This is a genomic window from Pseudotabrizicola algicola, assembly GCF_010915705.1.
In the GTDB taxonomy this organism is placed as follows: Bacteria; Pseudomonadota; Alphaproteobacteria; order Rhodobacterales; family Rhodobacteraceae; genus Pseudotabrizicola; species Pseudotabrizicola algicola.
In genome coordinates this window covers 173015-286243 of the sequence record NZ_JAAIKE010000003.1, presented here as the reverse complement: position 1 = coordinate 286243, position 113229 = coordinate 173015, and the positions used below count along the sequence as shown (strand labels likewise).

The following is a 113229-nucleotide window of genomic DNA, read 5'->3' as shown; positions in this document are numbered from 1 at the left end:
TTCGGTGCTGCACCCGATGGGCTGGGATGCCTTTGGCATGCCCGCCGAGAACGCCGCGATGGAACGCGGCGGCCATCCCAAGGACTGGACCTACGGCAACATCGCCGACATGCGCGCGCAGATGAAGCCCCTCGGCCTGTCCATCGACTGGACCCGCGAATTCGCCACCTGCGACCCCGAATACTACGGCCAGCAACAGGCCATGTTCATCGACATGATGGAGGCCGGTCTGGTCTATCGCAAGAATGCGGTGGTGAACTGGGACCCGGTCGACATGACCGTGCTGGCCAATGAACAGGTCATCGACGGCAAGGGCTGGCGGTCGGGCGCGGCGGTGGAACGGCGCGAGCTGACACAATGGTTCTTCAAGATTTCCGACTATTCCGAGGAGCTGCTCTCCGCGCTCGACGGGCTGACCAACTGGCCGGAAAAGGTGCGGCTGATGCAGGCCAACTGGATCGGCCGCTCGCGCGGGCTGCAATTCGCCTTCGAAACCGTGGGCGCGCCAGAAGGCTTTGAAAAGCTCGAGGTCTATACCACCCGCCCCGACACGCTGCTGGGCGCATCCTTTGCCGCCATCAGCGCCGATCACCCGCTGGCCAAGACGCTGGAATCGGACCCGAAGGTTGCGGCCTTCCTCGCCCGGTGCCGTCTGGGCGGCACCACGGCCGAGGCTTTGGAAACCGCCGAGAAGATCGGTTTTGACACCGGCATCCGCGTGAAACACCCGCTGGACCCCAACTGGGAACTGCCGGTCTGGATCGCGAACTTCATCCTGATGGATTACGGCACCGGCGCGATTTTCGGCTGCCCCGCGCATGACCAGCGCGACTTCGACTTCGCCACCAAATACGGCCTGCCGATCAAGGCGGTCTTTGCCCCCGAAGAGCGCGGCGCAGCAAGCGATGAGGCGCTGGCCGAAGCCTATGTGCCGATGAAATCCGAACGCGTGCGCTATCTGCGCGGCTTCGCCGGAGCCGAGGTGCAGACGGGCGACGAGGCCGTCGCCGCCGCGATTGCCCATGCCGAATCAACCGGTTACGGCACCGGCGTCACCAAGTTCCGCCTGCGGGATTGGGGCGTGTCGCGCCAGCGTTACTGGGGCTGCCCGATCCCTGTCGTGCATTGCCCCGCCTGCGGCGTGGTGCCGGAGGCCAAGGAAAACCTGCCCGTCCGCCTGCCCGATGACGTGAGCTTCGATGTGCCGGGCAACCCGCTCGACCGCCATCCGACATGGCGCGATTGCACCTGCCCCCGATGCGGTGCGGCGGCACGGCGCGAAACCGACACGATGGATACTTTCGTCGATTCGTCGTGGTATTACGCCCGCTTCACCGCGCCGCGCGCCCAGACGCCGACCGTGGCCGAGGATGCGGCCTACTGGATGAACGTCGACCAGTATATCGGCGGCATCGAACACGCGATTCTCCACCTGCTCTACTCGCGCTTCTTCGCCCGTGCGATGGCCAAGACCGGCCACCTGCCGCACTCGGCCATCGAGCCGTTCAACGCGCTCTTCACCCAAGGCATGGTCACGCACGAGATCTACATGACGCGCGATGCCAATGGCCGCCCCGTCTACCACCTGCCCGAAGACATCGTGCGCAGTGACTCGGGCGCGACGCTGGCCGACGGCACCGCGGTCGAGGTGATCCCCTCGGCCAAGATGTCGAAATCGAAGAAGAACGTCGTCGATCCGATGAACATCATCGCCTCTTTCGGGGCCGATACCGCGCGCTGGTTCGTGATGTCCGACAGCCCGCCGGAACGCGATGTGGAATGGACCTCATCGGGCGCCGAAGCCGCCTTCAAGCACCTCTCCCGCGTCTGGACCCTGTGTTCGCGCATCGGCGAGATGCCGGAAGGTCACAAGGGCGAAGGTGACGACGACCTGCGCCGCGCCACCGCCAAGGCCATCGACGAGGTGACACGCGGCATCGAGAGTTTTGCCTTCAACAAGGCCATCGCGGTGCTTTACGGCTTCACCAACACGCTGGCCAAGGCCAATGCCTCCACCCCGGTGATGAAAGAGGCGATCCGCACGCTGGCGCAACTGATGCAGCCGATGGTGCCGCATATCGCAGAATCGATCTGGACCTATCAGGGCGGGCAGGGCCTGTGCTGCCAGGCCCCTTGGCCGAAGGCCGATCCGGCGCTGCTGGTCGATGACACCGTGATCCTGCCGATCCAGATCAACGGCAAGCGTCGGGCAGAAATCAGCGTGCCCAAGGACATGCCCGCATCCGAGGTTGAAAAGATCGCGCTGGCGAATGAGGATGTGGTCAGGTTCCTTGCCGGTCAGCCGGTGAAGAAGATCATCGTCGTGCCGGGGCGTATCATAAATGTCGTTGCCTGACCGCAGATCTGTGCTTTTTGCGCCACTGGCCCTGATGGCCTGCGGCTTCGCCCCGGCCTATGGACCGGGCGGGGCGGCACGGGCGCTGGAAGGGCGCATCCGCGTGGCAGACCCGAATGACAAGCTGGGCTTCGATCTGGTCGAACGGCTGGAAGAACGGCTGGGCCGCCCGCAGGCCCCGCGCTTTGATCTGGCCTATACCATCGTCACCAAGGCCGAGACGCTCGGAATCACCCCCGAAAACGCCATCACCCGCTATCACCTGACCGGCCATATCGACTGGACGCTGACCAGCCGCGACAGCGGGCAGCGCGTCACCGGCGGGCGGGTGCAGGGCTTCACCGCCTATTCCGCCACCGGCAGCACGGTCGCGGGCCTTGCCGCCGAACAGGATGCCGCCTTCCGGCTGATGCGGATGCTGGCAGACCAGATCGTGACCCGCCTCATCGCCACCTCGGACGCCTGGGCATGATCCTCAAGGGGATCGAAGCCAGCCGCTATTTCGCCAAGCCCGACCCGACCAAGGCCGGTCTGCTGATCGCAGGGGCCGATGCCATGCGCGTCGCGCTCAAACGGCAAGAGGTGATCGCCGCGCTGATCGGCCCCGAGGGCGAGGGCGAAATGCGCCTGACGCGGATTCAGGGCGCGGAGCTGCGCAAGGATGGCGCGGCCCTGCTCGATGCGATCAAGGCGGTCGGCTTTTTTCCCGGCCCGCGCGTGGCCTTTGTCGAGGATGCGACCGACACGCTGGCCCCCGCCATCGGTTCAGCCCTCAAGGACTGGAAGCCGGGCGATGCCACCATCGTGGTGACGGCGGGCAACCTCACCGCGAAATCCGCGCTCAAGACCCTGTTCGAAAAGCACACGCAGGCCTTCTGCGCCATCCTCTACGACGATCCGCCCACGCGCGAGGAAATCGAGGATGCGCTGAAGAAGGCCGGGCTTGCCAGCATCGACCGCGAGGCGATGGCCGACCTCACCACGCTGGCCCGCGCGCTCGACCCCGGCGATTTCCGCCAGACGCTGGAAAAGATCGCGCTCTACAAACACGGCGACCCCACCCCGCTGACCCCCGCCGATGTGGCCGCGATGGCCCCCGCCACGCTTGAGGCCGAGGTCGATGACCTGCTGCACGCCGTCGCCGATGGCCGCGCGCCTGCCATCGGCCTCTTGATGCGGCGGCTCGAAGGCCAGGGCGTGCTGCCCGTCACCATCTGCATTCAGGCCCTGCGCCATTTCAAGGCGCTGCACATCGCGGCCTCCGACCCTGCGGGCATCGCAAGTGGCCTGCAAAAGGCACGGGTCTTCGGCCCGAGGCGCGACCAGATGCAGCGGCAGGCGCAGGCCTGGGGCATGCGCCTGCTGGAACGCGCCGTGTCGGACCTGCTCGAAACCGACCTGACCCTGCGCTCGGCCTCCCGCGCGCCGGGCATGGCGCTGATGGAACGCGCGCTGATCCGTCTGGCCATGACACGGCGCTAGGCCTATCCTCGCCGCAACCGCAAGCCGCCACCGGAAAGCCCCGATGTCAGACCCAGACCAAGACCCGCGTCTCGCCCCGCTTGACCAGATCACACGCAAGCACAAGACGATCGAGGCCTATGTGCTCTGGCACAAGGACGGCGGCTGGTCGGATGCGGCGGGCGAATCGCTCGAGACCGAAGAAATCCTGTTCTATGCCGAGGGCCTGTTGATGGAAGGCTTCCATCTGGCATGGGATCACGTCTCGGACCCCGCCCTTGGCCCGCATATCCGCCTGTGTTTCTGGCAAGGCACGCAGCCGCCGCTGCCCGATCTGCCGCAGGGCGCGACACGGCTTGCGGCAGGTGTCACCGTTACCTAGCCTGCGCCGCCTTCATCACCCAGTAAATCCGGCCGCCACCGGTGGTCACCGAAACCCCGATATCGCGCATCTCGGGCGACAGGATATTCGCCCAGTGCTGCGGTGAATTGCGCCAGATGCCCGCAGCCGAGTCGACGCTGGCATTGCGCGAATGGGCCAGATTTTCGACCATCTTGCGAAAGGCATAGCCATTCGCCCGCGCCCTGTCGCCCATGCTTGGCCCCCCGTCGCGGCGATGGGCGAAATAGCCGCGTGTGGCCATGTCACAGCCATGTTGCTGCGCCGCTGCCGCCAGCTTGTCCGACGGGCGCAGCGCCGCCAATCCCCTCGCCTGCCGCTCCTGGTTGATCCATTGCACCAGCCCCCGCTCCAGCCCCGCCGCACCCGAAGGCTTTGAACAGGCCATACCCGTCGCGGGCAGGCTCGCCGCCAACAAAACCGCCGCCAAAATGATGCGCATCGCACCCCCCTTGCAAAACACAGGCCCCACCCGCGCGCTGCTGTTGCGCAGGATGCGCCCTCAGGGGTCAGCCCCCCGCACCATCGCAGCATGGTTCCCCGCCCAGAGTCCAGAGGCCCAGCAGCCGGTCAACAGATATCCGCCGGTCGGGGCCTCCCAGTCCAGCATCTCGCCGCAGGCGAAGACACCGGGCAGCGCGCGCAACTCCAATCCTTCTGTCAGCGCCTCGCGCCGGATGCCGCCTGCGGTGGAAATCGCCTCGTCCATCGGGCGCGGGCCCAGCAGCGGAACCGGCAGCGCGGTCAGCGCCTCCTCCAGCGGCAGGTTGCGGCCAAACTCCATCACCAGCGCGGCGGCGGGCGCGGGCAAGCCCAGCTTGCGCAGCCGGTTGCCCAGACTGTCCGACCGTTTCAGCCGCGCGATGCGGGCCGCCAGCGCCAGCGGGGCCAGATCGGGGAACAGGTTGACGGTCAGCGCCGCGCCCTCGCGCAGGGCGCGGCTCAGGGCATAGATGGCGCTCCCCTCCACCCCGCGCGCCGACAGCACGAACTCCCCCCGCACGCTCTGCGGGCCGGCGCGCAAAAGCGCCGCCTTGATCGGCTGGCCGAAATGCGCCGCCATATGGTCCGACCACGCCACGGCAAAGCCCATGTTGGCGGGCTTGAACGGCGCAATCTGCACCCCGCGCGCCGCCAGCCACGGCACCCATGCCGCATCCGACCCCAGCCGCGCCCAACTCGCGCCGCCCAGCGCCAGCACCGTCACACGCGGGCGCAGCAGCCGCGCGCCCTCGGGCGTGGCAAAGCGAAAGGCACCATCCTCCCACCCCTGCCACTGCCAGCGCGTGCGCAGGTCCACCCCCTGCCCCGCCAGCCGCGCCAGCCATGCCCGCAAGAGCGGCGACGCCTTCATCGCCAGCGGAAACACCCGCCCCGAAGTGCCGGTAAACACCTCCTGCCCCAGATCTCGGCACCATTGCGCCACCTCGGCCGGTCCAAAACCGGCCAGCATCGGGGCCAGCAGATCACTGTCATAAGCGGCGGCAAAATCGGCCAAGGGCTCGTCCTTGGTGACGTTCAGCCCCGATTTCCCCGCCATCAGGAACTTGCGCGCCGGCGTCGGCTTGGCCTCGGCCACCACCACCTGCCGCCCCGCCAGTGCCAGCGCCTCTGCCGCCATCAGCCCCGCCGGACCCGCCCCTATGACCAGCGCATCCGTCATGCGGCGGGCGCGGGGCGCAAGTGAACCACCCGCTGCGGAAACGGCATCTCGATCCCTTCGGCCTTCAGCGCGTTCCAGATCGCGAACAGCACGGGCGAGCGGTATTTGTTTGCCCCGTCATCAATGCCGCTGACCCAGTATTCCACCACGAAATCCACCGAAGACTCGCCAAACCCTGCCAGTTCGCAATCCGGCCCGTCAGGCTTGGTCAGCACAAAGGGCAAGGCCGCCACCGCCGCCTCGATGATCGCGGGCACGCGGTTGATGTCGGTGTCATAGCTCACCGAAAACTCCGCCTCATAGCGGTTGGCGCTGCCCTGATCGGAATAGTTGATGACGCGGCTGGTGATGAAATGCTCGTTCGGCACCACGATCCACTTGCCGTCAAACGTCTCCAGCACGCAGGCGCGGGCGGTCATCTTCACGATGGTGCCCTTCTCGCCGCCATCGAGTTCCACGTAGTCCCCTACCGTGGTCTGTCCTTCGACCAAGAGGATGATCCCCGAGATGAAATTGGCCGCGATCTGCTGCAACCCCAGCCCGATGCCCACACCCAAGGCACCCCCCAGCAGGGCAATCGCCGTCAGGTCGATGCCCATGATGCTCATGAGCAGCAGGAAGGCCGCGCCGAAGATCACGATCTCGGCCGCCTTCACCGCCAACTCGCGCGTGGCGGGGCGCAATTCCTGCTTGGCCTTGATATAGCTGGCCGATTGCCGGTTCGACCAGCTGCCCAGCCAGAACAGCAGCGACCCCGCGATCACCCCGCGGATCAGCGACAGCGCCGAAAACTGGATGTTGCCCAGTTCCACCCGCGTCTCGGCCAGCGCCAGCGTGATCTCGTCGAGAACCCCCAGCGCATAGAGCGCCGCCACCGGAACCAGCACGAACTTGCCCAGAAGATGCAGGAACGGGTCGGTCAGCACATGCGCGACCAACGCCCGCGCCGCCAGAAACAGGAACACCCGCTTGCCAAAGGCAATCACCTCGCCCGAGCCGAACATCGTCCGCGTCAGGCTTTCGCCGGTTGCGGTCAGCGCATAGGCGATCAGCGGCAGCATCAGGGGCAGGAACAGCAGGGCAAAGCGCCGCGCGGTGGCAAACAGGCCCACCGCATCGCCCTGCGGCGTCAGCACCCGCGTCATCACCGCCGCCAGGCGCCCCGCCACGGCGCGCGCCAGCAGATAGGCCAGCGCCAGCAAGGCAAATTGCGACCACGCCGCCGGCGAAAACAGCCAGCCCAGCGCGATCTGTCCGGCCTGCTCCAGCCAGTCCAGCGTCTGCGTGATCACTTCCGACTGCCCGTCCATACCTTGCCCCCCAACGCACCGTTACCGGCCTGTCTTTGGCGCGGAACGCCTTTCTTGACAAGGGATCTGACGCCCCCGCCCCGCGCATGAAAAGACCCCGCCATGCAGACATGGCGGGGCAAGGGACACCGCAGGCGGACCGCGGTGCAGGCGTTCGCAGTATTTCATGGGGTATCGGGCGGGGCTTGCCCCGCCACAGGGCCGGTCGCGCCTCAGTTCGGGCGGGACTGGTCGGCCTCCATCTCGGCACGGATCTGCTGGCGCAGAATGTCGATGGGAATCATCTTTCCATCGCGCTTGAAGTGCCAATAGGTCCAGCCGTTGCAGCTTGGCGCGCGCTCATAGGCGGCGCCGACCTGATGGATGGAGCCCTTCACGTCATTGCCCACCAGCGTGCCATCGGCGCGCACCTTGGCCATATAGCGGTTGCCCACCGAATAGAGTTCCTCACCCGGCCGCAGCATGCCGCGTTCCACCACCTGCCCGAAGGGCACGCGCGGCTCGGCCCGTTTCGATCCGGTGATCTCCAGCGCCGAGGCGTCGAACTTGCGCACCCGCGCCAGCCGCGCCTCTGCCACGCGGCGATAGGACTCCTCGCGCTCGATCCCGATGAAGTCGCGGCCGAGCATCTTGGCCACCGCGCCGGTGGTGCCGGTGCCGAAGAACGGGTCCAGCACCACATCGCCGGGATTGGTGGTGGCGATCAGGATACGGTGCAGCAGGCTTTCGGGCTTCTGCGTCGGATGCGCCTTGTCGCCATTGGCATCCTTCAGCCGCTCATGCCCGGTGCAGATCGGCAGCACCCAGTCCGACCGCATCTGGATGCCGTCGTTCAGCGCCTTCAGCGCCTCATAGTTGAAGGTGTATTTCGCAGATTCATCGCGCGACGCCCAGATCAGCGTCTCATGCGCATTGGTCAGCCGCTTGCCCTTGAAGTTCGGCATCGGGTTCGACTTGCGCCAGACCACGTCATTCAGCAGCCAGAACCCCTGATTTTGCAACTCTGCCCCAAGGCGGAACACGTTGTGATAGCTGCCGATCACCCAGATCGCGCCATTCGGCTTCAACAGCCGCTTGGCCGCCTTCAGCCACGCGCGGGTGAATTCGTCATAGGCGGCAAAGCTGCTGAACTGGTCCCAATGGTCATCGACCGCATCCACCTTGGAATTGTCCGGCCGGTGCAGGTCGCCCTTCAGTTGCAGATTGTAGGGCGGGTCGGCGAAGATCAGGTCGACAGAGCCCGCAGGCAGGCTGTTCATCATGTCGATGCAGTCGCCTGCAAGGATCTGGTTCAGGGGCAGCGCTGCCCCTGTTGCTTTGGTCTTTGACGTCATCTTCTGCCTCTGTCCCGGCGTCATTTGGCGCGCCGTATCTGTGGATAAGAATGAGTCAGAGACGAATCGGCGTCAAATTCTTTATTGAATCAAGGGGTTATCTATTTCTCTTGATACAAGATATTGTGCACCGGTTTGAACGAACGTCTATGAACAGGGGTCACCCCAAGATTTAGAAGGGCGCTCAGATGGGCTTTGGTCGGGTAACCGGCGTTCACGTCCCAGCCATAACCGGGGTATTGTTGCGCCAAATCCACCATCAGCCGATCCCGCGTGACTTTCGCGCAAATCGACGCGGCGGCGATCGACAGCGATTTGGCATCGCCCTTGATGATGGCCATCCCCTTGCAGGGCAGGTTGCGCGGAATCATGTGCCCGTCGATCAGCGCGAAATCGGCGGCCAGCGCCGCCACCGCACGCTCCATCGCCAGATGGCTGGCGCGCAGGATGTTCAGCGCGTCAATCTCCTCGACGCTGGCATGGGCCACCGCAACCTGCGCCACCTGCTGCAATTCGGCAAAGAGCGCGTCACGCCTTGCGGCGGTCAATGCCTTGGAATCCGCCAGCCCCGCCGGAATCCGGTCAAGGTCCAACCGCACGGCGGCGGCGGTGACAGGGCCGCACAGCGGGCCGCGCCCCACCTCGTCCACCCCGACGACAAAAGCCGCCCCTTGCGACAGGGCGGCCAATTCATGCGTGAAATCTGGAAACACCTTGGACATGCCCCGCCATAGCGCGGGGCAGGCGCGGAAAAAAGGGGGGGAGCTGCTCACCCTCCCCACCCTTGCGGGACTCAATAGTGGCGCGGACGCCCGCGGCCGTGGTCCCAACCCTGTCCGCGCCCGTGGCCCCAGCCGTGGCCGCGCCCCTGATCGCGCCCATATCCGGGTGCCTCGATGCGGAAACCGGCGCTGCGCATGCAGTCTTCCGAATACACGCGGTCGACCCGCCCGAACACGCGCGCATCATTGGCGCAGTGGCGCGGCAGGCGGAAATCAAAGCCCTCGCGGCGCAGGCAACGCTCGGGATACACCGTCACATCCCGCCGCACGCCCGAAATCTCGATGGCGCACACCGATGGCACCCGCGGGCTGCGCACCTCGACCGGCGGCTTTGGCACCACGACGGGCGGTTTCGGCACCGGCGGATGCACGACCGGCACCGGCGCGGGCTTGGCGCGCGCCTTTTCGTTGGCATGCAGGATGGCCCCCACCGCGAGGGCAGCCACAAGGGCAACGGCCAGCTTTTCGCTCTGGCGGTCGGCGCGGGCCGGCACGGCACTGGCAGCCAGAAGCGCCAGAACGGTGACGGCGGCGATCATCGCACCCGCCACCCGCCGCAGCGGCTGCGTCTTTGCGCGTGGCAAGGCGGGCGAGATCATGCGGGGCGGGGCGGCAAAGGGTGCAAACGCGGCATCTGCAGGGAACATGGGGGGCCTCCTGTCTGACGGGGAAAAGCGGCCTGACGGTGCGACCATCGCACCCGATCCGCTGTCCCCCGAAGGTGCCGCCCCTCCGCCGCGACAGGCAATATCGCCGCCTTGTTATGCGATAACAGCCGCCTTTTGCGGCCCTGATATTGAATATCGCGGCAATCCCGCGCAACTCTGTCCCCAGCCGACCCCACCGCGACACTCACGCCCCGAGCAGGAGCCAGACATGAAAACCCCCGCGCTGATCTTTGCTGCCGCCTTCGCTGCCGCCTTGGCCGCACCTGCATCGGCGGAATGTTACGCAGATTACAAGGCCAAGCAGGATGACCCCTTGCGCCTGCACTATGGTGTCGCGCAAGTCAGCGATGCCAACTGCTCCCCCGGCGCAGCGCAGGGAGAGTTGAAACCACGGCTTGCGCAGGCAGGCTGGACGTTGTTGAACGTGCTGGCAACATTCGGCCCCGAGGGCCTTGGCGAAAGGCAAGCGAGTGCAGGAGAATTCTTCCTCCGTTACTGAAAGTCTGAAGGCGGGCAACCGGGTTGTCAGCTTCGGCATAGCCGCCATCGTGCTGATCCTGTTCGGGGCGGCGCTGTTCCTCTTTCTCAGCCTGCCCGATGCCAACGCCTTCAACGCGCGGGTGGAAAGGCTGTTCGTGGAAAACGACAACCTGACCACCAACGCCGAGATCAAGCTGCTGGAGATTCTGGCCCAAAGCGGCACCTCCTTTTCCGAGGTGCTGCAAAGCTACCGCATGGTGATCTTCGTCCTTCTGGTGTTCTCCTCCGCGCTTCTGGTCGCGGCACTGGTGTTTCTGGTGATGATCATCGCGCTGAACCGCCGGATTTCCGCCATCCAGCGATCCGGCATTCAGGTCGCCAGCCTGATGATCAGCCGCGAAGGCCGCGCGGTCTATATCAACGACATGGAATTCGCCCTGACCGAGGCCGCGCTGGAAACGCTGGCCGTTCTGGCCGAGGCGCGGATGGATGACGAGGTGCTGACCGGCGCGCAGATCGAATCGGTGATCTCGGGCCGCAACGAGGCCGATTGCGACGAGGCCGCTGGCGCCACCCGCGTCAAACGCCTGCGCGACACGCTGGGCAACCAGCTTGTCAGCGAGCTTCTGGTCAAGACAATCGCGCGGCGCGGCTATGTTCTGGCGGTCGGCAAGGACGTGATCCGCATGGTCTAGACGTCATCTGCCCGTCACAGGGCTTGCATAGGGGGGGGGAGGGCCATAAATAGCGCCCTTCTTCCTTGTGCTGCCCGAAAGGGGGATGCGATGATCCAGACGCCGTTTTACCTGATCGACCGCGCCAAGCTGGCCCGCAACATGGCCATCATGGATGAACTGCGCGAAAGTTCGGGGGCCAAGACCCTGCTGGCGCTGAAATGCTTCGCCACATGGGGCGTGTTCGACCAGATGCGCGAGCATATGGATGGCACCACCTCCTCCAGCCTCTATGAGCTGAAGCTGGGCCGCGAACGCTTCGGCAAGGAAACCCACGCCTATTCCGTCGCATGGGCCGATCACGAGATTGCCGAGGCGGTCAGCTACGCCGACAAGATCATCTTCAACTCCATCGGCCAGCTGGAGCGGTTCGACAACCAGTCGGCCAGCATCAACCGCGGCCTGCGCCTGAACCCGCGCTTTTCCACCAGCGGCTTTGACCTCGCCGATCCCGCCCGCCCCTTCAGCCGCCTTGGCGAATGGGATGCGGGCAAGATCGAACGCGTGATGGACCGCATCAGCGGCTTCATGATTCATTACAACTGCGAGAATGACGACTTCGACCTGTTCGACAGCCAGTTGACCCGCATCGAAGACGAATTCGGCGCGCTTCTGGGCCGTTTGCAATGGGTCAGCCTCGGCGGCGGGATTCACTTCACCGGCGAAGGCTACCCCGTCGCCAGACTCGCCGCGCGGCTGAAAGCGTTCTCCGACCGTTTCGGCGTGCAGGTCTATCTGGAACCCGGCGAGGCCGCGATCACCGGGGCCGCGTCGCTGGAAGTGACCGTGCTCGACGTGCTGAACAACGGCAAGGATCTTGCCGTGGTGGATTCCTCGGTCGAGGCGCATATGCTCGACCTCTTGATCTACCGCATCGGTGCCAAGATGGAGACATCGGGCGACCACCCGTTCCAGATCTGCGGCAAATCCTGCCTTGCGGGCGATGTGTTCGGCGAATTCAACTTCCCCGCCCCCCTGCAGGTGGGCGACAGGCTCAGCATCGCCGATGCGGCGGGCTATACGATGGTCAAGAAGAACTGGTTCAACGGGGTGAAGATGCCGGGCATCGTCATCAAGGAACTCGATGGCTCGATGACCGTCGCGCGTGAATTCGGCTATGCCGATTTTGAAGGCAATCTTGGCTAGTCAGGTTGCCCCTTCCCTCTGTCCTTAAAGGAGACGGTTCGAAGTGAAACGGAATGTTCTGATCATCGGCGCCGGCGGCGTGGCTCAGGTCGTGGCGCACAAGGCGGCGCAGCACAATGACCGGCTGGGCGATTTGCACATCGCCAGCCGCACCGTGGCCAAGGCCGAGGCGATCATCGCCAGCGTGCACGAGAAATCCGCGATGAAGGTGCCGGGCGTCTTTGCCGCCCACGCGCTTGACGCGACGGACAGTGCCGCCGTGGTCGCCCTGATCGAACAGACCGGCTGCCAGATCGTCATCAACGTCGGCTCGCCCTTCGTGAACATGCCGGTGCTCGACGCCTGCATTCAGGCGGGCGTCGCCTATATGGACACCGCCATCCACGAAGACCCCGCCAAGATCTGCGAAACGCCGCCGTGGTATGGCAATTACGAATGGAAACGGCGCGAGGCGTGCAAGGCCGCGGGTGTCACCGCCATTCTGGGCGTGGGCTTCGATCCCGGCGTCGTCAACGCCTATGCCCGCGTGGCCGAAGGGATGATGGACAAGATCGAGTCCATCGACATCGTCGACATCAACGCCGGATCGCACGGCAAATGGTTCTCGACCAACTTCGACCCCGAAATCAACTTCCGCGAATTCACCGGCACGGTCTATTCGTGGCAGAACGGCGCATGGCAGACCAACAAGATGTTCGAGGTCGGCAAGACATGGGACATGCCGGTGGTGGGCGAACAAAAGGCCTATCTGACCGGCCATGACGAGGTTCATTCCCTGTCGGCCCGCTATCCGCAGGCCGATGTGCGCTTCTGGATGGGCTTTGGCGACCATTACATCAACGTCTTCACCGTGCTGAAGAACCTCGGCCTGTTGTCGGAGCAACCCGTCAAAACCGCCGAGGGGCTGGAAGTGGTGCCGCTCAAGGTGGTCAAGGCCGTGCTGCCCGATCCGGCCAGCCTTGCCCCGAACTACACCGGCAAGACCTGCATCGGCGATTTCGTGAAAGGCACCAAGGACGGCCAGCCGGTCGAGGTGCTGATCTACAACGTCGCCGACCACAAGGACGCCTACAACGAGGTGGGCAGCCAGGGCATCAGCTATACGGCGGGCGTGCCGCCCGTGGCCGCCGCCCTGCTGATCGCCGATGGCGTCTGGGATGTGGGGGCGATGGCCAATGTCGAAGACCTTGATCCCGCGCCCTTCATCAACCTGCTGAACACCATCGGCCTGCCCACCCGCATCAAGGATGCGGCGGGCGACCGCCTGCTCGAACTCTGATTGCCGACGCGGCGGGGCCAGGCGCCCCGCCCGTCCCCGCCTGCCCCCCCCCCGCACAGCAACGTCTCCCTCATCCGCACGCCGCGACGCGCCCTGCGATCCGGTTGCGATTCGGCGCAGGGTTCTCGGTAAGATGATTCGGTGAAGCGATTCGGCGGACGGCCACAAAGACCAGCGCCTTCAACCCGTTACCAAGGCCCTGCGGGCACGGGAATGCACCCGCACGGCCCACCGCAGCGCCCGAAGCGCCAAAGCGTGCGCACGCGCGCCGCAGGGCATAATCAGCGATGTCGGGAAGTTGTGGTGAGCCGGACAGGATTCGAACCTGTGACCCGCTGATTAAAAGTCAGCTGCTCTACCAACTGAGCTACCGGCCCACAACTTGGGCGCTGATTAAGGTCAGCAGCGGGTGGGGTCAAGGGCAAAAGATGCAGCCTCTGGCAAATATCTCGCATCAGGCGTATACGCCCCTGCATGGACCATAAGAACGCGCCAAACGGCCTGCCCTTTGTGAAAATGCACGGCGCAGGCAATGACTTCGTGGTGATCGACTCGCGCGGGCGCGCGGAGGCGGCGGTCACGCCTGCGCTGGCACTGGCCTTGGGCGACCGCAATCGCGGCGTGGGCTTCGACCAGCTGGCCGAGATTCGCGACGGCAGCGACGGGGCCGATTTCAGCCTGGATTTCTGGAACAGCGACGGCAGCCGCGCAGGTGCCTGCGGCAATGCCACCCGCTGCGTCTCCGATAGGGTGATGCGCGGGCTGGGGCGCGATGCGGTGTCGCTCGTCACCGCGCGCGGCGCGCTGTCGGCCCGGCGTCTGGCCGATGGTCAGGTCTGGGTCAACATGGGCGCGCCGCAACTGGACTGGGCCTCGGTGCCCCTGTCCCATGCGGTCGATCCGCTCCACCTGCCGCTGGCGGGCGATCCTGTCGCCGTGGGCATGGGCAACCCGCATTGCGTGCTGTTCGTCGAGGATGCCGAAGCGGTCGATCTGGCCGGGCTCGGCCCGCGCTACGAACACGACCCGCTCTATCCGCAGCGCACCAATGTCGAGTTTGCCTCCCTCCTCGCGCCGGACCATCTGCGGATGCGGGTGTGGGAGCGTGGCACCGGCATCACCCTTGCCTGCGGCTCGGGCGCCTGCGCCACCGCCGTGGCCGCCCATCTGCGCGGGCTGACGGGGCGGCAGGTGACGCTGACGCTTGATGGCGGCACCCTGCAGGTGGACTGGCGCGACGATGGCGTCTGGCTGACCGGCCCCGTCGCCCATGTGTTCGACGGCTGGCTCACCCCCGAATTTCTGGCCGCCCACCGATGAACGCCCCCGTTTTCGCCACCCTCGGCTGCCGCCTCAACGCTTACGAATCCGAAGCCATGCGCGAACTGGCCGAAGCCGCCGGCCTGCAAGGCGCGGTGATCGTCAACACCTGCGCCGTCACCGCCGAGGCGGTGCGCAAGGCCAAGCAGGAAATCCGGCGGCTTTCACGCGAAAACCCCGGCGCGCCGGTGATCGTGACAGGCTGCGCCGCGCAGACCGAACCCGAAACCTTCGCCGCGATGGCCGAAGTCACCCGCGTGATCGGCAACCACGAAAAGATGCAGGCCGACACATGGGCGGGCCTCGCCGCGCCCGCAGGCCCCGATTTCGTCGGCCAGACCGAAAAGGTGCAGGTCGATGACATCATGTCGGTGCGCGAAACCGCAGGCCACCTGATCGACGGCTTCGGCCGTCACCGCGCCTATGTGCAGGTGCAGAACGGCTGCGACCACCGCTGCACCTTCTGCATCATCCCCTATGGCCGCGGCAATTCCCGCTCGGTCCCCGCGGGCGTGGTGATCGACCAGATCAAGCGGCTGGTGGACCGTGGCTTCAACGAGGTGGTGCTGACCGGCGTCGACCTCACCTCATGGGGCGCAGACCTGCCTGCCACCCCGCGCCTCGGCGATCTGGTCATGCGCATCCTGCGGCTGGTGCCGGACCTCGCCCGCCTGCGCATCAGCAGTATCGACAGCATCGAGGCCGATGACAACCTGATGCTGGCCATCGCCACCGAACCGCGACTGATGCCGCATCTGCACCTGTCCCTGCAGGCGGGCGATGACATGATCCTCAAACGGATGAAGCGCCGCCACCTGCGCGACGATGCCATCCGCTTTTGCGAAGACGCGCGCCGCCTGCGCCCCGACATCGTGTTCGGCGCCGACATCATCGCAGGCTTCCCGACCGAGACGGAGGCCATGTTCGACAACAGCCTCAAGCTGGTGGATGACTGCGGCCTGACCTTCCTGCACGTCTTCCCGTTCAGCCCGCGCAAGGGCACCCCCGCCGCGCGGATGCCGCAACTCAAGGGCCCCGAGATCAAGGCCCGCGCCGCGCAACTGCGCGCCAAGGGCGATGCCGCGCTTGCGCAGCACCTCGGCGCGCAATTGGGCCAGACCCACCGCATCCTGATGGAAGGCCCGCGCATGGGCCGCACCGAACAGTTCACCGAAGTGGACCTGACGACCGATCAGCCCGAAGGCCAGATCATCACCGCCACCGTCACCGCCCACGGCGCCACACGCCTGCTCGCCAGCGCCTGACCAGCAGCCCCGCCGAACCCACGCAAGGGGCGCGGGGGCAGCCCCCATTGGCCGCCCGCGCGCCTCTGGCGCAGCCTACAGCCGCTTGCCGGTATCGGGAGCGAACAGATGCCACCGCCCCTCTACAGGGGCCACCCGCAGCCGCTGGCCCCGCGCCGCCGCCGTCGCCCCCGGCAGGCGCAGCGTCATCGGCACATCCGACCCTTCGATCGTGCCATAGCCAAAGGCATCCGCGCCCAGCCATTCGACCGACCGCAGCACCACCGGAATCCCCGGCACGTCTTCGCCCACAACCTCCATATCCTCGGGCCGCAGCCCCAGCCGCACCTCGGGCCGCGCAGGCAGACCCGCAATCGGCAACCGGTGCCCCCCCGGCAGCATCGCCTCGCCGCCCTGCACCTGCACGGTAAAGATATTCATCGCCGGCGATCCGATGAAGCCCGCCACGAACTCGCTTGCGGGCGTCATATACACCTCCTGCGGGGTGGCGATCTGCTCGGCCACGCCCTTGTTCATCACGATCAGGCGGTCGGCCAGCGTCATCGCCTCCACCTGGTCATGCGTCACATACAGCATGGTCTGCCCCGTCGTCTGGTGCAGGTCCTTGATCTGCAGGCGCATCTGCACCCGCAGCTTGGCATCGAGGTTCGACAAAGGCTCGTCCAGCAGAAACGCCGCAGGCTCGCGCACCAGCGCGCGGCCCATCGCCACCCGCTGCCGTTGCCCGCCCGACAGCGCGCGCGGCTTGCGGTCAAGGTAGGGCTCCAGCTCCAGCATGGCGGCGGCCTTGGCCACCCGCGCCTCAATCTCGGCCGCAGGCATCTTGGCGATCTTCAAACCGTAGGCCATGTTCTCGCGCACGCTCATATGCGGGTAAAGCGCGTAATTCTGGAACACCATCGCAATGTCGCGCTGGCGCGGCTCCAGATCGTTCACCACGCGGTCGCCGATGGAAATCGTGCCGCCGGTAATGCCTTCCAGCCCCGCCACCATCCGCAGCAAGGTGGACTTGCCGCAGCCCGAAGGCCCGACGATCACGACGAATTCGCCATTGGCAATGTTCATGGTGATCCCGTGAATCACCTCTTGGCCGGCATAGCTTTTGCGCAGATCGTTCAGTTGGATATGTGCCACGTCTTATTTCTCCGTCTCGACAAGGCCCTTCACGAACCAGCGCTGCATCAGCACGACCACAAGGATCGGCGGCAGGATGGCCAGCACGGACGTCACCATGACAAGGTTCCAGGGGGTATCGGCATCGGCGAAAGAGATCATCTTTTTCAGCGCGATGACGATGGTGTTCATCTCGTTCGAATTGGTCACCAGAAGCGGCCACAGATATTGCGTCCAGCCATAGATGAACTGGATCACGAAGATCGCGGCCACATTGGTCAGCGACAGCGGCCACAGGATATCCTTGAAGAACCGCCACGGCCCCGCGCCATCCACGCGGGCGGCTTCCAGCAATTCGTCGGGAATGGTCATGAAGAACTGCCGGAACAGCAGGGTTGCCGTGGCCGAGGCGATCAGCGGCAGGATCAGACCGGCATAGGTGTCAATCAGCCCCAGATCGACCATCACCTTGTAGGTCGGCTGGATGCGCACCTCGACCGGCAGCATCAGGGTGATGAAGATCAGCCAGAAACACGCCATGCGGAACGGGAACTTGAAGAACACGATCGCATAGGCCGAGGCCATCGAGATCACGATCTTGCCCACCGCGATCCCCACCGCGATCAGCGTGGTATTGCCCAGAAGGCGCCACAGGCTGACCCCGCCGATGCGGTTGATCTCGCCCGAAAAGGCGGCGCGGTAATTCTCGAAGGCCTCCGATCCGGGCAGCAGCGGCAGCGGCGGCCGCAGGATCGTCTGCACCGAATGGGTCGAGGCGATGAAGACGTAATAGACCGGAAAGGCCACGATGATGACGCCAAGGATCATCCACAGATGCGCCAGCGTGCGGGCCGCTCCGCGTGCCACAAGGGGGCTGTGTGTGCCGTTATCCATAATGCACCCGCTTTTCGATGAACCGGAACTGGAAGGCGGTCAGCGCGATCACGATGACCATCAGGATCACCGACTGCGCGGCACTGTCGCCCATGATCAGGTTGACGAACCCGTCATTGTAGACCTTGTAGACCAGCGTTTCCGTGGCTTTGCCGGGGCCGCCACTGGTGACGGCATGGATGATGCCGAAGGTGTCGAACAGCGCATAGACCGTGTTCACCACCAACAGGAAGAAGGTCGTCGGTGTCAGCAGCGGAAAGACAATGGTCCAGAACGCGCGCCGCTTGGTCGCGCCGTCAATCGCCGCCGCTTCCAACAAGGATTTCGGAATTGCCTGAAGACCCGCGACGAAGAACAGGAAGTTATAGCTGATCTGCTTCCACGTCGCCGCAGCCACCACCAGCGCCATCGCCTGATCGCCGTCCAGCAGCGGGTTCCAGTTGATGCCCATCTGCCGCAGGGGCCATGCCAGCGTGCCGAAGGACGGGTTGAACATGAACAGCCACAGCATCCCCGCGATGGCAGGTGCCACCGCATAGGGCCAGATCATCAGCGTGCGGTAAAAGCCCTTGCCACGGATGATCTTTTCCACCTGCACCGCAAGAAACAGCGCGATGGCCATCGCGAAAAAGGCCACCAGCACCGAGAAGATCACCGTCACCTGCAACGCGTTCAGATAGGCCGGATCGTTCAGAACCTTGCGGAAATTGGCCAGCCCCACAAAGGTGCTCGACAGCCCGAACGGGTCTTCCCGCAGGACAGACTGGCGAAAGGCTTGCGCAGCAGGCCAGTAGAAAAAGATCAATGTGATGGCAAGTTGCGGGGCCAGAAGCAGCCACGGCAACAGCTTGTGCGGAAATACCGTCCGACGCATGCACAATCCTTGCATTGCAACAAAATGAAAAAGGCGCGCACCGGCCCATTACCGGTGCGCGCCAAAGGCAGGCCTGTATCAGCCGCCCGTTGCTTCGCGGATCGCCGCATTGCCGCGGGTGGCGGCGGCGGTGAGCGCCTCTTGCGCGGTCTGCTGACCGGCCAGCATCTTCTCGAACTCCTCGTTCAGGATGTCGCGGATCTGCGGCAGGTTCGGCGCGCGCACGCCCTTGGAGTTCTCGGTCGGCTCCTTGCCCATCATCTGGGTGATCGGCACCTCGCGCGCGGGGTTGGTTTCATAGAAGCCCGACGCCTTGGTTGCCTCGTAGGCCGCCATCGTCACCGGCAGATAGCCCGACTGCTCGTGCAGGAACTGCTGCACCTCGGTCTGCGACAGGTAGTTGAAGAACGCCCCGACGCCCTTGTAGACCTCGTCCGACTTGCCACCCATCACCCAGAGCGATGCCCCGCCCGGCACCGTGTTCTGCGGCGCGCCTTCGGCGGTGTCGTCATAGGGCAGCTGGCCGATGCCATAGTTGATCCCGGCCTTCACGATATCGCCCAGACCGCCCGAGCTTTCCGTCAGGATACCGCATTCGCCCGAGGTGAAGTTCTGCTTGGCTTCCGAGGTGCGGCCGCCGTAGACGAACACCCCCTCTTTCGCCAGATCGGCCATTTCCTGGAAATGCTTGACGAACAGCGGCCCGTCGACCGCCAGTTCCGGCGTGCCGGCCAGACCGTTCTCGTTGCTCGCCCATGACACGTTGTTCCACGCCGCGAAGTTCTCGGTGTGGATCCAGGTCAGCCAGGTCGAGGTATAGCCGCAGGTCGCAGCCCCGCTCGACTTGATCTGCCGCGCCGCAGCCCAGACCTCGGCCCAGGTTTTCGGCGGGTTGTCGACGTCGAGGCCGGCCTTCTCGAAGATATCCTTGTTGTAATACAGGATCGGCGAGGAGGAGTTATAGGGGAAGGACAGCATCTCGCCCGACGGGCTCGAATAATAACCAACGATTCCCGGCAGATAGGCGCTCTTGTCAAAGGTATATCCGGCCTCGGTCAGCACTTCGGCCACCGGCTTGATCGCGCCTTGCGCGCCCATCATCACGCCGGTGCCAACGTCGAACACCTGAATGATATCCGGCGCCTGTCCCGCGCGGAACGCCGCGATTCCGGCGTTGAGCGTCTCGGGATAGGTGCCTTTGAACACCGGCTTGACCACATAGTCGGACTGGCTGGCGTTGAAATCTGCCGCCATCTTCTCGACCACCTCGGAATTGGCGCCCGTCATGGCATGCCACCACGAAATTTCGGTCTGCGCCTGCGCGGCGACGGGCAGGGCCACAAGTCCTGCAACCACAAGCTTTACGGTTTTCATTATGTCATCCTCCTAAGATGTTCTGACCAAGCCCCTGTTCCCGAAAATTGCGACAAGCGCGTAACATTCGGCCTCCCCGAGGCAAGCTCATCGCAATGTTAACGATATTTTTGATCGACAAGTCAATTTTATTACACTCGCAGATTGTGCCCTTTCCGCCGCGTCAACCCGACGGAAGTTGCACCCCCACCACAGCCCCTTGACGGCCCGCGCACATCGGCGCATCAATCGCCTATCGACGATAGACGAAGGCATTCCGATGCAGGCCACAGACCCCACGCTTGCCGATCTGGCCCGCGCCCTGTCACACCCTGCCAGAGTCAGGATACTGCGGCTGCTTCAGGCCACGCCGGGCTGTATCGGCGGTGACATCGTGGGCGCGCTTGGCCTTGCGCAATCCACCGTCTCCGAACACCTGCGCATCCTCAAGGCGGCGGGCGTCATCACCGGGGAAATCGCGGGCCCGCGCATCTGCTATGCGCTCAATCCGGCGGCTCTGGCCCCGCTCGCCGCCTTCATCGCGGCGCTCGAACCCGCAGACGGCCCCTGCTGCCTTCCCCAAGCCTGCGCCCCCTCACACCGCAAATCGAGCGAATCATGACCTTGTTCGAACGCTATCTGACCCTCTGGGTCGCGCTCTGCATCCTTGCGGGTCTGGCGCTGGGAAGCCTCTTTCCCGCCGCCTTCGCCACCCTCGCCCGCCTCGAATATGCGTCGGTCAACCTCGTCGTCGCGGTGCTGATCTGGGCAATGGTCTATCCGATGATGGTCGCGGTCGATCTTGGCGCGCTCAAATCCGTGGGCCAGCGGCCCAAGGGGCTGATCCTCACCATGGTCATCAACTGGCTGATAAAGCCCTTCACGATGGCGGCCTTGGGCGTCCTGTTCTTCCAGCACCTGTTCTCCGGCCTGATCGACGCCGCCAAGGCCCCTGAATACATCGCGGGGCTGATCCTGCTGGGCGCCGCCCCCTGCACGGCAATGGTCTTCGTCTGGTCGCAGATGACGAAGGGCGATCCCAACTACACGCTGGTGCAGGTCAGCCTGAATGATCTCATCATGGTGGTCGCCTTTGCGCCCATCGTCGCCTTCCTTCTGGGCGTCACCGATATCGCGGTGCCGTGGGAAACGCTGATCCTGTCCACCCTGCTCTATGTCGTCATCCCGCTGGCGGCGGGCGCGCTGACCCGCGCCGCCCTGCTGCGCCGCGGGGGCGAAGCCGCCGTGACCGCCTTCACCGCCCGCATCAAACCCGCCTCGATGCTCGGCCTGCTGCTGACCGTGGCGCTGCTCTTTGGCTTCCAGGGCCCCGTCATTCTGGCGCAACCGGGCCTCATCGCCCTGCTGGCCGTGCCGATCCTGATCCAGTCCTACGGCATCTTCGCGCTTGGCTACGGGGCGGCCTATTTGTGGAACCTGCCGCATAAGATCGCCGCCCCCTGCGCGCTGATCGGCACATCGAACTTTTTCGAGCTTGCCGTGGCCGTCGCCATCGGCCTCTTCGGTCTCAATTCCGGCGCGGCCCTCGTCACCGTCGTGGGGGTGCTGGTCGAGGTTCCGGTGATGCTCTCGCTTGTCGCCTTTGCCAACCGCACGCGGGCGCGCTTCGCCCCCTGATCGCCGCAGGCCGGTCTCCGCACCGGCCTCCGCTCTGGCCCGACCCCGAAGGAAACCGCCATGACCGATACGCCCAACATTCCCGATGCCCTGCTGCCCGCCATCGACCATGCCGCGCTCCTGTCGCCGCAACGGTCCACCCATGCCCCGCGCATCCTGATCCTCTACGGCTCCCTGCGCCCCCGCAGCTTTTCCCGCCTCGCGGCGGAAGAGGGGGCGCGCATCCTCACCCGCCTCGGGGCCGAGGTGCGCTTCTACAACCCTTCCGGCCTGCCGCTGGTCGATGATGGGGCCGATGCCAGCCACCCCAAGGTGCGCGAATTGCGCGAACTGGTCGCATGGAGCGAAGGCATGGTCTGGTCCTCGCCCGAACGCCACGGCGCGATGACCGGCGTCATGAAGACGCAAGTGGACTGGATTCCCCTCTCCGACGGCGCGGTGCGCCCCACCCAAGGCAAGACGCTGGCGGTGATGCAGGTCTCTGGCGGCTCGCAAAGCTTCAACGCGGTAAACCAGATGCGGATACTGGGGCGCTGGATGCGGATGCTCACCATCCCCAATCAGGCCTCGATCCCCAAGGCGTTCCAGGAATTTGACGAGGCGGGCCGCATGCGCCCCTCGCCGCTCTATGACCGAGTGGTCGATGTGATGGAAGAGCTGGTAAAGTTCACCCTGCTGCTGCGCGACAGCGCGGGGTATGTGGTCGACCGCTATTCCGAACGCAAGGAAACGGCGGCAGAGCTTGCAGCGCGGGTCAACCTCTCGGCGGCGCTCTGAACGGGCACAGCGGGGTGCGGGCAAAGGTTAAGAACCCCTTAATCCCGCAGGGCCAACCCCTTGAAAACAAAGGGATGGCCCGCGTGTCACACAGGGGGCGCTCACGCCGCCCGCCGCCCCTCCAGCACCGCCTTGACCACCAGCGCCACCAGGGCCAGCAAGGTCAGCACCGAAGCCGCCGCAAAGGCCCCGGTCGCGTTCAGGTCGTTGAAAAGCAGCTCCACATGCAGGGGCAAGGTATTGGTCTGGCCCCGGATATTTCCCGAAACCACCGACACCCCGCCGAACTCCCCCACCGCCCGGGCCGTGCAGAGCACCGCCCCATACAGCAAGGCCCAGCGGATGTTCGGCAGGGTCACGCGGGTGAAGATCTGCCACCCGCTCGCCCCCAGCGTCACCGCCGCCGTCTCCTGCTCCGACCCCTGCGCCTGCATGAGCGGCAGCACCTCGCGCGCCACAAACGGGGCCGTCACGAACATCGTGACCAGCACGATCCCCGGCAGGGCGAACATCACCTGCAGGTCATTCGCCTGCAACCACGGCCCCAGCAACCCCTGCCGCCCATAGAGCAGCAGATAGCAGATCCCCGCGATGATGGGCGAGATCGAGAACGGGATCTCGATCGCCGTCACCAACAGCCCCCGCCCCGGAAAGCGGAACCGCGCGACCGCCCAAGCCGCCGCGATCCCGAAGGCGATGTTCACCGGCACCACGATCAGCGCGGTGATCGTGGTCAGCCAGATCGCATTGCGGGTGGCAGGATGCATCAGGTTCGCCGCATAGACCTGCCACCCCTCGCCAAAGGCGCGGGCAAAGATATAGACCAGCGGCGCCACCACGATCAGCAGGGTCAGCCCCACCGCCACCCCGATCAGCAGGCGGGGAACCCATGCGCTCTGGCCGGGGGCCATTACTCCAACCGCCTGCATCACACCCCCCTGTGCCGCGCCGCCCAAGCCTGCAGCCGGTTCGACACCAGAAGCAGCACCAAAGCGAAGAACAAGAGCACCAGCGCAATCGCCGCCGCCCCGTTGTAGTCAAACTCCTCCAGCCGGATGAAGGCCAGAAGCGCCGCAATCTCGGTCTTGAAGGGCAGGTTGCCCGCGATGAAGACGATGGCCCCGAACTCGCCCAGCGATCGGGCAAAGGCGATGGTGCACCCTGCCAGCCACGCGGGCAGGATTTGGGGAAACACCACGCGGGTAAAGATCGCAAGCTCCGACGCGCCCAGCGTGCGCGCCGCCTGCTCATACCCCGGGTCCAGATCCTCCAGCACCGGCTGCACGGTGCGCACCACGAAGGGCACCGAAGTGAAGGCCATCGCAAGGGCAATGCCCCAGATCGTGTAGACGATGGAAATGCCCTGCGGCTCCAGCCATGCCCCGATCCAGCCATTGGCCGAGAAGAGCGCGGTCAGCGACAACCCCGCGACCGCCGTAGGCAGCGCAAAGGGAACGTCCATCAGCGCATCCAGCACCCGCTTGCCGAAGAACTCGTAGCGCACCAGCACCCAAGCCATCAGCAGACCATAGATCGCGTTGAAGGCCGTCGCGATGGCGGCCGCGATCAGGGTCACCTGAAACGCCGCCACCGCGCGGGGCGAACTGACAATCGCCCAGAACCGCGCCGGGCCGATCTCGGCCCCTTTCAGGACCAGCGCCAGAACCGGGATCAGGATGATCACGGTCAGGTAAAGCAGCGTCGTGCCGAGGCTCAGCGTGAACCCCGGCAAGACGCGTTTCGCGCGGACGGGCGCGGCGGCAGTGGTCATTGGTTTACAAAGACCTGATCGAGGATCGCGCCATCGGCGAGGTGATCCTTGCGGATTGCATCCCAGCCGCCGAACACCTCGTCGACCGTTACCAGCCGCACTTCGGGGAAGTCGGCCGCGTATTTGGCAGACACCTCGGCATCATTCACCCGGTAGAAGTTCTGCGCCAGAATGTCCTGCGCCTCGGGGGTGTAGAGCCACTCGAGATAGGCCGTCGCAACCTCGGTCGAGCCTTTCTTTTCGGCATTCGCCGTCACCACAGCCGCCGGGAAGGCCGCGAACAGCGACAGCGAAGGGGTGATCCGCTCGAACCCCTTGTCGGCATATTCCTTGGCGATGCCACCCGTCTCGGCCTCGAAGGTCACCAGAACGTCACCCAGCTCGCGCTCGGCAAAGGTTTGCGTCGCGGCGCGGCCGCCGGTGTCGAACACCGGAACGGAGGACAGGATCGCCTTGACGAACTCCTGCGCCTTGGCATGGTCGCCACCGTTCTGTTCCAAGCCGTAGGCATAGGCGGCCAGATAGGTATAGCGCGCGTTGCCGCTGGTCTTCGGGTTCGGGAAGATCGGGGCCACGTCTTCGCGCGCCAGATCAGACCAGTCCTGAATGTTCTTGGGGTTGCCTGCGCGCACTAGGAAAGCGGGCAGCGAGTAATAGGGCGAAGCCCCGTTCGGCAGTTTCTCGCGCCAATCTGCCGCAAGCAGGCCACCCTCGGCCAGCACGTCGATGTCGGTTTCCTGATTGAAGGTCACCACATCGGCGGCCAGACCTTCAAGGATGGCGCGGGCCTGACGCGAAGACCCGCCGTGGCTTTGGTCGATGGTCAGGTCGCGGCCGGTGTCGGCCTTCCACTTGGCCGCGAACACGGGGTTCAGTGCCTCGAACAACTCGCGCGAGATGTCGTAGCTGACGTTCAGCAAGCTGTCTTGCGCGGCAACCGGGGCAGCCGCCCCGAGGCTGGCGGCCAGAACGGCGGCCCTGATCAATCCGTTTTTCATGTGCGTTTCTCCTTGAGACTGACAACGGGGCGCGGCGCTTCGGTCGGCGCTGTGCCTTCGAGTGAAAAGACCGCACCCGACAAGGGGCGCAGACGATAGGCGGAGCCGATGGCCAGATCGGGCGCTGAATGGCGCGGCAGATCGACGGGAATTTCGCGGCTGGTCTCGTGGCGCAGGGTGGCGCGGATCATCGCTCCGGTGCTGGTTTTGTGCGCCAGGGTCCAGGGGCTGGCGGCATCAGGCTCCAACGCGATGGCGTCGGGGCGCAGGAAAAGCTGCGCCGGACCGTCGGCCATTGCCCGCCGCTCCAGCCCGCGTGCATCGAGACCCGGCGCCTCGACCCGACCTGCGCGCAAGGTGACCGGCAACTCAACCACCGCCCCCATGAAGCGCGCGACAAAAGGCGTAGACGGGCGATCGTGGATCTGGTCGGCGCTCCCGATCTGTTCGATCCGCCCTTCGCCCATCACCACCACGCGGTCGGCCAGTTCAAAGGCCTCTTCCTGATCGTGGGTGACGAAAAGCGTGGTCGATCCGGTTTTCTGATGCACCTCGCGCAGCCAGCGGCGCAAATCGCGGCGGATGGCGGCATCCAGCGCGCCAAAGGGTTCGTCGAGCAAAAGCACCGCAGGCTCGATGGCCAAGGCCCTGCCAAGGGCCACCCGCTGGCGCTGACCGCCCGAAAGCTGCGCCGGAAAGCGATCGGCCAGATGCGGAATCTGCAGCAGGCCGAGCAGGTCATCCACCTTGGCCGCGATCACCGATTTTCCGGGACGTTCGGCGCGCGGGCGCACGGTCAGCCCGAAGGCGATGTTGTCGCGCACCGTCATGTGCGGGAACAGCGCATAGTGCTGGAACACAAATCCGATGCGCCGCTTTTGCGCAGGCAAGGTCAACCAGTCCTGTCCATTCACCTTGAGCGCACCGGCATCGGGCCATTCCAGTCCGGCGATGATCTTCAGAAGCGTGGTTTTGCCCGATCCGGAGGGGCCGAGCAAGGCGACCAACTCTCCGGCGTCGATCCGAAGGTCGATGCCGCGCAGAACGGCAGTCTGGCCAAAGTTTTTGGTCAAGGACGAGATGGAAATCATGGCGCGCGCAATCCTTTTGTGCTGCGGAGCTAGGCCCAAAGCCCCGCGCTTTCAACTCTGCAAGCCCTTGATTTCCCGGCAAGGTCAGGCGGGCGCGGGAATGTCGTTCCGGTCCTGTGCCGGATCATTCCTCCGTCGTCCGCCGAAGATGGAGGGATACGGAACACTGGTCCGCCAAGGCCGGGCCACCCGCGATCCGGTCCTTTTTGCGGTTTGGCGGATGCTGCCGGGCGCAGACATAAAAGCCCACGGGTTTCCCCGTGGGCTGCTGCCGATCCGGCGTGGCCGTGCCGTCAGAAATCCCAGTCTTCGTCCTGCGTCGCAACCGCCTTGCCGATGACGTAAGACGAGCCCGAGCCGGAGAAGAAATCGTGGTTTTCGCTGTCGGGCGACAAGGCGGCAAGGATCGCCGGATTGACCTCGCAGGCCGCAGGCGGGAAGAGAGGCTCGTACCCGAGGTTTTGCAGCGCCTTGTTCGCGTTGTAATGCAGAAAGGCCTTCACGTCTTCGGTCAGGCCGATGCCGTCGTAAAGCTCTGCCGAATACTTGGCCTCAATGTCGTAAAGATCGAACATCAGCGCGAAGGCATAATCCTTCAACTCGGCCTTGCGCGCCTCGGATTCACGCTCCAGCGCCCGCTGGAACTTGTAGCCGACGTAATAGCCATGCACCGCCTCGTCACGGATGATCAGGCGGATCAGATCGGCGGTGTTGGTCAGCCTGCCGCGGCTGGACCAGAACATCGGCAGATAGAAGCCGGAATAGAACAGGAAGCTTTCGAGAAAGACCGAAGCGATCTTGCGCTTGAGAGGATCGGCACCCGGTGCATATTCCGTCAGAATAGCGCGGGCCTTGGCCTGAAGATGGGGGTTGTCCTCCGACCAGCGGAAGGCCTCATCCACCTCTTTGGTGGAACAAAGCGTCGAGAAGATCGAGGAATAGCTGCGCGCATGCACCGCCTCCATGAAGGCGATGTTGGTCAGCACCGCCTCTTCATGCGGGGTCTGCGCATCGGGCATCAGGGCGGGCGCACCCACCGTGTTCTGGATGGTGTCGAGCAGGGTCAGGCCCGTGAACACGCGGATCGTCAACGTGCGCTCTTCGGGGCGCAGCATGGCCCAGCTTTGCACGTCATTCGAGAGCGGCACCTTTTCCGGCAGCCAGAAGTTCACCGTCAGGCGGTTCCAGACCTCCAGATCCTTGTCATCCTGAAGCCGGTTCCAGTTGATGGCGCGCGGCACGGCGAGAGGGGTGATCATATCTTTCATTTTCTGTCCTCAAATGTCCCACAGGGTTGGGCATTGAAGGCGCCAAGGGTGCGCCTGCCAATGCCATAGGGGGGGCTGCCCCCCGCCGCTGCCCTTCTCACAACGTGCAGGAAACGCAGCCCTGAACCTCGGTGCCTTCCAGCGCGGTCTGGCGCAGGCGGATGTAGTAGATGGTCTTGATGCCCTTCTTCCACGCGTAGATCTGCGCGCGGTTGATGTCGCGGGTCGTCGCCTCGGCGGGGAAGAACAGGGTCAGGCTCAGCCCCTGATCCACATGCTCGGTTGCGGCCGCATAGGTGTCGATGATCGCCTCGGGACCGATTTCATAGGCATCGCGGTAGTAGTCCAGATTGTCATTGGTCATGAAGGCGGCGGGGTAATAGACGCGGCCGATCTTGCCTTCCTTGCGGATCTCGATCTTCGACACGATGGGGTGGATCGAACTGGTCGAATTGTTGATGTAGCTGATCGACCCCGTGGGCGGCACCGCCTGCAGGTTTCGGTTGTAAAGGCCATGCGTCATCACATCGGCGCGCAACTTGGCCCAATCCTCGCGCGTGGGCAGGGATATGCCCTCAAAGACCCGCGCCACATCCGGCAGGGTCGGCAGCCAGTCGCGGCTGGTGTATTTGTCAAAGAAACTGCCATCGGCATAGGTCGAGCTGGCAAAGTCCTTGAACGTGGCCCCCTTTTCCTGCGCCAACAGGCACGAGGTGCGGATGGCGTGATAGGCGACGGCGGCAAAATAGACCGATGTAAACTCTACCCCCTCGGCGCTGCCGTAATGAATCCGCTCGCGCGCCAGAAAGCCGTGCAGGTTCATCTGCCCCAGCCCCACCGCATGGGCCTCGTCATTGCCGCGCCGGATCGACGGCACCGAGTTGATGGCCGACATTTCCGAAACGGCGGTCAGCGCGCGGATGGCATTCTCGACGGTCGCGCCAAAATCGGGGCCATCCATCGTGGCGGCAATGTTGAGGGACCCCAGATTGCAGGAAATGTCGGTGCCAAGATGGGCATAGCTCAGGTCATCGTTATAGGCGCTCGCCTCATTCACCTGCAGGATTTCGGAACACAGGTTCGACATGCTGATCCGCCCCGCAATCGGGTTGGCGCGGTTCACCGTGTCTTCGAACATGATGTAAGGATAGCCAGATTCAAACTGGATCTCGGCAATCGTCTGGAAGAATTCGCGGGCGTTGATCTTGCGCTTCTTGATGCGCTTGTCATCGACCATTTCCGCGTATTTCTCGGTGACCGAGATTTCCGAGAACGGCACGCCGTAGACCCGTTCCACATCATGCGGCGAGAACAGATACATATCGTGGTTCTTCTTCGCCAATTCGAAGGTGATGTCGGGAATGACCACCCCGAGGGACAGCGTCTTGATGCGGATCTTCTCATCCGCATTCTCGCGCTTGGTGTCGAGGAAGCGCAGAATATCGGGGTGATGCGCGTTCAGATAGACCGCCCCCGCCCCCTGACGCGCGCCAAGCTGGTTGGCGTAGGAAAAGCTGTCTTCAAGCAGTTTCATCACCGGAATCACGCCCGAGGACTGGTTTTCGATGCCCTTGATCGGCGCGCCTGCCTCGCGCAGGTTGGTCAGCATCAGGGCAACACCGCCGCCCCGTTTCGACAGTTGCAGCGCCGAGTTTATGCTGCGCCCGATCGATTCCATGTTGTCCTCGACCCGGAGGAGGAAGCACGAGATCAGTTCCCCGCGCTGCGCCTTGCCGGCATTGAGGAAGGTGGGCGTGGCAGGCTGGAAACGCCCCGCAAGCATTTCGTGCATGAAGCGCAGGGCAAGCGCCTCATCGCCGCGCGCCAGCGTCAGCGCGACCATGACCACGCGGTCTTCATAACGCTCCAGATAGCGCTGCCCGTCGCGCGTTTTCAGCGTGTAGCTGGTGTAATACTTGAACGCGCCCAGAAAGGTGGGAAAGCGGAACTTTACCGCATAGGCCGCGTCCCAGATCTGGCGGTGGAAGTTGCGCGAATACTGGTCCAGCACGGCGGCTTCGTAATAGCCTTCCGCCACCAGATACCCCAGCTTTTCGTCCAGAGAGTGAAAGAACACCGTGTTCTGGTTCACATGCTGCAGGAAATACTGCCGCGCGGCCATGCGGTCGGCCTCGAACCGGATGCGGCCCTGTTCGTCATACAGGTTCAGCATGGCATTGAGCGCGTGGTAATCCAGCGCAGGTTTCACGGCGTCAAGCATTCTGCCCCCCAGAAGCGGTCAAGGCCCGTGCGCACACGGGCAATATCGGTTTCGGTTCCCGCCAGTTCGAAGCTGTAAAGCAGCGGGACATTGCATTTTTGCGCGATCACCTTGCCCGCAAGGGCGAAGGTTGCGCCGAAGTTGCGGTTGCCGGCCGCGATGACCCCTCGGATCAGGGCGCGGCGGGCGGGATCGTTCAGAAAGGCGATCACCTGTTTCGGCACCGCACCGTTGCCCTGCCCGTCTGCATAGGTCGGGCAGACCAGCACGAAGGGCGCGGCAGGTGTCGGCATCGGATCGGCGGGGCGGACGGGAATCCGGTCTGCGGGCAAGCCAAGCGCAGCGATAAAGCGCGCCGTATTGCCGGAGCCCGAGGAATAGTAGACCAGCCCCGCCACAGGATCAGGCCAGTTGCCCGATCATATCGGGGCGGAACCCTGCCCAATGCGCGCCGCCGGCCACCACCACAGGGGCCTGACGATAGCCCATCGACAACACCCGTTCCATCGCCTCGGCATCTTCGGTCAGGTCGACAACGCTGTAGGCAATGCCTTTGGCGTCCAGCGCGCGCGTGGTGGCGGTGCATTGCACGCAAGCGGGTTTGGAATAAACGGTGATGGTCATGCCCTGTGTCCCTTGTAGAAATGTCTTGCGGGAACAGGCACGGAACCGAGCGGGAGCCCCCGCCCTGAACACGCCCCATGCCCGCCGCATGGTTTCGGTCGTCTCGTGTCAGGGCAGGTCTCCTGGCTCGCGGGTCGGGGCTCGGCTGGCCTTCCCGAGCACCTGGCCCAGTGGCATCTCAGCGTCGCTCGCCGCTTACAGTTGCGGGGGCAGCACCGGCTTTGGGTCACGACCCGCACCGGCTTCCCTTTTCATCCCCGAGTCGCCCCGGGTCACCATGACGCTACCAATTGGCCCAATTGGCGATCTGATGTCAACATCTTGTGTCATCATTCTGCCGCAAGCGCGGTGGTCGGAGCGGGAACGTAATTGAGGATGGGCGCCAGCCAGCGTTCGGCCTCGTCCAATTCCATGCCTTTGCGGCGTGCATAATCCGCCACCTGATCGCGTTCTACCTTGGCCACCCCAAAGTAATAAGCGTCCGGATGACCGATATAGAGGCCCGAAACCGAGGACCCCGGCCACATCGCCATGCTTTCGGTCAGCGTGACACCGGTCGCCGCCTCGGCATCCAGAAGGCGGAACAGGGTGCGCTTTTCCGTGTGATCGGGTTGCGCCGGATAGCCCGGTGCGGGGCGGATGCCGCGATAGGGTTCGCCCACCAGTTCGTCGGGGGCAAAGGCTTCGTCCGGTGCATATCCCCAAAGCTCGCGGCGCACCCGTTGATGCAGCATCTCGGCCATGGCTTCGGCGAAACGGTCGGCAAGCGCCTTGACCAGAATGGCCGCATAATTGTCATTCGCGCGGTCGAAGCGGGCGGCGATCTCGGCCTCTTCCGGCCCTGCCGTCACCACGAAGCCGCCGACATAGTCACGCGCGCTGCCCTCGGGTGCCACGAAATCGGCAAGCGCCACATTGGGACGGCCTTCGCGCTTGGCATGCTGTTGGCGCAGAGTGTGCAGGGTGGCGAGCGGTTCCGCCCGCGTCTCGTCGGCAAACAGACGGATGTCTTCCCCCACCGCATTGGCAGGCCAGAAGCCCACCACCGCACGTGGACCGAACCAACGCTCGGCGATGATCCGCTGCACCATCGCCTGCGCATCGGCAAACAGCGCGCGGGCGGCTTCGCCCTGCGCGGGATCGTCGAGTATCTTGGGGTAACTGCCCTTGAGTTCCCACGTCTGGAAGAAAGGTGTCCAGTCGATGTAGCGGGCAATCTCCGTCAGATCCCAGTCGTCGATCACCCTTGCCCCGAGGAAGCGTGGCGCAGGCACGTCATAGCCCTGCCACTCCAGTTGCAGCGCATTGGCGCGGGCCTGCGCCAAGGGCAGGCGTTGCTTGGCACGTTCATTCCGTTCGTGCCGATCCGCCACATCGCGATACTCCGCGCGCAAAGCCTCGACGAAGGGCCCCTGCTGCGCGGGGCTCAGCAAGGCGCTCACCACCCCCACCGCACGGCTGGCATCAAGCACATAGACCGCAGGACCGGCATAGCGCGGCGCGATCTTCACCGCCGTATGCACCTTTGACGTGGTCGCGCCCCCGATCAGCAAGGGGATGGTAAAACCCTCGCGCTGCATTTCGGACGCCAGATGCACCATCTCATCAAGGCTGGGCGTGATCAGACCGGACAGTCCGATCACATCCACCTTTTCCGCGCGCGCCACCTCAAGGATCTTTTGCGGCGGCACCATCACGCCCAGATCGATGATCTCGTAATTGTTGCAGGCCAGCACAACGCCAACGATGTTCTTGCCAATGTCATGCACATCGCCCTTGACCGTGGCCATCAGGACCTTGCCCGCCGTCTGCCGCCCTTCGCCGCCGTTGGCCAGCTTTTCGGCATCCATATAGGGCAGCAACACCGCGACTGCCTGCTTCATCACGCGGGCCGATTTCACCACCTGCGGCAAGAACATCTTGCCCGCGCCGAACAGGTCGCCCACCACGTTCATACCCGCCATCAGCGGGCCTTCGATCACATGCAGCGGGCGCTCTGCCATCTGGCGCGCGGCTTCGGTATCTTCCTCGATGAATTCGGTGATGCCGTTGACCAGCGCATGTTCCAGCCGCTTTTCCACGGGCCAGTCCCGCCACGCCAGATCACGCTGCTTTTCCTCGCGCGCGCCGCCCTTGAAGCGCTCGGCAAGGTCGAGCAACCTGTCCGTCGCATCGGCGCGGCGGTTCAGCACCACATCTTCGCAGGCGTCGCGCAATTCGGGGTCGATCTGGTCATAAACCGCCAATTGCCCCGCATTGACGATGCCCATATCCATCCCCGCCTGAATGGCGTGATAGAGAAACACGGCGTGCATCGCCTCGCGCACAGGATCATTGCCGCGAAAGCTGAACGACAGGTTAGACACCCCGCCCGACACATGGGCATGCGGCAGGTTCTGCCTGATCCATCGCGTCGCCTGCAGGAAATCGACACCGTAGTTGTTGTGCTCTTCAATTCCGGTGGCGACGGCAAAGATGTTCGGATCGAAGATGATATCCTCGGGCGGAAAGCCGACCTCCTCGACCAGAATGCGGTAGGCGCGGGCGCATATTTCGGTCTTTCGGGCGAAACTGTCGGCCTGACCGTCCTCGTCAAAGGCCATGACGACGACTGCCGCGCCATAGGCCAGACACAACCCGGCCTGATGCCTGAACGTGGCCTCCCCTTCCTTGAGGCTGATCGAGTTCACCACCGGCTTGCCTTGCACGCATTTCAACCCGGCCTCGATCACCTCCCATTTGGAACTGTCGATCATCACGGGAACGCGGGCGATATCGGGCTCGGCCGCCAGCAGGTTGAGGAATTCGACCATCGCGGATTTGGAGTCAATCAGCCCCTCATCCATGTTGATGTCGATGATCTGCGCGCCGTTTTCCACCTGATCGCGCGCAACCTCCAGCGCGGCGGCGTAATCGCGGTTCACGATCAGCTTGCGAAAGCGGGCCGAGCCGGTGACATTCGTCCGCTCTCCGATATTCACAAACGGGATATCGGGGGTCAGCGTGAACGGCTCCAGCCCGGACAGGCGCAGATAACGGGTCATGGCACGCTCCTTGGTGTATGGCCTGCAACGGCGTCGGCGATGGCGCGGATATGCTCGGGCGTGGTGCCGCAGCAGCCGCCCACCACATTTACAAGGCCGTCACGGGCAAACTCGGCGACCTGCGCGGCGGTGGCGTCCGGGCTTTCGTCATATTGGCCAAAGGCATTGGGCAGCCCCGCATTCGGGTAAGCGCAGGTAAAGGTGTTCGACACCCCCGCAAGTTCGGCCAGATGGGGCCGCATGGCCGAAGCGCCAAGCGCGCAATTCAGTCCGACGGTAAACGGGCGGGCATGGGCGACCGAATACCAGAAGGCCGTCGGGGTCTGCCCCGAAAGCGTGCGCCCCGACGCATCGGTGATGGTGCCGGAAATCATCAGCGGCAAACGCCGTGCAGTTTCGGCGAACACCTCGAAACAGGCAAAGATCGCCGCCTTTGCATTCAAGGTGTCAAAGATGGTTTCGATCAGGATGATATCCGCCCCGCCGGCCACCAACCCGCGCACCTGCTGGCCATAGGCAAGGCGCAGATCGTCAAAGGTCACGGCGCGATAGCCGGGATCGTTCACATCGGGGCTGAGACTGGCCGTGCGGTTGGTCGGACCGATCGCCCCCGCGACAAAACGCGGACGCCCGTCGATCGCCGTCGCGCGGTCCAAGGCGCGGCGGGCGAGGCGTGCGCCCTGCGCGTTAAGCTCATGCACCGCCGCTTCCATCCCGTAATCGGCCTGCGCGATGGTGGTCGAGGAAAACGTGTTCGTCTCGACGATATCGGCCCCCGCCATCGCATAGGCAAAGTGGATATCTTCAATCGCCTGCGGCTGGGTCAGGATCAAAAGGTCATTGTTGCCCTTCTGCGGATGCTCGGACGCAGGGTGGCAGGCGCAGCCCCCGCTCTGGCCGGCATAATCTTCTTCACTCAGGCCGAGGGCCTGAATCTGCGTTCCCATCGCCCCGTCAAGGATCAGGATACGATCGCGCGCAAGCGCGGTCAAAGCGGCGTTCCGGGTCTGGATATCGAGCATGGCAACTGGCCCCTGTAACGGAGGGGGTTGGTTACCTTATTTCCGAATGTGATTGAAATTCATATTTTTAAACAAAAATATGAATTTCTCGCATCATCCCTGCCAGCGTCCCGCGCGCGATCAACGGACTTCGAGCAGCCCCCCATCGACCGGAATGATCTGCCCAGTCATCCAAGAGGACCGCTCCGTCGCTAGAAACAGCACCACCTCGGCAATTTCGGGCGCGGTCCCCCATCGCGAGATCGGATAGCGTGCGATCACCTGCTTCAGCTGCGCTTCGAAATCATCGTCATCGCGTGCGCGGGCGCGGAACTGCGATTCAGACAACGGCGTGCGCACCGCACCGGGGGCAACGGCGTTTACCCTGACACCGCGCGCGGCATAATCGGCCGCAAGCTGACGGGTCAACGCCACCACCGCCCCCTTTGCGGCAGAATAGGCGGCAACGCCCTTCATACCCGCGAGACCGACGGTAGAGGCGGTGAACACCAAGGTGCCGCCCTGCACCAGAAGATGCGGCATCACCGCACGGGCTGTCAGAAACGCACCCGTGGCATTGATCTCAAGCGCACGGTTCCACTGCTCGAGCGAAAGCGAAAGCAGATCGCCCTCTATCATCGCACCCGCATTGGCGATGCAAATGTCGATGCGCCCCGTCCACTCAAGGGTCTGCGCAACCATCGCGGCGACAGAGACTTCATCGGCAATGTCGGCATGCACCGCGCGCGCGGCGTAGCCGGCGCGAGTCAATTCGGCGGCGGTTTCCGCTGCGGCACTTTCGTTCAGATCGGCGCAAAGAACCGCCAGCCCGTCAAAGGCAAGCCGCGCAGCCACGGCCCGCCCGATGCCCGACCCGGCTCCGGTAACAACAGCGGTTCGCATCAGGCCGGGTCCGGCGCAAAAATCTGCGGATACATCGCGCGCAAAGCGTCTTCATCCATTTCCAGCTTGAAAGCGTGGCGATCTTTCAGCGTCAGCGCCCGTTGCGCGGCGGGGCGGGCGTCAAGCTCGGCCATCAAGCGGGCGATGTTGGGAAACTCGGCCATCGCATCCTCGCCCAGCATCGCGGGTATCCGCGGCGCCCAACCCCAGATGGCCATATCGAGGATCGTGTAAGGGTCCCCCATCATGTAACGTCCTTGGCCCAGACGGTCTTCGATGATGCGCCAATGGCGGCGGGCCTCGAAGGTATAGCGCTTGCGCGCATAGGGGTGATCGCCGGGCGCGAAGTTGCGAAAATGCACGGCCTGCCCCGAAAACGGCCCGACACCCGAAGCAATGAACATCAGCCATGACAGCAAGGCGCCGCGGGCGACGGGGCTTTCGTCCGGCAGAAACATTCCGGTTTTCTCGGCCAGATAGAGAAGGATCGCGTTGCTGTCGAACACCACCACATCGCCGTCAACCAGAGCGGGAACCTTGGCGTTGGGGTTGATCGCCAAATAGGCCGGTTCGTGCTGCTGGCCGCGCTTTGTGTCTACCGCGATGCCCTCATAGGCGAGACCGGACTCTTCCAGAAAAAGCGCCACCTTCAGGGGGTTGGGCGCCGCGTTGTAATAGAACCTGAGCATGGGGTGTCCTTTGCGCAAAAATGGAGTCACTGCGATCCGGTGCGGTGCCGCCAGACCCAGTCGGCGATTTCCGCATGTGTCGCGAACCAGATCGGACCGCGCGCGCGGGCATGGGCGATCAACTGATCCAAAATCCAGATCCGCGAGCGGTAGCCGATGACAAAGGGATGCATCACCAGTTGGAACAGGCCGCCCTCGTCAAAAGCCGCATCGAACTCGCGCCGGAAGATGTCGAACACGGCTTCGGGCGGGGTCCAGGGCCGGGTGGCGGGGTCGCGGTTGAACAGAAGATAAACCGCATCATCGCGCACCCATTCGACAGGCACCTCGACGAGGCCCGTGGCCCTGCCCTTGACGACGAGTTCGTAACACTCGTCATCGGCCATCATGCTGCTGTCATAGGCAAAGCCGAGCTCTGCGACCAGTTCGATGGTATGCGGGCTCAGGTCCCATTGCGCCGCGCGGTGCCCGACAGGGCGCTGTCCGGTGATCTGTTCCAGCGTATCACGGGCGCGCAGCATCAGTTCGCGCTCTGTCGCACGATCCAGACGCGAGGTGTTTTCATGCATCCAGCCATGCACCCCGACCTCATGGCCCGCATCGGTGATGGGGCGCATCGCGTAGGGGTCGATCAGCGCGGCGACGGCGGGCGTAAAAAAGGTGGCCCGCACGTCATGCCGCCGCAAAACCTCCAGCACACGCGGCACGCCCGTGCGGCGCCCGAACTCTCCCCACGCCAGACGGCCAATGGCGGCGCGCCCCTGCCCCAGCTCAAACGTCTCGTGATCGGCGTCGAAAGACAGCGCAACCGCTGCCCGCGCCCCGTTGGGCCAGCGATCGGGTCGCAGTGCCTGTCCGGCGCGCACCTGATTGACCACGGCGCGCCATTCGCTTTCCGGCGTCTCCCAGACGCGTTCAGGGTTCATGACAGGCGATCCCTGCGAAAGGCGTGGGCGCGAAGTTGGAGCATCGGGTTTCCCTGTGGCTGTTCTGTGCGCGCTGAAAACAAAAGTTTCCAGATTGCCCCGTGATGCTACAGGAGCCGCCCACAGCATGTCTACATTTTTCGCACTAAAGTTCGCATAGCGCCCAAAGTGCGCTCAGCCCTCGAGTTCGCGGACCAGTGCATCGGTGGTGATCTGGCGGCAATAGCCCTTGATGGCGTTCAGCGAGGCAGCCTGCCGCTCCGGCCCGAAGGTGGCACAGGCATCTGTGACCTGCGTCACCAGATACCCCAGATCGCAGGCATCGCGGATCGCGCTCTCGACGCATTGATCGGTCAACACGCCCGAAACGATCACCTGCTGCACCCCCAGATTGCGCAGGATGTAGTCTATGTGGGTCGAGACAAAGACACTGGACGACGACTTTGGCAGAACAATCTCATCACCTTGCGGCGCAATGGCCTCCAGCACCTTGCCGTCCCAAGACCCTTTCGGCACGTTGAAGCCGCTGATCTTGTAATCAAGGCTGCGGTCACGCCCATCGAGAGTCAGGCTCTCGATGGTGGTATACATCACCTCGATCCCCGCCGCCCGCGCGGCCGCCTGCAACCGTTGCATTCGGGGCAGGGTTTCCGCGTTGAAATGGGCAAGGAAGGGATCGCGCTTTTGAGCCCGCTCATCCGGGGGCATCATCGCCCATTCCGCACCGTCGGGATGGCAGGAAAAGTTCTGCACATCGATGAAAAGCAGCGCGGCGCGTTCTGGCACAACCGGAATATCGCGTGATGTGGTGGAAAGAAAAACAGACGGCATGGGGCAACCTTTCTGCCTGAGCTTATGATTCTACGCACATTTGTTTACGATCACCACGATCAGGGCAAGCCTGTCGCCAGACAGCCAGAAAGACAAAAGGCGCAAGATCAACGGCGCAGACAGCGCCGCTTCGCTTATTTTTATGGCAGAAGGCGTGCCACCGTAGGGCGAAAACGAAAATAGCTTCTCCGGATGATTGAAAAATTCCGATTGAAAGAATCAAAATAGCGCATAACAGTTCGCATAGCGAACAAGGAGGCCCCCATGAACCGCGATCGTATTCTCTCCCAGATGGCATCTCGCAACCCGCTGCGCACCCCTATGCAGCACTCGGTCAGTAGGCGAAAGTTCATGCAAGGCCTGGCAGCAGGCGCCGCGGCGGCAGGCCTTCCGCGTGCGGCGGCGGCACAGTCGCGCCCGCTGTCCTTGCTGACATGGGATGCCTATGCCGACCCGCGCTTGCTGGCGCTTTGGAAAGAGCAGACGGGCGGCGATATCCGCTACGAGATTCACATTTCGGACCCGAGCTCGGTGAACCGTCTGCGGGCAGGGGAAACGGCGGTCTGGGATTTCATCAACGTCAACAACCCGTGGGCGCGGGGCGAGATGTGGCCGGCGGGGCTCATCCGGGAACTGCCGCGTGATCGTTTTGAACCGCTCTATGCCCAGATGAAACCCAAGTTTGCCGCCCCCTACCCCTGGGCAATGAGCGAGGACGGCAACCACCTTCTGGGCGTGGTGCAGCGTTACGAAACCTTTGATTTCGTCGTCAACTCTGACGTGATCTCGCCCCAACTGGCCAAGGACGAAGGCTGGGACCTGTTCAACAACCCCGATTTCAGCGGGCGCTATGGCATTCTGGCCTATGAAGACTGGAACGTGATGGACATCTGCATGGGCGCGGGGGTGCATCCCTTCAAGGTCAAGACCGATGAAGAGGTGGCGCGCTTTGAGGAAACCGCAAAGCGCTGGATCCAGAATGCCAAGCTGATCACCACCGATTTCGTGCAGCTGAACCTTGCGATCCTGAACGGCGAGATCGACCTCTATTTTACGGGCGGCACCTATACCACGGCGGCGGCGCGGCTGGAGGGTGTGGAAAACCTTTATGCGATTACGCCGAACTCGGGTCCGGCAGATGGCAAGGGCGGCATCAACTGGATCGAAATCAACTCGGCGGTGAACAACCCCGATCCGCTGGACGCGGCGCTTGATTTCCTTGAGTTCATCACAACGCCCGACGCAGCAGAGATCGTGGCGCGCGGCAACGGAAACTTCCAACCCGTCGCCCAGATGGCCAACCCCGAGCTGATGTCGCGTTTCAGCACCGAGGAATTGGCGGCAATCCAATGGGATGAATTCGACGAGCGCATCGCCAATGCTGTCGAATTCGACATCGTGCCGGATTATGACCGTCTGTATGACATCTATTCGGCCGCGATGCGCGCTCGGGGTTAAGGCATGGCACTTCCCCCGCCGGCCCTGACGCTGACGGGTCTTACAAAGCGTTTCGGCAGCAAGACCGCCGTCGACGACATCTCTCTCGATATTCGCGACGGCGAGTTCTTCACCATCGTCGGCCCGTCAGGCAGCGGGAAATCTTCTCTCGTGCGGTTGCTGGCGGGGCTGGATACGCCCACGACGGGCCGTCTGCACCTGCGCGGGACAGATATCACCGAGGTGCCCGCCAACCGCAGGCCAACTGCGATGGTGTTTCAATCGCTGGCCTTGTTCGATCACCGCAGCGTCGGTCAGAACATCGAATTCGCGATGAAGATGAAAGGCGTTCCTCAGGCAGAGCGCCGCGCCCGCGCGCTGGACCTGTTGCGCCTCGTGCGTTTGCCCGAGGACTACTATCCGCGCCCCGTCACCCAATGTTCGGGCGGGGAAAGGCAAAGGGTGGCCCTTGCGCGCGCGCTGGGGTCCGACCCGGAAATCCTGTTCTTTGACGAACCCCTGTCCGCCATCGACTACCGCTTGCGCAAAACGCTCGAAGTAGAACTGAAAGAACTGCATCAGCGCACCGGAAAGACCTTCATCTACATCACCCACAGCCTCGAAGAGGCGATGGTGATGTCAGACCGTATCGCCATCATGCGGACGGGCCGGTTTGAACAGATCGGCACGCCGGATGAAATCTATCGCCGCCCCAACAGCCGCTTTGTTGCAAGCTTCATGGGAGAGGTAAACATTCTGGAGATCAGCCGGACAAAGGGCACCCCGCACTTTGCCGATCTTGATCTGCCCGCACCGCAGGCACCGGGGGCCTTCGCCGTCTTGCGCCCCGAAGCCTTGTCGCCCGGCGCGGGCGAAGGTCCGTCCTTCGATGCCTTGGTCACGCAAAAGCTGATGCTGGGCTCGCGCACGCAATTTCACCTCAGGGCGGGGAATACCGCGCTGATCGCAGAAGTTGCCGCCGGCCCCCGCAGCGCGCTGGAGGTTGGACAAACCGCGCGCTTTGGCTTTGATCCGGCCGACATCGCATGGGTGGACAGCTGATGCGCCGCAATCCGGGTCTTTGGTATGCGCTGCCGCTGATCGTGGCGATGCTGCTGTTCTTTGCGGCCCCTATGGTGATTGTGGTCTGGTATAGTCTGATGCCACCACGCAGCTTTGCGCTGACCACCGATATCGGCCTGCAAAACTATCGCAGCGCCTTTGCCGACGGTTACGGGCGGCCCTTGATGTGGTCGCTGCTCGGGGCCGCGCTGACCACACTCATCACCGCAGTGCTGGCTTGGCCGACGGCCAAGATATTGCACCGCCACACAGGCCGCTGGGCCAGCCTTGTCACCGCGCTGATTGCCCTGCCGATCTTCATCTCCGAAAGCGTCCGCCTCTTTGGCCTGTCGGTATTCCTGATGCCGGGCGGCGGCATTCTGGCCGGAACGCTCAATGCACTGTTCGATGTGCAGATCGGAACCATCCTCAACACCCGTCTCGCGGCCCTGGTCGGCATGATCTACATACATTTTCCCTTCATGCTGTTCCCCCTGCTGCTGGGCGTCGCCATGATCCCCGCCGACAGGATAGAGGCCGCGCGTGACCTCGGGGCAAGTTCATGGGCCGTGCTGCGCGAAGTGGAACTTCCGCTCGCTGCGCCCGGTCTGCTGGTCGGCGGATTGCTGACCTTTGTGCTCTGCCTTGGCGCCAATGCCGAGGCCGCCATTCTGGGCGGACGGGCGGTCACCGTCATCACTGCAACCATCGAACAGCGCTTCAACTACGCGCAGGATTGGCCCATGGGGGCCGCGCTGACCGTGCTGGTGATCGTCGTCACCGCAGCGCTGGTGTTTCCGGCGGTGCGGCGGATTGACCTTAACCGGATGCTGCGGCGATGAGCGGGGGGCGGCACATCCTGTGGCTCAAGGTGATCTGGGTCGGAACCGTGGTGACGGCCCTTTACCTGCCCATCGTCTCTGTCATCCTCGCCTCCTTGGCCAACACGCGCTACATGCGCTTTCCGCATCGGGTCTGGACGCTGGACGCCTATCGCGCAGCGGCGGCAGATTACACCACCGTTACCCTGCACATGATCTCGCTCCAGATCGCGCTCTGCGTGGTGCTCGTATCGGTGCTGCTGGGGACCATCGGCGCAATGGCCTATGCGCGCTATGACTGGAAAGGGCGCAGTCTGTTCCAGCGCCTTATCGTGCTGCCGATCTTTTTCCCCCAGCCCGTTCTCGGGCTTGCCTTGCTGCTGTCAATGTCGGCGCTTGGCATTGCGCCAAGCTGGAAAACCGCCGTGGTGGCCCATGCGGTCTGGATCGTCCCCATCGTGACACTTGTGATCTCGATCCGGCTGTTCGGGTATGACGTGGCGCAAGAGGAAGCCGCCTTTGATCTGGGGGCCTCACGCTGGCAGGTGGCGCGCGAGATCACGCTGCCCGCGCTCTGGCCGGGGATCTTTTCCGGCGCGCTCTTCGCCTTTCTGCTGTCTTGGTCGAATCTGCCGCTTTCGGTCTACACCAGCGGCGCCGATACACCCTTGCCGCTCTGGCTGTTTTCCCGGACGGCAACCAATTACTCGCCCTTGGTGCCTGCGATTGCGGTGATCGGAACCTTTGTCTCGGGGCTGATCGTTCTGTTGCTGCTTGCCGTTCGGCAGCTTCTGGCACGCAGAACCTGACCCGATCAAAGAACAAATGTGCGATCTATGCACAAGGCAAGCCAAGGAAAGTCAGAATGGATACGACACACGCGCTGCAAACCCTGCTGGACCGCGAGGCGATTTCCGCGCTGATCCGGGCCTATTGCTACCATTTCGACCGGAATGAACCCGAACAGCTGGCGGCGCTGTTCACCCCCGATGCGGTGGTGGATTACGGACCGGAGGCTGCGACCTTGCATGGCGCGGATGCGATCCACGCCGCGGTGGCAACCGGCCTGAACACGACCTTTGCCGCGACCAGCCATCATGTATCAAACATCGATATTCGCCTTGAATCTGAGGATTTTGCCCGCAGCATCTGCTATCTTTACGCATGGCACCGCTACCATTCCGGCGCGCCGGACGGCGAGTTGTGGGCGCAATACCATCATGAATTTCTGCGCACACCGCAGGGCTGGAAGATAAGTCGGCTGACCCTGAAGGCGGCCGGCATGAAAGACTTTCACCGCCGCAGCATGCACCCGATCGGCCGGCGCTGAGCGCCGCAGCAAGCGCATGGGGCCACAAGCATGGCATCTCGCAGTTTGTGCACTATCCGAACAAAAGAAACTATTGCGCACAAATCGATTCTAGTGAACAAATTGAAACAAGGGTTCGCCGCCCCTTGGGAAAGCGGGGCAACACGCCTCCGCACGGGGCAGCCCGCAGGTTTGGATCATCAAGGAAGACCGCTTTGCGAAGCATCGTGACCGCCATCGACAAACTGAACTCCGGCGTCACGATCCTTGTCGGCTTGTTGCTCATGGTGGTGACCGTCTCGGTCTTTGGTCAGGTCACCGTGCGCTTTGTCCTGACAGCGGCAGGCGTCAACATCAGTGCCCCGTGGACAGAAGAACTGGCGCGCTATGCGCTGATCTGGATGGTGTTTCTGGGCGCGGGCGTGGGCGTGCGCCATGCGCAGATGATCGCGCTGGAATTCGGCGTGCGTAAACTGCCCGCAAAGATCGGCGTGCCGGTGCGCTACCTGTCGATCCTGCTGTGCCTTGGCTTCTTCGTGATGATGGTCTGGGTCGGGTTGTCTTTCGTCAACCTCGGACGGACAGAGACAAGCCCCGTGCTGGGGATCACCAAGGATTATGTCTATTGGGCGATGCCGGTGGGCGCATCGCTCATGTTCATCAATGCGCTGACCCTGATCCTCGATACCGCCCTTTCCGGCCGTGACATCCGTTACGCCGCCGATGACGCGCCGGAGGTTTAGGTCATGGCGATGCTGATCCTGATCCTTCTGGGCCTCTTCGCCATCAGCGTGCCGATCGCCCTTGCGCTTGGCATGGCCTCGCTGCCCTATCTGATCGAGCGGGGGATTCCCCTTATCGCCGTGCCGCAGGTGGTGTTCGAGTCCCTCGACAGCTTCACGCTGATGGCGCTGCCCCTTTACGTTCTGGCGGGCCGCCTGATGCAGTTCGGCGGCATCGCCGAACGGCTGGTCGATCTGGCCAAGGCCCTGCTGTCATGGGTGCGGGGCGGGCTGGCGGCGGCGGTCGTGCTGACCTCGATGCTGTTTGCGACGATTTCGGGATCATCGGCTGCAACTGCGGCAGCCGTGGGCTCGATGCTGATTCCAGAGATGGAGAAACAGAAATATCCGCGCCCCTTCAGCGCCGCCACCACTGCGGCATCGGGCGAGTTGGGGGTCATCATTCCGCCTTCGGTCGCGATGATTATCTATGGCGTGACGACAGGCGTTTCGATCACCGAGATGTTCATCGCGGGCTTTCTGCCCGGCCTGATGATCGGCCTGTCGCTGATTGCCACCGTCATCTTGATGTCGATGGTGATGGGCTATGGCGAGCGGCAGCCATTCCAGCACGGCCCCTACCTGCGCCGCGTCGGAACCGCCGCCGCACGGGCCTCTCTGTCGCTGTTCCTGCCTGTCATCATTCTGGGAGGTATCTTCGGCGGCATCTTCACCGCGACCGAGGCAGCGGTGGTGGCCGTGGTCTACGCTATCTTCCTCAGCGTCGTCGTCTACCGTGAAATCAGCCTGCGGGACATGCCGCGCATCTTTGCAAGCGCAGCCGTGACCTCGGCGGTGGTGATGATCATCGTCGCCTTCGCCGCGATGTTCGGCTTTGCCCTGCACCTGATGCGCGCGCCGCAAATGATCGGCGGGCTGCTCAGCACGCTGACCGACAACCCCCTGATCTTCCTGCTGCTGGTCAATGTGTTTCTGATCGGCGTCGGAATGTTCATGGAAACCTTTGCCGCCATCATCATCCTTGGCCCGATCCTCGCCCCGATTGCCGCCAGCTACGGCATCCATCCCGTGCATTTCGGCATGATCATGATCGTCAATCTTGCGGTCGGCATGGTCACGCCGCCGGTCGGGGTCAACCTCTTCATCGCCTGCGGGATCGCCAAGATCTCGATGGAGCAACTGATGCGCCCGCTGGCAGTGTTTCTGGCGGTGCTGATCGGCAACCTAATGCTGATCACCTACGTCCCCGGCATTTCGCTGGCCCTGCTTCGATAACCACAGAAGACCAAAGACAGAAAACCAACCACGGGAGGACAATCCATGAACGCTTTCAAGACCCTGATCGCAGGTGCCGCTAGCACCTTCGTGCTTGCCGGAAGCGCGAGCGCGGAGACCTACAACATGACGCTGGCCCATGTGCTGAGCGACCAGAGCCCCTATCAGGTCATCCTGAACCATTTTTCGGAACTGATGGAAGAACGCTCGGGCGGGCGCATCACGGTGGAAATCCAGTGCTGCGCACAGGCGGGCAATGAGACACGCGCCATCCAGTCGATCCGCACCGGCATCCTGACCGGCGGTTTCATCGGCGGCTCGACGCTGGAAACCGTGGTGCCTGCCTACCGCGTGCTGTCGCTGCCCTATCTGTTCGACAACAAGGCGCAAGCCTATGAAATCCTGCAGAGCGACATGGGCCGCGAGATGATGGACCTGCTCGGCGACTATGACATGTATGGCCTCGGCTTCGGGTCCAGCTACGAACGCAGCGTTGCTTCGCGCAATCCGGTGCGGATCGAAACGGTCGATGATCTGGCGGGCGTGAAAATCCGCGTGCTGCCAACCCCCGGTTTCGTCGAGGCCTACAACGCTTTTGGCACGCAGCCGACCCCGATGGCCTATGGCGAATTGTTCATGGCGCTGCAAAACAACGTGGTCGACGCGCTGGAAATCTCGCCCGATGCCCTGGTGGCCGACAAGTTCCACGAAACCGTCAACAGCTACACCCTGCTGACGGTGCATCAGTCCACCACGGTGTTCCTGCTGTCGAAATCGTTCTGGGACTCGCTGCCGGATGATCTGAAGGAAATCGTCCAGACCGCCGCGACCGAGTCGATTGCCGTGGGCATTGCAGCGCATGACAAACTGGCTGCCGACGGCATCGAAACCGCCCGTGCGGCGGGCGTCGAGATCATCGAGCCGGATCTGGCCCCCTTCATGGAAAAGGCCAAGACCTCGTGGGACATCATCCTGAAAGACCAGCCGGAGGCACAAGAGTATCTGGCCCGTATTCAGGCCGCCTTGGGGCGCTAACCCCCCTCGGCCAAACGCCGCGCAGGGCGTGACAGCGAAAGCCAAGGGCGGGATCTTCGGTCCGGCCCTTGGTGTATTCTGAATGGCGGCGGCTGTGATGGTGCGCCGCCAGAGCGGGGGGCGGGCCTATGGGCGGCAGCGGGCGGTTTCTGTTTCTGGGCAATCAGGACCTGAATGGCATCTTGCGCGGCAGGTCGGTGCCAGAGGCGCGGATCGACGAGGCAATGGCCGAGGGCCTGCCTTGGGTGCCCGCCAACCTGACCATCGGCGCGCTGAACGGCCTGCCATCCGACAACGGCTTTGGCCCCTTGGGCGAAATCCGCTTTGTGCCGGACCCTTCGGCGCGCATCTCCTTGGGCCCGCAAGATGGTGGACCCGCCTTCGATCTGGCCCTGTGTGACGCGCGGCAGATGGATGGCGCGCCTTGGGCCTGTTGCCCGCGCAGCGCGCTCAAAGCCGCGATTGCCGATCTGAAAGAGGCAACGGGGCTGACCATGAAGGTGGCGCTGGAACATGAATTCACCGTTCACGGCCTGAATGAGCCAAACCACATCGCCTTTTCCCTGCCCGCAGGCCGCGCGATTGCCCCGTTGGGGCAGGCCGTTCTCGACATTCTGGAGCGCGCCGGTATCGCGCTGGAACAGTTTCAGGCCGAATATGGCCAATCACAGTTCGAGATAAGCTCCGTTCCGACCGATCCGCTCGCCGCCGCCGACCGCACGGTTCTGACGCTCGAAACCATCCGCGATACCGCAAGGCGCATGGGCCTGAGGGCGAGTTTTCTGCCCAAACCGTCGCTGCAAGACGTGGGAAATGGCGTGCATATCCATTTCTCGCTCTGGGACGGGTCCGAGAATGTGACGGCGAGCGCCGACTGGCTCACTGACCGCTCTGCCCCCTTTGTCGCCGGAATTCTGGATCATGCCGAAAGCCTAGTGCCGCTGACGGTTTTGTCGGCGAACTCCTATTCGCGATTGCGGCCACATTCATGGGTGGGGGCATTTACCTGCGTCGGACTGCGCAACCGCGAAGCAATGGTGCGTCTGGTGCCACGCGCACCGTCAGCGAATGGCGCAAACCCCAAAGCCTCGCTCGAATACCGGGTGTCCGATGCGACAGCCAATATCTACCTCGCACTGGCGGCAATCATCCGCGCAGGCTTGGCGGGCATCGCAGCCGCATCACCCGCGCCGCCCAACGTCCAACATGACCCCGCCGATCTGTCGCCCGCGCAGAAAAGCGCATGGCAGGTGCGGCCCCTGCCCGACTCGCTTGACGCGGCGCTGACCGCCAAGGCGCAGGCCGATGCTGCGGCATGGTTCGGCCCCGACCTTGCGGCGGCCTACTTCAGCTGCCGACGCAATGACGCCGCCCAGGCCGCCGGATTCGGCTTTGATGATCTCGCCGCCAAACTGTCGCTGGTTTACTGAGCCTGCCGCCTGAGGGGCGGCAGGCTCATATTTTTCCGAACTTATGTTCAAATTTTAGTTTACAGCCGGATTTCCTTTGCATAGCATTTGAAGAACTTTTGTGCGCAATGCGAACTTTTGCCGATGAATGAGCAAAAGCGCAAAGCCCTGATGTGCAACCCCAAAATCATCAACTCGGAGGATCAAACGTGAATCGACTTGGCTTTGCCATCGTGGCCACCCTCGCCCTGACCGGGGCGCAAGGGGCATTGGCCCAGGATGTGCTGACCATCGGGGTCCGCTCTGAAGCGGCCACATTGGACCCGCACTGGACCCAGCTTTCCGCCGACCTGCAGTTGCAGGAACATATCTTCGAACATCTGGTCGATCTGGACAGCGCGTCGCAGCCCTCGCCCGGCCTCGCGGTGTCCTGGGCGCCGATCAATGATACGACGTGGGAATTCAAGCTGCGCGAGGGCGTGACATGGCATGATGGCGAAGCCTTCAACGCCGATGATGTCATCTATTCCTTCGACCGCCTGAAGGCCGGGATCGAAGGCGCAACTGCCAGCCCCGCCTTCCAGCTCGCCAAGGGCGGCAAGGCCTGGACCAAGATCGACGACTACACCGTCCACATCACCACCGAAGGCCCCTATCCGACGATGGCCGAAGATCTGGCGATGATCCCGATCGTGGCCGAACATGTGGTGCCCGGAAAGACGCCCTCGGTCGACTTCAACTCCGGCGCGGCAGCGATCGGAACCGGACCATTCGTCTACAAGGAATTCAGCCCCGGCAACCGCATCGTCGTGGCCAAGAACCCCAACTGGTGGGGCGGCGATCCGGGCTGGGACGAGGTGGTGTTCCGCCCCGTGGGCGAAGACAGCGCGCGACTGGCGGCCCTTCTCAACGGCGATGTCGACCTGATCGACTATCCGCCCACCGTGGACCTGCCGCAACTGGAGGCTGACGACCGTTTCCGCGTCTCGTCCATCGCATCCGACCGTCTGATCTACATGATGCCGTCCTATCGGCATAACGAGCCCTACATCACCGCCAATGACGGCAGCCCGATGCCCAACCCGCTGCGCGACTGGCGTGTGCGCAAGGCCCTGTCTCTGGCCATCAACCGTGAAGCGATCCGCGACCGCATCATGGGCGGCGCCAGCCAGCCGACGCGCAACATCGTCCCACCGGGGTTCTTCGGCTATGTCGAAGATCTTGAACCCGATGCCTATGACCCCGAAGCCGCCAAGGCGCTGCTGGCCGAGGCAGGCTATGGCGACGGCTTCCGCATGACGATCCACGGGCCGAATGACCGCTACATCAACGATGCCCGCATCGTCGAAGCGGTCGCACAGTTCTGGACCCAGATCGGCATCACCACCGAGGTGGACACCATGCCGCGCGCCGTTTTCTTCTCGGATCTGATCCGTGGCGGCGCCGACAGCTTCCCCGGGTTTGACAGCCCCAAGTTCTCGATGTCTCTCACGGGCTGGGGCACTGTGGCTGGCGAGGCGACCTACACCGTCTCGGGCATCCTCGAGACCTATAACGCGGCAACCGGCGGCGGGAACGGCAACTTTGGCCGTTACTCCAACCCCTCTGTCGATGCCAAGTCGGTGCTGGCAAAGCAGACCATCGACCGCCCCGCACGGCTTGCGCTTTTGCAGGACGCGACCCGCTGGGCGATGGATGACTATGCCCTGATCCCCCTGCACTTCCAGGTCAACAAATGGGCGATGAAGGCTGGGCTCGAGCATATGCCGCGCACGAACGAGCGCACGCTGGCGACTGAAATCAAGCGCGTCGACTGACCACGGCAGGACGAGGCAGAGGAAAGATCATGGCTGAATTCATTCTCAGACGCATCCTGCAGGCCCTGCTGGTCCTGTTCGTGATGACGGTTCTGGTCTTCTTCGGCATCCATGTGATCGGCAACCCCGTCGATCTCTTTGCCTCGTCCGAATGCACCAAGGCCTGCCTCGACGAGATCATGGTCAACCTCGGCCTCGACCGTCCGGTATGGCAGCAATACCTGATCTTCCTCGGCAACCTTGCCGAGGGGGATTTGGGCCGGTCCTTCACACATGGCGTTCCCGCCATGAGCCTGATCTGGGAACGGTTTCCCGCAACTCTCGAACTTGCCGTCGCCGCTCTGGTCATCGCGCTGGTGATCGGCCTGCCGCTCGGCTTCTACGCCGGATTGCGACCCGACAGCTGGATTTCCAAGGCCATCATGGGCCTGTCGATGATCGGCTTTTCCGTGCCGATCTTCTGGATCGGTCTGATCATGATTTTGACCTTCTCGGTCAAGCTGGGCTGGCTGCCCGCCATCGGCCGGGGTGATCTGGTAACGGTGTTCGGGGTCCGGGTCAGCTTTCTGACGGTCGATGGCCTGCGCCATCTGGCGATGCCCGCCTTCACGCTGTCGCTCCTGATGATGTCGATGGTGATCCGCCTGACCCGCGCCGGACTGCGCGAGGTGATGACATCCGATTACATCCGCTTTGCCCGCGCGAACGGGGTGCCGGAATACCGGGTGCTGGGCTGGCACGCCATGAAGAACCTGCTGATCCCGATTGTCACCGTTCTGGGCATGGAATTCGGCGGCGTCATCGCCTTTGCCGTGGTGACCGAGTCCATCTTCTCTTGGCCGGGTGTCGGCAAGATGCTGATCGACGCGATCAGCGTGCTCGATCGCCCGCTCATCGTCGCTTACCTGATTTTTGTGGTCACGATGTTCGTGCTGCTCAATCTGGTGATCGACATCCTTTATTCGCTGCTTGATCCGCGCGTGCGTCTTGGCGCAGGCGCAGTCTGAGGGTGCCATGATCATCGCCGAACGCCCGTCGCGCCTGCGTGCTTTCACAAAGGCCTTTTTCCGCTCGCCAACCGCGACCATCGCGCTCTGCGTCTTTGTCGCCATGTCGCTGGCGGCCATTTTCGCCCCGCTGATCGCGCCGCAAAACCCGTATGATCTGCGGTCCGTGTCGATCCTCGACAACCTTCTCCCCCCCGGCGAGGCAAGCTTTGGCGGCATGACCTACTGGCTCGGCACCGACGGGCAGGGGCGCGACATGCTGTCGGCCATGCTCTACGGGCTGCGCATCTCCTTGATCGTGGGTCTGGCTTCGGGCGTGATCGCGCTCGCCTTCGGCACACTGGTCGGGCTTGTCGCAGCCTTTCGCGGCGGCTGGGTGGATTCGGTGCTGATGCGGATCGTCGATCTGCAACTCAGCCTGCCCACCATTCTGGTGGCCCTGATCCTGCTGGTCATCCTCGGCCGCGGGATCGACAAGATCATCGTGGCGCTGGTCGTGGTGCAATGGGCCTATTTCGCCCGCACCGTGCGCGGCGTGGCACTGGTGGAAAACGCCCGCGACTATGTGGATGCGGCGCGCGGCCTGCGCCTGCCGCCCCTGCGCATCCTGTTCTTCCACATCCTGCCCAACTGCCTGCCCACGCTTCTGGTGGTGGCCACGATCCAGATGGCGCAGGCGATCTCGCTGGAAGCCACGCTCAGCTTTCTGGGCCTCGGGCTGCCGCCGACGCGGCCCTCGCTCGGCCTGCTGATCGCCAACGGGTTTGACTACCTGCAATCGGGCCGCTGGTGGATCTCGGTGCTGCCCGGCTTGGTTCTTCTGGTGCTGGTCGTGTCGATCAACGTGGTGGGCGACCGCCTGCGCGAAGTTCTCAACCCCCATCTGAGAGGCTGATCCATGGCCCCTGTTCTGTCTGTGCGTGGCTTGACCACGGTGTTCGGCACTGGCGAGACGGCCTTGCGCGCATTGGATGGCGTCGATCTGACGGTGCACCAAGGCGAGATCGTCGCCCTTGTCGGCGAAAGCGGGTCGGGCAAATCGCTCACCGGATTTTCCATCAACGGCCTGTTGCCCGGCAATGCCAAGGTGACGGGTGGCAGCATACGGCTTGGCGATACCGACCTGCGCGCGCTGACGCCCCGCCAGATGCGCGGCATAAGGGGCAAACAGGTCGGGATGATCTTTCAAGACCCGATGATGACACTGAACCCTGTCCTGCGGGTGGAAACCCAGATGCGGGACGCGCTACGCGCCCATTCCCCCCTGCCCCGAGGCGAGGTGCGGGCACGTCTGGTGCAGGCTCTCGCGGAAGTGGGCATTGCCGCACCCGAACAGCGCCTGCGCGCTTGGCCGCACGAGTTGTCGGGCGGAATGCGGCAGCGCGTGGCCATTGCCACGGCGCTCTTGCACAGCCCGCAACTGGTGATCGCCGACGAACCCACCACGGCGCTGGATGTCACCATCCAGGGCCAGATCCTTGCCCTTGCACAACGCCTTTGCCGCGACCGGGGCACCGCTCTGGTGTGGATCACCCATGATCTGGCGGTCGTCGCGGGTATCGCGGACCGGGTGTCGGTCATGTATGCGGGCCGCGTCGTCGAGGAAGGTCCGGTCGATGCTGTGCTAGACACGCCCGCCCACCCCTATACCCGTGGCCTGATCGACAGCGTGGCGGCCAGCCAACCCAAGGGCGCGCGCCTGCCGATGATTCCGGGGCGGATGCCCTTGCTGTCCGACCTGCCGCAGGGCTGCGCCTTTGCCCCCCGCTGTGCGCGACGCAGCGCCTTGTGCATAAGCGAGCGGCCAGAGCCACGCGCCACCGGAGCGGGCCAGACAGTCCGCTGCCACCACCCCCTGACCGAACCAGCCGGAGCCGCGGCATGAGCGCCGATCTTCCCATCCTAGAGGCGCGTGGTTTGACCAAGACCTTCCGCCAGAATGACAGCCTGCTTTCGCGGATGCTCGGCAAACTGGGGCTCGGCCCCGGCCCCCAGATGGTGCGCGCGGTGGATGGCGTCGATTTCACGCTGCACCGGGGCGATGTTCTGGGCATCGTCGGCGAGTCCGGCTGCGGCAAATCCACCTTGGGGCGCATGGCCGCCGGCCTGACGCGGCCTTCGTCGGGCGAGGTCTTGCAGGAAGGCAAGACCCGTGACGTGACCGAGGGTCTGGACCGCCAGATGATCTTCCAGGACCCGTTCTCGTCGCTGAATCCGCGCAAACGGGTGACAGAGCTTATCGGAGAGGCCCCGCGCGTTCACCGCATCGTCGGGGCCGCGGAACTGGAAACCTATGTGCGCACCCTGATGGAGCGCTGCGGCATTGACCCCGCTTTCCATGACCGCTTTGCGCATCAGTTTTCCGGAGGGCAGCGGCAGCGCATCGGCATTGCGCGTGCGCTTGCCGTGAAGCCCGAAGTGCTCATCTGCGACGAGGCTGTCTCGGCGCTGGACGTGTCGGTGCAGGCGCAGATCGTCAATCTGTTCATGGACCTGCGGGATGAACTGGGGCTGACCTATATTTTCATCAGCCATGACCTCGGCATCGTGCGCCACCTCGCCGACCGCGTGCTGGTGATGTATCTGGGCCGCGTCGTCGAAGAAGGCCCCGCGGAAGAAGTCTTTGACGCCCCGCAGCACCCTTACACCCGCGCCTTGGTGGAAGCCGTGCCGCGTCTGGACCGTCGGCGCACCACCTTCCATCCGGTCGCAGGCGAAATCCCCTCGCCGCTCAACCCGCCCTCTGGCTGTCATTTCCACCCGCGTTGCCCTTTGGCCACCGACCTCTGCCGCACGCAAAGCCCGGCCCTGCGCGAGATTGCCCCCGGCAGACGCGCGGCCTGCCACCTCATCTGAAATTTGAACCACCAAAGGGAGAAACCTGATGGCTACCTATCAAGACCGCATGACCCGCTTCCGGGGGCTATTGCCCGGCAAGGCGGACCTCGTGTTCATTCCGCTTGGCACCGATCTGGATTATCTTACCGGCATCCACCGCGACATCCCGAACTATGGCCGCAACCTGCACCCCGGCATGTGGCTCGAAGGCGCGTGGATAGCGCCCGACCGTGAGCCGATCCTGACCCTGCCCCGCATGACGGTGGAGTTCGGCGGGGCCAAGGGCGGGGCCGATGGCCTTGACGTGCGGGTTCTGGGCGATTGGGATGATCCCGTCGTCATGGTGCAAGGCATCCTGGGCGAACTGGGCATCCGCGATGGCGCGACCATCGCTACCTCGGACAATGCCGAAGCCGAAAGCCTGATGGAGTTACAAAAGCTGGTCCCGGCAGCGCGCTTCACCTCGGCCACGCACATCCTGCGCGCACTGCGTGTCATCAAGGATGAAGGCGAGATCGCCACGATGCGCGAAGCGGGCCGGATCACCGAAGCCGCCTTCGCCGATGTGGTGGCGCAACTGAAAATCGGGATGACCGAGCTCGACATCGTGGCCGAGGTCGACTTCCAGATGAAGCGGCACGGATCGCTCGGACCATCCTTCACCACCTCGCTCTATAACACCGGCCCAAACCATCCGATGCGCTTTGGCCGTCGGCTGGAGACATGGCCGCGCGTCCTGACCGCGCCGGTTTCGGTGCTGTTCGACTTCGGCGCGGTGCATGACGGCATGTGCTATGACTTCGGCCGCACCGTCAGCTTTGGCGCGCCAAGCGACGAACAGGTCAAGGTGCATCGCCTTATCATGGACAGCCAGCGTGCCGGCATCGAGGCGCTGAAGGCGGGGGCCATCACCTGTCAGGAAGTGGACAGGATCGCGCGCGACGTGATCGCAGATGCAGGCTACGGCGACAAGTTCCGCCACCGCCTCGGCCACGGCATCGGCTGGGATGTGCACGAGCCGCCCTTCCTGACCAACGGCGACGAGACGCCTGTGGAAGAAGGCATGATCTTCACCATCGAGCCATCGATCTTCCAGGATGGCACCTTCTCGGCACGGGTCGAGGATTGCGTCGTCGCACGCCCCGGCGGCGGTGAGGCGCTCACCACCGGATGGCAGGATCTGGTGGTTGTCGAGTAAACAGCAAGGGGGGCCAAAAGGCCCCCCTTTTCGCTTTCCGCCCGCCCCCTGCTTTGACAGGCTGTTTCAGGCGATCCCGACACGGCCATCCGCCCGCTCTCACGGGCGGATGAACCAGTATCACAGCCCGCCGATGCAGGTGTATTTGAGGTCGAGAAAATCCTCGATCCCCTGACGCCCGCCTTCGCGCCCCATGCCCGATTCCTTGATGCCGCCGAACGGGGCCTCGGGGGTGACGATCAGCACCTCGTTGATGCCCAAAAGCCCGTAGCCCAACTGGTCCTGCAGCCGGAACACGCGGCGCATGTCCTGCGTGTAGGCATAGGCCGCCAGACCGTATTCGGTGTCATTGGCCAGGGCGATGGCCTCATCCTCTGTGTCGAACCGGTAAACCGCCGCGACGGGGCCGAAGATTTCCTCGGTGCTGACGCGCATTTCGGGCGTGGCATCCTTCACCACCGTCGGCTGGAAGAACAGCCCGCCGCGCGGATGGCGCCCGCCGCCCGTCACCAGTTGGCCGCCCTTTTCCAGCGCATCGGCGAGCATGCCTTCCATCTTGTTGACCGCCGCCTCGTCGATCATCGGCCCCTGCTCGGCGCCCGGCTCGTCCCCGGGGGCCACGTTCAGCGCGCCGACCCGTTCGGCAAAGGCGGCAACGAACCTGTCATAGATGCCCGACTGCACGTAAAGCCGGTTGGTGCAGATGCAAGTTTGCCCTGCATTGCGGAACTTTGCGATGATCGCCCCCTTGACCGCGTTGTCCAGATCGGCGTCGTCGAACACCATAAAGGGCGCATTGCCGCCCAACTCCATCGACACGCGCTTGACGGTTCCGGCGGCGGCGCGGATCAGGTCCTTGCCGATGTCGGTCGATCCGGTGAAGGTGATCTTGCGCACCTTGGGGTTGGCCATGATCTCGCCGCCAATCGCCCGCGGGCTGCCGGTCAGCACGTTCACCACGCCAGCCGGAAAGCCTGCCTGTTCGGCGAGCTGCCCCCAGACCAGACCCGAAAGCGGCGTCGCGCTCGCCGGTTTCACCACCACCGTGCAGCCCGCCGCCAGAGCGGGGCCGATCTTGCGCGCCAGCATCGATGACGGGAAGTTCCACGGCGTGATCGCGGCGACAACGCCCACGGGGTGCTTGGTTGTCATCAACCGACGCCCCAGAACGGGCGAGGGGATGATTTCCCCGTAAATCCGGCGCGCCTCTTCCGCGAACCAGAGCACATAGGCGGCGCTGGAAGCGATCTCGGCCCGCGCTTCGCTGAGCGGCTTGCCCTGCTCGGCGGTCATCATCCGGGCCAAGGGCTCGTGATTGTCCATGATCGCCTGATGCAGCCGGCGCAGCATGCCGACGCGCTCGTTCAACGGCAATGCGGCATAGGCGGGAAAGGCGGCATGGGCCGCGTCAATCGCCCGGCGTGTTTCCTCGGCCCCCGCATTGGGGACCCGCGCAATCACCGCGCCTGTGGCGGGGTTCGTCACGTCAATCACAGCACCCGACGCAGCGCCAACCCAAGCGCCGCCGATCAGGTTCTGCTCGCGCACAAAGGGCGAAAAATCGGTCATGTCATTTCCTTGCGTTTACGGCGGACGTCAGCCCAGAACTTCGGTCACGGCGTCCGTGAGGGTGGCAACCATCCGGTCGGCTTCTGCCGTCGTCAGGCACAGCGGCGGGGCAAACCCCAGAATGTTGCCCTCGGGCAGCGGGCGGGCAATGACCCCGCGCGCCAGCATGGCGGCGGTGATCTTCGGCACCACAGTCATCGGGGCAAACCATTCGCGCTTGCCCGGATCGGCCATGAACTCGACCGCGAGCATCAGACCTTCGCCCCGGATTTCCGCGACATTCGGATGCCCGCCAAGCGCCTCGTGCAACGCCTCCTTGAAATACGTGCCGACATGGCCCGCATTGGCGACCAGACCCTGACTGTCGACCAGATCAAGCGTGGCAATTCCGGCGGCTGCACAGACCGGATGCGCCGAATAGGTGAAGCCATGCGCCAGAAGCCCATGCTCTTCCGATCCAGTCAGCAGCACATCCATCACCCGCTTCGAGATGATGGAACCCGACAAGGGCGCATAGGCCGAGGTCAACCCCTTGGCCACGGTGATGAAATCGGGACGCAGGCCGAAATGGTCAGACCCGAACATCGACCCCGTGCGGCCAAACCCCGTCACCACCTCATCGGCGATGAGCAGGATGCCATGACGGTCCAGCACCTCTTGCACCCGCGCCCAATAGCCGGGCGGTGGCGGGATGATGCCGCCGGTGCCCATCGCAGGCTCGCCGGCGAAGGCGGCGATGGTGTCCGGCCCCTCGGTCTCGATCATCTGCTCCAGTTCGGCAATCAGCCAGTCCAGATAGGCCGCTTCATCCATATCATCCTGCGGGCGGCGCAGGTGATGCGCGGTATGGGTGTGCAGGAAGCCGGGCAACGGCAGACCCATCCGCGCGTGATAGCCGGGCAGGCCCGTCATCGACCCCGACACGATGCCAGAGCCATGATAGGCCCGCCACCGCGAGATGATCTTCCGCCGCTGCGGCTCTCCACGCAGGATGTGGTAATGCCATGCCAGCTTGACATTGGTTTCATTGGCATCCGACCCGGACAGGCCGAAGAACACGCGGCTCATATGGGCAGGGGCGCGGTCCATCACCATCTTTGCAAGGCGGATGGCGGGTTCGTTGCCATGCCCGCCGAAGCTGTGGAAGAACGCCAGTTCATGCGCCTGCTTTGCGATGGCATCGGCAATCTCGGGGCGGCCATAACCGGCGTTTACGCAGTAAAGCGCAGCAAACCCGTCCAGAAAGCGGTTGCCGTCGCGGTCAACGATCGTGCAACCCTCCCCCCCGGTCACGATGCGGCCCGCAACCACGCCCTTGGCATGGTTGGCAATATGCGTCGTGGGGTGCAGGAAATGCGCGGCATCCCATGCGGCAAGATCATCGTTCAGGCGCGGATCAAGGGTCATATCAAACTCTCCTGCCGGGTGTTGGCGACCAGTTCCGGCACGCTGGCCTGATTGGGCAGCGACAGGATAAAGGACACCATTCCGGCCACGGTTTCGGGCGTCAGGCGATCAGGTTTCGGGGTGGCACCGACCACATTGGCCAGCAGGTCCGTGTCAATCGCGCCGGGGCACAGCGCGGTGGCACGCACGCCATCGTCCCAAGCGGCGGCACGCACGGCCTGGGTCATCGACAACAGCGCGTGCTTGGTCATCGAATAGCCGACGCTGGTGCCGTTGCGATAGCGCTTGGCATCGGTCGAGGCGACGTTCACAACCCGCCCCTGCCCGGTTTTGCGCAGATGCGGCAGGGCGGCGCGGATCAGGCGGAACGGCGCTTTGACATTGACCTGCCACATGGCGTCAAGGTCATCTTCCGTCCCCCTCTCAAAGTCGACCATGCGCATGATGCCCGCATTGTTCACCAGCGCATCGATCCGGCCAAAGCGTCCGGCGGCAGCATCCACCCAAGCGGACGCGGCGGCCGGATCATCGGCATCAAATCGCACCGCCTGCACCCTCTCGCCCGCGCCAAAGCGTTCGGCCTGCGCCACATCGCGCAGCCCCAGCGAAACAGTCCAGCCATCGGCCAGCAGCCGTTCGGTGATCGCGGCCCCCAGTCCGCGCCCGCCGCCCGAGACAAGAACCACGCGCGCCATCAGAACAGCCCCTGATAGACGCCACCGTCATTGACGATGTTCTGCCCCGAGATGAATCCGGCCTGCGCCGAGCACAGGAAGGCGATCAGATCACCACATTCCGAAGGCGCGCCCAAGCGGCCGGCCGGACAGGTCTCCAGACGGTTCTGCAGGATCGCCTCATAGGTGGTGTTCCCGCGTTTGGCATGGCCATGCAGGTTCGTGTGCAGCGCGTCGGTGTCGAACAGGCCGGGGCAAACCGTGTTGACGGTCACATTATGCGGCAAAAGCTCCCGCGACATCGCCGCCACCGCACCCGACAAGGCCAGACGCGCGGCATGGGAATGGGCAAAGCCAACCTGCGGGAACTTGATGAAACTGACGCTCATGTTGACCACGCGGCCAAAGCAGCGCTCGATCATGCCGGGCGTCACCGCCTGGATCATCTCGACCGATGACAGGAAGTGCACCTCGAGCCAGTGCCGCCAGTCTTCCGGCGTGATCTGCGCCGAAGGTGTCGGCACCTGACGCACACCGGGGTTGTTGACCAGAATATCCACCTGCCCCGCCGCCGCCAGAATCTCGGCGCGGCCTTCGGCGGTGTTGAAATCCACCGCCACCGGAATCGCATCCACCCCGAACTCGGCGCGGATGCTTGCAGCCGCCTCTTCCAGCGGTCCGGCAGAGCGGGCGTTCATCACCACCGACACGCCCTCGCGTGCCAGCGACCGCGCAGTCGCCAAACCCAGCCCGCGCGATGCGGCGGTCACGATGGCCCGCCGCCCCTTCAATCCAAGATCCATCATGCCACCTTTGCTTCCGGCGCAAGCAGCGCCTCCATTCCGGCCTTCAGGCCCTGAAGCGGCGCGCCGGACAAAGCCCGCAGCGGCGGACGCGGCTCGCCCCCACCGGGAAGGCCAAGGAAGTTCATAGCAGCCTTTGTGGCGGGATACAGAGAGCGGCCGTCCGAGGTGAACAGATCGGTCATCTCGATGCCGATCCGCTGCAGGGCCCAAGCCTCGTCAAGCCGTCCGGCACGGGTGGCGTGCCACAGGTCCAGACAGCCCTTGTCCCAGACGTTGGGGAAGCAATCGATCAGCCCGTCGGCCCCGGCCAGCGTGGCAGCGACGCCAAACACCGATGACGGGCCACAATACACGCGGATACGGTCGCGCACCTGCAACAGGGTGGCGTGGAAATTGCGCCAGTCACCCGACGATTCCTTGATCGCCACCACATTGTCCAGATCGGCCAAGCGGCTGGCAATCGACGGCGAGATCGCATTCCCCGCATTGCCCGGAATGTTGTAAAGCACGATGGGCAGCACGCTGGCGGCGCTGATCGCCTCGAAATGGGCGATGATCTCGGCCTCGGTCAGATGCGCAAAGAACGGCGGCAGCACCAGAACCCCGTCCCCGCCTGCCTCCTTGATCGCGTGGATCTGCTCGATCACCTCGTCCGGGCGGATCGCCCCCGTGCCCACGATGGCGGGGCCGCGCCCCTTGCAGGCCTCGGCGGTCAGCTTGGCAAGGCGGGCGCGCTCTTTCAGGCTCAGCGCCCAGAACTCTCCGGTGCAGCCCGCGGCGACCATACCGGTGGAACCGGCATCGAACAGCCGCGAAATATTCGCCACGAAAGACTCTTCGTCGATCGACAGATCCTTGCGGAAGGGCGTGGTGATCGCGGGCATGGGACCCGCCCAGTCGACAGAATGACGATTCAAGACACAACTCCTTTGGAAACGACGCGCAGAGGCGCGGCGATATCGGTGATTTCGCCCGCGCCAACAGCGCCCGACGGATGGTTGAGACGAGTCCCATGAGGACCGGCGGCAAAAAGATGCGCCCGCGCGGCATCAAGCCGGACAGGCACCCTGTCACCGATGCGCAGGGGCGGTGTGCCCGCGATGCGGGCAATCACGCGGATGTCTGCGGACAGCGCCACGGTGACGATGGTTTCGTGACCCGTCGCCTCGGTCAGCACGACCTCGCCCGACAGATCGCCGCTGCCCAGATGCACGTCCTCGGGCCGGATGCCGAAGGCAGCCGGTCCGGCGGCCGCATGCGCGGCAAGGGGCGGCACCGACAGCCGCAGGCTCTGGCTTTCGAACACCCAGCCGCCGCCTTCCTGCACCAGCGTGCCGTCGATCAGCGTCATGCCCGGCGTGCCGATGAACCCCGCGACAAAGCGGTTGGCAGGCCGCGCATACACCTCGGCAGGGGGCGCAAACTGTTGCAGGTTGCCGCCCTCCATGATCGCGATCCGGTCGGCCATCGTCATGGCCTCCAGCTGGTCATGGGTGACATAAACCATCGTGCGGCCCAAGCGGCGGTGCAGTTCGATCAGCTCGGCCCGCAACTGGCCCCGCAACTTGGCGTCGAGGTTGGACAAGGGCTCGTCCAGCAAGAACACCTTGGGGTCACGGATCAGCGCCCGCCCGAGGGCAACGCGCTGCTGCTGCCCGCCGCTCAACTGCTTGGGCTTGCGGTCCAGCAGCGCGGTCAGATGCAGCATCTCGGCGGTTCTGGCCACCATCGGGCCACGCTCGGCCTTTGGCACCCCCCGCTTCTTTAGCGGATAGGCGATGTTTTCGGCCACCGTCATATGCGGGTAAAGCGCGTAAGACTGGAACACCATCGCGATGTCACGCTCGCCCGGCGGCAAGTCATTCACCCGCCGGTCGCCGATGATGATGTCGCCCGTGGTCGGAAACTCCAGCCCCGCAAGCATGCGCAGCGTGGTCGTCTTGCCGCAGCCCGAGGGGCCGAGCAGGGCGACAAACTCACCCGCCTTGATCGAGAGATCCAACCCGTGCAGGGCGGTGAACGCCCCGAAGGATTTGGTGACAGCGCGGAAATCGACATTGGCCATAGGTCAGCCTTTCACAGCGCCCGCGCCGAAGCCGCGGGTCAGATAGCTTTGCAGGAAGGCGAAAACGATGATCAGGGGCACGCTCATCATCACCGAGGCCGCCATCAGAAGGGACCATTCGATGTTGAAGGACGAGATCAGCATGTTCATCACGCCGGTGGTCAGCGGGCGCGCCCCGTCCGAGTTCACAAGGACAAGCGCGTAAAGATATTCGTTCCAGCTCAGGATGAAGGTAAAAAGCGCGGTCGAGATGATGCCGGGCAAAAGCTGCGGCAGGATCACGTCCACAAACGCCCCCATCCGGCTAGCCCCGTCCACCATCGCGGCATATTCCAGATCATCCGGCACGCCCGCCATGAATGACCGCATCAGCCACAGCGCATAGGGCAGCGCAAAGGTGGTATAGGCGATCACCAGCGAAAACAGCGTGTTCGACAGGCCAAGGCTGACCAGCATCAGATACAGCGGGATGATCAGCACGACCGACGGCAGCAGATAGGTAAAGAGCACAAGGAAGGCGAGGCTTTCCCGCCCGCGATACCGAAAGCGCACAAGGCTGTAGGCCCCCAGCGTGGCCACCGTCACCACCAGCAGCGTCGTCACTGTGGACAGCATCACCGAGTTGCGGAAATAGACCAGAAAATTGGTCTGCGTCAGCAGGTGCCAGTAATGCTCCAGCGTCCAGCTTTCGGGCAGCATCGTCGGCGGGCGGCGGAACAGTTCCGACTGCGGCTTGACCGAGGTGACAAGCATCCAGAACAGCGGAAAGGCGACAGCAATGATGGTTGTCCACGCAAAGAGGTTCAGCGCGACGGGGCCAAGGTATTTGCGCATCATGCAGGCCCTTTCTCGCGGGTGCGGCGGATATAGACGATCATGAAGACCAGCAGGATCGCCATCATCGAAACCGCCCAGGCCGCCGCCATCCCCATCTGGTTCAGCGCAAAGGCCTGCCGGTAGACGACGATGGGCAGCGTTTCAGTCGAAGAGGACGGACCGCCCCCGGTCAGCAGCCAGATCAGGTCAAACTCCTTGAAATCCCAGATCGCACGCAGCATGACGATGACGACCAGCACATCCCGAAGCTGCGGCAGCGTCACATCGAAGAACCGCGCAATCGGCCCCGCCCCGTCGATCCGGGCGGCCTCGTAAAGCGGCTCGGGAATGGTCTGCAGCCGCGCCAGCACCGCGATCACCACAAAGGGGAAATACTTCCACGCGCCGACAAGGATGACCGAGATCATCGCATTGGGCATGCTGCCCAGATAGTCGATCGGCATGGAAATGATGCCGGACTGCATCAGAAGATGGTTCAAGATGCCATAAAGATCATTGAACACCCATTTCCAGACCAGAACCGCCACCACGGTCGAGATGAAATAGGGAAACAGGATCAGCGAGCGCGCCAGCGACCGGAACCAGATATTCTGGTGCAGAACCAGCGCCATCCCGATGCCCAGCACGATCTGCAAGGTCAAGGTGCCCGCCGTCCAGACCAGCGTATTCCACAACGCCTTCCAGAACAGGCCGCTCGCCAGAAGTTCGCGATAGTTGGACAGCCCCACCCAACTGCTTTCCAGCGTCGGCGTGAACACACGGAACAGCGACAGATAGATGGCCGATACGAGCGGATAGACAATGACCGCGCAGAAGATTAGCACCGTCGGCGCAATCAACAGCAGGCCAAGACGCGCGTATCGGCGTTCCAGCGAAGAGTGGAGTGGGGCAGCCATGGGATTTCCTTCAAGATACGGACTGCCTGTGTAACAGACAGTCCGCCAGTGCCTTAGGCCTTCATGATGGCTTCGATCGCCTTGGCACAATCGCCAAGCGCCGCGTTGACATCATCGCCGTTCAGCACGACGCGCTGCACCAGATCGGAGATCGCGTTGGAGGCAATCACCTCGCCGGCGCGCTCGTTGGACGCATGGGCGCTGCTTTCATAGCCAAGGTTATAGCCGCCTGCCGCAGCACTCGACATCAGATCGACCTCGGCAGGATACTTCCGGATGATGTCATTGTCCTGATAGGCCGGGTTCTCGTTGATCGACTTCAGAACCGGCAAGACGTGACCGGGGGCGGCGTGCAGCTGCTTGATGTATCCTTCGGGGTTGAACAGGAAGGCGGCAAAGGCCTTGGCCGCGTCCTTGTTGCGCGACTGCGCCGGGATGAACACGCTCGGGAAGTCGTTGAACGTCCACGGCGCCACATCGGCCGAAATGGTCGGATAGGTCGTGCAGGTCACATGGTCGGCGATGCCCGGATTCTGCGCGACGACATTGGCCAGAACGCGCCCGGCATAGATACCCGTTGCGGTCGCGCCGGAAACAAAGGCCGTCAGGCTTTCGCCCCAGCTGTAGTTGGTGGCACCCGGCGGGCAAAGCTCGCGCATGGATTTGTAGAATTCCAGCGCATTGCGGGTCTGCTCGCTGTCGATGGCGACCTGAAGATCGGGCGTGAACACCTGACCGCCCGCGCCGTGGATGAAGCCGATAAAGATCAGCGATGTCATCGAATTCTGCCCATAGGGCAGCGGCGCGCCGAAAACGCCGTCCTTCTGCAGTGTCTGGCAGGCAGCGCGCAGCTCGTCCCATGTCGCCGGAGCGGCGGCAATGCCAGAGGCTTCCATCAGGTCACGGCGCAGCCACAGCATGTTGGCGGCAGTGTTGCCGATGCCCGTGCCGCAATACTTGCCATCGGCGGTTTTGAACACGTCATTGGCACCGGCGTAATAGTCATCCGCGCCAATCGCGTTGATGACATCGTCGAACGGCTCGACCAGACCATTCGCATAATAGGTCTGCACCGAGAAGGATGGCAGGTGCGTGACAATATCGGGCACCTCGCCGCTGGCGAAGGCGGCGGCAAGCTGCGGGGCATAGCCTTCGTCCGACGTCGTTTCGAACACCACCTTGATACCGGGGTTCAGCGCCTCGAACGCGGCAATCTGGAACTTGTAGGCTTCTGCCTGCGCAGGCGCGCCCTGCGGCGACCACCAGCGCAGGGTAACATCCTGCGCATGGGCGCGGCGCGGCAGCGTTGACATCACCGTGCCGGCAGCAAGCCCTGCCAGCAGGTTTCTTCTCGTCAGTCCGTTCGGAAAAGTGAGGCTATTCTTCATTTTTTCGATCTCCCTGCGGTGCTAATGTTCACATAACGCACTCTTGTGCGATATAACAATGAAAGCGGATTCAAAATCAAGTCCTAAACAAGCGTATTTCTCGGTATAGGATGAGATTTGGCTGTGCTACGAAGAGCGCCAAAACACGAAGACCCGGACGTTTATGCGGAGGTGGCCGATGGCCAAAGAAGTGATTGAAAAGGACGAGGCCACGGTTGATGCCCTGCCGCCACGCAATCCGGCGCGGACAGGTCTGATGACGGCATCCCCTGACTGGAGCGATGACGAGAACGGCGGGCTGAACCCGCGTGACTATGTGTCCAGTCTGGCGCGCGGGCTCGAGGTGCTGCGCGCCTTCAACCGCACCCGCCGCAAGATGACCCTTTCGGAAGTGGCGGCGGAAACCGGAAACACCCGCGCCGGCGCGCGCCGCATCCTGCTCACGCTGGTGCACGAAGGCTATGCGGTGGCCGATGGCAAACTCTTTGATCTTACGCCACAAGTTCTCGAACTCGGCTATTCCGTGCTGTCCTCCAAGGGCGCGTGGGACATCGCCCGCCCCTTCATCGACCACCTGTCGAGCGAGCTGCGGGAATCGGTCTCTGCGGCAGTTCTCGACAGGTTCGACGTGGTCTATGTCTCGGGCGCGCAATATCACCGGGTGATCAGCGTCGGCATCACCGTGGGCGCGCGCTTTCCGGCCCATTGCACCGCCACGGGCCGCGTCCTGCTGGCCGCGCAGCCGCCCGAAATGTGGCCGGGCATGTTGCAGCACATCCCGCTGACCCGGATGACCGAACACACCGTGACCGATCCGGCCGAGTTCCGCCGCGTGCTGGAACAGGTCCGCGACCAAGGCTGGTCGCTAGTGGACCAAGAGCTTGAAACCGGCCTGATGTCCATCGCGGTGCCGCTGCACAACTCGGCGGGCGGTCTTGTGGGTGCCATCAACGTGGGGATTCCCACCGTGCGCATGACCCCTGCGAGCGCCATCGAATATGTGCTGCCCAAGCTTCAGGAAACGGTGCGCAACATCCGCGAATCGCTCAAGCGCTAGGGGTCAGGGCGCCAGGGGTCAGGCCGCAAAGCGCGCCGGCGCAAAACCGGCCACCTCGCCGTCTGGCACGGTGCCAAGCGCAACGCCTGCCGCCAGCCGCGCCACCAGCGGGCCAAGCGTATAGCCCGCATCGCCGGGCAGCGCCATCACCACGCGCGATGCCTCCGGCAGCCTGCCAATCGTGCTTGCGCCATCGGCGGTCGTGTTCATGCCCGCCCAGGTGCGGATCACCCGCAGCCCGCCGATCTGCGGCACCAGCCGCGCGGCCAGCGCGACATTGCCCAGCAAGGACGCCGCCAGCACCTCGGGCGGCATGTCGCGCCCGCGGTCCCGCGCGGGCCAACCGCCGCCAATCACGATCTGGCCCTGACCAAGTTGCTTGAGCGTGATCGACCGCTCCGCATGCTGGATCAGATGGCCGATGCTCACCGCCGCCGCTTCGGTGATGTTCATATGCAGCGGTTCGGCCTTGGTGGGGATCGCGACACCCAGATCCTGCACCACCTCACCCGCCCCCCAGGCCGAGGCCACGATGACCTGATCCGCCCGATAGGCTGCGTTGCGCCCCGTCGCCATCACGCCGTCGCCGCGATGTTCCAGCCGCACCACCCGGTCGCGCATGATCTGCACCCCGCGCCGCGCCAGTTCTGCCATCAGCCGCGCATTGGCGATCAGCGGGTTCAGCTTGCCCTCGTCACGGCATAGCTCCGCCCCGACGATCTGGGGCCCCAGCCACGGCGCAAAACGGTCCAGCGCCGCGCGATCCAGAATCTCCACCGAAAGGCCCTGCGCCGCCTCGCGCCGCGCCTTGCCCTCCAGAAACCGCAACTGGTCGGCACCCTCGGCCAGCATCAGCCCGCCCTTGCGCACCAACTCGAACGGACCATAGAGCGCATCCAGCCGCACCCATTCCTCGGCAGCGGCCTTGTAGAGCGGCAGCGACGCCTCGACCGCAGGCACCTGATCGGGATAGAGCCGCATGAACCGGCTTTGCATCTGAACGTGCAGGCTGCCCGCATTGGCCCAGGTGCCCGCGTTCTCGCCCGCATCCACCAGGCGCACCTCGGCGCCCGCGTCCGCAAGGTGCAGCGCGGCCATCATCCCCGTGATGCCCGCGCCGATCACCAGCACATCAGCGCGCATCGTTCAGCGCCTCTTCGGCAGCCAGGATCGCGGAAATCGCCACCGGTTTTATCGGCACGCGCGGGGCGAAATAACTGCGCTCGTCCATCGCGGCACCCGTCGCCGCCGCCACCAGCCGTGCCGCGACAGGCCCGCAGTATCGCCCCTGACAGCGCCCCATGCCAACACGCGTCGCCCGCTTCAGCGTGCCCGCATGGCCGGGCGTTTCGGCCAGCCCCTGCCGGATCTGGCCCGCATCGATCTCCTCGCAGCGACAGATCAGCGTGTCATCCGGCACATCGGGCAAGCGGGGGGCCACATCATGCAAGGCCCAGAGATGCTTCTGAAAGCGGCGATAACGGGCAAGGCGACGATGGTCGGCGAACAGATCATAGCCATCGCCAAACCCGAGCGCCGCCGCCGCCGCCCGCCCCGCAATGCGCCCCTCGGCCATCGCGGCAGGCGCGCCGCCAAGGCCCGCGCAATCCCCCACGGCGTAAAGCCTTGGCACCGAAGTCGCGCAGGTCTCATCCCGTGTCACGCGCAAATGGCCAAAGGCCCGATCATAGGTTGACCGCGCGCCCAGCAGGCGCAGGATCTCATTCTGCGGATCAAACCCGGCGTTCATCAGCACGGCATCGGCGGTAACGGCGGTCTTCCCGCCTGCACCTTCGACCGTCACCCGCAGCCCCTGTTCTGCCGCATCAATCCTCTCCAGCCGGGTCCCGTGCCGGATCGGCACGCCCCGCTTGCGCAGATCGGCCAAGGTGCGCAGCCCCGTCAGCACGAGACCCGGATCGGCGAAGGCAAGCGCCGCTGAGGCCAAGGGGCGCAGCCAAGGGGCTGGCCCCCTTTCGGCGATCAGAACAACCTCGGCCCCGCCTTGGGCCAGTTCGCGCCCCACCTGCAGATTCAGCGGCCCGGAGCCCACGATGGCCACGCGCCGCCCCGGCAGGGTGCGATAGCTGCGCCACAGGGTCTGCGCCGCGCCCGTCGTCATCACGCCGGGCAGCGTCCAGCCGGGCCGGATCTCGGGCCGCTCATAGGCACCCGTGGCAATGATGGCAGCCTTTGGGCGCGCGATCAGCGCGGCCCCCTTGTGTTCGGCCAGAAACAGCAGCCCGTCAAAAGCTCCCCAGATTTCCACCTCGCCAATCAGCTCGGCCCCTGCGGCCAGCGCCCGCGCAAGCAGCCCCGCACCATCCGATTGCTGCGCATCCAGCGGCGCGCCGACGGCGGATTGCTTGAAATACTGCCCCCCGCCCACCTTGCGCTCATCCAGAATGATGACACTGGCCCCGGCCTCCCGCGCGGCAATGGCCGCCGACAGACCGCCCGCCCCGCCGCCCACGATCAACACATCGGGTGCAATCACCCGCGCCGGTGCCGAAGCCTGCGGCACCGAAGCGGACCCCAGATCGGGAAACGGCACCTGTGTCTGAACCTCTTGCCCTGCCGTCGCGGCGGTCATGCAGGCGCGCCGGTTCGGCACGCCATCGACTGTCACCAGACAGTCCTGACACACGCCCATGCCGCAGAACATGCCGCGCGCCGCGCCCTTGGCGGTCGCACGGAACTGGCGCAGACCGGCCTCTGTCAGCGCCGCAGCCAGTGACTGGCCGGGGCGCAGCGGCACCTGCTGCCCGTCAAAGGTAAAGTGGCCAAGGGGTTGCGTCATTCCGGTCTGTCTCCCATCAAGGCGTCACGCGCCGCAACAAGGCGTGCCACCGCCCGCGCCCGCCATGCCGCCCGCAGCGGCAGGCGCTCGGCGGCAATCGCCTTGCGGCGTTCTGCTTCCACCTTGTCAATCAGGCCCGCGTGCCAATCCACCTGCTCGCCACGGGCCGCACCCATCCGCGCATAGGCTGGCCCCATGCGCGCTGCATGGGCGCGGATGCCCCCCGGCGTGTTCAGTTCTGCCGTCTCGAACGGGCCGGACAGCGCCCAGCGCGGACCGAGCCCGAGCCGCATCACCGCCTCGATCCCTGCTACATCTGTCACGCCCTCGTCGACAAGGCGATAGGCTTCACGCAGGACTGCGCCTTGCAGGCGGTTCAGCACGAACCCCTCGATCTCGCGCCGCATGCGCACCGGCTCGAACCCCGCGGCGCCAAACAGGTCGGCCGCGCGCTCTACCGCCTCGGCCTGCGTGCCGGGGGCAGGGCAAAGCTCGATCAGGCGCAGCACGGCGGGCGGATTGACCGGATGGGCAACCAGACAGCGCCGCTGATCCTCTGCCGCAGGCACGATATGCGACATCTGGATCGCCGAAGATGCGGTGACCAGAACCGTATCCGCGTGGCAGCGCGCCAGCAGATCGGCAAAGATCGCCTGTTTGATGGCAAGCGATTCCGGGCCACATTCGATCACCAGATCGGCAAGCGGCAAAGCCGCACCGGCATCCGCCGCGACGGTGATCGGCCCCGCCTCACCGCGCCCCAGACCCGCAAGCGCAATCGCCTCGCGCTGCACGTCAAGGCCGGCCTGCGCCTGCGCCCGCCGCTCCGCGTCAGGATCGCATAGCGTGACATGAAATCCGGCGTCGGAAAACACGGCGGCAAAGGAAAGCCCGATCGACCCCGCGCCAAGTATTGTCACATTTCGATGATCCGCCACCAGATTGCCCACCCTTCGCCTGACCAGAATACACTTGCATTCGTTCACATGACGAACAAAAGTGCGACAAACACAGGCACCATAATCCTATCGAAAGCGGCGTGCAATATGAGCGTGATACAAGATCTGGCCGGACGCACGGCTGTTGTGACAGGGGCGGCGGGCGGTTTGGGGCGGGTCATAGCCGAACGGCTGGCTGCCTCTGGCGCGCGCATCGTCGCGCTTGACCTTCCCGAAATGCTAGAGGCGCTTCCCCCGGAATGGGAGGGGGTCGCGGTCGATCTGGCCGATCCGGCAGCACCCGCCCGAATGCAGGCGGTCGCAGCGCGGCTGGGACCGGTTGCCGTGGTGGTCGCCAATGCCGGCCTTGTGCCGCCGTGGCGCGGGGTGACCGAATTGGACGCCGCCGAATGGCACCGTGTGATGACCGTGAACGTCTGGGGCGTCGCCAGCACGCTCGGCAGCTTTGCCGATGCGCTTGCCGCCTCGGGGCATGGCTCTGCCATCATCATGGCCTCGATCAACGGCTTTCGGGCGCATCCCAGACAGATGCTCTACACCGCCTCGAAACACGCGGCGATCGGCGTCATGCGCGCGGCGGCGATGGAACTGGGGCCAAGAGGCGTGCGCGTGAATGCCTTGGCCCCCGGCCCGATCGCCACCGAGGCCCTGATCTCGCGCATCGTCACCCGCCATGAAAACGGGGGTCCGGCGCCCGAGGTGGCGCTGGCCGCGCTGGCCGCGGATACTATGCTGGGCCGCATGGCCACGCCCGAAGATGTCGCCAATCTCGCCCATTTTCTTGCCAGCGATGCCGCCGCCGGATTGACAGGCCATGTCTATCCGGTCGAAGCGGGCCTGCCCTGAACGCATCAAGCCCTGATCCCGCGCAGGCAGGATCAGGGCAAAGGCACCTCAGCCCAGCGGTTTCCAGCCGTGCTGCACCAGAATATCCTTGCTGGCCAGAATGTCGCCATCCGGATCGGCCCCCGGCACCAAGGCATCGGTGATGATCTCGAGCACGGTATCACCCGTATAGCCAATCTCTTTCAGCGCCGCTGCAACCGGGGCCGGATCGACAATGCCGGTGCCAAGCCGCTCGTGCTTGAACTCGCCATAGCCCGAATCCGAGATATGCACGTTCTTGACCAAGGACCCCAGCATACGGATCGCGGCAGCAGGGTCTTCCTTGATGTAGGCCGAGTTGCAGATATCAAAGTTGATGCCCACTTCCGGCCCGATCAGCTTGGCCGTGTCGGCCATGTCCTGCGCGCTCGGCAGGAAGGTAAACGGCACGTTTTCCAGCAGGATCTCCACGCCCGTGCCCTTGGCATAGCGCACCAGTTCCTGCACGCCCTCGACAAACCAGTTCAGCATCCACTCGCGCGGCGGGTTGATCAGCGAGCTGACCGGCCCCGGAATCGCCACCACATAGGGGCAGCTCCATTCGGCGGCGAGATCGATCGCCTCGCGGTAACGGTCCAGCGTATAGGCCCGCATCAGACGGTCCACGCCATTGGGGTTGTTGTCCAGCAGCGGATAGCAGAAAGACGTAAGCCGTGCGCCTTCGCCATTCAGCCAGGCCTTCGTCTCGCGGCGCTGGGTGACGCTCAGTTCACGCGGCCAGCAATGCGGAGGAAAGATCATCATCTCGAAGGCATCGAAGCCCAGACCGCGCAAGTGCTTGAGCGCATCCAGACCATCGCGCGAATACAGAAAGGGAAATGTGCTGGCAGCGACGGGAAGTGCAGTCATGTTCCATGTCCTTTTTGTTTGTCAGGGCTTCACAGCCAGAGCATAATATCGCACATAAGTTCATATATCGCACGAACCATTGGTTCAATCACAAACTTGAAGGAACGAGCATGGCAAGCAGGCTCTTTACCCCCATCGACATTCGCGGCCTGACGGTCCCCAACCGCATCGTGGTGGCCCCGATGTGCCAGTATCAGGCCCATGACGGGGTGCCGTCGGACTGGCACATGGTGCATCTGGGTCAGTTCGCACTGGGCGGCGTGGGCCTGATCATCGCCGAGGCGACGGGCGTCCTGCCCGAGGGCCGCATCACCCCCGGCTGCCCCGGCCTGTGGAACGATGCGCAAGAGGAGGCTTTTGCCAAGGTCGTCGACTTCGTGCATCGCCAAAGCCCGGCCAAGATCGGCATCCAGCTTGCCCATGCCGGACGCAAGGCCAGCACCCTGCCGCCGTGGCAGGGCAGCGGTCCGGCACAGGGCGATGAGGCATGGGAAACCGTCGGTCCCAGCGCCCTGCCCTATCTCGACACATGGCACACCCCCCGCGCGATGGATGAATCCGCGATTGCCGCGCTGATCGCCGCCTTTGCCGACAGCGCAAGGCGTGCGGTGCGCGCGGGGTTTGACCTGATCCAGATTCACGCCGCCCACGGCTATCTGCTGCACCAGTTCATGTCGCCGCTCTCGAACCAGCGGACAGATCGCTACGGCGGCAGTCTGGAAAACCGCCTGCGCCTGACGCTCGAGGTATTCCGCGCCGTGCGCGCCGCCGTGCCGGACGATTACCCGGTGATCCTGCGGCTCTCGGCGACCGACTGGGTCGAAGGCGGCTGGCACGCGGATGAGGCGGTCGCCCTGTCCACTGCCCTGCGTGACGCGGGCTGCGACATGATCGACGTCTCGTCGGGCGGGCTGGACAACCGGCAGAAGATCGTGACCGGACCGGGTTATCAGGTGGGCTTTTCCGCAAAGATCCGCACGGAAAGCGCCATTCCCACGATGGCCGTGGGCCAGATCACCGAAGCGGTGCAGGCCGAAACCATTCTCGCCTCGGGTCAGGCCGACATGATCTCGATCGCGCGCGGCATGCTCTGGGACCCGCACTGGGCATGGCGCGCGGCCTTGGCCCTTGGCGAACAGATCGTGCTGCCCGCGCCCTATGCGCGGTCAAACCCCGCCCTGCGCAACACGCCCTTCATCACAAGGAAGTAACCGATGACCATGCTCGAAGGCCGCACTGTCCTTGTCACCGGCGCCTCCAAGGGGATCGGGGCCGCCATCACCACCGCGATGCTGGATGCGGGCGCGCGGGTGATCGCCCATTACGGCCGCGACCGCGCGGGGGCCGAGGCAGCCATCACCTCTGCCCCCGACCGCGCGCGCCTTGTCTCGGCCGATTTCGCCGATCCGGCCTGTATCCCCGCCTTCTGGGCCGAAGTCTGTGCCGAGGGCCTGCCCGACGTTCTGGTGAACAATGCCGCCATCATGCGGCAGGCGGGCGGCATCGCCGATGACGCCGCCCTGTGGGATGACACATGGGATGAGGCGTGGCGCATCAACGTGCTCGCCCCCGCCCAACTCATGCGCCTTGCGGTGCGCGACTGGCTGGCCGCAGGGCGGCAGGGCGGCATCATCGGCATCGGGTCATGGGTGACGACACGCGGCACCACCAACCCCGGTGCCATCGCCTACGCCGCCACCAAGGCGGCCATCGCGGCCGCCACAAAGACGGTGGCCCGCAACCATGCCAAGGATGGCATCCTCGCCTATGTCATCGCCCCCGGCGTCGTCGCCACGCAGATGAGCGTGGAAAGCGCCGAACGCACCGGCGGCGTTGCCGCCGTCACCGCGCAACTGCCGATGGGCGAATGGGTGCCGCCGCAGGAAATCGCCGAGCTTGCGGTGTTTCTGGCCTCGGGCCGCGCGCGGCATCTCACCGGCGCGACCCTCGACATCAACGGAGCGGCTTACATCAGATGAGCCTATTCAGCGGCCTTCGCGCGCCCTTCGATCTGGTCCACCACACGGTCAAGCTCTGCCATCAGCGGCACCATCGCCGCCACCCGCTCGCGCCCCTCGGCGCCAAGGCTTGCAAAGGTGGTGATGGGCGCGCGCACATCCCCCACCGGATAGCCCGCCGCCGCCGCCAGCGCCTTGGAATAGCACTGGTGCCCATAAAGCGGATGGCCCTTGGTGATGATCGCATCAAACTTCTGGATCAGCGACTGGATCGCCCAGACGTCATCCCACCGGCCCTGCTCGGCATATTCGACGAACTTGACGCTCGCCCGCGGAATGTAGTTGCCATAGGGGTTCACATAGCCCTTGGCCCCCATCTTGTAGCTTTCCAGCACCTGCTGGCCCGCCCAGACATTCATCAGCCCGTCGGATTCGACGATGATCGCGTGGATGCGTTCGATCCGCTGGCTGGCCTCCTTGATATAGCGGATCTGCTCGAAGGATTTCGTCAGCCGCCCCACCAGCTTGGCGCTCATGTCCACGTTGGACGTGAAGGGGTTGTTGTAAAGCATGATCGGCAGATCGCAGCCTTCGCAGATCGCCTTGTAATAGTTGAAGATCTCGTCCTCGGTCGGCGTGTAGTAATAGGGCGGAATGATCATCAGCCCGTCAGCCCCAAGGTCCTGCGCCTGCCGGGAATAGCGCACGGCGTTGGGCGTATAGGCGTTCATCGAGCCGACCAGCACCGGAATGCGTCCGCCGATGTGCTTGACGGTGGCGTCGATAAAGGCCCCGCGCTCGTCATCGGTCAGCGTCAGGAATTCGCCGGTGGTGCCAAGGATGATGATGCCGGGAACGCCGCAGGCCAACTGCCAATCCAGAAACCGCCGCCACGCGGCATAGTCGATTTCAGACCCGTCCTCGGTAAAGGGGGTGATGGTGACAGTGTAACTGCCGCTGAAGGTCTTCATGTCTTTGTCCTTTCTGACGACCGGCGCGAACCGGCACGGGGGTTGTGATGCAACAAAAAGCGGATGTTGTGGTGGTCGGGGGCGGTATCGCTGGCCTTATGACCGCGATGTATCTGGCCGACGGCGGCGCGGATGTGGTCCTGCTCGAGGCGGGGGAACTCGGCGCGCAGGCGTCGGGCGCGAATGCCGGTTCGATCCACCTGCAAATCCAGTATCCCGAATTCGTGGCCTACGGCGAGGCTTGGGCGCGCGCCTATGCGCCCTGCCTGCGGCTTCTGACTGACTCGCTGACGCTGTGGCAGGGCCTGTCCGAGCGTGTGGGCGAGGATTTGCAGGTCAAGCTGGCGGGCGGGCTGGTGGTCGCGCGGACCGATGCCCAGATGCAGGCCATCGCCGCCAAGGCACGGATCGAGGCCGAGGCGGGGGTAGAGACTGTCGTGCTGGATCGCACCGATCTGCGCGCCATCGCGCCCTATCTGGCCGAGGATGCCATCGGCGCAGGCTTCTGCGCCCGTGAAGGCAAGGCCAACCCGCTGCGCGCGACCCCGGCCATCGCTGCCACGGCAGAGCGTGCGGGGGCGAAGATACACCGCCACACCCGCGTGACCGCGATAGAGGCGGGGCCAGAGGGTTACACGGTCAGCACCGACAAGGGCAACCTGACCGCGCGCCGCGTCGTCAATGCGGCGGGCGCGGCGGCGGGGCAGATCGCGGGGATGCTCGGCCTGCGTCTTGGCATCGATGGCTTTCCCCTGCAGGTCACGGTGACCGAACCGATGGCCGCCGCCATTCCGCATCTGGTCTATTCGGCAGTCGGAAAGCTGTCGCTCAAGCAGGTGGCGAACGGCGGGCTGGTGATCGGCGGCGGCTGGCCCGCCGCCGTGCGCGGCGACGGGCTGGTCACCGATCCGCGCAGCCTGACCGGCAACATGGGCATGGCCGCGGGCGTGGTGCCAAGCGTCGCGGGCGTCCGCGCCCTGCGGTCGTGGACCGCATGGGTGAACGGCACGCCGGACTGGCGCCCCATCTTGGGCGAGGCACCGGGCCTGCCGGGCTTCTTCCTCGCGCTGTTCCCTTGGGTCGGCTTCAGCGCCGGACCGATGACGGCCCGCATGACGGCCGACCTTGTTCTGGGTCGGCCGCCTTCGCTGCCGCTCAAGGGCATCTCGGTCCTCGCGGACTAGGCGCAGCATGGGGTCAGGCCGCGCCCTGTGCTGCGGCCTGATCCCGCTTGCGCAGATAGGCGCGCCACGTCATCGCCCATTTCGACGGGTTCTCGAACGCATCGCCCTTGACCTGCGCAATCGGCTGGTTGTGCGGGGCCGTGCGCACCAGTTCGGGGTTCTCCCGCGCCTCCTGCATGATCTTGGCAAGCACATCGATCCACAGGTCGATATCTTCCTTCGACCACAACTCCCCCGCTTCCGGCGTGAAGGGCTGCGGCACGATCCACGGCTCGTGGCTCATCCACCACGGGTCGATGCCGTAATCGGCCATGCGGTTGGCAATCTCCACCGTCCCGATCCCGGTTTCCTCATGCAGCGGCGCGAGTGACCAGCGGGTCATCTCCATCCGCCGCTTGGTCACATCGGGATTGGACCGCTCAATGCCGGGCAGCTTGGCCAGACGGTGATCCATGTAGTTGTTGGCCACGACAGAGATATCGCTGGCAAGCTGGATCCCCTCGGCCCCCATCGCACGGGCCCAGGCATAGGCCTTCACCACCTGCGGGACATTGCCCCAGAACTCGCGGATCTTGCCGCAGGACTTAGGCCGATCCTCGTCCAGCACATAGCGATCCCCCTGCTTGGCCACCACCGGCGCAGGCATATAGGGCGCAAGCTCGGCCGAGCAGCCGAAGGCCCCCACGGCGGGCCCGCCCCCGGCTTTCGGCGCACCGAAGGTCTTGTGCAGCATGAACATGCAGGCATCGAACCCCAGCTCGCGCGCCGAAAGCTTGCCCATCACCCCGTTGAAATTGGCGTGGTCATAGAAACACAGCGCGCCGACATCCTTGGCCGCCTGCACCCATTCGCGGATTTCCGGGTTGTAGATCCCCATGTCATCCGGGTTGTTCAGCATGATGAGCGCCGTCCGCTCGCTCAGCGCCGCCTTCAGCGCCTCGAGCGAGGGATAGCCATTCTCCTCCAGCGGCAGGTTGATGACGGTAAAGCCCGCCGCCGCCGCCGTGGCCGGATTGCACGGATGCGCCTGAATGCTGGTCACCATCTCGGTGCGCTGGCCCAACTGCCCGCGATCGGCCCAATAGGCCCGCGCTACCGCCGTCATCGTATAGGCGGCATCCGCGCCGCCCCCCGGCTGGAACACGAACTGATCCATCCCCGACAGCGATTGCAGGATGCCATCAAAGTCATGCATGATTTCCAGCACACCCTGCAGCGTGTCGGGGTGCTGGTAGGGATGCACCTCGGCGATCTGGGGCCGCCATGTCGCAAACTCCGATGTCTTGGAATTATACTTCATGGTGCAGGTGCCAAACAGGCTGACCCCCATCATGCCCAGCGTCATCTGGCTCAGGTGCAGGTAATGCCGCTGCGCCTCGAACTCCGTGATCTCGGGCAGCACAGGGCGGTCCTTGCGCCGCATCGCTTCCGGCACGGGGTTGTCTCCGACCGCCTCGGCAATTTCGGCTTCCGGCGCCGGAAACAACTGGCCGCGCCCGCCGGGGCGGCCAAGCTCCATCACCACGGGCTCATCCCATTTTGCGGCGTGAAAATTGGGCAGACGGGTCATTTCAACACCTCCGAAAGAGTTTGTGCGGCGCGGCGCAGGTCAGCGGCGCTGTGAACCTCGGTCACGCACCACAGGGCAGACTGGCCAAGGCCCAGCCCTTCGCCCGAAAGATCCTTGCCCCCGAAAATGCCCCGGGCGCGCAGACGGTCATTGATCTCGGCCACGCTCAGGCCGGTTTCGTCAAAGTTCACCACGAATTCCTTGAACGTGGTGTCAGGCCAATGCACCCGCACCCCCGGCACCTCGGCCAGCAGCTTTGCCGCATAGCGCGCGCGGGAGATGATCAGCCGCCCCACCTCGGCAAATCCGTCAGGTCCTAGCAGGCTCATGTAAACCGCGCCGGCGATGGCCCACAGATAGGTGGAATTGCCGGTCCAGTCATTGCCATGCTCGCGCTGGCCGTAAGAGTTCTGGTGCGGGCAGGCCAAGCCAAAGCCAAGCTGCCCCGGCTGCACCGTTTCGGCCACCGACACCAGAAAGCCGTTATACTGATGCACATATTCCGGCTCGTCGCGCGAGGCGATAAAGCCGCCCACCCCGCCGCCGCAATTCATATGCACACCGAGGGGCTGCACAGGGCCGGTGACGATATCGGCCCCATAATCGCCGGGCGCGGTCATGACGCCAAGGCTGATCGGATCGACGCCCACGATCGTCTCCGCCCCCGCCGCCCGCGTCAGGCGGGCAATCTGGGCGGCTTCGGTTTCGATGGTGCCCAGATAGGCCGGATTTTCAAAATACACCGCCGCCACATCTGGCCCCAGCTTGCCCCGCAGATCGGCCAGATCAAGCCGCCCCGTCGCGGCATCCGGCTCCACCAGCACAATCTCGATCGCGCCATCCATCTCTTGCGGCTGGCAATAGGTGCGGATCACCGACAGGCGTTCAGGATCAGACAGCCGCGCAAGCAGCACCTTGTTGCGCCCCGTCTTGCGCGCTGCCATGCGGATGGCATGGCCGATGGCACAGCCCCATGAATAAACAGGCAGTTGCACCACATCGAGGTTCAAGAGCGCGCCAAGCTGCGACGAGAACTCGAACCACGCCTGATTGCGCCCGTGGTCCGACTGGTAGCTGCCCCAGACGTTGGTCGCAAACTCGGTGCGCCCCACAATCTCGTCGACAATCGCCGGAACATGGTGCTGCCAGACCCCCGCGCCAAGAAAGCTCAGGTTCTCCTCGCAGGTCGCATTCTTGCGCAGCTTGCCCAGCAGGTCGCGCTTCAACTCCATCTCCGACGCAAGCTGCGGCGGCAGGTTCAGCGGCGTCTTGCGGAAATGGTCCTGCGGAATCTGCTCCAACACCTCGGCAAGGTTCGCCGCACCGATCTCGGCCAGCATCGCCTCCAGCATCCCCGGTGCGGAATTGGCCATCCAGGGATGGGCTCGGGTTGGTCCCGTCATCACGCGCTCCTTTACTGTGAAAATTCATTGGCGCGATTATTGCACAAAAGTTCTCTGTGCGCACAAGTCCTTTTATGCCGCCGCGCCAATTCGCATCAGCCTTCGCTGCCTCGGGCCGGTGTGGACCTGCACAAAACCTGTCAAATCCGCATCAAGCGCAGGCGCGCCGGTATCGACCCACAGCATCGGCTGCGCCAAGGCACCCAGCTTTTCCGCCGTGGCCAGCACGATAAGCCCCTCCCGTCCGGCCTGTGCGATCAGGCCAGCCGAAATCGTCTGGTTGCCCCGGCCCAGCAAGAACCCCTGCTGCCCCGTGACCCCGAGAATGATCCTCACCCTGCGACCCTGCGCCAGCCGCTCCAGATCGGCAGAGCGTGCGTCGCGTGCCAGCATCTTCCCGTCCAGCATGGCATCGGTGCCAAGCAGACTGGGCCGATGCCCCGCCGCAAGCGCCACCGCCCCCGCACTGGTGCCGGGACCGATCAGATACAACACGCCCGCTTCCATTCCGCGCGCAATCTCGGCGGCAGCACCGGCAAGCGCCGCTGCCGCATCCTGACGTGGCCCGCCCTTTGCCGCCTGCATCCGGCTGCGCAAACGCGGCACGCGCGCCAACCCATACAGGCGCGGAGCCAAGCGTCCGGCCCGCAAGATATCTTCGTCGATATCCATGATCTCGGCAGAATCATCCCACTGCACCCCGCCCTGCGCCGTACAAAGATCGGCCAAGGCCGCCCCCGCCGCCTCGGGCGAGATGGCAAAGACGCCCGAATGCATCTTGACCCCGCACGGAATGCCCAGAAGGCCACGGCCTTGCGGCAGAACGGCTGCAACGTCGCGCGCGGTGCCATCGCCACCGGCAAAAACCAGCAGGTCGCAATCGGCCAAGGCCAGAACCGCCGCGCGCGTGTCATGCGCGGTTCCGCGCCGCTCGGGCAGGGGCGCGATGCTGGGCCGCAGATCAAGCCCGGCGGCCCAATCTGCCCCGAGCGGCCCCGGCGCGACCGATATCGCGCATCCCGGAACCCGCGCTGCCAGCCGCGTCAGCGCCCGCCGCGCCCGCAGCCCCGCCTGCGGCTCGGCCCCGCGCCGCAGCGCCTCGGCCACCGTATCGGCCCCGTCGGTGCCCTTCAGCCCGACCGCCCCGCCAAGACCCGCCACAGGATTGACCACCAAACCGATCTTCATACGCCCCCCTTGCCTTGGCGTTCAATATGCGCACAGTTGTGCGAAAATTACAGGGGGCAATCATGCAAACACCGCCACATGTCACACTCGGCCACAGGGTGCAGATTCGCCGTATGGTCACGGGTTTGTGGCAGATCGCCGATCAGGAGCGCGACGGCCGCCACCTCGATCTCGATGCCGCCGCCGAGTCGCTGGCAACCTATGCGCGCAGCGGATTCGACAGCTTTGACATGGCCGATCACTACGGCAGCGCCGAAATCGTGGCCGGAATGGTCCACAAGGCCATGCGTCAGGCAGGCGAGACCCCGCCGACGATCCTGACCAAATGGTGCCCGCCCCCCGGCCCGATGGACGCAGGCACAGTCCGCGCCGGGGTGGAACGCGCGCTGGACCGGCTGGGCCTCGACTGCATCGACGTGATGCAGTTCCACTGGTGGCGCTATGAGGATCAGACCTATCTCGAGGCGCTCCGCCATCTGGCCGCGCTTCGGCAGGAAGGGCTGATCCGCGAGATCGGGCTGACCAACTTTGACGCCGCCCATCTGCGGATGCTGCTGATGCACGGGCTGCCCATCGCATCCAATCAGGTGTGCTTTTCCATGCTGGACCGGCGCGCGCGCACCGACATGGCCGAAGTCGCCGCCGAACACGGGGTCTCCATCCTCGCCTTCGGCAGCATGGCGGGGGGTTTTCTGTCGCAGCGCAACCTCGGCGCGCCGGAACCCGCCGACATCGCCGACTGGAGCCGGATGAAATACAAACGCTTCATCGACACCGCAGGCGGCTGGGGCCGGTTCCAGACCCTCCTGACGGTTCTGGACACAGTGGCCGAACGGCACGGGGCGTCAATTTCCAACATCGTCACCGCCTGGACACTGGCCCAGCCGGGCATTTCCGCCTGCATCATCGGCACAAGGCTGACAGAGGCCGACCACCGCAGCGACAACCTGCGCGCCCTCTCGCTGACGCTGACAGCGCAAGACCATGCCGAGATCGAACAGGCGCTTGCCACCCTCTCGCCCATCCCCGGTGACTGCGGCGACGAATACCGCAAGCCCCCGTTTCTCACCGCCTCCGGAGATCTGAGCCACCATCTCGACGCGCTGCCGCCGCCCTTTCCCGTCGTCTCCCGTCAGGGCCGCGCCCATGCCGAATCCGGCAGCATCTGGGAAACCAAGGCCGGATTTTCGCGTGGCGTGCGCAGCGGATCGCGCATCCTCGTCAGCGGCACCACCGCCACGGCCCCCGACGGCACCACGGTCTGCCCCGATGATGCAAGCGGTCAGGCGCTTTTCGCCTTCGACAAGGTGAAGGCGGCCATCGTCTCGCTCGGCGGGCGCGAGGAAGACGTGGTGCGCACCCGCATCTACCTGCGCCATGTCCGCGACTGGGAAGCTGTCTCTGCCGCCCATGCCCGGGCCTTTGGCGCGGCACGCCCGGCCAATACCCTGATCGGCGGTGTCGATCTGGTGGGAGAGTATCTGGTCGAGGTCGAGGCCGAAGCCGAGGTTGCCCCTTCCTGACCGGAAGGGGCCGCGTTCAGGCAGCGGATTGCGCCGCGATCTCTTCGGCACGGTGGCAGGCCACGCGTGATCCGCCAAATTCGCGCAACTCCGGCCGCTCCTTGCGGCACAGGTCCACCGCAAAGGGACAGCGCGGGTTGAACGCACAGCCCGGCGGCGGCGAGATCGGGTCCGGCACCTCGCCCTTGGGCAGATCAATCTCGCGCGTGCGCCCGTCCATCAGCGGCGCCGCCGCAAGCAGCATCTGGGTATAGGGGTGCCGGGGCCGCGCGAAAAGCTGCGCAGGCGTGGCCTCTTCCATCAGGCGACCCAGATACAGAACCCCGATCCGGTCCGCCATGTGGCGAACGACCGTCAGATCGTGGCTGATGAACATATAGGTCAGGCCCAGTTCATCCCGCAGATCGCTCATCAGGTTCAGAACCTGCGCCTGCACCGAGACATCGAGGGCAGAGGTCGGCTCGTCACAGATGATCAGCCGCGGGTTCGCCGCCAGCGCACGGGCGATGCAGATACGCTGCCGCTGCCCGCCGGAAAACTCGTGCGGGAACTTTTCGGCATCCTCGGCAGACAGGCCCACCTGTTCCAGCAAGCGCTCGGCCAGCCCCGCCGTCTCACCGCCAGCCACCACCACAGGCTCACAGATGATCCGGCGCACCCGCCAGCGCGGGTTCAGACTGGCATAGGGGTCCTGAAAGATCATCTGGATGCCCGCCGCCTTGCGCGCCGAAGGGTCGGCGTGCAGGTCGGCCCCCGCCACCCTCACCTGCCCCTCGCTCGGCGTCATCAGGCCCGCCAGCATCCGCCCGATCGTCGACTTGCCGGACCCGCTTTCACCGACCAACGCATAAACCGCGCCTTCCTCGATCTGGAACGATACATCCGACACTGCAACCAGATTGCGGCGCGGCAGGCGTTCGATCACACGGTTGAGCCAGGGCTTTGACACATCAAAGCTGCGGCCAAGATGGGACACTTCGACAAAGGCGGTCATGCGGGATGCTCCATCGGGAACCAGCAGGCGGCGCGACCCTGCGGATCATCGGCAAGTGTGGGCGGCGGATCAACGCGGCATTTATCGGCCGCGCGCGGGCAGCGCGGGTTGAACGCACAGCCGGGCGGAATGCGCGACGGGCGCGGCATGGCCCCGGGGATCTGGCGCAACCGCCGCTGCCCGATGGAGAGTGACGGCATCGCACCCATCAGCCCGTCCGCATAGGGATGCCGTGGCGCATGGATCACCGACCGCACCGGCCCGAGTTCGGCCAGACGCCCGGCATACATCACCGCCACCCGGTCAGCGGCCTCGGCGATCACGCCCATATCATGCGTCACCAGCATCACCGCAGTGCCACGGTCGCGGCAGAGCCGCCGCAGCAGCGCGATGATCTGCGCCTGCACCGACACATCCAGCGCCGTCGTCGGCTCGTCCGCAATCACCAGACTCGGCTCGGCGCACAGCGCCAGTGCGATCACAACACGCTGCCGCATCCCGCCCGAAAACTCGTGCGGATAGCTGTTCAACCGTTCCGCAGCGGCGGGAATACCCACCTCTTCCAACGCGGCCACCGCACGGTCCCGCGCCTGTGCCGCGCTCATCGGCAGGTGTTCGCGGATCGTCTCGGTCAACTGGTCGCCAATCTGCAACAGCGGGTTGAGCGAGGTGAGCGGGTCCTGAAACACCATCCCGATCTGGCGGCCCCGGATGCGGCGCAGATCATCGGGCGGCAGGTTGTCGATGCGGTTGCCGTTCAACCACACTTCCCCCGATGCGATATGCGCGGGCCGGTCCAGCAGACCGATGATGGCATTGCCCGCCATCGACTTTCCGGCCCCGCTTTCGCCCACCACGCCAAGGATTTCCCCCGGCGCGATGTCATAGCTGATGCCGTTCACCGGACGGCTGATGCCGGCGCGGGACGGGATCGCAACCACAAGGTTGCGCACGGACAGAACAGGAGGAGGTGTCATTTCAGCCTCGGATTCAGGGCATCGCGCAGCCAGTCACCCAGAGAGTTGACGGCCAGCGCCAGCGCCAGCAGCGTGGCGGCGGGGAACAGCAGAATCCACCACTCGCCGGAAAACAGGAAGGTCTGCCCGATGCGGATCAGCGTGCCAAGGCTTGGCTGCGTCGGTGGCGCGCCCACCCCCAGAAAACTCAGCGTGGCTTCGGCGATGATGGCCAGCGCCAGCGAGATGGTGGCAATCACCAGAATGGGGTTCAGCACATTCGGCAGGATATGCAGCACCATGATCGCCACCGGCTTGCGCCCGATCAGCCGCGCGGCCTGCACATAGTCGCGGTTCTTCTCCACCATCGTGGCCCCGCGCACCACACGGGCAAAGGGCACCCAGTCCGACAGGCCAATAGCAATGATCAGCACCCAGATCGCCATCTGGTCGCGGTATTGCGGCGCGATGATGCCCTTGGCGATGCCAAAGATCAGCATAGCCACCAGAATGGCCGGAAAGGTCAGCTGGATATCGGCCACCCGCATGATGAAGCCATCGACACGGCCCCCGACATAGCCCGCGATCAGCCCCAGCGTCACGCCCAGCACCATCGCGAACAGCACCGCCGAAACGCCGACAAACAGCGACACGCGCAAACCGTAAAGGATGGTCGAAAACACATCGCGCCCCTGATCGTCGGCACCCAGCAAGAACACCTGTCCGGTGAAGGCGTTCGGCGTCATCGGGGCGGAAAACCCGTTCATCAGGTTCAGGCTGGCCGAGTTGAACGGATCGAACGGCGCGATCAGCGGCGCGGCAATGGCCGCCCCGACCAGAAGCAGCGTGACCAGCGCCGATAGGATCGCGGTGGGCGAATGCCGGAACTTCCAGCCGAAATCCGAATGCCAGAACGCGGAAAAGCTGCGGATCATGCCTTTACCCTCTCAATGCTCAACCGCGGATCGATCGCAAAATACAGCAGGTCCACAACCAGATTGATGCTGACGAACAGCACCGAAATCAGCATCAGATAGGCCGCCATCACCGGAATATCGACGAACTGCACCGCGTTGATGAACAAAAGCCCCATGCCCGGCCACTGGAACACGGTTTCGGTGATGATGGAAAACGCGATGATGCTGCCCATCTGCAACCCCGTCACCGTGATAACGGGCACCAGCGTGTTCTTCAGCGCGTGGCGAAAGTTGATCGACCGCTCGCGCAGCCCCCGCGCGCGGGCAAAACGGATGTAATCCTGCCGCAGCACCTCGAGCATTTCAGACCGCACGATCCGCATGATCAGCGTCATCTGGTAGAGCCCAAGCGTGATCGCAGGCAGGATCAGCGCGACCAGCCCCGATTGCGTCAGAAAGCCGGTCGTCCAGCCGCCCACCCGCACCGTCTCGCCGCGGCCAAAACTGGGCAGCCATTCCAGCTGCACCGACAAGACATAGATCAGCAGGATTCCGATCAGGAAGGTGGGCAAGGACACCCCCACCAGCGACAGCGTCATGATCGTGCTGGAAACCAGACTGTCCCGCTTGATCGCGGTGATAACCCCCAGCCCGATACCGAACACCAGCGCCATCACACCCGACACCGCCGCCAGTTCCAGCGTGGCCGGCGCGCGCTCGGCGATGATGTCGGCCACGGGCCGCCCCTGCCGGTAGCTGACCCCGAAATCCCCCTGCGCCGCATTGCGCAGGAACACCGCGTATTGCACGAAGACCGACCGGTCCAGCCCCAGTCGCTCGCGCAGGTCGGCAATGTCGGCCTGCGTGCGTTCCTGCCCCAGCATGTTGTTCACCGGATCGCCGATGAAGCGGAACATGCCGAAAGACACCGCTCCGACCACCAGAAGGACAACGACCGACTGGAACAGCCGGCGAATGAGGAATGCGAGCATCAGGGTTTTCTCGAATGAAAAGGACAAAAGACCCGGCGGCAGACGCCACCGGATCTTTCAGGACTGTGGCAGGATCAGTTCAGCGCGAAATACTTCACGCGCGCTTGGTTGTCCGGGTCGACCGTGACCGTCAGCCCGTCCTTCATCGCCCAGTTCAGCATCTGGTGATGGATCGGGATATAGGCCAGATCGTTCTTCGCGGTTTCCCACATCTGGGCGATCATCGCATCGCGCTTGGGCAGATCGACCTCGGCGGCAATCGCCTTGATCTGCGCGTCCAGTTCGGCGTTGGAATAGCGGGTGCTGTTCCAGCTGCCGTAGGACTCGTCACGGGTGTGATAGAGGAAGTTGAAGATGTATTCCGAATCATAGCTCGGAACACCCCAGCCCAGCATGTAGAAATCGGTCTCCATCGCGTTGACCTGCGGGAAGAACAGCGCCTTGGAGGTGGCGTTCAGACGGGCCTGAATGCCGATCTGGCCCAGCATCCCCACGGTGGCCTGACAGATCGCCTCATCGTTGATGTAGCGGTCATTCGGGCAGTCGAGCGTGATCGGGAAGCCGTTCGGATAGCCGGCCTCGGCCAGCAGCGCCTTGGCCGCCTCATTGTCAGGCGCCGGATAGGCGTTCAGCTCTTCCGTCCAGCCGTTCACGAAGGGCGGCATGATGATGCCCGCCGGAACCGACTGGCCGCGCATCACGACATCGCGGATCGCATCGCGGTTGATGGTCATGTTGATGGCCTGACGCACGCGCACATCGGCCAGCGGGTTCTTGCCGTCGATGTTGCCAGCCACCAGCGTATCGCTCACGTTCAGGCCAAAGAACACCGAACGGTTCTCGGACGAGCTTTCGACCTTCAGGCCAGCGGTTCCCTTGACGCGGTCGATGTCCTGCACCGGCACGTCCTGAATGAAATCAAGCTCGCCCGAAAGCAGCGCCGCCACACGGGTAGATGCGTTCTGGATCGGCGTGAAGATAATCTCGCTATAGGCCAGCGGGAAGGTATCCTTGCCCCAATAGCCATCAAAGGCGCGCATCACGGTGCGGGCATCTGCCTCTCGCGACACCAGCGTATAGGGCCCCGTGCCGTTCACATTGGTCGACGAAAACGTCACCTCGCCCGCCGCCACGTTCTGCACGGTCACCGCGTTGTTCGCCTCGGTCCAGCCCTTGTCCAGCATCATGATGCTGGTCAGCGCGGCAGGCAGAATCGGGTTCGGGCCGTTGGTGACAATCTCCACCTCGTATGGGCCGGTCGCTCGCACTTCGGCGACCGAGGCGATGATGCCCTTCATCTGGCTCGCTTCGGACCGCGCGCGGTCCATCGAGAAAACAACATCCTCGCTGTCAAAGGTCGCGCCGTCGTGGAAGGTCACGCCTTCGCGCAGCTTGAACACCCAGACATTCGGGTCATCGGCCTTGACGGCCCATTCGGTGGCAAGCGTCGCTTCCAGCTCGCCCGTCGGCGCGCGTGAAACCAGCGGCTCCATCATCTGCGATTGCAGCATGATGGTTACACCTTCGTTCTGTGCATGCGGATCAAGCGTCAGCGCATCCCCGGCCAGCGCCCAGCGCAGCGTTTCAGCTTGCGTTGCTGCCCCCCAAGACAGAACCGCAATCGCGGTTGACAGAAACAGGCTTCTTTTCATTGCATTTCCTCTCCAGTTGGCGGGACATCACGGCTCGCCTCGACGTGCGATTAGCGAACATCTGTACGGATTAAGCGACAATTTCCGCGCGCAACGCAAGCCCTATTTTTTAGGCAATCGCGCAGGGGTGCAACCGTTCCCTCACGTCGCAACAAAGGCCGCACGCGGCAGTGATGACAGGATTTCCGGCCCGTCGGCCCGCAGGATGACAATCTCTTCCAGACGGATGCCAAAGCGTCCGGGCAGGTAGATTCCCGGCTCGATCGAAAACACCATGCCCTCTTCCAGCACCGTCTCCGAGGTCGCGGTCAGATAGGGCGGCTCATGCACCTCCAACCCCAGCCCGTGACCGGTGCGGTGGACGAAATAGTCTCCATAGCCCGCCTGCGCGATCACATCGCGCGCGGCCTTGTCCACGGATTTCGCCAAAACACCGGGGCGCGCTGCGGCCATCGCCGCCTGCACCGCGCGCTCCACAACCGCATGAACGGCGGTATATTCCTCCGACGTTTTCCCTACCAAAGCCATACGTGTCATGTCACTCGGATACCCGCCCGTGGTGCCGCCGATATCGATGACAATCGCATCGCCGGTCTGGATCACGCGGTCCCCCGTGGAGTGGTGCGGGAAGGCCCCGTTGGGCCCGCTGGCCACCAGACAAAAGGCCGAAGGCGTGTTCTGCCTCGCAAAGCCATCGCGGATTACCTCGGCGACCTGCCGCTCTGTCAGGCCGGGACGCAGGGCGGCAAAGCCCGCCTGCATCGCTTTGTCTGCAACCAGAGCGGCAGCTTTCAGGGCAGCAAATTCTGCGGCATCCTTGCGCATCCGCAGGGCTCCGACCGTCTCTGTCGCAAAGCACCGCTGCGCCGTTCCAAGCTGGTCGAGCAGCAAAAGCGCGGCATCGGCCCGCATGGTTTCATCCAGCGAAACCCTGACCGCGCCATCTGGCAGCACCTGTTTCAGCGCCTCGGAAAGGGCTTTCGCAGGCCCCTCCTCATCTGTCCAGACCTGCTGCGGAAGATCGACCCGCGCCCCGATATCCTGCGCATTGACCGAAGGCACCACCATCATCGCCTTGTCCGGCCCGACCAGCAGATAGGTCGGACGCTCGTCCGGATGCGGGTGATAGCCAAGCACCCAGTGCATATGCGCCCCCGGCGCAAGCGCCGTCAGCGTGGTGCCGCCGCGCTGCATGATGTCCCGCAGAGCGGCGAGTCTGTTGGCAACGGATGTCACGTCATCTGTCCTTTCACGGCACATGGGGCTGGGCATCTGCCGCCAGCGGCGGCACATAGGGCGTCGCGGCCACGCGCTTTGCATGATCGGCCTTGGCCGCCGCAAGATGCTTTGGCTCTTTCATAAGATCAAGCACGGTCGATGCCAAGGCTTTGGCGACATTGATCATTGCCTTGTGGGCGGCGGGCGATTTGCCTTGCGCCGTGATCTGCCATGTATGGCCGGGCGTGCCCAGCGCATGTGTGGCCTGCCCCGCCTGCGCGAAGGGCACCACCCAGCTTACATCGCCCAGATCGGTCGACCCCAGCATGGGAACGCCCCGCGCCTCCAGCGGCACCAGACCCTCGTGCAGGGCAGCTCCATCCGGCTCCACACCCGCGCCGGCAAAGGCGGCGGCAATGGCTTCGGGCGACAGTGTCGCATGTATCCTGCGGGCATAGTCGCGGTCAGCGTCGTCGAAAACGGGCGCGCCAAGCCGCGCCATATTGTCATGCAGCAACCGGTAAAGCGGGGGGTTGTCCAGCATTTCCGACATCGCGGTCACCACACGTGACTGCACCTGCGTGCCGGTCATCAGGGCAGCGCCCTCGGCAATCTTGCGCACACGCTCCACCAGATCGCGCATGTCCGCTGCCCGCAGCGACCGCACCGAATAGCGCACGGTGGCCTGCGCCTGCACCACGTTTGGCGCGCGTCCGCCCGCATCCAGATAGGCATAGTGAATGCGGCTGTCCTGCGGCACATGCTCGCGCAGGTAGTTTACGCCGACGCTCATCAGCTCCACCGCATCGAGCGCGGAACGGCCCAGATGGGGGGCAACGGCGGCATGGGCCGCCTGTCCCGTGAAGTGGAAATCCACCATGCTGACCGCCAGCGTCAACGGCGGGATGATGCCGTTGAACGACATCGGATGCCACGACAGGGCCGCATCCACATCGGCAAAATATCCGTCGCGCACCAGAAAGGTCTTGGCCGCCCCGCCCTCTTCCGCCGGGCACCCGTAATACCGCACCCGCCCCGGCAACCCGTGCCGCTGCAGATAATCCTTCACCGCAGTCGCCGCCGCCAAAGCCCCCGCGCCCAGAAGATTGTGGCCGCAGCCATGCCCGTTGCCATCCTTGACCAGCGGCTCATGCCGGTCTGCTCCGGCGCGCTGGCTCAGGCCTGGCAAAGCATCATACTCGCCAAGAATCGCGATAACCGGCCCGCCGGAGCCAGCCTCACCCATCACAGCAGTAGAAATGCCGCCTAGACTGCGGGTGACGGCGAAGCCTTCGGCCTCCAGCGCATCGGCATGCAGGCGGGCACTTTCATGCTCTTCATAAAGCAGTTCGGGACTATCCCAAACCCGCTCTGAAAGGTCGATGAAGCGCTCCTTCTTGGCATCGACAAGCGCCCATATCTCGTCTGAATTTTGCATAGATCGGCCCTCTTGCGCCAAAATGGATATTCGCACGGAACATTATTCGCACAGATGTTCTAAATACGAACAAATGGATTTGACTTGCAATCCCATTCCGGTGCGGATCGCCGGGGCGGGCATCACGGGCCGCAGTCCTATTTTGACAGCCTGTCACATGCTGCTGTCAGGGCCGGCGGCCCAGACCACCGAACGCTCGTGTCGCCGGATCACATGCTTGAGGTCTTCAAACGCCGAAATGATGTAGCCTGCGAACCGCTCGACGGCCGGGTTGCGCGGCCCAGATGTCAGACGCAGAATGCCCAAAGAGCGATTGGGCTGAGGAATGTCATAAGGCAAGACGGTGATCCGGTTTTCCTGCCGCTGCGCGAAGACCACGGAAAATGGCAGAACCGCCAAGGCATCGGTTTCGGCAAGCACATGCACCACGCTCATCAACGATCCGCCCGAATAGCGGATGTTCAGGTCTGACATGCCGATCGACATCAGGATCATCTGAAGGTCCGACATCAGCGGCGAGCCCGGCAAGGGCGCCACCCAAGGATAGCGGGTGAGATCGCCCGCCTCGAGCGGACGTTTTCGCATCAGCGGGTGGCCGGGACGACAGGCCACGATATTCCGGCCCGGAAGGATTTCGGTGAACACAAACCTTGGCCCCAAGTCCAGGGCACCAATCGGCACAATGCCGATATCGATCTGGTTCGCCTCTAACGCGGCGGTCAGTTCGGGCAGGTTCATATAGGCCTGCTGAACGGTCACGCCGGGTTCGAGGTTCAAAAACTCCCCGACCATCCGGCTGATCATCGCGTCGATGAAGAAAGGCACACCACCCAGCCGCACCTGCCCTGTGGTGCCGCGCACAAAACCCTGCACCACGTCAGACGCGCGCCTTGATGCCGAAATGATTGCCCGTCCCTGAACGGCAAGCTGGCTTCCCAATGCGGTGGCCTGCAAAGGACGCCGGCCCTTTATGAACAAGGGCTCACCTACGCGCGCTTCAAGCATGGCAAGCGAGCGACTGACGGCGGGCTGCGTCAGACCCAGCATCGCCGCACCTTCAGAGACACCGCCCGCGTCGATCACTGCGGCGAGCTGCATCAGATGGCGCTCATTCAACTTCATGACATATTGCTATACTGTGCGGCGAACAACTCAATCAGAATCTTGTCTCCCCGCGCTATTCCTTTGCGTAAGGGGAGGGGAGGCCCCGTCACATGGCGCGAGGGCTGAACAGCCAGCTTGGCAGGGTCGAGGCGGGGGCAGGCCCGTCGCACTCGCTCAGGGTCTCGGGTGAATTCGCGGAACGCCTTGCCAACTCGGCCCCTTCACGCCTGACCGAAACCCTGGGCGCGCTTGTTCTGAACCTGCATAACCTGATCGAAAACCTGCGACTGACCCCGGCAGAGTTGCGCGCGGCCATCGAGTTCCTGACAGAGGTGGGCCATTCCGCTGACCCGCGCCGGCAAGAATGGGTGCTTTTGGCCGATGCCATGGGCCTGACCGCGCTGCTTGAAGACCTGAACCATCCGCGCCCTTCCGGAGCGACACCGAACACCGTGGCAGGGCCATTCTACCGCGATGACGCACCGGACTTGCCGGACGGGGCCACCATTTCGCGCGACGGCAAGGGTGAGCCATTGACGGTGCGCGGCCAGATCAGCAGCCTGACCGGCGAGCCGGTTGCCGGTGCCTTGGTAGAGGTCTGGCAGGCAAACGCCGAAGGCAAATACGAAAATCAGGAACCCGATCATCAGCCCGAATACAATTTGCGGGGCAAGTTCCGCACCGATAGCCTTGGCCGCTTTTCGTTCCGGTCCGTGATGCCGCGGGGCTATGCGCTTCCCGCCGACGGACCGGTCGGGCGTCTGATGAACCGGCTTGGCATGTGTCTGGAAAGACCTGCGCATCTGCATTTCCGCGTTTCGGCCAAAGGGCATGAGACGCTTGTGACCCATCTCTTCGACAAGGCCGATCCGGCTATCGGGCGCGATGCCATCTTTGGTGTCAAACCCGAGTTACTGGCCGATTTCCGGGCGGTCGATCCATTGGCGACCGGACGCCGAGTTGACGTCAATCTCGTGCTTTGCCCGCGGCGGCAGGGCCAATCTACAACGGAGGAAAACACATGAGCCAAATCAGCGGCTACCACCACCTGACCATGTCGACAGACGGGGCGCAGGAAGATTTTGACTTCTATACCAAGACGCTTGGCCTTCATTCGGTGAAGCGCACGGTGCTGTTTGACGGCACCATTCCGGTCTATCACCTCTATTATGGTTCGCCCAACGGGGATGCATCCACCATCATCACCACCTTCCCTTTCCGCAAGCCTGGCATCTACGGCCGTCGCGGCACCAACCAGTCGCGCACCATCATGCAGGCTATTCCGAAAGGGGCGGCGCAGTTCTGGGTCGACCGCCTGAACCAGCGCGGAATTCCGGCCCAAAAGATCACCCGTTTTGGTGCCGATCGCGTAACCTTCGCGCACCCGTGCGGCATTCCGCACGAATTGGTGGAAAGCGAGAACGATCCGCGCACGCCCATCACCAATGCGGCGCAGGGCATTGGCGCCGAGCACGGGATCAAGGGCATTTACGGCGCAGTCGTCGCCTGTTTTGACCGCAGCGCGATGGATGACTTCATGACCATCGCCCTGCCGCTGACCAAAGAGGCCGATACGCACGAAGGCATCGTCTACCGCGTTCCTGATGCCAGTGGCGTGATCCAGCGGGTCGAGGTGATCGAAGATCGGGACAGCCCGGCTGGCACATGGACGCTTTCGGGCGGCACGATCCACCATCTGGCGCTGAACACCGGTGACGAGGAAAGCCAGATGAAGCTGCGCGCCCATATCGAGGGGCTCGGCTTTACCGATATTTCCGAGCAGAAGGACCGCAACTACTTCAAATCCTGCTATGTCCGCAGCCCCGGTGGCGCGCTGTTCGAACTGGCATGGACGACGGCCGAAGGCTGGGCAAAGGACGAACCCCCCGGCCAGATCGGCAAAACCCTTGTGTTCCCGCCATGGTTCAAGGACCGCGAGGCAGAACTGCGCGAAGGTCTGGAAGCGGCCGAGTTCAATTGATGGCAAGCAGCGCGCTTCATTTGGGCGCGTCCTGCGGGGCAAGGGCGGTTTGCGTCCTTGTCCACGGCCGGGGACAATCGCCGGAAGAAATGCAATCGCACATTCTGTCACGGCTTGACGTGGCAGACATTGCCTTTTGTTTGCCGCGTGCCGAAGAAGGCAGCTGGTATGCGGCACGGGCGGTGGACTCTTTGACAGAGTCAACCAAGGCCGCCCTGCAAGTGGCGCTGGATCATCTGGAACGGGAGGTTACCCGCGCGCGCACATCTTACCCCGGCCTGCCCTTGGTGCTGGCCGGGTTTTCGCAAGGGGCCTGCCTGTCGCTGGAATACGTCTTTTCCGGTCGGCCTGCGCCCGAAGCTCTGGTGGCCTTCACCGGCTGCCGCGTCGGACAGCCTGCCGATGGTTTGCCGCAGGCTTTGCCCGCAAATCTGCCGGTCTATCTGACCGGCTCGGATGCCGACCCGTGGATTCCGGTCACAGCCTTTGCCGAGGCCGTGCTTGACCTTGGGCGGGGGCAGGCAAGGGCACGGAGTGATCTGTTTCCGGGCCGCGGGCATGAGGTTTCTGATGCCGAAGTGACGATGCTGCAATCCGTTCTGGCCGATCTGGCCAGCGGTAAGACACCCGGAATGGCGGCCCCGCGCTAGGGCCGCCCTTTCGCTATTCCAACGGGTCGCCGCAACGGCCCATCCAGCAACAGGGAGAGAGAGATGATTACAAGACGGACATTCCTGCGCACCACCTCTGCGACCGGCCTCACACTGGCCGCTGGCGGCCTTGCCGCGCCGGCCATCGCTCAGGGCGCAAAGCTCAAACTGGGCTATGTCTCGCCCCAAACCGGCCCGCTGGCCGGATTTGCCGAAAGCGACGCCTTCAACATCGAGGCATTTCTTGCCTCGGAAATGGGGCGCGAGTTCGAGGTGATCGTCAAGGACAGCCAATCCAACCCCAACCGCGCGGCGGAAGTGGCGAAAGAATTGATCCTGAACGACGAAGTCAACCTGATGCTGGCGGCTTCCACCCCGGAAAACACCAATCCGGTTGCTGGGGTCTGCGAAGGCGAGGGAGTTCCCTGCATCACCACCGTTGCGCCGTGGCAGCCCTGGTTCATCGGCCAGCAAGGCAACCCGCGTGATCCTGCAAGCTGGAAGCCGTTTGACTATGCTTTCCATTATTTCTGGGGCATGGAGGATGTGATCCGTGTCTACACGGCGATGTGGAACCAGCTTGAAACCAACAAGGCGGTTGGCGGTCTGTTCCCAAATGATGCCGACGGCAACGCATGGGGCGACAATGAGAATGGCTTGCGCCCCGGTCTGGACGCTGCAGGCTATGCGCTGACCAATCCGGGCAGCTTCCAGAACCTCACCGATGACTTCTCGGCCCAGATCAACGCTTTCAAATCGGCGAATACCGACATAATCACCGGGGTTCTGATCCCGCCAGATTTCACCACTTTCTGGAACCAGTTGCGCCAACAGGGTGTGAACCCCAAGGTGGTGACCGTCGCAAAGGCCTTGCTGTTCCCGCAATCGGTGGAAACGCTTGGGGCGGCGGGACATAACCTTTCGTCCGAGGTCTGGTGGACCCCGTCGCACCCGTTCTCGTCGACGGTTACCGGGCAAACTTCGGCTGAACTGGCGGCGGACTTCACCGCGAAAACCGGAAGGCCATGGACGCAGCCCATCGGCTTTGTCCATTCGCTTTTTGAGGTCGCAGCCGACGTCATGGGCCGTGCCGATGACCCGACCGATGGGGATGCCGTGGCCGAGGCGATTGCCGCAACCGATCTTGATACAATCGTGGGCAAGGTCGCGTGGAATGGTGCGGGTGTGCCAGAGTTTGCGGCGCGCAATGTCTGCAAGACCCCGCTGACGGGTGGTCAATGGCGCATGAAGGACGGCGGCGGCTATGATCTGGTGATCGTCGAGAACGGTGGGGCATCCGAGATTCCCACCGGCGGCGTCATGGAAGCACTGGGCTAAAGTGCGATGCGGCGGGGCCTCTGTTCTGGCCCCGCCTCTATTTGCGCGAAGTCTTTTCGCGATAGGCCAGTTGCGCCCGACTGATCCCCAGAAGGCGCGCGGCGGCAGAAAGATTGCCCCCCGCCTGCGCCTGCGCAAGTTCCCTGATGCGCGCCTCATGCGCTGGCAATGAAAAAGTGCCTTCGGCAAGTTTTGCCGCGATCAAAGCATCGAGATTACCCTCGGGCGGCCCTGCGCGCAGGGACTGCGGGGCGACCCTGCGGCGTGCGCGGGCCACAAGCGCGGCCGTGACAGCTTGGCCATCCGGGGTGTCCACCAGAATGGCCGCCACAATCGCTTCAAGCCCGTCAGCCCCTTCGGCAAGCGGTTCATCTGCCAATTGATCCAACGCGCCCGGCGCGATCACGGGTGGCTCCAACCCGAGTTGCGCCGCCAGACGGGCCAAGTTCAGCGCGGCCAGATGTGGCAGATCGCCCTGCCGTTCGGTGAGGGAGGGCAATTCGGTAGACAGCGGGCAAAGCCTTGCCCAAAGCGCGGGCAAGATCGCCCCTGCCGCAAGCTCGGCCAAAGGCAAAGCAGAGGTGACCACAAGCTGCGCCCATTTCTGCGGATCGCCATCCGCAAGTTCAAACGCCAGCACCGACTGGGCGGCGGGCGACATTGTCTCTACCTTGTCCAGAACCAGAGCAGATGGCTGGTCCTTGCGCCGTGGCCCGCGCATCTGGCCAAGAGCCGCGCGCAGGGCCTCAACATCTGCGGCGGCACCCGTAAGACGCAAAGTCCTTTCCCCCGCGCCCGACAGCCGCAGCACTTGGGTCGCGGCGACATCCTGCCCGCAACTGCCGTCGCCCGCGATCAGACAGGGCATCGGAATTTGTGCGGCCCGTTCCAGCCATCGCAAGACAGGCGCAACCAGCGGAATATCCGCCGCCTCGGGTAAAGGATTGGCAACCGCCTTGCGGCGCACCGCAACCGGAGTGCGCGGCAGGATCCGGCTTCGGAAGAGGATCACATCGGGGTCATTCTCACCCCAACCGGTTGCCAAGCGCCCCAGCACGCGGCAACAGCGATGGCCCTGCGCGACGCATTGGGTTTCCTTGTAGATGACAGGGGCACCAAAGAAAAAGCTCGCATAGCCGGACGCATAGCCAAGTTGCTGCCAGCACACGGGCCTTTCGGAATGGCGGGGTTGATCTGGACCATCCTCGGCCTCCACCGAGTTGTGCCAGAGAAACTCGGCCGTGAACTTGCCGCGCGCGAAGTCAAAGGCGTTGTGAACCGTCTCGACCCGCACGATGCCACTGAACATGTGCAGGCGGGTGCCTGCCGTAAAGGCATCCCCCCGATCAAGCGCGGGCCAGGACCGCGCAACATAGGCCGCGTCGTGTTGCCCCATCTGGAAACCCCGGCGCATCATCACCACGCGCGCCTCTTCCTCGCCGAGCAGATGGACCAGCTCGCGCCGCAGAATGCGGTCAGCCTCGGCCAGTTGCAGCGTCACACGCTCGCCATTCAGGTGAAGCGCCCCGGTCAGCCCGTTGAAGGACAGACCGCCCAGCAACTCGCGGACGGTTGGGCGGCCACCACGGTCCAGCAAACCGGCAGAGTCGATGGTGCGGCGCAGAGGAAGCAGGGGTGATTTCATGTCGCCATGCTTCTCAGTTTTCACTATATGGTCAATATGATTCAACCAAATAAGAAAAGAATTTCGAGAGAACCTGGCCGATAGCTTCCATATCTTCAAAAATCTATTTTGAAGCAATGATTTAGCTTTATGCTAAATCGATATACTATTCTCTTTTTTCCGTATTTGACTTGTGCGCCCCTTCAGCCGCTCATAGTCCCCGTTGGTGCGCCCACTGGGAGGCGGGACGCATCTTTCCGCAAGACCCAATGACATCACCCGGCGCCGCCGGGTCTGTTCAGGCTGACCGCTCCGGTCAGTCAACGATGGTTTGCGGGCAGCAGGCAAAGGGAGAGCCATATGGCAGCGCTGGAAAAGATGTTCAACGTAAAGGGTAAGTCGGTGATCGTTACCGGCGGCGCCAGCGGCCTTGGTTTGGCCTATGCCGAGATTATGGCGGAACACGGCGCAAGGGTTTGCCTGTTTGACATCGACACCGATGGCATGAACCGCGTGGTCGCCGATATGGCGCAAAAGGGTTGGGATGTCTGGGGCCAGACGGTCGACGTGGGCGATCGGCCCGCGATGGCAGCGGCCTTCGACGCGGTGGCCGCAAAGCATGGCCGGATCGACACGGTTTTTGCCAATGCCGGCATTGATCCGGGGCCCGGTTTCAACACCCCGACCGGAGAGCGCAACCCCGACGGCGCAATCGAGAACATCCCTGACGAACAATGGGACCGGGGCATCGAGATCAATCTGACGTCGGTTTATGTCACGGTGAAGAATGCCGTGCGCCACATGAAACCCGCTGGCGGCGGCGAGATCATCGTCACGTCATCCATCGCCGCGCTGATCAATGAAAGCATCGTCGGCACAAGTTACATGCCCGCCAAGGCGGCGGTGAACCATTTCGTCAGGCATATGGCAATGGAACTGGGCGCCTATGGCATCCGTGTGAATGCGATCCTGCCCGGACCATTCATCACCAATATCGCTGGTGGACGGCTGCGCAACAAGGCAGACCGCGCCGCCTTTGAAAGCCAGTCCCTGATCGGGCGCATCGGCGATGTCGAGGACATCAAGGGCCTTGCGCTGCTGCTGGCCTCGCCTGCGGGGGCTTATTTCACCGGATCGCTGATCGTGATCGACGGCGGCTCGCTGACCCGGATGACCTGATTTTTACGCTGTCCGGCTTGCGTGGAGGATGCAAGCCGAACGGTCAACACGAGGGAGGAAACTACGATGACCTACTACAACAAGCTGGTCAAATCGGGCATCAGTCGCCGGTCTGTGCTTCGCGGCATGGGCGCAGGCGCTGCGGCTTCGACATTGGCGATGCCCACCTATCTTCGCGCCCAGACTGCCGGCAAGATCAAGATGGCGTATATCACGCCAGCCACGGGGCCTTTGGGCCTGTTCGGTGAAACCGACGGCTATACGGTGCAGAAGATCCGCGAGGCCCTGGGCGGCACCATTCAGGCCGCGAATGGCAGCACCTATGAGCTGGAAATTCTGGAGCGTGACAGCCAGTCCAACCCGAACAAGGCGGCGGAAATCGCAGGCGATCTGATCCTGAACGAAGAGGTTCATCTGGTCGTTCCCGCCTCGACCACCGACACCATTCTGCCGGTGATGGAACAGGCCGAACTCTATGAAGCCCCCTGCATTTCGTCCGGTGCGCCGTGGCAAGCCGTGATCTTCCCCCGTGGCGGCGGCGATTTTGACTGGACCTATCACTTCTTCTGGGGTCTGGACGAGGCGCTCAATACCTTTGTCGGCCTGTGGGACGGGCTGGAGACGAACAAGAAAGTCGGGATGCTCTTCCCCCAGAACATCGACGGGGAAACTTGGGGCAACAACGATTACGGTCTGCCCGTGCCGACCCGTGCCGCTGGCTACGAGGTGACGATCCCCGGCTATTTCCAGCCGCGCACCAATGACTTCTCGGCCCAGATTGCTGCCTTCAAGGAGGCGGGCGTCGATATCATCGGGGGCATCACCTATCCTGATGACCTCAAAACCTTTGTCACCCAGTGCAACCAGCAAGGCTTCAAACCCCGCGCGGTGACGGTGGCGGCGGCCCTGCTGTTCCCCGGCGGTGTCGAGGCGATGGGTGCGCTTGGCAACGGCATGTCGTCCGAGGTCTGGTGGACCCCGGCCTTCCCGTTCAACTCGACCATCACGGGGCAGAACAGTGCTGCGCTTGCCGCGCAGTGGGAGAATGACCAGAAACGCCAGTGGACCCAGCCCCTTGGCTATTCCCACGCGCTGCTGGAAGTGGCCATCGATATCCTCAAACGCTCCACCGATCCGCTGGATCGTGAAGCCAACCGCGAGGCGATGGCGGCCACGAACATCACCACCGTCTGTGGTCCGGTCAGCTTTGGCGGCACGCCGCACAAGAACATCTGCACCATGCCGATCTTCGGTGGCCAGTGGGTGAAGGGCGAAAGCTGGCCCTATGACCTGAAGATCGTCGACAACTCGGTCAATCAACTGTTCGAACCCGAGCAGAAGATCGTGCCGATCGTCTGGTGAAGACAAGCGATGGAGGGGCAGGAATGAGCCGGGACATACTTCTGCAAGCCAGCGATGTATCGAAAAGCTTCGGCGCGGTCAGGGTGCTGCACGAGGTCAGCTTCGATGTCTATCGGGGCGAGGTGCTCGGCATTCTTGGCCCCAACGGCGCGGGCAAGACGACACTGTTCAACATGATCAGTGGCGATATCAAACCCTCGGGCGGAGACATCCGCCTGGGGGGAGTGGCACTTTCGGCAGAGCCGCCGTTCAAGCGGTGCCGCATGGGTATCGGCCGCACCTATCAGATTCCGCGTCCCTACTCGGGGATGACGACCTTTGAAAACCTGCTGGTGGCGGCAGCCTTTGGCGGCGGGCGGACCGAACGGGAAAGCTATGCATTTTGCGCGCAGGTGCTGACCGATTGCGAGTTGGCCGACAAGGCAAACACGCCCTCGGGCAGCCTAACCTTGCTCGACCGCAAACGGCTGGAACTTGCCCGCGCCTTGGCTTCTGACCCGCGCCTGCTTTTGCTGGATGAAATCGCGGGCGGGCTGACAGATGAAGAATCCCGCGCGCTGGTCGCCCTTGTGCGCCGCATCCGGGACAGAGGCGTGACGATTGTCTGGATAGAACATGTCCTGCACGCGCTGATGGCTGTCGCCGACCGCCTTATGGTGTTGAACTTCGGAGAGAAAATCGCCGAAGGGCTGCCGCAGGACGTGATCTCGAACCCAGAGGTGAAACGCGTTTACATGGGAGTCGAGGCATGACCGCTGTTTTGTCGAGTCATGGGCTTGTTGCCCGCTATGGCGATTTTCAGGCGCTTTACGGTGTAGATATCAGCGTGGCCGAAGGTGAGGCGGTGGCGCTGATCGGCGCGAACGGCGCGGGCAAATCCACCTTCCTGAGGTCGGTCATGGGGCTTTTGGCCGTCAAGCCAGACATGGTGCGGCTGGATGGACAGCCGATTGGCGGCACACCGACAGACAAGATGGTCCAGAAGGGGGTCGCCATCGTCCCCGAAGGCCGCCGCCTTTTTACCGGCATGTCGGTCGAGGACAATCTGCGCGTGGCGATTGATCAGGCAGACAGACTTGGGCGCAAGGGCGGATGGACGATGGAACGTCTGCACAAACTGTTCCCCATCCTGAAGGACAAGGCGCGGACAGACGTGCAAAACCTGTCGGGCGGCCAGCAACAGATGGTTTCCATCGGGCGCGCCCTGTTGAGCCAGCCCCGCGTGCTGCTTTGCGACGAGATCAGCCTTGGCCTCGCACCGAAAGTGATCCGCGAAATCTACGCAGCCCTGCCCGAGATCCGCGCGCAAGGCACCGCCATCATCTTGGTCGAGCAGGACGTGGGCCTCGCCCAATCGGCCTCGGACCGGATTTTCTGCATGCTGGAAGGGCGCGTGACGCTGACCGGCGCATCGTCGGCAATCACCCGCGAACAGATTGCCGAAGCCTATTTCGGAGGATCTCATGCAGTGGTTTGACGCTTTGGTTCAGGGCATTCTGCTCGGGGGGATGTATGCGCAATATGCCTTGGGCATGGCGCTTATGTTCGGCGTGATGCGGATCGTGAATGTCAGCCATGGCGATCTGGTGATCCTGCTGTCGCTGATCGGCATTTCGCTCGCCTCGAATTTCGGCTTCGGTCCGTTTACCGTTATGGTCGCTCTGGTGCCGCTGGCCATCGCATTAGGCTGGCTCTTGCAGCGTGCCGTTCTGAACAAGGTGGTGGGGGATGATCCCCTGCCATCGCTGATTGCGACCTTTGGCCTGTCGATTGCCCTGCAGAACATGATGCTGCAAATCTGGTCGGCCAACAGCCGTTCTCTGCCGGGCGGCGGGATCGAAAGCCAGTCGATCCAGATCGCGGGCATCTATGTCGGCCTGTTGCCTGTGCTGGTGCTGGGTTTTGCCACGGCGCTGACATGGGGGCTTGACCTCATGCTCAAGCGCAGCCGGTTTGGCCGCGCCCTGCGCGCCGCATCGGCAGATGTCGAGGCGGCTTCGATGACCGGCATCAACGCCCGTGCTGTCTACGCTTCGGCGACGGCGATTGCGGTGGGCATTCTTGGATTTGCCGCAGTTTTCCAATCGCTCCGGTCAACGGTCGCGCCCGCAGATGGGGGGGCGCAGCTGATCTACGCTTTCGAGGCCGTGATCATCGGCGGGATGGGGTCTGTGTGGGGTGCCTTCATCGGATCGATGGTGCTGGGGATCTCGCAGGCGATCGGCTTCCGCCTTGATCCGGGCTTCGGCGTTCTGGCCGGCCATCTCGTTTTCCTGCTTGTGCTGGCCATTCGCCCGCAAGGCCTGTTCGGAAAGGTCTGACACATGACATATGTTGCCGATGCCATTGGGCGACGCCCCGGTGTTTCACAGCCGTCCGCCCTTCCGCCGGTGATCGTGAGCCGCCAGACCGCCTCTGGCCGTGTGGCCATGGTGCTGTTCCTGTTGGCGGTTGTGGCGCTTGCGGCGATGCCGTGGTGGGCCAAGACCGGGACGATCAGAATGGTTCTCGAACTGTGCTGCTATATCGCGGTCGCGCAGATGTGGAACATGCTGGCGGGTTATGCCGGACTGGTTTCAGTGGGTCAGCAAGCCTTTATGGGAGCAGCAGGGTATGCGCTGTTCGTGCTGGCGCAAACCTTTGGCGTGAACCCGTTCATCGCGATCTTTCTGGCGCTTTTGGTGCCTTTGGTATTGGCCGTGCCTTGTTACATGCTGCTGCATCGTCTGGACGGCCCCTATTTCGCCATCGGCACTTGGGTGGTTGCCGAGGTATTCCGGCTGGTTGCCTCCAACATGGGGTTCCTCAACGCGGGCGCGGGCATGTCGCTCAACGTGATGAAGGAATACTCGCTGCTAGAGCGCAACATCGCGATGTCGCTGCTGTGCGCCCTGCTGATCCTTGTGACCATCGGAGGAAGCTACTGGTTCCTGCGGTCACGCTATGGCCTGGCACTGATCGCCATGCGTGACAATCCGGTGGCGGCGGCAAGCCAAGGGGTGAACGTGCCGCGCCTGCGTTTCATGATCTACATCGCGGCGGCGGTCGGATGCGGCCTTGCGGGCGCGATCTATTCGATGGCCCAACTGCGCATCAACCCCCCGTCGGCCTTCGATCCGATGTGGGCGAATGTGGCGATTTTCATCGTGATGGTCGGGGGGATCGCGTCGATCGAAGGCGTTCTGATCGGGGCGACCATCTATTTCATCGCTGACCGCTGGTTTGGCCAGTATGGCGCCAGCTACTTCGTGGTTCTGGGCGTGATGACCGTGTTCGTCGCCCTCTATGCGCGGGGCGGCATCTGGGGCGCGGTGTCGAAGCGCTGGGATGTGCATTGGTTCCCGATACGGCGACACCTGATCTACAAGCCGGAGGACAAAGCATGAAGGCGGCATTCTTTGACGCAGTGGCGCAACCTCTGCGTATCAGCGCCCAAGCAGACCCAAGCCCGCGCGCGGATGAGGTGCTGTTGCGGGTGGCAGGCTGTGGCATCTGCGGCAGCGATCTGCACATCACGGAAGACCCGGCGCCCTTCGGGATCGGAGCGGGCTTTGTTCTGGGTCATGAAATCTCTGGCGAAGTGGTGGCCGTGGGGCGTGATGTGGACGCGCTGTCAGCGGGGGACCGCGTGGCCGTGGTGCCGATGCGCGGCTGCGGCACCTGCGCGCGCTGTCTCTCGGGCGATCCGGCCCGCTGCCCCGATATGGTCCTGATCGGCGGGGGTTATGCGGAATATGTGACCGTTGCCGCGCGGCAATGCCACAAGCTGCCCCCCGGAGTCGATCTGGCAGATGGTGCCTTGGCCGAGCCCTTGGCCGTGGCCTTGCACTGCGTGACGCGTGCGGGTTTGAAACCCGGAGACAGGGTGGCCATTCTGGGCGCGGGGCCGATCGGGCTGCTGGTTGCCTTCTGGGCCAGACGGTTTGGCGCCGCCCATGTGGTTATGGCCGACATCCACACCCACCAACGCGAGCGGGCACTTGCCCTCGGGGCAACCGATTTTGCCCTCTCTGGCGACAGACTGGCCGAGAACATCTCCGATCTTTGCGGTGGCCCGCCCGATATCGTCTTTGAATGCGTGGGCAAGCGCGGGCTGTTGCAGGCTGCGGTCGAATCCGTGCGCCTGCAAGGCAAGGTCGTGGGCGTCGGCCTGTGCATCGGCGGCGACGAATGGGACCCCTTCATCGCCCTGAGCAAGGAAATTGACCTGATCTTTGCGGTCTTTTTCCATCAGGGTCGCGAATTCTCTGCCGCCCTCGATGCGCTCGCCAGCGGCATCCCGCAGCAAATCATCACGGAGCGGATCGGCCTGTCACAGGTGCCACAGGTATTCGAAAGCCTGCGCAGGCGCACCACGCAATGCAAGGTGCTGATCCAACCAGACCTGTCCTGAGGAGGAGCCGGAATTGACTGTTACCTTTGAAACACTGGAATTCGAGATTGGCGGGGTCAAGACCGTGGTCAAGGCCATCGGCCAAGGCAAACCGCTGCTGTTTCTGCACGGCGCGGCCACGTTGGAAGGCTTCGATTTTGCTGCCGGGCTGGCTGACCGTTTTCGCGTGCTGTTGCCGAGCCATCCGGGCATGGGGTTTTCCGGCCCTGCCCCGCATGTTTCCGGCATGGCCGATCTGATCGTGCATTACCTGAACTTGCTCGATGCGCTGGCGCTTCCGTCCAAGCCGCATCTGATGGGCTTTTCGATGGGCGGGTGGATGGCCACCGAACTGGCCGCGGTGGCGCGCGAGAAGTTTGACCGCGTGGTGCTTGTCGCGCCCGCGGGGCTGAATGATCCGGGTCATCCAGCAACGCCTCTGGGCGATATCGCCCCGCAGGACTTTCCTGCCTATCTCGCGCATGATCCTGCAGTGGCCCTGCCCTACTTTCCCGACGGGTCAGACGCTGATTTTGCGGCGGCCTTCGGGGCGGACCGCGCCCGCGAAGGCGAGGCCGTCGGCAGGCTTTGTGCGCCTTTCGGCATGGGGCATCCGAACCTGCGCCGCATGATGGCGCGCATCACGAACCCCACGCTTGTGGTCTGGGGTGACAAGGACCGTCTGCTGCCTGCAAGCCAAGCCCCACTGTGGTGTGATGCCTTGCCCGCCGCATCCCTGCTGGCTGTGCCCGACGCGGGGCATCTGGTCCTGCAGGAAAAGCCCGAGACGCTTTCCAAGATCGGCGATTTTCTCGCCGCCTGAAACCATTTGTCTGAGGAGGAGACAGCCATGAACAAACCTATGAAGCACAGCTACTGGGGCAACACGGTCGACTACCGCGACATTCTTGCCAAGATTGATCAGATCGGCCCTGCGCTGGACGCAAATGCGGCAGCCGACGAAGCGGCGGGCGAGTTGACCGCCGAGAGTTTTGCCCTTTTGCGCCCGCTGCGCATGTCGCACCTGCTGGCGACCGAGGAACTGGGCGGCGCCCAGATGCGCCCGACGGAAGTCCTGCAACTGCTTGAAGCCATCACCCGCTGGTCAGGCTCGGCAGGCTGGGTGTCGATGGTGCATTGCTGCATCGGCGCAATGTCGGCCGCGTTCTTGCCGGATTCTGCTGTCGAGCGGCTGTTCGCACCGGGGACGGAAAACCGCTTCTCTGGTCAAGGCGCACCGCTTGGTATGCTCAAGAAGGTCGAGGGCGGGTATCGTCTGACGGGCAAATGGAGCTATGGCTCGGGCTTTTCCCACGCCACATGGTCCCATTCGGCCTGCTTTGTCGATGATGGCACCGGCAAACCGGCCAAGGACGACGCGGGCAATGTCATCGTGATGTGCGCCCATGCCCCAATCCCCGAGCACAAGCAATTGGGCAACTGGGATGTTCTGGGTCTCAAGGGCACTGGGTCTATCGACTACGCGGCGGAAGATGTGTTCATCGCCGAAGATCTGGTGTTCCCCATCCTGACCGCACCACCGCAGCGCCTGAAGGAGCTGTTCAGCCTTGGTATCGTCGGGCTTGCCGCGATTGGCCACACCGGCTGGGCCATGGGTGCGGGACGGCGCATGCTGGACGAGATCGCCAGCTTTGCCCGCTCGAAGTCGGGCCGCGCCGGACTGCTCGGCGAAAGCGAAAAGTTCTGGCACGACTATGGCCGCGCCGAAGCCAGCTACCGCGCCGCGCGCGCCTTTGTGATGGAGGTATGGCGTGACATTGAAGCAACCGCCGAGGCGGGCAGCCAGATGACCACGCGGCAGATCAGCCTTGTGCATCTGGCAAAATCGCAGATCCATGAGGCAGGCGTCGATGTCTGCAACTTCGCCTATCGCGCTTCGGGCGGGGCTGGTCTGCGAGCCGGGGTCATCCAGCGCACGTTCCGCGACATGATGGTGGCCGCAAACCACTTCACCATTGCTCCTTCCATCGTCACCTCGGCTGGCCGCGAGATTGGCGGTCAGTGGTCGGACCGCACATGGCAGTTCTACGACCTGATCGAGAAGAAGTAAGCCAAGACCCGCTGGCCGGATGCGTTCGGCCAGCGGGACCACAGGAGTGATCCCATGACTGCCCACACGCTTTCCGATGCCTTCCGCGAGGCGTTCCGCTGCCATCCGGCCGGGGTTGCGGTGCTGGCCGCCGATCCCGGAGACAATCCGGTTGCGATGACCGTATCTTCGCTGATCTCGGTCAGTGCAGACCCGCCAACGGTCGCATTCTCGCTTTCAACCCGCTCGGGTTCTACCGCTTCGGTCCTTGCAGCGGGCAGCATGGTGATCCACCTTCTGCGCTATCGTGACCTCGACTTGGCCCTTCTGGGGGCCACACCGGGTGCCGATCGTTTCGGGGCGGACGTTCCGTGGGAGCGTTTGCCAAGCGGCGAGCCGCGCTATACCGCCGTTGCCACGTGGTTTCGCGCCAAGATCATTGGCACCCTGCCGCTTCAAGGGGCCACCGTTGTGACAGCAGAGCTTGTCGAAGGCAGCTGCGGTGCGCCGCCAAATGCGCCGGAACTCGAATCGCTCATCTATATGGATCGCCGCTGGCACCGGCTGCGCGAAGCTGCGGACGGGTCCGCAAGCCTGACAGCGATGGACGCAGAGTATCGCGATGTCTTCCGCTGAGGCTGTCGCCGATTTCGGCAGTTATGATGTTGTGATCATCGGGGCCGGTTCGGCGGGTTCGGTGCTGGCAAACCGGCTTACCGCCAATCTGCGCCGCACTGTGCTGCTGATCGAAGCGGGGGGCAGCGACAACCATCCTTGGGTGCATATTCCGGTCGGCTACCTTTTCGCCATCGGTCATCCCCGTCTGGACTGGGGATTTCGCACCGAACCCGTGCCGGGGCTAAACGGGCGCAGTCTGATCTATCCGCGGGGCAAGGTGCTTGGCGGCTGCTCGTCGATCAACGGTATGATCTATATGCGCGGTCAGGCGCAGGACTATGACGACTGGCGCGATCTGGGCAATGCGGGCTGGGGTTGGGATGAGGTTCTGCCGCTGTTCCGCCGCTCCGAGCGCCATTTCGGGGCTGAGAGCGATCATCACAGCATCGAAGGCGAACTGCGGGTGGAAGAACAAAGGCTGCGCTGGCCCATCCTTGACGAGGTTGCGCAGGCTGCCCAACAGATGGGGATCAGGGCCAGCGCGGATTTCAACGCGGGCGACAACGAAGGCGTGGGGTATTTTCCGGTAAACCAGCGCAGCGGCATCCGATGGAATGCCCGAAAGGCCTTTCTGGACCCGGCACGGCGGCGACCCAACCTGCGCATCGTGACCGGCGCCCATGTGCAGCGGTTGGCGCTGGACGGGAAAAGGGTAACGGGCGTGATCTTTCGGGACCGCAGCGGCCTGCATAGGGTTCACGCCGGACAAGAGGTGGTGCTTTGCGCAGGTGCCATCGGCACGCCCCAGATCCTCGAACTTTCAGGAATAGGCCGGCCTGACGTGCTGCGTCGCCTGAGGGTTCCGGTTCAGCATGTGCTGCAGGGTGTCGGAGAGAACCTGCAGGATCATCTGCAACTGCGAACGATCTTTGCCATCAAAGGCGCGCGCACCCTGAATGACCGCGCCCGCACCCTTTGGGGCAAGGCGGGGATCGCGCTTGAGTATGCGCTCAAACGTTCGGGGCCGATGGCGATGGCACCGAGTCAACTTGGCATTTTTACCCGATCAGACCCCGGCCAAACGCGCGCGAACATCGAATATCATGTGCAGCCACTGTCGCTTGATGCCTTTGGCCAGCCTTTGCATACGACCCCGGCACTGACCGTTTCTGTTTGCAACCTGCGCCCCACGTCAACCGGATGGAGCCACGCGGTCAGCCCCGATGCGGGGATGGCACCGCAGATTCAGCCGAACTATCTGGCGACAGATGAAGATCGCAAAGTGGCTGCCGACAGCATCCGCCACGCGCGCCGCCTGATGGCACAACCGCATCTGGCACGGTTCTCTCCCATCGAGATCAAACCCGGCGCCGGCGCGGATGATGATGACACGCTGGCAAGGCTGGCGGCAGAGATTGGCACCACCATCTTTCATCCGGTCGGCACGGCGCGGATGGGGACCGATCCGCTTGCCGTCACCGATGCGCAACTGAACGTGCACGGTCTGTTCGGCGTCCGGATCGCCGATTGCTCGGTCATGCCGCGCATCGTGAGCGGCAACACCCATGCGCCTGCTGTAATGATCGGCGAAAAGGCCGCAGAACTGGTGATGGCAGCAGGGTGAGACCTGCCGATCATAACGGAACGCGATATTGATCGGCAGCCATCCGATCAATTTCATCTGCAGACAAGAATAATGTCGCACAGGGGAAGCCCTGCCGGCTGGCGGGAAACTGGGGGCATCATGGCGATTTTGTCATTGCAGGGTGTGTCGAAAAGCTTTGGCGCGCTCAAGGTCACAGACAATGTCAGTTTCGATCTTGCCGCAGGCGAGGCGCTTGGGATCATCGGGCCGAACGGGGCGGGAAAATCCACGCTTTTCAATCTGATCACCGGAAATCTGCGGCCCGACGGAGGCAAGGTGTTGCTGCATGGCCGCGACATCACCCAAGAGACCCCGATGCAGCGCTGTGCCAGCGGAATCGGACGTTCGTTTCAGATTCCGCAGCCCTTCGGCCATTTGTCGGTGTATGAAAACCTGCTGGTGGCAGCACGGTTCGGAGGCGGCGTCTCGGCCACCGAAGCCCCATCGCTTTGCATGGATATCCTGCACCGCACGGGACTTGCGGCACTGGCAGATCGCAAAGCCGGAGCCTTGCCGCTGCTGAACCGAAAGCGGCTGGAGCTTGCGCGGGCCTTGGCGACTCGGCCGCGTGTGATCTTGCTTGATGAAATCGCGGGCGGACTGACAGATGCGGAATGTGTCGACCTGATCGCCACGATCCGCGCCATCCATGCCGAAGGCACCGCGATAATCTGGATCGAGCATGTGCTGCATGCGCTGACTTCCGTCGTCACCCGACTCATCGCACTCAACTTCGGGCAAGTCCTGATGAGCGGCACGCCTGACGAAGTGATGGCCGCCCCGCAGGTGCAAGAAATCTATCTGGGGATCGAGGCATGACCGCGTTTCTGGAGGTTCAGGGCCTGATCGCCCATTACGGAGATTTCAAGGCTTTGTTCGGGGTGGATCTGACCCTGCACCAAGGCCAGACCCTGGCCATCATCGGCGCAAACGGCGCTGGCAAGACGACGCTGATGCGCGCGACCACGGGCATCGCCCATGTGACGGGGGGCAGCGTGCGCCTGCAAGGCCGCGATATCACCCGCCTTTCCGCGCCCGATATCCTGTCGGCTGGCATTGCGATGGTTCCCGAGGGCAGGCGCCTTTTTCCCAGTCTGACCGTGGAAGAGAACCTGCAAATCGGTGCGCATTCGCGCAAAGGCAACGGTTTCTGGACGCTGGACAGGATCTACGGTCTGTTTCCCATTCTTCGGGAGCGGCGCACGCACCCCGGAACCGCACTCTCGGGTGGCCAGCAGCAGATGGTGGCCATCGGCCGCGCGCTGATGTCCAACCCCACCGTCCTTTTGTGTGACGAGCTTAGCCTTGGCCTCGCCCCCGTGGTGATCCGCGAGATTTACGCGGCCTTTCCCACCATCCGTGACAGCGGAACCGCGATCATTGTGGTCGAGCAAGACATCGGGCAGGCGCTGAAGGTGGCCGACCATGTGCATTGCATGATGGAAGGGCGCATCACCCTGTCAGGGCGTCCACAAGACCTGAGCCGCGCCGCCATTCATGACGCTTACTTCGGAGTAAACCACGCATGATCTGGCTGGATACATTGGTGCAAGGAATGATGCTGGGCGGGCTTTACGCGCTGTTCGCGGCGGGGCTGAGCCTTGTTTTCGGCATCATGCGGCTGGTCAATCTCGCGCATGGCGATCTTATCGTTCTGGGCGCTTACCTTATTCTGGGCATTGGAACCGCGACGGGGCTGAATCCCTTTGTTGCCGCAGCGCTTGCACTGCCCCTGATGTTTGCTCTGGGCTGGGTGCTGCAAACCGCGCTCTTGAACCGTGTTCTGGGGGATGACATTCTGCCGCCGCTGCTGGTGACATTTGGTCTGTCGGTGGTGATCCAGAACGTGCTGCTGCAAGGCTACAGCGCAGACAGCCGCAAACTCCCCGTCGGAGCCATCGAATCCGCCTCGATGCCTGTGGGGCCGGTCACCGTAGGGGTGATGCCGCTGATCACCTTTGGTTCGGCCATTCTGGTCATTCTGGCGCTCAACTGGCTGTTCTATCATACCGCATTGGGCCGGGCGTTTCGCGCCACATCTGACGACCCTGTGACCGCGCAGCTTATGGGCATCAGACCGCGCCGGATCTTTGCGATTGCCACCGGGATTGCGCTGGTCGTTGCCACCATCGCCGCGTTGTATCTGGGCGCACGGGCCAATTTTGACCCCTCGATCGGCCCTGCAAGACTGCTTTATGCCTTCGAGGCGGTGATCATCGGCGGCTTGGGGAGCCTGTGGGGGACTTTGGCCGGCGGGATGGTGATCGGCGTCGCGCAGGCTTTTGGCGCTGCGCTCAACCCCGAATGGCAAATTCTGGCGGGCCATATCGCCTTTGTCGCCGTGTTGCTGGTGCGTCCCCGCGGCCTGTTTCCACGCGCGAATGACTGAGAGGCGAAAATGAAAACGCTTGTCACGGGCTTGATCGGTCTGGCGGTTATGGTGGCGCTTGCGCTGGTGCCGGTGCTTGGTCCCCGAATTCTGGTGCAGGATCTGTTCAAGGTGTTGTGCCTGCTCGTTCTGGCCCTGAACTGGAACCTGCTTGCGGGGTTCGCCGGGCTGGTATCGGTTGGGCAGCAGGCCTTTGTGGGGGTCGGGGCCTATGTGATGTTCGCCACGACCATCCTCTGGGGCTGGGACCCTCTGGCGGGTGTGCTTGTCGGCGGGGTGGTGGCTATGGCGCTGTCGATCCCGGTCGCTTTCTTCGCCTTCCGTCTGAACGGTGCCTATTTTGCCATCGGCACTTGGGCAGTCGCGGATATCGCGCGGTTGTCCTTCGGACAATGGCGGGCCCTGGGCGGCGGAACCGGAACGGCTCTGCCGCGCGATGCCACCCGCGAGATGCTGGGTGTCGACGCGGTGCGCGAGCTTCTGGGAGTTTCGGCGGCGGCGGCGGTAGATGCGATGACCTACTGGCTGGCGCTGCTGCTGGCGTCAGCGCTGCTTCTGGGCTGCTGGCTTTTCTTGCGCTCGCGCATGGGGCTTGGGCTGCAGGCCGTGCGAGACAATCCGGTAGCCGCGCAATCGGTGGGCGTTGATCCCACGCGGCTGAAAGCGCTGGTGTTTTTGCTGACGGCCTTTGCCACGGGCCTGTGCGGCGCGCTTCTGTTCATCCAGATCGGCCGCATATCGCCCGATGCCGCGTTCTCACTGCTCGACTGGACCGCTTTTGTGATCTTCATCGTGGTCATCGGCGGCATCGGCACCCTGCCCGGACCGATTGTCGGCGTGCTGGTCTTTTACGGATTGCAGCGCCTGCTGTCAGACTACGGCACCGTTTATCTTATCGCACTTGGGCTGATCGGCATCGCGGTCATGCTGTTTGCACGGCGCGGGCTTTGGGGCGGGCTGATCGACCGCTTGGGGTTTGACCCCCTGCCCCTCGGCCATGCCGCACCACAGAAAAGCCCCCGGGACATTCAGGAGGAACGACCATGAGCTACTTTTCCGAAAGCACATCTGCCGAGACCGTCAACGGTCGCATGGGCGATCAGACCGATCCGCGGCTTGCCCAGATCATGACCAGTCTGGTCCAGCATCTTCATGGCTTCATAAAGGAAGTGGGGCTGACTGAAGAGGAATGGGAGTATGGCATCGGATTTCTGACCCGCACCGGACAGATGTGCTCGGGAGAGCGGCAGGAATTCATCCTGCTGTCCGACACCTTGGGCGTTTCGATGCTGGTCGATGCCATCAACAACCGCCGCCCCGCCCCCGCCACCGAAAGCACCGTGTTCGGTCCGTTCCACGTGGCAGATGCCCCGATCCGCGCGATGGGAGACAATATCTCGCTCGATGGCAAGGGCGAGTCCTGCCTGTTCGAAGGCCGCGTGCTTGATATCAATGGTGCCCCGATCGAGGGGGCGACGGTGGATGTCTGGTCAGACAATGCCGACGGATTTTATGATGTGCAGCAACCCGACATCCAGCCCAAATGGAACAACCGTGGCCGGTTTGTTACCGGTGCCGATGGCAAATATGCCTTTCGCGGCATAAAGCCGGTCAGCTACCCCATCCCTGACGATGGTCCGGTAGGCCAGATGCTCGGGCGGCTGGGCCGCCACCCCTATCGGCCGGCGCATATGCATTACCTGATCACCGCGCCCGGCTATCAGAAACTGGTCACCCACACCTTTGTCGGCGGCGATGAATATCTGACATCTGACGCCGTTTTCGGGGTCAAGAACACGCTGGTCGCGCCATACGAGCGCTGCGCCGATGGCGACACCCTTTGGCGGTCACCCTTCGATTTCGTTCTGGTCCGCAGCTGAGTGCATCATGCCAAATGTGAAGCTCTACATCGATCAATCACAGTATGGGGCCGTTGGGCCACAGGTAGAGGCGCTATTGCCGGACCTGCGAGAGATGCTGTGCACAGCGCTTTCGGTGGGTCATGCCGCCTGCCAGATCGCAGTTATCCCTGTGGCAGGGCTTCACGATCAGCCGCAGATCAACGCCGAGCTTCATGTGCTGCCGCGGGCAGAGCGGACCCCCGCTCTGCTGCGGCAGATGGCGCTCGATCTGCGCACACGGCTGAACGCGGCAACCGGACTGGAGGTCGCGGTCAGGATCGCGTCTCTGGACCCCGAAACCTATATCACCCTGAAATAGCGGTCAGCCGCGACGGCGCGTGACCTGCTGATCATGATCCATACGCGCTTGCAGCCGTTCACACTCGGCCCGAAGGAAGCTGATGAACTGCGCGACAGCGGGCGGCCCTTGCCGATCAGCGACTGTCAGCAACCCCAGCTGCCGGTCCGGGTGGTCGATCTTGAGCGGCAGCGCTTCGAGCGGGATGGTGCGGCGTGACATGAACACCACCGAATAGGGCAGCACCGTCAGCGCATCGGACCCCGCCAGAACAGACTGGATCGACGCGAGCATCCCACCCGAGAAATTCACCCGAAAATCTTCTTGCCCGATGGATTTGAGCGCTCTGAGAAGGTCGCGGTACAGAGGGCTGTTCTGCGGGGGGGCAATCCATGCGTAGGGCGCAATATCGGCCAAGGTGATTGCACGCGCACGTGTCAGCGGGTGGCCCGCACGGCAGGCAATCACATTGTTGCCCGACAGCAAGGGGGCAAACTCCATGTCCTGTGGCACCTGGCTTGGGTGCAGGGGCAAGATCGCCAGATCAAGCCCGCCATTGCGCAAACCCGTTTCAAGACTGTCAAGATAGCCATAGGACTGGTCGATCTGCACATCCGCGTGGCGGGTCTGGAACTCGGCAACCATGCTGGCCACGACGCCATCCATGAAGATTGGCGATCCGCCCACCCGCAGCCGCCCTGCAAGGCCTTGCCGGAAGCGGCGGACCAGAAGGCTGGCTTCCTGATTGGCGCTGCGGATACGCCCGCCAAGCCGGGCAAGACTTGCGCCCAGTTCGGTCGGACGCAGCGGACGCCGCCCCGGTTCGAACAGCGGCATGCCGATGCGATCCTCGAGCAACGCCATGCTGCGCGACACGGAAGGCTGTGATTTCCCCAACGCCTCGGCACCCTCTGTCAGGCCACCTTTCTCGACGATGGCAGCCAGGATTTCGAGATGCTCGCTGTCTATTTTCATAGCATTGAGCGATATTACATCGGTATCATCCGATCAATATTTCTCTTCTCGCAGGCTAGATTTCGCAGGAACAAAGAAGAAGAGGCCGCCGTCATGTCCTTTTTCCGCCCAGACTTCACAGCGCGCAGCGCTTCGGTGCGCGTGCGTTTTGGGGCCGGCATCCGCAGAACGGTCGCCGAAGAGATGGACACTCTCGGCGTTCAGCGCGCCTTGATCCTGACCACCCCGCAGCAGGCGGGCATGGCCGATGAATTCGAAGGCTATTGCGGCAGCAGGGCGGTAGGGCGCTTTACGGGCGCGGCGATGCACACCCCCGTAGACGTGTCCGAACAGGCGACGGACCTTGTGCGCGCGCTGCAGGCCGATGTGGTGATTTCGGTCGGCGGGGGGTCCACCACGGGATTGGGCAAAGCCATTGCCCTGCGCACCGACCTGCCGCAGATCGTGGTGCCGACCACCTATGCCGGATCAGAGGCGACAGGGATTCTGGGACAAACCGAGAAGGGCGTGAAAACAACCCTGACCAGCCCCAAGGTCCAGCCCGAAGTCATCCTGTATGACGCCGAGCTTGTGGCCACCCTCCCGCTTCCAATGACGGTCACCTCGGCGCTCAACGCGATGGCCCATGCGGCCGAAGGGCTCTATGCGCGCGACCGTTCCCCCATCTCGTCCTTGATGGCGGTTGAAGGGTTGCGGGCTTTCCGCGACAGCCTGCCGAAGATCATGGCAAAACCGGATGACCTGACCGCGCGTGGCGAAAGCCTATACGGCGCATGGCTGTGCGGCACTGTTCTGGGGCAGGTCGGCATGGCGCTGCACCACAAGCTGTGCCACACGCTGGGTGGCAGCTTTGATTTGCCGCATGCGGAAACCCACGCCATCATCCTGCCGCACGCCATCGGGTTCAACGCTGCTGCCGTCCCGGACTTGCTGGCCCCCCTTGCCGATCTGTTCGGGGCCGCGCCGGGTGCGGGGCTCTGGCGCTTTGCACAGCAAAACGGCGCGCCGATGGCGCTGCGCGATCTGGGGTTGTCCGAATCCGATCTGGACCGCGCCGCCGATCTGGCGAGTGCCAACCCCTACTGGAACCCCCGCCCCGTCACGCGCGAGGCGGTCCGGCATCTTTTGCAGGCCGCTTGGGCCGGAGACCGTCCAAACGACTGACGTGCCGTTCGCACTGCGCGCAGCGCGCCTTGGCCAAACCTCTGGAAGGACACTTCATGGCTGACATCACCACCGACGTTCTGATTATCGGCACCGGCCCTGCCGGTTCTGCCACCGCCGCCCTGCTGTCCAGCTACGGCATCGCCAACATGGCGGTGAACCGGTATCGCTGGCTGGCCAATACCCCGCGGGCGCATATCACCAACCAGCGCACGATGGAGGTGCTGCGGGATCTGGGCCGCGACGTCGAGGAAGAGG

108 protein-coding genes, 1 tRNA gene and 1 riboswitch (2 of these 110 only partly in view) are annotated in these 113229 nt (G+C 63.7%); of the genes, 57 read left to right on the top strand and 52 right to left on the bottom strand.

Features of this window, described 5'->3' with window-relative positions; all coding sequences use genetic code 11:
• The 4 genes in view from leuS to G3572_RS11035 are tightly spaced (at most 43 nt apart) and all read left to right on the top strand, a layout consistent with a single transcriptional unit that may run on beyond the window.
• Window positions 1-2356, top strand: partial view of a leucine--tRNA ligase gene (leuS, locus tag G3572_RS11050; protein WP_164611748.1) — the 3' portion only. It extends 209 nt beyond the left edge of the window; the window shows 2356 of its 2565 coding nt (coding positions 210-2565); its start codon lies beyond the left edge, outside the window; it ends in the stop codon at window positions 2354-2356.
• A complete protein-coding gene (gene lptE / locus G3572_RS11045; protein ID WP_164611746.1) occupies window positions 2343-2828 on the top strand; it encodes an LPS assembly lipoprotein LptE in 486 nt (161 codons plus the stop codon). Before leuS ends, lptE begins: the two co-directional genes overlap by 14 nt.
• Entirely contained in the window at window positions 2825-3838 is a 1014-nt protein-coding gene (gene holA / locus G3572_RS11040; RefSeq protein WP_164611744.1) for a DNA polymerase III subunit delta, read from the top strand. Before lptE ends, holA begins: the two co-directional genes overlap by 4 nt.
• A 43-nt stretch (window positions 3839-3881) precedes the next feature.
• On the top strand, window positions 3882-4199 hold the full coding sequence (locus tag G3572_RS11035; RefSeq protein ID WP_164611743.1) for a hypothetical protein: 318 nt from the start codon (window positions 3882-3884) through the stop codon (window positions 4197-4199).
• Here G3572_RS11035 and G3572_RS11030 read toward each other — a convergent pair.
• The 6 genes from G3572_RS11030 to G3572_RS11005 form a co-directional block, all read right to left on the bottom strand.
• Window positions 4192-4659 carry a CAP domain-containing protein gene (locus G3572_RS11030; protein WP_164611741.1) on the bottom strand — a complete coding sequence of 156 codons (468 nt, stop codon included), beginning with the start codon at window positions 4657-4659 and terminating at the stop codon, window positions 4192-4194. The two genes, G3572_RS11035 and G3572_RS11030, sit on opposite strands and share 8 nt — an antisense overlap.
• A gap of 60 nt (window positions 4660-4719) precedes the next feature.
• Complete coding sequence (locus tag G3572_RS11025; RefSeq protein WP_164611739.1) at window positions 4720-5880, bottom strand: TIGR03862 family flavoprotein; 1161 nt, start codon at window positions 5878-5880, stop codon at window positions 4720-4722.
• The gene (locus tag G3572_RS11020) at window positions 5877-7190 is read right to left on the bottom strand and encodes a mechanosensitive ion channel family protein (RefSeq protein ID WP_164611737.1); all 1314 of its coding nucleotides are present in this window, start codon (window positions 7188-7190) and stop codon (window positions 5877-5879) included. Before G3572_RS11020 ends, G3572_RS11025 begins: the two co-directional genes overlap by 4 nt.
• 212 nt (window positions 7191-7402) lie before the next feature.
• Window positions 7403-8524, bottom strand: coding sequence for a site-specific DNA-methyltransferase (locus G3572_RS11015; protein ID WP_164611735.1), 1122 nt, complete (start codon window positions 8522-8524; stop codon window positions 7403-7405).
• Between the two features lie 101 nt (window positions 8525-8625).
• Window positions 8626-9246, bottom strand: a complete 621-nt coding sequence (rnhB, locus tag G3572_RS11010; protein ID WP_164611733.1) for a ribonuclease HII — start codon at window positions 9244-9246, stop codon at window positions 8626-8628.
• 71 nt (window positions 9247-9317) lie between these two features.
• Window positions 9318-9953, bottom strand: coding sequence for a hypothetical protein (locus tag G3572_RS11005; protein WP_164611731.1), 636 nt, complete (start codon window positions 9951-9953; stop codon window positions 9318-9320).
• A gap of 229 nt (window positions 9954-10182) precedes the next feature.
• Between G3572_RS11005 and G3572_RS11000 the strand changes: the two genes are divergently transcribed.
• The 4 genes from G3572_RS11000 (at window position 10183) to G3572_RS10985 (ending at window position 13613) form a co-directional block, all read left to right on the top strand.
• Complete coding sequence (locus G3572_RS11000) at window positions 10183-10473, top strand: hypothetical protein (RefSeq protein WP_164611729.1); 291 nt, start codon at window positions 10183-10185, stop codon at window positions 10471-10473.
• Window positions 10445-11149 carry a response regulator transcription factor gene (locus G3572_RS10995; RefSeq protein ID WP_164611727.1) on the top strand — a complete coding sequence of 235 codons (705 nt, stop codon included), beginning with the start codon at window positions 10445-10447 and terminating at the stop codon, window positions 11147-11149. The genes G3572_RS11000 and G3572_RS10995 overlap by 29 nt, the downstream gene beginning before the upstream one ends.
• Window positions 11150-11239: 90 nt before the next feature.
• Window positions 11240-12334, top strand: a complete 1095-nt coding sequence (locus G3572_RS10990) for a carboxynorspermidine decarboxylase (RefSeq protein ID WP_164611726.1) — start codon at window positions 11240-11242, stop codon at window positions 12332-12334.
• Window positions 12335-12377: 43 nt separating this feature from the next.
• Window positions 12378-13613 carry a saccharopine dehydrogenase family protein gene (locus G3572_RS10985; protein WP_164611724.1) on the top strand — a complete coding sequence of 412 codons (1236 nt, stop codon included), beginning with the start codon at window positions 12378-12380 and terminating at the stop codon, window positions 13611-13613.
• Between the two features lie 301 nt (window positions 13614-13914).
• Here the strand turns inward: G3572_RS10985 and G3572_RS10980 are convergent.
• A tRNA-Lys gene (locus tag G3572_RS10980) sits at window positions 13915-13990 on the bottom strand.
• A gap of 97 nt (window positions 13991-14087) precedes the next feature.
• On the opposite strand from G3572_RS10980, the gene dapF reads away from it, so the two are divergent.
• Window positions 14088-14933, top strand: coding sequence for a diaminopimelate epimerase (dapF, locus tag G3572_RS10975; protein ID WP_164611722.1), 846 nt, complete (start codon window positions 14088-14090; stop codon window positions 14931-14933).
• On the top strand, window positions 14930-16198 hold the full coding sequence (mtaB, locus tag G3572_RS10970; protein WP_164611720.1) for a tRNA (N(6)-L-threonylcarbamoyladenosine(37)-C(2))-methylthiotransferase MtaB: 1269 nt from the start codon (window positions 14930-14932) through the stop codon (window positions 16196-16198). Before dapF ends, mtaB begins: the two co-directional genes overlap by 4 nt.
• A 75-nt stretch (window positions 16199-16273) precedes the next feature.
• Here mtaB and ugpC read toward each other — a convergent pair whose 3' ends face one another.
• The 4 genes from ugpC to ugpB form a co-directional block, all read right to left on the bottom strand.
• On the bottom strand, window positions 16274-17332 hold the full coding sequence (gene ugpC, locus G3572_RS10965) for a sn-glycerol-3-phosphate ABC transporter ATP-binding protein UgpC (protein WP_164611718.1): 1059 nt from the start codon (window positions 17330-17332) through the stop codon (window positions 16274-16276).
• Between the two features lie 3 nt (window positions 17333-17335).
• Complete coding sequence (ugpE, locus tag G3572_RS10960; protein ID WP_164611717.1) at window positions 17336-18205, bottom strand: sn-glycerol-3-phosphate ABC transporter permease UgpE; 870 nt, start codon at window positions 18203-18205, stop codon at window positions 17336-17338.
• A complete protein-coding gene (gene ugpA / locus G3572_RS10955) occupies window positions 18198-19079 on the bottom strand; it encodes a sn-glycerol-3-phosphate ABC transporter permease UgpA (RefSeq protein WP_164611715.1) in 882 nt (293 codons plus the stop codon). The genes ugpE and ugpA overlap by 8 nt, the downstream gene beginning before the upstream one ends.
• 78 nt (window positions 19080-19157) lie before the next feature.
• Window positions 19158-20453 carry a sn-glycerol-3-phosphate ABC transporter substrate-binding protein UgpB gene (ugpB, locus tag G3572_RS10950; RefSeq protein WP_164611713.1) on the bottom strand — a complete coding sequence of 432 codons (1296 nt, stop codon included), beginning with the start codon at window positions 20451-20453 and terminating at the stop codon, window positions 19158-19160.
• Between the two features lie 259 nt (window positions 20454-20712).
• On the opposite strand from ugpB, the gene G3572_RS10945 reads away from it, so the two are divergent.
• From G3572_RS10945 to arsH, 3 genes are read left to right on the top strand one after another with little or no spacing between them, the layout of a single operon-like run.
• Window positions 20713-21054: an ArsR/SmtB family transcription factor gene (locus G3572_RS10945; protein WP_164611711.1), complete on the top strand. Its 342-nt coding sequence runs from the start codon at window positions 20713-20715 to the stop codon at window positions 21052-21054.
• Window positions 21051-22070, top strand: a complete 1020-nt coding sequence (arsB, locus tag G3572_RS10940; RefSeq protein WP_164611709.1) for an ACR3 family arsenite efflux transporter — start codon at window positions 21051-21053, stop codon at window positions 22068-22070. Before G3572_RS10945 ends, arsB begins: the two co-directional genes overlap by 4 nt.
• A gap of 60 nt (window positions 22071-22130) precedes the next feature.
• Window positions 22131-22847: an arsenical resistance protein ArsH gene (arsH, locus tag G3572_RS10935; RefSeq protein WP_164611707.1), complete on the top strand. Its 717-nt coding sequence runs from the start codon at window positions 22131-22133 to the stop codon at window positions 22845-22847.
• Window positions 22848-22948: 101 nt separating this feature from the next.
• Here arsH and cysW read toward each other — a convergent pair whose 3' ends face one another.
• The 14 genes from cysW to G3572_RS10865 all read right to left on the bottom strand — a co-directional run bounded on the left by cysW (window position 22949) and on the right by G3572_RS10865 (window position 38214).
• The gene (cysW, locus tag G3572_RS10930; RefSeq protein WP_240335509.1) at window positions 22949-23776 is read right to left on the bottom strand and encodes a sulfate ABC transporter permease subunit CysW; all 828 of its coding nucleotides are present in this window, start codon (window positions 23774-23776) and stop codon (window positions 22949-22951) included.
• Window positions 23776-24618, bottom strand: a complete 843-nt coding sequence (cysT, locus tag G3572_RS10925) for a sulfate ABC transporter permease subunit CysT (RefSeq protein WP_164611705.1) — start codon at window positions 24616-24618, stop codon at window positions 23776-23778. The genes cysW and cysT overlap by 1 nt, the downstream gene beginning before the upstream one ends.
• Window positions 24615-25616 (bottom strand): sulfate ABC transporter substrate-binding protein, encoded by a 1002-nt coding sequence (locus G3572_RS10920; protein WP_164611703.1) that lies wholly within the window; start codon window positions 25614-25616, stop codon window positions 24615-24617. The genes cysT and G3572_RS10920 overlap by 4 nt, the downstream gene beginning before the upstream one ends.
• Complete coding sequence (locus G3572_RS10915) at window positions 25613-26707, bottom strand: sulfate/molybdate ABC transporter ATP-binding protein (RefSeq protein WP_164611700.1); 1095 nt, start codon at window positions 26705-26707, stop codon at window positions 25613-25615. The genes G3572_RS10920 and G3572_RS10915 overlap by 4 nt, the downstream gene beginning before the upstream one ends.
• A 293-nt stretch (window positions 26708-27000) precedes the next feature.
• Window positions 27001-27975 (bottom strand): class 1b ribonucleoside-diphosphate reductase subunit beta, encoded by a 975-nt coding sequence (gene nrdF, locus G3572_RS10910; RefSeq protein ID WP_164611698.1) that lies wholly within the window; start codon window positions 27973-27975, stop codon window positions 27001-27003.
• Window positions 27976-28072: 97 nt separating this feature from the next.
• Entirely contained in the window at window positions 28073-30196 is a 2124-nt protein-coding gene (nrdE, locus tag G3572_RS10905; protein ID WP_164611696.1) for a class 1b ribonucleoside-diphosphate reductase subunit alpha, read from the bottom strand.
• On the bottom strand, window positions 30181-30594 hold the full coding sequence (nrdI, locus tag G3572_RS10900; protein WP_164611694.1) for a class Ib ribonucleoside-diphosphate reductase assembly flavoprotein NrdI: 414 nt from the start codon (window positions 30592-30594) through the stop codon (window positions 30181-30183). Before nrdI ends, nrdE begins: the two co-directional genes overlap by 16 nt.
• A gap of 4 nt (window positions 30595-30598) precedes the next feature.
• On the bottom strand, window positions 30599-30820 hold the full coding sequence (gene nrdH / locus G3572_RS10895; RefSeq protein ID WP_164611692.1) for a glutaredoxin-like protein NrdH: 222 nt from the start codon (window positions 30818-30820) through the stop codon (window positions 30599-30601).
• A gap of 95 nt (window positions 30821-30915) precedes the next feature.
• A riboswitch (cobalamin riboswitch) is annotated at window positions 30916-31115 on the bottom strand.
• Window positions 31116-31149: 34 nt separating this feature from the next.
• On the bottom strand, window positions 31150-33864 hold the full coding sequence (gene metH / locus G3572_RS10890) for a methionine synthase (RefSeq protein ID WP_164611690.1): 2715 nt from the start codon (window positions 33862-33864) through the stop codon (window positions 31150-31152).
• On the bottom strand, window positions 33861-34886 hold the full coding sequence (locus tag G3572_RS10885; RefSeq protein ID WP_164611688.1) for a homocysteine S-methyltransferase family protein: 1026 nt from the start codon (window positions 34884-34886) through the stop codon (window positions 33861-33863). Before G3572_RS10885 ends, metH begins: the two co-directional genes overlap by 4 nt.
• A 120-nt stretch (window positions 34887-35006) precedes the next feature.
• Window positions 35007-35768 (bottom strand): SDR family NAD(P)-dependent oxidoreductase, encoded by a 762-nt coding sequence (locus tag G3572_RS10880; RefSeq protein WP_164611686.1) that lies wholly within the window; start codon window positions 35766-35768, stop codon window positions 35007-35009.
• Window positions 35768-36457, bottom strand: a complete 690-nt coding sequence (locus G3572_RS10875; RefSeq protein ID WP_164611684.1) for a glutathione S-transferase family protein — start codon at window positions 36455-36457, stop codon at window positions 35768-35770. The genes G3572_RS10880 and G3572_RS10875 overlap by 1 nt, the downstream gene beginning before the upstream one ends.
• Window positions 36458-36483: 26 nt before the next feature.
• Entirely contained in the window at window positions 36484-37383 is a 900-nt protein-coding gene (locus G3572_RS10870) for a polysaccharide deacetylase family protein (protein ID WP_164611682.1), read from the bottom strand.
• Window positions 37384-37557: 174 nt separating this feature from the next.
• Window positions 37558-38214, bottom strand: a complete 657-nt coding sequence (locus G3572_RS10865; protein WP_164611680.1) for a cysteine hydrolase family protein — start codon at window positions 38212-38214, stop codon at window positions 37558-37560.
• A 264-nt stretch (window positions 38215-38478) separates the two neighbouring features.
• Between G3572_RS10865 and G3572_RS10860 the strand changes: the two genes are divergently transcribed.
• The 15 genes from G3572_RS10860 to G3572_RS10790 all read left to right on the top strand — a co-directional run bounded on the left by G3572_RS10860 (window position 38479) and on the right by G3572_RS10790 (window position 54165).
• Window positions 38479-39672, top strand: a complete 1194-nt coding sequence (locus tag G3572_RS10860) for an extracellular solute-binding protein (protein ID WP_354004020.1) — start codon at window positions 38479-38481, stop codon at window positions 39670-39672.
• 3 nt (window positions 39673-39675) lie between these two features.
• The gene (locus G3572_RS10855; RefSeq protein WP_164611678.1) at window positions 39676-40713 is read left to right on the top strand and encodes an ABC transporter ATP-binding protein; all 1038 of its coding nucleotides are present in this window, start codon (window positions 39676-39678) and stop codon (window positions 40711-40713) included.
• Window positions 40713-41555, top strand: a complete 843-nt coding sequence (locus tag G3572_RS10850) for an ABC transporter permease (RefSeq protein ID WP_164611677.1) — start codon at window positions 40713-40715, stop codon at window positions 41553-41555. Before G3572_RS10855 ends, G3572_RS10850 begins: the two co-directional genes overlap by 1 nt.
• Entirely contained in the window at window positions 41552-42343 is a 792-nt protein-coding gene (locus G3572_RS10845) for an ABC transporter permease (RefSeq protein ID WP_164611675.1), read from the top strand. The genes G3572_RS10850 and G3572_RS10845 overlap by 4 nt, the downstream gene beginning before the upstream one ends.
• A 56-nt stretch (window positions 42344-42399) precedes the next feature.
• Window positions 42400-42864, top strand: a complete 465-nt coding sequence (locus G3572_RS10840) for a nuclear transport factor 2 family protein (protein WP_164611673.1) — start codon at window positions 42400-42402, stop codon at window positions 42862-42864.
• A 194-nt stretch (window positions 42865-43058) separates the two neighbouring features.
• Window positions 43059-43586 carry a TRAP transporter small permease gene (locus G3572_RS10835; RefSeq protein ID WP_164611671.1) on the top strand — a complete coding sequence of 176 codons (528 nt, stop codon included), beginning with the start codon at window positions 43059-43061 and terminating at the stop codon, window positions 43584-43586.
• A gap of 3 nt (window positions 43587-43589) precedes the next feature.
• On the top strand, window positions 43590-44861 hold the full coding sequence (locus G3572_RS10830) for a TRAP transporter large permease (RefSeq protein ID WP_164611669.1): 1272 nt from the start codon (window positions 43590-43592) through the stop codon (window positions 44859-44861).
• Window positions 44862-44906: 45 nt separating this feature from the next.
• On the top strand, window positions 44907-45896 hold the full coding sequence (locus G3572_RS10825; RefSeq protein ID WP_164611667.1) for a TRAP transporter substrate-binding protein: 990 nt from the start codon (window positions 44907-44909) through the stop codon (window positions 45894-45896).
• 128 nt (window positions 45897-46024) lie between these two features.
• The gene (locus G3572_RS10820; protein WP_164611665.1) at window positions 46025-47326 is read left to right on the top strand and encodes a type I glutamate--ammonia ligase; all 1302 of its coding nucleotides are present in this window, start codon (window positions 46025-46027) and stop codon (window positions 47324-47326) included.
• 188 nt (window positions 47327-47514) lie between these two features.
• Complete coding sequence (locus G3572_RS10815; protein ID WP_164611663.1) at window positions 47515-49122, top strand: ABC transporter substrate-binding protein; 1608 nt, start codon at window positions 47515-47517, stop codon at window positions 49120-49122.
• A gap of 29 nt (window positions 49123-49151) precedes the next feature.
• Window positions 49152-50129: an ABC transporter permease gene (locus G3572_RS10810; protein WP_164611661.1), complete on the top strand. Its 978-nt coding sequence runs from the start codon at window positions 49152-49154 to the stop codon at window positions 50127-50129.
• Window positions 50130-50136: 7 nt separating this feature from the next.
• Window positions 50137-51024, top strand: coding sequence for an ABC transporter permease (locus G3572_RS10805; protein ID WP_164611659.1), 888 nt, complete (start codon window positions 50137-50139; stop codon window positions 51022-51024).
• A gap of 3 nt (window positions 51025-51027) precedes the next feature.
• Window positions 51028-52014 (top strand): ABC transporter ATP-binding protein, encoded by a 987-nt coding sequence (locus G3572_RS10800; protein ID WP_164611657.1) that lies wholly within the window; start codon window positions 51028-51030, stop codon window positions 52012-52014.
• Entirely contained in the window at window positions 52011-52985 is a 975-nt protein-coding gene (locus G3572_RS10795) for an ABC transporter ATP-binding protein (protein ID WP_164611655.1), read from the top strand. Before G3572_RS10800 ends, G3572_RS10795 begins: the two co-directional genes overlap by 4 nt.
• A gap of 28 nt (window positions 52986-53013) precedes the next feature.
• A complete protein-coding gene (locus G3572_RS10790) occupies window positions 53014-54165 on the top strand; it encodes a M24 family metallopeptidase (RefSeq protein ID WP_164611653.1) in 1152 nt (383 codons plus the stop codon).
• A gap of 120 nt (window positions 54166-54285) precedes the next feature.
• On the opposite strand, the gene G3572_RS10785 is transcribed toward G3572_RS10790, so the two are convergent.
• Genes G3572_RS10785 through G3572_RS10745 form a run of 9 tightly spaced genes read right to left on the bottom strand, consistent with a single transcriptional unit; the run spans window position 54286 to window position 63807 of the window.
• The gene (locus G3572_RS10785; protein ID WP_164611651.1) at window positions 54286-55734 is read right to left on the bottom strand and encodes an NAD-dependent succinate-semialdehyde dehydrogenase; all 1449 of its coding nucleotides are present in this window, start codon (window positions 55732-55734) and stop codon (window positions 54286-54288) included.
• Window positions 55735-55761: 27 nt separating this feature from the next.
• A complete protein-coding gene (locus G3572_RS10780; protein WP_164611649.1) occupies window positions 55762-57141 on the bottom strand; it encodes an aminotransferase class III-fold pyridoxal phosphate-dependent enzyme in 1380 nt (459 codons plus the stop codon).
• Window positions 57138-57836 carry an SDR family NAD(P)-dependent oxidoreductase gene (locus G3572_RS10775; RefSeq protein ID WP_164611647.1) on the bottom strand — a complete coding sequence of 233 codons (699 nt, stop codon included), beginning with the start codon at window positions 57834-57836 and terminating at the stop codon, window positions 57138-57140. Before G3572_RS10775 ends, G3572_RS10780 begins: the two co-directional genes overlap by 4 nt.
• Window positions 57836-58621 carry an SDR family NAD(P)-dependent oxidoreductase gene (locus G3572_RS10770; RefSeq protein WP_164611645.1) on the bottom strand — a complete coding sequence of 262 codons (786 nt, stop codon included), beginning with the start codon at window positions 58619-58621 and terminating at the stop codon, window positions 57836-57838. The genes G3572_RS10775 and G3572_RS10770 overlap by 1 nt, the downstream gene beginning before the upstream one ends.
• Window positions 58618-59538, bottom strand: coding sequence for a dihydrodipicolinate synthase family protein (locus G3572_RS10765; protein WP_164611643.1), 921 nt, complete (start codon window positions 59536-59538; stop codon window positions 58618-58620). The genes G3572_RS10770 and G3572_RS10765 overlap by 4 nt, the downstream gene beginning before the upstream one ends.
• Window positions 59535-60686 carry an ABC transporter ATP-binding protein gene (locus G3572_RS22295; RefSeq protein WP_164611641.1) on the bottom strand — a complete coding sequence of 384 codons (1152 nt, stop codon included), beginning with the start codon at window positions 60684-60686 and terminating at the stop codon, window positions 59535-59537. Before G3572_RS22295 ends, G3572_RS10765 begins: the two co-directional genes overlap by 4 nt.
• Before the next feature lie 3 nt (window positions 60687-60689).
• A complete protein-coding gene (locus G3572_RS10755; protein WP_164611639.1) occupies window positions 60690-61523 on the bottom strand; it encodes a carbohydrate ABC transporter permease in 834 nt (277 codons plus the stop codon).
• Complete coding sequence (locus G3572_RS10750; RefSeq protein ID WP_164611637.1) at window positions 61520-62419, bottom strand: carbohydrate ABC transporter permease; 900 nt, start codon at window positions 62417-62419, stop codon at window positions 61520-61522. The genes G3572_RS10755 and G3572_RS10750 overlap by 4 nt, the downstream gene beginning before the upstream one ends.
• Before the next feature lie 53 nt (window positions 62420-62472).
• Window positions 62473-63807, bottom strand: a complete 1335-nt coding sequence (locus G3572_RS10745; protein WP_164611635.1) for an ABC transporter substrate-binding protein — start codon at window positions 63805-63807, stop codon at window positions 62473-62475.
• A 178-nt stretch (window positions 63808-63985) separates the two neighbouring features.
• Here G3572_RS10745 and G3572_RS10740 point away from each other — a divergent pair, with 178 nt between their 5' ends.
• Entirely contained in the window at window positions 63986-64864 is an 879-nt protein-coding gene (locus tag G3572_RS10740) for an IclR family transcriptional regulator domain-containing protein (RefSeq protein WP_164611633.1), read from the top strand.
• A gap of 18 nt (window positions 64865-64882) precedes the next feature.
• Here G3572_RS10740 and G3572_RS10735 read toward each other — a convergent pair whose 3' ends face one another.
• The 3 genes from G3572_RS10735 to G3572_RS10725 are packed head-to-tail and all read right to left on the bottom strand — an operon-like array spanning window position 64883 to window position 68602.
• Complete coding sequence (locus tag G3572_RS10735) at window positions 64883-66007, bottom strand: NAD(P)/FAD-dependent oxidoreductase (protein WP_164611631.1); 1125 nt, start codon at window positions 66005-66007, stop codon at window positions 64883-64885.
• On the bottom strand, window positions 65997-67664 hold the full coding sequence (locus tag G3572_RS10730) for an FAD-dependent oxidoreductase (protein WP_164611630.1): 1668 nt from the start codon (window positions 67662-67664) through the stop codon (window positions 65997-65999). Before G3572_RS10730 ends, G3572_RS10735 begins: the two co-directional genes overlap by 11 nt.
• Window positions 67661-68602, bottom strand: coding sequence for a 3-hydroxyacyl-CoA dehydrogenase NAD-binding domain-containing protein (locus G3572_RS10725; protein WP_164611628.1), 942 nt, complete (start codon window positions 68600-68602; stop codon window positions 67661-67663). The genes G3572_RS10730 and G3572_RS10725 overlap by 4 nt, the downstream gene beginning before the upstream one ends.
• Before the next feature lie 108 nt (window positions 68603-68710).
• Between G3572_RS10725 and G3572_RS10720 the strand changes: the two genes are divergently transcribed.
• Window positions 68711-69469 carry an SDR family NAD(P)-dependent oxidoreductase gene (locus G3572_RS10720; protein WP_164611626.1) on the top strand — a complete coding sequence of 253 codons (759 nt, stop codon included), beginning with the start codon at window positions 68711-68713 and terminating at the stop codon, window positions 69467-69469.
• Between the two features lie 48 nt (window positions 69470-69517).
• On the opposite strand, the gene G3572_RS10715 is transcribed toward G3572_RS10720, so the two are convergent.
• Window positions 69518-70357: a sugar phosphate isomerase/epimerase family protein gene (locus tag G3572_RS10715; RefSeq protein ID WP_164611624.1), complete on the bottom strand. Its 840-nt coding sequence runs from the start codon at window positions 70355-70357 to the stop codon at window positions 69518-69520.
• A gap of 110 nt (window positions 70358-70467) precedes the next feature.
• Here G3572_RS10715 and G3572_RS10710 point away from each other — a divergent pair, with 110 nt between their 5' ends.
• A complete protein-coding gene (locus G3572_RS10710) occupies window positions 70468-71568 on the top strand; it encodes an NADH:flavin oxidoreductase/NADH oxidase (protein WP_164611622.1) in 1101 nt (366 codons plus the stop codon).
• A gap of 3 nt (window positions 71569-71571) precedes the next feature.
• Window positions 71572-72336 (top strand): SDR family NAD(P)-dependent oxidoreductase, encoded by a 765-nt coding sequence (locus G3572_RS10705; protein ID WP_164611620.1) that lies wholly within the window; start codon window positions 71572-71574, stop codon window positions 72334-72336.
• A gap of 2 nt (window positions 72337-72338) precedes the next feature.
• Here the strand turns inward: G3572_RS10705 and G3572_RS10700 are convergent, their stop codons facing one another.
• Window positions 72339-73286: a dihydrodipicolinate synthase family protein gene (locus G3572_RS10700; protein ID WP_164611618.1), complete on the bottom strand. Its 948-nt coding sequence runs from the start codon at window positions 73284-73286 to the stop codon at window positions 72339-72341.
• Window positions 73287-73333: 47 nt separating this feature from the next.
• Here G3572_RS10700 and G3572_RS10695 point away from each other — a divergent pair, with 47 nt between their 5' ends.
• A complete protein-coding gene (locus tag G3572_RS10695; protein ID WP_164611617.1) occupies window positions 73334-74470 on the top strand; it encodes an NAD(P)/FAD-dependent oxidoreductase in 1137 nt (378 codons plus the stop codon).
• Between the two features lie 13 nt (window positions 74471-74483).
• Here G3572_RS10695 and gcvPB read toward each other — a convergent pair whose 3' ends face one another.
• The 3 genes from gcvPB to G3572_RS10680 form a co-directional block, all read right to left on the bottom strand.
• Window positions 74484-76040, bottom strand: a complete 1557-nt coding sequence (gene gcvPB / locus G3572_RS10690) for an aminomethyl-transferring glycine dehydrogenase subunit GcvPB (RefSeq protein WP_164611615.1) — start codon at window positions 76038-76040, stop codon at window positions 74484-74486.
• A complete protein-coding gene (gene gcvPA / locus G3572_RS10685; RefSeq protein ID WP_164611613.1) occupies window positions 76037-77443 on the bottom strand; it encodes an aminomethyl-transferring glycine dehydrogenase subunit GcvPA in 1407 nt (468 codons plus the stop codon). The genes gcvPB and gcvPA overlap by 4 nt, the downstream gene beginning before the upstream one ends.
• 72 nt (window positions 77444-77515) lie before the next feature.
• On the bottom strand, window positions 77516-78631 hold the full coding sequence (locus G3572_RS10680) for an ATP-NAD kinase family protein (protein WP_164611611.1): 1116 nt from the start codon (window positions 78629-78631) through the stop codon (window positions 77516-77518).
• Between the two features lie 62 nt (window positions 78632-78693).
• Between G3572_RS10680 and G3572_RS10675 the strand changes: the two genes are divergently transcribed.
• The gene (locus G3572_RS10675) at window positions 78694-80154 is read left to right on the top strand and encodes an aldo/keto reductase (RefSeq protein ID WP_164611609.1); all 1461 of its coding nucleotides are present in this window, start codon (window positions 78694-78696) and stop codon (window positions 80152-80154) included.
• A gap of 16 nt (window positions 80155-80170) precedes the next feature.
• On the opposite strand, the gene G3572_RS10670 is transcribed toward G3572_RS10675, so the two are convergent.
• The 8 genes from G3572_RS10670 to G3572_RS10635 all read right to left on the bottom strand — a co-directional run bounded on the left by G3572_RS10670 (window position 80171) and on the right by G3572_RS10635 (window position 89419).
• Window positions 80171-81148, bottom strand: a complete 978-nt coding sequence (locus G3572_RS10670; RefSeq protein WP_164611607.1) for an ABC transporter ATP-binding protein — start codon at window positions 81146-81148, stop codon at window positions 80171-80173.
• Window positions 81145-82125 (bottom strand): ABC transporter ATP-binding protein, encoded by a 981-nt coding sequence (locus tag G3572_RS10665; protein ID WP_164611605.1) that lies wholly within the window; start codon window positions 82123-82125, stop codon window positions 81145-81147. Before G3572_RS10665 ends, G3572_RS10670 begins: the two co-directional genes overlap by 4 nt.
• A complete protein-coding gene (locus tag G3572_RS10660) occupies window positions 82122-83039 on the bottom strand; it encodes an ABC transporter permease (RefSeq protein ID WP_164611603.1) in 918 nt (305 codons plus the stop codon). Before G3572_RS10660 ends, G3572_RS10665 begins: the two co-directional genes overlap by 4 nt.
• Complete coding sequence (locus G3572_RS10655) at window positions 83036-84013, bottom strand: ABC transporter permease (protein ID WP_164611601.1); 978 nt, start codon at window positions 84011-84013, stop codon at window positions 83036-83038. The genes G3572_RS10660 and G3572_RS10655 overlap by 4 nt, the downstream gene beginning before the upstream one ends.
• A gap of 74 nt (window positions 84014-84087) precedes the next feature.
• Window positions 84088-85665 (bottom strand): ABC transporter substrate-binding protein, encoded by a 1578-nt coding sequence (locus G3572_RS10650; protein WP_164611599.1) that lies wholly within the window; start codon window positions 85663-85665, stop codon window positions 84088-84090.
• Between the two features lie 141 nt (window positions 85666-85806).
• A complete protein-coding gene (locus G3572_RS10645) occupies window positions 85807-86901 on the bottom strand; it encodes a M24 family metallopeptidase (protein ID WP_354004019.1) in 1095 nt (364 codons plus the stop codon).
• Window positions 86902-86914: 13 nt separating this feature from the next.
• Window positions 86915-88321, bottom strand: coding sequence for an amidohydrolase (locus G3572_RS10640; protein ID WP_164611597.1), 1407 nt, complete (start codon window positions 88319-88321; stop codon window positions 86915-86917).
• Window positions 88322-88474: 153 nt separating this feature from the next.
• Window positions 88475-89419: a LysR family transcriptional regulator gene (locus G3572_RS10635; RefSeq protein ID WP_240335508.1), complete on the bottom strand. Its 945-nt coding sequence runs from the start codon at window positions 89417-89419 to the stop codon at window positions 88475-88477.
• A 116-nt stretch (window positions 89420-89535) separates the two neighbouring features.
• Between G3572_RS10635 and G3572_RS10630 the strand changes: the two genes are divergently transcribed.
• The 4 genes from G3572_RS10630 to G3572_RS10615 all read left to right on the top strand — a co-directional run bounded on the left by G3572_RS10630 (window position 89536) and on the right by G3572_RS10615 (window position 93394).
• Entirely contained in the window at window positions 89536-90450 is a 915-nt protein-coding gene (locus tag G3572_RS10630; RefSeq protein WP_164611593.1) for a dioxygenase family protein, read from the top strand.
• A complete protein-coding gene (locus G3572_RS10625) occupies window positions 90447-91406 on the top strand; it encodes a VOC family protein (protein ID WP_164611591.1) in 960 nt (319 codons plus the stop codon). Before G3572_RS10630 ends, G3572_RS10625 begins: the two co-directional genes overlap by 4 nt.
• On the top strand, window positions 91346-92056 hold the full coding sequence (locus G3572_RS10620) for an alpha/beta hydrolase (RefSeq protein ID WP_354004018.1): 711 nt from the start codon (window positions 91346-91348) through the stop codon (window positions 92054-92056). Before G3572_RS10625 ends, G3572_RS10620 begins: the two co-directional genes overlap by 61 nt.
• Window positions 92057-92119: 63 nt before the next feature.
• Entirely contained in the window at window positions 92120-93394 is a 1275-nt protein-coding gene (locus G3572_RS10615) for an ABC transporter substrate-binding protein (protein ID WP_164611587.1), read from the top strand.
• 37 nt (window positions 93395-93431) lie between these two features.
• Here the strand turns inward: G3572_RS10615 and G3572_RS10610 are convergent, their stop codons facing one another.
• Window positions 93432-95039, bottom strand: coding sequence for a XylR N-terminal domain-containing protein (locus tag G3572_RS10610; protein ID WP_164611585.1), 1608 nt, complete (start codon window positions 95037-95039; stop codon window positions 93432-93434).
• Between the two features lie 339 nt (window positions 95040-95378).
• Here G3572_RS10610 and G3572_RS10605 point away from each other — a divergent pair, with 339 nt between their 5' ends.
• The 17 genes from G3572_RS10605 to G3572_RS10525 all read left to right on the top strand — a co-directional run bounded on the left by G3572_RS10605 (window position 95379) and on the right by G3572_RS10525 (window position 110853).
• Window positions 95379-96197: an SDR family NAD(P)-dependent oxidoreductase gene (locus G3572_RS10605; protein ID WP_164611582.1), complete on the top strand. Its 819-nt coding sequence runs from the start codon at window positions 95379-95381 to the stop codon at window positions 96195-96197.
• 66 nt (window positions 96198-96263) lie between these two features.
• Window positions 96264-97559: an ABC transporter substrate-binding protein gene (locus G3572_RS10600; RefSeq protein ID WP_164611580.1), complete on the top strand. Its 1296-nt coding sequence runs from the start codon at window positions 96264-96266 to the stop codon at window positions 97557-97559.
• 23 nt (window positions 97560-97582) lie between these two features.
• A complete protein-coding gene (locus tag G3572_RS10595; RefSeq protein WP_164611578.1) occupies window positions 97583-98311 on the top strand; it encodes an ABC transporter ATP-binding protein in 729 nt (242 codons plus the stop codon).
• A complete protein-coding gene (locus G3572_RS10590; RefSeq protein ID WP_164611576.1) occupies window positions 98308-99036 on the top strand; it encodes an ABC transporter ATP-binding protein in 729 nt (242 codons plus the stop codon). The genes G3572_RS10595 and G3572_RS10590 overlap by 4 nt, the downstream gene beginning before the upstream one ends.
• Entirely contained in the window at window positions 99023-99880 is an 858-nt protein-coding gene (locus G3572_RS10585; protein WP_164611574.1) for a branched-chain amino acid ABC transporter permease, read from the top strand. The genes G3572_RS10590 and G3572_RS10585 overlap by 14 nt, the downstream gene beginning before the upstream one ends.
• Window positions 99881-99883: 3 nt before the next feature.
• A complete protein-coding gene (locus tag G3572_RS10580; protein ID WP_164611571.1) occupies window positions 99884-100945 on the top strand; it encodes a branched-chain amino acid ABC transporter permease in 1062 nt (353 codons plus the stop codon).
• Entirely contained in the window at window positions 100942-101952 is a 1011-nt protein-coding gene (locus G3572_RS10575) for a zinc-dependent alcohol dehydrogenase (RefSeq protein WP_164611568.1), read from the top strand. The genes G3572_RS10580 and G3572_RS10575 overlap by 4 nt, the downstream gene beginning before the upstream one ends.
• 13 nt (window positions 101953-101965) lie before the next feature.
• Window positions 101966-102754, top strand: coding sequence for an alpha/beta fold hydrolase (locus G3572_RS10570; protein ID WP_164611566.1), 789 nt, complete (start codon window positions 101966-101968; stop codon window positions 102752-102754).
• Between the two features lie 27 nt (window positions 102755-102781).
• Window positions 102782-104002 (top strand): acyl-CoA dehydrogenase family protein, encoded by a 1221-nt coding sequence (locus tag G3572_RS10565; RefSeq protein ID WP_164611564.1) that lies wholly within the window; start codon window positions 102782-102784, stop codon window positions 104000-104002.
• A 54-nt stretch (window positions 104003-104056) separates the two neighbouring features.
• Window positions 104057-104617, top strand: a complete 561-nt coding sequence (locus G3572_RS10560; RefSeq protein WP_164611562.1) for a flavin reductase family protein — start codon at window positions 104057-104059, stop codon at window positions 104615-104617.
• A complete protein-coding gene (locus G3572_RS10555) occupies window positions 104604-106223 on the top strand; it encodes a GMC family oxidoreductase (RefSeq protein ID WP_205518689.1) in 1620 nt (539 codons plus the stop codon). The genes G3572_RS10560 and G3572_RS10555 overlap by 14 nt, the downstream gene beginning before the upstream one ends.
• 120 nt (window positions 106224-106343) lie before the next feature.
• Window positions 106344-107063, top strand: coding sequence for an ABC transporter ATP-binding protein (locus G3572_RS10550; RefSeq protein ID WP_164611560.1), 720 nt, complete (start codon window positions 106344-106346; stop codon window positions 107061-107063).
• Complete coding sequence (locus G3572_RS10545; protein WP_164611558.1) at window positions 107060-107773, top strand: ABC transporter ATP-binding protein; 714 nt, start codon at window positions 107060-107062, stop codon at window positions 107771-107773. The genes G3572_RS10550 and G3572_RS10545 overlap by 4 nt, the downstream gene beginning before the upstream one ends.
• Window positions 107770-108633 (top strand): branched-chain amino acid ABC transporter permease, encoded by an 864-nt coding sequence (locus tag G3572_RS10540; protein WP_164611556.1) that lies wholly within the window; start codon window positions 107770-107772, stop codon window positions 108631-108633. Before G3572_RS10545 ends, G3572_RS10540 begins: the two co-directional genes overlap by 4 nt.
• A gap of 9 nt (window positions 108634-108642) precedes the next feature.
• Window positions 108643-109680 carry a branched-chain amino acid ABC transporter permease gene (locus G3572_RS10535; protein ID WP_164611554.1) on the top strand — a complete coding sequence of 346 codons (1038 nt, stop codon included), beginning with the start codon at window positions 108643-108645 and terminating at the stop codon, window positions 109678-109680.
• Window positions 109677-110513, top strand: a complete 837-nt coding sequence (locus G3572_RS10530) for an intradiol ring-cleavage dioxygenase (protein WP_164611552.1) — start codon at window positions 109677-109679, stop codon at window positions 110511-110513. Before G3572_RS10535 ends, G3572_RS10530 begins: the two co-directional genes overlap by 4 nt.
• 7 nt (window positions 110514-110520) lie before the next feature.
• Window positions 110521-110853 carry a hypothetical protein gene (locus G3572_RS10525; protein ID WP_164611550.1) on the top strand — a complete coding sequence of 111 codons (333 nt, stop codon included), beginning with the start codon at window positions 110521-110523 and terminating at the stop codon, window positions 110851-110853.
• Between the two features lie 3 nt (window positions 110854-110856).
• On the opposite strand, the gene G3572_RS10520 is transcribed toward G3572_RS10525, so the two are convergent.
• The gene (locus tag G3572_RS10520) at window positions 110857-111807 is read right to left on the bottom strand and encodes a LysR family transcriptional regulator (protein WP_164611548.1); all 951 of its coding nucleotides are present in this window, start codon (window positions 111805-111807) and stop codon (window positions 110857-110859) included.
• Between the two features lie 93 nt (window positions 111808-111900).
• Between G3572_RS10520 and G3572_RS10515 the strand changes: the two genes are divergently transcribed.
• Window positions 111901-112971 carry a maleylacetate reductase gene (locus tag G3572_RS10515; RefSeq protein WP_164611546.1) on the top strand — a complete coding sequence of 357 codons (1071 nt, stop codon included), beginning with the start codon at window positions 111901-111903 and terminating at the stop codon, window positions 112969-112971.
• A 56-nt stretch (window positions 112972-113027) separates the two neighbouring features.
• Window positions 113028-113229, top strand: the 5' end (the start) of a protein-coding gene (locus G3572_RS10510) for an FAD-dependent oxidoreductase (RefSeq protein WP_164611544.1). The gene runs 1556 nt beyond the window's last position; only the first 202 of its 1758 coding nucleotides appear in the window; its start codon is at window positions 113028-113030; its stop codon lies off the right edge, out of view.

Bases quoted from the DNA above. Each gene is read 5' to 3' on its own strand.
- lptE (WP_164611746.1), top strand. From the start codon at position 2,343: ATGTCGTTGCCTGACCGCAGATCTGTGCTTTTTGCGCCACTGGCCCTG.
- holA (WP_164611744.1), top strand. From the start codon at position 2,825: ATGATCCTCAAGGGGATCGAAGCCAGCCGCTATTTCGCCAAGCCCGAC.
- G3572_RS11035 (WP_164611743.1), top strand. From the start codon at position 3,882: ATGTCAGACCCAGACCAAGACCCGCGTCTCGCCCCGCTTGACCAGATC.
- G3572_RS11030 (WP_164611741.1), bottom strand. From the start codon at position 4,659: ATGCGCATCATTTTGGCGGCGGTTTTGTTGGCGGCGAGCCTGCCCGCG.
- G3572_RS11025 (WP_164611739.1), bottom strand. From the start codon at position 5,880: ATGACGGATGCGCTGGTCATAGGGGCGGGTCCGGCGGGGCTGATGGCG.
- G3572_RS11020 (WP_164611737.1), bottom strand. From the start codon at position 7,190: ATGGACGGGCAGTCGGAAGTGATCACGCAGACGCTGGACTGGCTGGAG.
- G3572_RS11015 (WP_164611735.1), bottom strand. From the start codon at position 8,524: ATGACGTCAAAGACCAAAGCAACAGGGGCAGCGCTGCCCCTGAACCAG.
- rnhB (WP_164611733.1), bottom strand. From the start codon at position 9,246: ATGTCCAAGGTGTTTCCAGATTTCACGCATGAATTGGCCGCCCTGTCG.
- G3572_RS11005 (WP_164611731.1), bottom strand. From the start codon at position 9,953: ATGTTCCCTGCAGATGCCGCGTTTGCACCCTTTGCCGCCCCGCCCCGC.
- G3572_RS11000 (WP_164611729.1), top strand. From the start codon at position 10,183: ATGAAAACCCCCGCGCTGATCTTTGCTGCCGCCTTCGCTGCCGCCTTG.
- G3572_RS10990 (WP_164611726.1), top strand. From the start codon at position 11,240: ATGATCCAGACGCCGTTTTACCTGATCGACCGCGCCAAGCTGGCCCGC.
- dapF (WP_164611722.1), top strand. From the start codon at position 14,088: ATGGACCATAAGAACGCGCCAAACGGCCTGCCCTTTGTGAAAATGCAC.
- mtaB (WP_164611720.1), top strand. From the start codon at position 14,930: ATGAACGCCCCCGTTTTCGCCACCCTCGGCTGCCGCCTCAACGCTTAC.
- ugpE (WP_164611717.1), bottom strand. From the start codon at position 18,205: ATGGATAACGGCACACACAGCCCCCTTGTGGCACGCGGAGCGGCCCGC.
- ugpA (WP_164611715.1), bottom strand. From the start codon at position 19,079: ATGCGTCGGACGGTATTTCCGCACAAGCTGTTGCCGTGGCTGCTTCTG.
- ugpB (WP_164611713.1), bottom strand. From the start codon at position 20,453: ATGAAAACCGTAAAGCTTGTGGTTGCAGGACTTGTGGCCCTGCCCGTC.
- G3572_RS10945 (WP_164611711.1), top strand. From the start codon at position 20,713: ATGCAGGCCACAGACCCCACGCTTGCCGATCTGGCCCGCGCCCTGTCA.
- arsB (WP_164611709.1), top strand. From the start codon at position 21,051: ATGACCTTGTTCGAACGCTATCTGACCCTCTGGGTCGCGCTCTGCATC.
- arsH (WP_164611707.1), top strand. From the start codon at position 22,131: ATGACCGATACGCCCAACATTCCCGATGCCCTGCTGCCCGCCATCGAC.
- cysW (WP_240335509.1), bottom strand. From the start codon at position 23,776: ATGCAGGCGGTTGGAGTAATGGCCCCCGGCCAGAGCGCATGGGTTCCC.
- cysT (WP_164611705.1), bottom strand. From the start codon at position 24,618: ATGACCACTGCCGCCGCGCCCGTCCGCGCGAAACGCGTCTTGCCGGGG.
- G3572_RS10920 (WP_164611703.1), bottom strand. From the start codon at position 25,616: ATGAAAAACGGATTGATCAGGGCCGCCGTTCTGGCCGCCAGCCTCGGG.
- G3572_RS10915 (WP_164611700.1), bottom strand. From the start codon at position 26,707: ATGATTTCCATCTCGTCCTTGACCAAAAACTTTGGCCAGACTGCCGTT.
- nrdF (WP_164611698.1), bottom strand. From the start codon at position 27,975: ATGAAAGATATGATCACCCCTCTCGCCGTGCCGCGCGCCATCAACTGG.
- nrdE (WP_164611696.1), bottom strand. From the start codon at position 30,196: ATGCTTGACGCCGTGAAACCTGCGCTGGATTACCACGCGCTCAATGCC.
- nrdH (WP_164611692.1), bottom strand. From the start codon at position 30,820: ATGACCATCACCGTTTATTCCAAACCCGCTTGCGTGCAATGCACCGCC.
- metH (WP_164611690.1), bottom strand. From the start codon at position 33,864: ATGACCCGTTATCTGCGCCTGTCCGGGCTGGAGCCGTTCACGCTGACC.
- G3572_RS10885 (WP_164611688.1), bottom strand. From the start codon at position 34,886: ATGCTCGATATCCAGACCCGGAACGCCGCTTTGACCGCGCTTGCGCGC.
- G3572_RS10880 (WP_164611686.1), bottom strand. From the start codon at position 35,768: ATGCGAACCGCTGTTGTTACCGGAGCCGGGTCGGGCATCGGGCGGGCC.
- G3572_RS10875 (WP_164611684.1), bottom strand. From the start codon at position 36,457: ATGCTCAGGTTCTATTACAACGCGGCGCCCAACCCCCTGAAGGTGGCG.
- G3572_RS10870 (WP_164611682.1), bottom strand. From the start codon at position 37,383: ATGAACCCTGAACGCGTCTGGGAGACGCCGGAAAGCGAATGGCGCGCC.
- G3572_RS10865 (WP_164611680.1), bottom strand. From the start codon at position 38,214: ATGCCGTCTGTTTTTCTTTCCACCACATCACGCGATATTCCGGTTGTG.
- G3572_RS10860 (WP_354004020.1), top strand. From the start codon at position 38,479: ATGAACCGCGATCGTATTCTCTCCCAGATGGCATCTCGCAACCCGCTG.
- G3572_RS10855 (WP_164611678.1), top strand. From the start codon at position 39,676: ATGGCACTTCCCCCGCCGGCCCTGACGCTGACGGGTCTTACAAAGCGT.
- G3572_RS10850 (WP_164611677.1), top strand. From the start codon at position 40,713: ATGCGCCGCAATCCGGGTCTTTGGTATGCGCTGCCGCTGATCGTGGCG.
- G3572_RS10845 (WP_164611675.1), top strand. From the start codon at position 41,552: ATGAGCGGGGGGCGGCACATCCTGTGGCTCAAGGTGATCTGGGTCGGA.
- G3572_RS10840 (WP_164611673.1), top strand. From the start codon at position 42,400: ATGGATACGACACACGCGCTGCAAACCCTGCTGGACCGCGAGGCGATT.
- G3572_RS10830 (WP_164611669.1), top strand. From the start codon at position 43,590: ATGGCGATGCTGATCCTGATCCTTCTGGGCCTCTTCGCCATCAGCGTG.
- G3572_RS10825 (WP_164611667.1), top strand. From the start codon at position 44,907: ATGAACGCTTTCAAGACCCTGATCGCAGGTGCCGCTAGCACCTTCGTG.
- G3572_RS10820 (WP_164611665.1), top strand. From the start codon at position 46,025: ATGGGCGGCAGCGGGCGGTTTCTGTTTCTGGGCAATCAGGACCTGAAT.
- G3572_RS10810 (WP_164611661.1), top strand. From the start codon at position 49,152: ATGGCTGAATTCATTCTCAGACGCATCCTGCAGGCCCTGCTGGTCCTG.
- G3572_RS10805 (WP_164611659.1), top strand. From the start codon at position 50,137: ATGATCATCGCCGAACGCCCGTCGCGCCTGCGTGCTTTCACAAAGGCC.
- G3572_RS10800 (WP_164611657.1), top strand. From the start codon at position 51,028: ATGGCCCCTGTTCTGTCTGTGCGTGGCTTGACCACGGTGTTCGGCACT.
- G3572_RS10795 (WP_164611655.1), top strand. From the start codon at position 52,011: ATGAGCGCCGATCTTCCCATCCTAGAGGCGCGTGGTTTGACCAAGACC.
- G3572_RS10790 (WP_164611653.1), top strand. From the start codon at position 53,014: ATGGCTACCTATCAAGACCGCATGACCCGCTTCCGGGGGCTATTGCCC.
- G3572_RS10785 (WP_164611651.1), bottom strand. From the start codon at position 55,734: ATGACCGATTTTTCGCCCTTTGTGCGCGAGCAGAACCTGATCGGCGGC.
- G3572_RS10780 (WP_164611649.1), bottom strand. From the start codon at position 57,141: ATGACCCTTGATCCGCGCCTGAACGATGATCTTGCCGCATGGGATGCC.
- G3572_RS10775 (WP_164611647.1), bottom strand. From the start codon at position 57,836: ATGGCGCGCGTGGTTCTTGTCTCGGGCGGCGGGCGCGGACTGGGGGCC.
- G3572_RS10770 (WP_164611645.1), bottom strand. From the start codon at position 58,621: ATGATGGATCTTGGATTGAAGGGGCGGCGGGCCATCGTGACCGCCGCA.
- G3572_RS22295 (WP_164611641.1), bottom strand. From the start codon at position 60,686: ATGGCCAATGTCGATTTCCGCGCTGTCACCAAATCCTTCGGGGCGTTC.
- G3572_RS10755 (WP_164611639.1), bottom strand. From the start codon at position 61,523: ATGATGCGCAAATACCTTGGCCCCGTCGCGCTGAACCTCTTTGCGTGG.
- G3572_RS10750 (WP_164611637.1), bottom strand. From the start codon at position 62,419: ATGGCTGCCCCACTCCACTCTTCGCTGGAACGCCGATACGCGCGTCTT.
- G3572_RS10745 (WP_164611635.1), bottom strand. From the start codon at position 63,807: ATGAAGAATAGCCTCACTTTTCCGAACGGACTGACGAGAAGAAACCTG.
- G3572_RS10740 (WP_164611633.1), top strand. From the start codon at position 63,986: ATGGCCAAAGAAGTGATTGAAAAGGACGAGGCCACGGTTGATGCCCTG.
- G3572_RS10735 (WP_164611631.1), bottom strand. From the start codon at position 66,007: ATGCGCGCTGATGTGCTGGTGATCGGCGCGGGCATCACGGGGATGATG.
- G3572_RS10730 (WP_164611630.1), bottom strand. From the start codon at position 67,664: ATGACGCAACCCCTTGGCCACTTTACCTTTGACGGGCAGCAGGTGCCG.
- G3572_RS10720 (WP_164611626.1), top strand. From the start codon at position 68,711: ATGAGCGTGATACAAGATCTGGCCGGACGCACGGCTGTTGTGACAGGG.
- G3572_RS10715 (WP_164611624.1), bottom strand. From the start codon at position 70,357: ATGACTGCACTTCCCGTCGCTGCCAGCACATTTCCCTTTCTGTATTCG.
- G3572_RS10710 (WP_164611622.1), top strand. From the start codon at position 70,468: ATGGCAAGCAGGCTCTTTACCCCCATCGACATTCGCGGCCTGACGGTC.
- G3572_RS10705 (WP_164611620.1), top strand. From the start codon at position 71,572: ATGACCATGCTCGAAGGCCGCACTGTCCTTGTCACCGGCGCCTCCAAG.
- G3572_RS10700 (WP_164611618.1), bottom strand. From the start codon at position 73,286: ATGAAGACCTTCAGCGGCAGTTACACTGTCACCATCACCCCCTTTACC.
- G3572_RS10695 (WP_164611617.1), top strand. From the start codon at position 73,334: ATGCAACAAAAAGCGGATGTTGTGGTGGTCGGGGGCGGTATCGCTGGC.
- gcvPB (WP_164611615.1), bottom strand. From the start codon at position 76,040: ATGACCCGTCTGCCCAATTTTCACGCCGCAAAATGGGATGAGCCCGTG.
- gcvPA (WP_164611613.1), bottom strand. From the start codon at position 77,443: ATGACGGGACCAACCCGAGCCCATCCCTGGATGGCCAATTCCGCACCG.
- G3572_RS10680 (WP_164611611.1), bottom strand. From the start codon at position 78,631: ATGAAGATCGGTTTGGTGGTCAATCCTGTGGCGGGTCTTGGCGGGGCG.
- G3572_RS10675 (WP_164611609.1), top strand. From the start codon at position 78,694: ATGCAAACACCGCCACATGTCACACTCGGCCACAGGGTGCAGATTCGC.
- G3572_RS10670 (WP_164611607.1), bottom strand. From the start codon at position 81,148: ATGACCGCCTTTGTCGAAGTGTCCCATCTTGGCCGCAGCTTTGATGTG.
- G3572_RS10665 (WP_164611605.1), bottom strand. From the start codon at position 82,125: ATGACACCTCCTCCTGTTCTGTCCGTGCGCAACCTTGTGGTTGCGATC.
- G3572_RS10660 (WP_164611603.1), bottom strand. From the start codon at position 83,039: ATGATCCGCAGCTTTTCCGCGTTCTGGCATTCGGATTTCGGCTGGAAG.
- G3572_RS10655 (WP_164611601.1), bottom strand. From the start codon at position 84,013: ATGCTCGCATTCCTCATTCGCCGGCTGTTCCAGTCGGTCGTTGTCCTT.
- G3572_RS10650 (WP_164611599.1), bottom strand. From the start codon at position 85,665: ATGAAAAGAAGCCTGTTTCTGTCAACCGCGATTGCGGTTCTGTCTTGG.
- G3572_RS10640 (WP_164611597.1), bottom strand. From the start codon at position 88,321: ATGCAAAATTCAGACGAGATATGGGCGCTTGTCGATGCCAAGAAGGAG.
- G3572_RS10635 (WP_240335508.1), bottom strand. From the start codon at position 89,419: ATGCAGCTCGCCGCAGTGATCGACGCGGGCGGTGTCTCTGAAGGTGCG.
- G3572_RS10630 (WP_164611593.1), top strand. From the start codon at position 89,536: ATGGCGCGAGGGCTGAACAGCCAGCTTGGCAGGGTCGAGGCGGGGGCA.
- G3572_RS10625 (WP_164611591.1), top strand. From the start codon at position 90,447: ATGAGCCAAATCAGCGGCTACCACCACCTGACCATGTCGACAGACGGG.
- G3572_RS10620 (WP_354004018.1), top strand. From the start codon at position 91,346: ATGGTTCAAGGACCGCGAGGCAGAACTGCGCGAAGGTCTGGAAGCGGC.
- G3572_RS10615 (WP_164611587.1), top strand. From the start codon at position 92,120: ATGATTACAAGACGGACATTCCTGCGCACCACCTCTGCGACCGGCCTC.
- G3572_RS10610 (WP_164611585.1), bottom strand. From the start codon at position 95,039: ATGAAATCACCCCTGCTTCCTCTGCGCCGCACCATCGACTCTGCCGGT.
- G3572_RS10605 (WP_164611582.1), top strand. From the start codon at position 95,379: ATGGCAGCGCTGGAAAAGATGTTCAACGTAAAGGGTAAGTCGGTGATC.
- G3572_RS10600 (WP_164611580.1), top strand. From the start codon at position 96,264: ATGACCTACTACAACAAGCTGGTCAAATCGGGCATCAGTCGCCGGTCT.
- G3572_RS10595 (WP_164611578.1), top strand. From the start codon at position 97,583: ATGAGCCGGGACATACTTCTGCAAGCCAGCGATGTATCGAAAAGCTTC.
- G3572_RS10590 (WP_164611576.1), top strand. From the start codon at position 98,308: ATGACCGCTGTTTTGTCGAGTCATGGGCTTGTTGCCCGCTATGGCGAT.
- G3572_RS10585 (WP_164611574.1), top strand. From the start codon at position 99,023: ATGCAGTGGTTTGACGCTTTGGTTCAGGGCATTCTGCTCGGGGGGATG.
- G3572_RS10580 (WP_164611571.1), top strand. From the start codon at position 99,884: ATGACATATGTTGCCGATGCCATTGGGCGACGCCCCGGTGTTTCACAG.
- G3572_RS10575 (WP_164611568.1), top strand. From the start codon at position 100,942: ATGAAGGCGGCATTCTTTGACGCAGTGGCGCAACCTCTGCGTATCAGC.
- G3572_RS10565 (WP_164611564.1), top strand. From the start codon at position 102,782: ATGAACAAACCTATGAAGCACAGCTACTGGGGCAACACGGTCGACTAC.
- G3572_RS10560 (WP_164611562.1), top strand. From the start codon at position 104,057: ATGACTGCCCACACGCTTTCCGATGCCTTCCGCGAGGCGTTCCGCTGC.
- G3572_RS10555 (WP_205518689.1), top strand. From the start codon at position 104,604: ATGTCTTCCGCTGAGGCTGTCGCCGATTTCGGCAGTTATGATGTTGTG.
- G3572_RS10550 (WP_164611560.1), top strand. From the start codon at position 106,344: ATGGCGATTTTGTCATTGCAGGGTGTGTCGAAAAGCTTTGGCGCGCTC.
- G3572_RS10545 (WP_164611558.1), top strand. From the start codon at position 107,060: ATGACCGCGTTTCTGGAGGTTCAGGGCCTGATCGCCCATTACGGAGAT.
- G3572_RS10540 (WP_164611556.1), top strand. From the start codon at position 107,770: ATGATCTGGCTGGATACATTGGTGCAAGGAATGATGCTGGGCGGGCTT.
- G3572_RS10535 (WP_164611554.1), top strand. From the start codon at position 108,643: ATGAAAACGCTTGTCACGGGCTTGATCGGTCTGGCGGTTATGGTGGCG.
- G3572_RS10530 (WP_164611552.1), top strand. From the start codon at position 109,677: ATGAGCTACTTTTCCGAAAGCACATCTGCCGAGACCGTCAACGGTCGC.
- G3572_RS10525 (WP_164611550.1), top strand. From the start codon at position 110,521: ATGCCAAATGTGAAGCTCTACATCGATCAATCACAGTATGGGGCCGTT.
- G3572_RS10520 (WP_164611548.1), bottom strand. From the start codon at position 111,807: ATGAAAATAGACAGCGAGCATCTCGAAATCCTGGCTGCCATCGTCGAG.
- G3572_RS10515 (WP_164611546.1), top strand. From the start codon at position 111,901: ATGTCCTTTTTCCGCCCAGACTTCACAGCGCGCAGCGCTTCGGTGCGC.